We start from the raw sequence: 115,343 nt of genomic DNA on the forward strand, positions 1-115,343 counted from the left end.
TGGATCACAACTGGGAAGTATTAGCCGAACCGATCCAGACCGTCATGCGCCGCTATGGTATTGAAAAACCATATGAAAAACTGAAAGAGTTGACCCGTGGCAAGCGTGTCGATGCCGAAGGAATGAAACAGTTTATTGATAGTCTGGCCCTGCCGGAAGCAGAAAAAACGCGCCTTAAAGCCATGACGCCGGCAAATTATATCGGTCGCGCTGTGACTCTGGTCGACGAACTTAAATAATGCCTGCCTCACCCTCTTTTCTTCAGAAAGAGGGTGACTATTTGTCTGGTTTATTAACTGTTTATCCCCAAAGCACCATAATCAACGCTAGACTGTTCTTATTGTTAACACAAGGGAGAAGAGATGATGCGCGTACTGGTTGTAGAGGATAATGCATTATTACGCCACCACCTGAAGGTTCAGCTCCAGGATTCAGGTCACCAGGTCGATGCCGCAGAAGATGCCAGGGAAGCTGATTACTACCTTAATGAACACCTTCCGGATATCGCTATTGTCGATTTAGGTCTGCCGGATGAAGACGGCCTTTCCTTAATACGCCGCTGGCGCAGCAGTGATGTTTCACTGCCGGTTCTGGTGTTAACCGCGCGCGAAGGCTGGCAGGATAAAGTCGAGGTTCTCAGCTCCGGGGCCGATGACTACGTGACGAAGCCATTCCACATCGAAGAGGTAATGGCGCGTATGCAGGCGTTAATGCGCCGTAATAGCGGTCTGGCCTCCCAGGTGATCAACATCCCGCCTTTCCAGGTGGATCTCTCACGCCGGGAATTATCCGTCAATGAAGAGGTCATCAAACTCACGGCGTTTGAATACACCATTATGGAAACGCTTATCCGTAACAACGGTAAAGTGGTCAGCAAGGATTCGCTGATGCTTCAGCTGTATCCGGATGCGGAACTGCGGGAAAGTCATACCATTGATGTTCTCATGGGGCGTCTGCGGAAAAAAATACAGGCCCAGTATCCGCACGATGTCATTACCACCGTACGCGGACAAGGATATCTTTTTGAATTGCGCTAATGAATAAATTTGCTCGCCATTTTCTGCCGCTGTCGCTGCGGGTTCGTTTTTTGCTGGCGACAGCCGGCGTCGTGCTGGTGCTTTCTCTGGCATATGGCATAGTGGCGCTGGTCGGCTATAGCGTAAGTTTTGATAAAACCACCTTTCGTCTGCTGCGCGGCGAAAGCAACCTGTTTTATACCCTCGCCAAATGGGAAAATAATAAAATCAGCGTTGAGCTGCCTGAAAATCTGGACATGCAAAGTCCGACCATGACCCTTATTTACGATGAAACGGGCAAATTATTATGGACGCAGCGCAACATCCCCTGGTTGATTAAAAGCATTCAACCGGAATGGTTAAAAACGAACGGCTTCCATGAAATTGAAACCAACGTAGACGCCACCAGCACGCTGTTGAGCGAAGACCATTCCGCGCAGGAAAAACTCAAAGAAGTACGTGAAGATGACGATGATGCGGAGATGACCCACTCGGTAGCGGTAAATATTTATCCTGCCACGGCGCGGATGCCGCAGTTAACCATCGTGGTGGTCGATACCATTCCGATAGAGCTAAAACGCTCCTATATGGTGTGGAGCTGGTTCGTATACGTGCTGGCTGCCAATTTACTGTTAGTCATTCCTTTACTGTGGATCGCCGCCTGGTGGAGCTTACGCCCTATCGAGGCGCTGGCACGGGAAGTCCGCGAGCTTGAAGATCATCACCGCGAAATGCTCAATCCGGAGACGACGCGTGAGCTGACCAGCCTTGTGCGCAACCTTAATCAACTGCTCAAAAGCGAGCGTGAACGTTATAACAAATATCGCACGACCCTGACCGACCTGACGCACAGTTTAAAAACGCCGCTCGCGGTTTTGCAGAGTACGTTACGCTCTTTACGCAACGAAAAGATGAGCGTCAGCAAAGCTGAACCGGTGATGCTGGAACAGATCAGCCGGATTTCCCAGCAGATTGGCTATTATCTACATCGCGCCAGTATGCGCGGTAGCGGCGTGTTGTTAAGCCGCGAACTGCATCCCGTCGCGCCGTTGTTAGATAACCTGATTTCTGCGCTAAATAAAGTTTATCAGCGTAAAGGGGTGAATATCAGTATGGATATTTCACCAGAGATCAGTTTTGTCGGCGAGCAAAACGACTTTGTCGAAGTAATGGGCAACGTACTGGACAACGCTTGTAAATATTGCCTGGAGTTTGTCGAGATTTCGGCTCGCCAGACCGACGATCATTTGCATATTTTCGTCGAAGATGACGGCCCAGGCATACCCCACAGCAAACGTTCCCTGGTGTTTGATCGCGGTCAGCGCGCCGATACCCTGCGACCAGGACAAGGCGTGGGGCTGGCTGTCGCGCGCGAGATTACGGAACAATACGCCGGGCAAATCATTGCCAGCGACAGTCTGCTCGGCGGTGCCCGTATGGAGGTCGTTTTTGGCCGACAGCATCCCACACAGAAAGAGGAATAAACATTTCTGTGCGTTCTTCCACGCATCTCGTTAAGCATCCGTTATAATCGGTGTCAGATACCAGCCTGCGGATACTTAACATGGAATACCAATTAACTCTTAACTGGCCCGACTTTCTTGAACGCCACTGGCAAAAACGCCCGGTGGTCTTAAAACGTGGGTTTAGCAACTTTATCGATCCGCTCTCGCCGGATGAGCTGGCGGGGCTGGCGATGGAAAGCGAAATCGACAGTCGTCTCGTTAGCCATCAGGATGGCAAATGGCAGGTCAGCCATGGCCCTTTCGAAAGCTACGATCATCTGGGTGAGAGCAACTGGTCGCTGCTGGTACAGGCGGTAAACCACTGGCATGAACCAACCGCCGCCTTGATGCGCCCGTTCCGCGCTCTGCCGGACTGGCGTATCGACGATTTGATGATCTCCTTTTCCGTTCCCGGCGGCGGCGTTGGCCCGCATCTGGATCAGTATGATGTGTTTATTATCCAGGGAACTGGTCGCCGTCGCTGGCGCGTGGGCGAAAAGCTGCAAATGCGTCAGCACTGCCCGCATCCCGACCTGTTACAAGTCGATCCGTTCGAGGCCATTATTGATGAAGAGCTGGAGCCGGGCGACATTCTGTATATTCCGCCAGGATTCCCGCATGAAGGCTATGCGCTGGAAAACGCCATGAACTATTCGGTCGGTTTTCGCGCGCCCAATAGCCGTGAGCTGATCAGCGGTTTTGCCGATTACGTCCTGCAACGGGAGTTGGGCAATACATACTACAGCGATCCGGATATGCCGTCCCGCAAGCATCCGGCGGATATCCTGCCGCAGGAGATGGATAAACTGCGTAATATGATGCTCGATTTGATCAATCAACCCGCGCATTTCCAACAGTGGCTTGGCGAGTTTCTCTCTCAGTCACGCCACGAACTGGATATTGCGCCGCCGGAGCCGCCGTATCAGCCTGATGAAATTTACGATGCCTTAAAGCAAGGCGAGGTATTAGTACGTCTCGGCGGGCTTCGCGTATTGCGTATCGGCGATGAGGTCTATGCGAATGGCGAAAAAATAGACTCTCCGCATCGCCCCGCTCTGGAGGCGCTCGCCAGTCATATTGCACTGACCGCTGAAAACTTCGGCGATGCGCTGGAAGACCCGTCCTTCCTCGCGATGCTGGCGGCGCTGGTGAATAGCGGATACTGGTTTTTCGAAGGATAAGAACATCGCAATGCCCGGCGACCGCCGGGCTGACGCAAACTATCCACAACGATCGCCGCCAGGTTTGGCGAAATCGTTATATTGCGGATCGCCCGGATAAATCGAGTGGGCCATTCGATGGCGAAATGACATTTGCCGATAGCGCCGCGCCAGTACGTTATCGCCAAGACCTTCGGCAATATTAGCCAGTTGCTGTAATCGTTCATACTGCATCTTTGCTGGATAAGCTACGGCATCAAGCGTAAAGGCGCGTTCCGCAAAGTCTTTTGCTTGTTCAAGCTGTTGATTATTCTGATAAAGCAGCGAAATACCATACAACACCATGGATACGTCGGACTGCCGACGTTTATATTCTTCCAGCAATGGGAGATAGAGGGAGGTACTGTCCAGGTCGATGTTTTCGGGCAAATAAAAGCGTAATCGTGATATTACCGTCGCCATTGGCGTTAAACGGCTCTGGTAATACGCGATAAGTTTAAGGTAGAGATCTTTCGCTTCCTTATAATGATGGCCCTGTGCATAAAAGCCAGCAAGATTATTGCTGTCAACCGTCATTTCGCCGAATTCGGCGCCATAAAGCGTTTGCTCAATTTTTAGCGCCTGACTTAGCGCATTAATCGCCTCGCTAATATGCCCTGCATTATAAGCAATATCCGCTTTCTGCTGCAAAAAAGAGGCGACGCGCTCACGATTATCCCAGGTTTTATCCCGTAAAATAACGTTCAGCCACTGCCGCTCCGTTGCGTCTATCTTCGCCAAATAATAGGCTTTACGCGCACTATCACATTCGACATCCCGCTCTTCCAGCGCATCAGAATAAGCATCGCGCATCCTGTTTAAGGTATAAACCAATGCTTCCGTCGATGCCTTTTTGTCTTTAAGACGCCACGTTAATGCCTGCTCTTGCCAGGCTATCCGCTGACGGTAATCAACCTTGATCTCGTATCGCCACTGCTCTGTAGGTGAATACTCTATATGGCGATCGTCACCGTAAACATAAAAGGCCGCCAGGTGTTCAAACATATCGGCCCGATCGCCCGGATAAGTGCCCGCCGAAAATGTTTTCATGATTGCCCGCGCTCGCAGCAGCATTTGCGGCGTTAACTCTGGTTTACCCAGCCATTGATAAATATCGCTTTGTAATAGCAGGCTACGAACAAGCTGTATTGAGCGTTTGCCATATTGCCGCGAGGCCAGCCTCACCGCATCATCAATAAACGTCATGCAGGTTTCATCGCCGGTCATAAAACATGCTGCAGATTGTTGCTGGCGCTGGGACCAGGAAGGCGTATATTCGGCGCTCCAGGCAGAAAAATTGATGGCGGAAAATATCCCGCCATAAATAATAAAACGCTTCACCACAATGCGTAACATTCGCTACTGGCCGCGCTTCGCCGTCAGCTCCGCGATACGTACAATCACCTGTACCGCTTTTTCCATCCCCTCCAGCGTCACAAACTCATGTTTACCATGATAGTTATATCCGCCGGTAAAGAGATTAGGACACGGCAAGCCCATAAACGACAGTTGCGCCCCGTCTGTACCGCCGCGAATCGGTTTCATCTCCGGCGTAATATGACAGTCGCGCATGGCCTGCTGGGCGATATCGAGAATATGCGGATGCTCAACCACTTTTTCGCGCATATTGTAATAACTGTCTTCAATCACCAGTTCGATATAGCAGTCCGGATGCAGCCCCTTACCGACTTTTTTGGCAATCTCCATCATTTTGCGTTTACGCGCTTCAAACTGCTTACGGTCGAAATCGCGAATGATGTAGTGCATTTCGGCCCGGTCAACGGTGCCTTTCATGCTGGCCAGATGATAAAACCCTTCGTAACCTTCAGTGGTTTCAGGCGCTTCATCCGCCGGCACTTCCGCGTGAATCCTCGCCGCCAACGACAGCGCATTGACCATCACACCTTTCGCCGTACCGGGATGCACGTTATTGCCGACGATTTTGATATTCACCGAGGCGGCATTGAAGTTTTCAAACTCCAGTTCGCCCACGCCGCCGCCGTCGACCGTATAGGCCCACTGCGCGCCAAACTCCTCAACATCGAAGTGCTTCGCGCCTTTCCCTACCTCTTCGTCAGGCGTAAACGCCACTTTAATGTCGCCGTGGGGAATAGGATTACCTTTCAGCACCGCCAGCGCGGTCATGATCTCCGCAACGCCGGCTTTATCGTCCGCGCCCAGCAATGTCTTACCATCGGTAGTAATCAGCGTCTGTCCCAGTAATTGATGCAGTATCGGGAACATCACGGGTGACAACACCTCATCGCCAATCCCTAATGCTATATCGCCGCCGCGATAATTCTCGACAATCTGCGGGTTAACGTTTTTACCGCTGAAATCCGGAGAGGTATCCACATGGGAGATAAAACCAATGGCGGGAATATCCCCCTCAACATTGGCCGGGAGCGTCGCCATCAACGTCCCTTTTTCACTTAATGTAATGTTAACCAGCCCCATCTCTTCGAGCTGCTGTTTGAGCAAACGTAGTAACTTCCACTGCCCCTCAGTGCTGGGAACCTGCCGAACACCCGACTTTGATTGGGTATCCAGCGATACGTAGTGTAAAAAACGCTCAAGTAGTTTATCCATGCAGTCACCCTCACTTTTCGTGACAACATTATTAATAAGCAAGAAAAGACAAATATTGCGTCAGGTCACTTTTATCCCTGCAAACAAGAATATTTCACTTTGACACGCTTTCTGACTATAAAGCTAAGTCAGTAATTCGCAACAAGGATTGGCGATCACAGTGGTTTGCCGTAGAATGACCGCCCTCATTAAGAGTGATTAAGGTGGTTAACCACAAACCCCGCAGCGGTCAGCCATCCGTTGCGTTTACATGGGACAGAGTAAGAAATTGAATAATCAACCGCGTTCGCTTTCACCGCTGGTGCTTTTGTCTGGAATTAGCAAAAGTTTCGATGGCAAAGAGGTCATTTCGCAACTGGATTTGACCATTAACAATGGCGAATTCCTCACGCTGCTTGGCCCTTCCGGCTGTGGTAAAACAACCGTTCTTCGCCTGATTGCCGGCCTGGAAACCGTTGATGCCGGGCATATCATGTTGGATAACCAGGATATCACCCACGTTCCCGCCGAAAATCGTTATGTGAACACCGTATTTCAAAGCTACGCTTTATTTCCGCATATGACGGTGTTTGAAAATGTCGCGTTTGGCTTACGGATGCAAAAAACGCCAGCCGCCGAGATAGCGCCTCGCGTGACCGATGCGCTGCGTATGGTGCAGCTTGAAGAGTTTGCACAACGTAAACCGCACCAGCTTTCCGGCGGACAGCAGCAGCGTGTGGCTATCGCTCGCGCGGTGGTGAATAAACCTCGCCTGTTATTACTGGATGAATCGCTCTCCGCGCTGGACTATAAATTGCGCAAACAAATGCAGAACGAGCTTAAAGCATTACAGCGTAAACTCGGTATCACGTTTGTTTTTGTCACTCACGATCAGGAAGAAGCGCTCACCATGTCCGATCGTATCGTGGTAATGCGTAATGGCGTGATTGAGCAAGACGGCACGCCGCGTGAAATCTATGAAGAGCCAAAAAACCTGTTTGTCGCCGGTTTTATCGGCGAAATTAACCGCTTTGACGCAACCGTCATTGAACGGCTTGATGAACAGCGCGTCCGCGCCAGCGTAGAAGGTCGGGAGTGCAATATATACGTCAATTTCGCTGTCGAACCGGGCCAAAAACTGAACGTCCTGCTGCGACCGGAAGATCTACGCGTCGAAGAGATCAACGATGATAACCACATCGAAGGGCTTATCGGCTACGTGCGCGAGCGCAATTATAAAGGTATGACGCTGGAGTCGGTGGTTGAACTGGAAAATGGCAAAATGGTGATGGTCAGCGAATTCTTCAACGAAGACGATCCTGACTTCGACCATTCTCTTGACCAAAAAATGGCCATTAGTTGGGTAGAAAGCTGGGAGGTCGTACTGGCTGATGAAGAACACAAGTAAATTCCAGAATGTAGTGATTGTCACTATCGTCGGTTGGCTTGTGTTATTTGTTTTTCTGCCCAACCTGATGATCATTGGCACCAGCTTTCTGACCCGTGACGACGCCAGTTTCGTCAAGATGGTCTTTACGCTGGATAACTACGCACGCCTGCTCGATCCGCTCTATTTTGAAGTGCTCCTGCACTCTCTGAATATGGCGCTGATCGCCACCCTCTCCTGCCTGGTGCTGGGCTATCCTTTTGCCTGGTTCCTGGCGAAGTTACCGGAAAAGATACGTCCGTTATTGCTGTTTTTGCTGATCGTTCCTTTCTGGACCAACTCACTGATCCGCATCTATGGGCTGAAAATATTCCTGAGCACTAAAGGCTATCTCAATGAATTCCTGCTGTGGCTGGGCGTGATTGATACGCCGATTCGCATCATGTTCACCCCGAGCGCCGTTATTATCGGCCTGGTTTACATTTTGCTGCCGTTTATGGTCATGCCGCTCTACTCCAGCATTGAGAAGCTCGACAAACCGCTACTGGAGGCCGCACGCGATCTCGGCGCCAGTAAAATGCAAACGTTCATCCGCATCATTATTCCATTAACCATGCCGGGCATTGTCGCCGGTTGCCTGCTCGTGATGCTACCGGCAATGGGCCTGTTCTACGTCTCCGATTTAATGGGTGGCGCGAAAAACCTGCTGATTGGTAACGTCATTAAGGTACAGTTCCTGAATATTCGCGACTGGCCGTTTGGCGCGGCGACCAGCATTACGCTGACCATTGTGATGGGACTCATGCTGTTGATTTACTGGCGGGCTTCCCGCTTATTGAATAAGAAGGTGAGTGATATAAGCGATTAATTGCGCAACGCTAACAAATCCACACGCATTCAGGCATGAAGTTTATTTAAGGGTAAACTTCATGCCTCCGGCATAAAAAACGCATGAAAGCAGTTGCCGCCAGTATTGCAAATCTACAGCATCATCCGCGCCAGGCCTTCTTTTATTTTTACCTGTAGCGACGCTATCACAGACAGTAATGCGTTTATACGCGAAGCTCTCAGGTTTTATACTGATTGCCAGTCTCTTTTAAAAATTATATTACATCCGATGCGCCCGCAGTGGAGATAGAAAGGGCCGATTTAATCAATTATGTAGTCATTTTTACTCCAGTATAAGTGAGATTAATATGCCGATTACTATAGGGAATGGTTTTTTAAAAAGTGAAATCCTTACCAACTCCCCAAGGAATACGAAAGAAGCATGGTGGAAAGTTTTATGGGAAAAAATTAAAGACTTCTTTTTTTCTACTGGCAAAGCAAAAGCGGACCGTTGTCTACATGAGATGTTGTTTGCCGATCGCACCCCCACACGAGAGCGGCTTACAGAGATTTTTTTTGAGTTAAAAGAGTTAGCCTGCGCATCACAAAGAGATAGATTTCAGGTTTATAATCCTAATGAAAATGATGACACTATTATTCTTCGCATCATGGATCAAAACGAAGAGAACGAATTGTTACGTATCACTCAAAATACCGATGCCTTTACCTGTGAAGTCATGGGGAATGCTTATTTTTTAATAAAAGATCGCCCCGATATTTTAAAACCGCATCCACAAATGACGGCCATGATTAATAGAAGATATAGCGAAATCGTAGATTACCCCCTCCCTTCGACATTATGTCTCAATCCTGCTGGCGCGCCGACATTATCGGTTCCATTAGACAACATAGAGGGGTATTTATATTCTGAATGGAGAAAAGGAAATTTAGATGAGTGGAAAACGCAAGAAAAGGTAACCTACCTGGCAGCGAAAATTCAGTCTGGGATTGAAAAGACAACGCGCATTTTACAGCATGCGAATATATCCGAAAGTACTCAGCAAAACGCATTTTTAGAAACAATGACGATGTGTGGCTTAAAACAGCTTGAAATACCACCACCGCATACCCACATACCTATTGAAAAAATGGTAGAAGAGGTTTTACTGGCGGATAAGACGTTTCAGGCGTTCCTCGTAACGGATCCCAGCGCCAGCCTAAGCATGTTAGCTGAGATAATCGAAGCCATCTCTGATCAGGTTTTTCACGCCATTTTTAGAATAAACCCCCAGGCTATACAAAAAATGGCGGAAGAACAGTTAACCACGCTACACGTTCGCTCAGAACAACAAAGCGGCTGTTTATGTTGTTTTTTATAAAATCAGACGACGCTTTCTCAAACGTCACGTTCAGGGTTTACTCACGTACTCCATGTTTGCCTACAGAGTAACCTCTTGCCTGGTGCAATAATGCCGCATATGACCGGATCGGATGAGAATAGTCATTTAAATGGCCTTTTTTTCCCGCTCGTCTGGCAATTTGTTGTAAAATTCGCGGCTTCAAGCGGCAGCTTGCTTCTTCCTGGCTGCTGATAACCGCGAGACGTTTTGGAGAGATTTTGGAGAAGAGAAAAAATTGATCATTTTCAATACTCTAAAAGCACCCCATCCTCTGAATAAGAAGGTGGAACTTGAATGATCGGTCGGCTGCTCCGTGGCGGTTTCATGACTGCCATCTATGCGTATCTGTATATTCCCATCATTATTCTGATTGTGAACTCCTTCAACAGTTCGCGGTTCGGCATTAACTGGCAGGGCTTTACCACTAAATGGTACGAACTCCTGGTCAATAACGACAGTCTGTTGCAGGCCGCTCAACATTCACTGACGATGGCGATTTTTTCAGCGACCTTCGCCACGTTGATTGGCTCGTTAACCGCGGTGGCGCTTTATCGCTACCGCTTTCGCGGGAAGCCATTCGTCAGCGGGATGCTGTTTGTAGTAATGATGTCGCCGGATATCGTGATGGCGATCTCCCTGCTGGTGCTGTTTATGTTACTCGGCATTCAACTGGGCTTTTGGTCGTTGCTGTTCTCGCACATCACCTTTAGCCTGCCGTTTGTGGTCGTCACGGTCTATTCGCGCCTGAAAGGCTTTGATGTCAGAATGCTGGAAGCCGCAAAAGACCTGGGGGCCAGTGAGGTAACGATTTTACGCAAAATCATTCTGCCGCTGGCGATGCCGGCGGTGGCGGCGGGCTGGTTGCTGAGCTTTACGTTGTCGATGGACGATGTCGTGGTCTCGTCGTTTGTCACCGGGCCGGGCTATGAAATTTTACCCTTAAAGATTTATTCCATGGTAAAAGTCGGCGTTTCACCAGAAGTGAACGCGCTGGCGACCGTTTTATTGGTGCTGTCTCTGGTAATGGTCATTGCCAGCCAGCTTATTGCTCGTGATAAAACCAAGGGCCGATAAGGCCCGTAATTCAGGGGACGTTAAATGAAAAAATGGTCACGCCACCTGCTCGCGGCGGGCGCCCTGGCGCTGGGTATGAGTGCCGCTCATGCCTCCGACAACGACACGCTCTATTTCTATAACTGGACTGAGTATGTACCGCCGGGCCTGCTGGAACAGTTCACTAAAGAGACCGGCATTAAGGTGATTTATTCGACCTACGAGTCGAACGAAACCATGTATGCCAAACTCAAAACCTATAAAGATGGCGCGTATGACCTGGTTGTTCCTTCTACATACTATGTCGACAAAATGCGCAAAGAAGGCATGATCCAGAAGATCGATAAGTCGAAATTAACCAATTTCCACAACCTCGATCCGGAAATGCTCAACAAACCGTTTGACCCCAACAACGATTATTCTGTTCCGTATATCTGGGGCGCAACGGCGATTGGCGTGAACAGCGATGCTATCGATCCAAAAACCATTACCAGCTGGGCTGACTTGTGGAAACCGGAATATAAAAACAGCCTGCTTTTAACCGACGATGCGCGAGAAGTCTTCCAGATGGCGCTGCGCAAGCTAGGTTATTCCGGTAACACTACCGATCCGAAAGAGATCGAAGCGGCATATGAAGAGTTGAAAAAACTGATGCCGAACGTAGCGGCCTTCAACTCCGATAATCCGGCGAATCCGTATATGGAAGGGGAAGTCAACCTGGGGATGGTGTGGAACGGTTCAGCCTTCGTTGCTCGTCAGGCTGGCACGCCGCTGGAGGTCGTCTGGCCGAAGGAAGGCGGTATTTTCTGGATGGATAGCCTGGCTATTCCGGCGAACGCGAAAAATAAAGAGGGCGCGCTGAAGCTAATCAACTTCCTGCTGCGTCCTGACGTCGCGAAAGAGGTGGCAGAAACCATCGGCTACCCTACCCCCAACCTGGCGGCGCGTAAGCTGTTAAGCCCGGAGGTCGCCAATGATAAGTCGCTCTATCCGGATGCGCAAACCATCAGCAAAGGCGAGTGGCAAAACGATGTCGGCGACGCCAGCGCCATTTATGAAGAGTATTATCAGAAGCTAAAAGCAGGACGCTAATTCAGCCAAAGCGCCTGTCGGGCCTACAGATGAACGTAACGTGAAATGTAGGCCGGATAAGGCGTTACCGGGCAAACAGCACTACAGCCCTTTCAGGAATTTATCAACAAATTCCGGCACAACCTGGCTTGCCGGGCCGTAGTGCTTCTCTTCAAACTCGCTGCCGACCTGGCTTGGCTCAAGATTCAGTTCCACCGTATGTGCGCCGTGCAGTTTTGCTTCATGCACAAAACCCGCAGCCGGATAGACATGACCGGATGTGCCAATGGCGATAAAAATATCCGCCATCGACAGCGCCATATAAATTTCATCCATGCCAAGCGGCATCTCGCCAAACCATACTACGTGCGGACGTAGCGGCGCCGGGAACTGGCAGCAGTGACATTTATCTTCCGGCATCACATCGCCGTTCCATTCCAGAATCTGGCCGCTTTGCGAACAGCGCACCTTCAACAGCTCGCCATGCATATGAATGATGTTGCGATTGCCCGCGCGTTCATGCAAATTGTCGATGTTTTGCGTCACCAGCAAAAAGCGATCGCCAAGCGCTTCTTCAAGCTTCGCTAACGCCAGATGCGCCGCATTGGGTTGTATTTCCGGCTGTTGAAGCTGCTGACGGCGGGCATTATAAAATGTCTGCACCAGACCCGGATTACGGGCGAATCCTTCCGGCGTCGCCACATCTTCAACCCGATGCTCTTCCCAAAGGCCATCCGCCGCGCGAAACGTACGAATACCAGACTCTGCAGAAATTCCTGCACCTGTAAGGACTAATACTCTTGGGTTTTCCATCATTTCCGGCACCACTCTGTCTCTGAAAAAGATCCGCTGGCGCAGACGTTCACGCAACAGACGTTTATTTTTACGAAAGCGGCTTAATCGATGAAACCGACGCGACTGCATAACAACCTCTTTTTTTGATTAGTCGGTAAGATGTAAAAAAGCAGCACCGCGCATCCCACCTGCATCCCCATGCCGCGCACGCTCAATGCGCGGCGCGCGGGCAACAGGGAGGAGATGGCGCGGCAGTCTTTCCGCCAGTTGCGTTGTTATTGCAGTAAAGTTCGATAGTCCGCCGCCGATCACCAATAAATCGGGATCGACAATCGTCAGTATATTCCCCAGACAAACCGCCAGTAAATCCAGATAGCGCTCAACATGCGCGTGCGCCTGCTCATCGCCCTGCTCCCACAACGCGATAATCTCCGGCGCCTGCAGCGATTGATCATAATAATGCTGATATAGCCACGCAAACCCGCGCCCGGACAGATAATTCTCAATGCAGCCCATCTGACCGCATCCACAACGGCGGAGAGGAAAATCAAACCCCATCAACGTTAGCGCGTCAACCGGCAAACGCATATGACCAAACTCGCCGGTGATATAGCTCTGACCGGTAATCGGCTTCCCGTTTAGCACCAGGCCGCCGCCGACGCCGGTGCCGAGGATAAGCCCCATAACAAAAGGATATTGCGTGAATTCATCATCCCAGGCTTCGGACAAGGCAAAACAGTTAGCGTCATTGTCCAGACGCACATCGCGATCCAGTCGGGCGCTGAGATCGGCGCGCAACGGCTTACCGCTGGCTGCCGGGACATTCGCGGCGTACAGCGTGCCGTCTTCGGTTTCCGGCATACCGGGTATGCCAATCCCTACCGACCCTTTTACGCCAAATCGCTGGTCGGCTTCCGCGACCAGTTCGCACACGGCGCCTAAAAAGGCGCTATAGCTGGTATGGGGCGTGGGAACCCGTTTTTCCCACTGTAGCCGCCGCGTTGAGTCAAATACGCCTAACGCAATCTTTGTTCCGCCAATGTCAAACCCGTAATACATCACCGCTCCTTGTTTTTATATTCCGCGATTACTGGCCGCTCAATACTCGCGCAGGGTCAATGTTGCTCGCCCGCCGCGCCGGATACCAGCTCGCCAGTAAGCTTAACAACAACGCCGTGACCAGTACGTAAACAACGTCCAGCCAATGTAATTCGGATGGCAGGAAGTCGATAAAATAGATATCGCCGGACAAAAACTGATGCCCGATCGCCTTTTCAATCCCATTAATAATGGCGGTAAGCTGAAGCGAAACGACAACGCCGATCGCCACGCCAATCAAGCTGCCCAGCAAGCCCGCCAGTAGTCCGTACCAGACGAAAATGGCACGAATCAAACCATCTTTCGCCCCCAGCGTTCTTAATACCGCAATGTCGCCGCTTTTGTCTTTTACCGCCATCACTAAGGTGGAAACGATATTAAAACAGGCCACGCCGATCACCAGAATCATCGCCAGATACATAATGGCTCGAATCATCTGGATATCGCGATACATATAGCCGTAGGTGCCGATCCAGCTCTTAATGTAGACATAGCTGTTAGTCACCTCACCCGCGTCACGCACCAGTTTGTTCGCATTAAACACGTCATGGACTTTAAGCGCGATACCGGAAACGCTGGACCCCATATCCAGATACTGCTGCGCATCCTCAAGCGGGATCATGGCGAAGCTGTGATCGAGCTGGCCGCTCAGTTGCAGAATCCCGATGACATGCAAACGCACGCGTTTGGGCTGGAGCAGCTTATGGTCGGCATTCGCATTGGGGATCATGATGGACACCCAGTCGCCCTGTTTCACGTTCAGCGCATCGGCGACACCTTTGCCGATAATGATCTGCTGTTCGCCCGCTTTGAAATGATCCCAGGCGTGATTTTGCACAAATGACGGTAACGCGCTAAGCTGCTGCTCTTGCTTAGGGTCGACGCCTTTAACCTGAATGGCGCGCAAATTCGCCCCGCTCTCTACCAGGCCGGTAAAATTGATATACGGCGCGGCGGCGGCAATGCCCGGCACCTTCTGCACTTTTGCCAGCGCTTCACGCCAGTTAGTCCACGGCTGATTGACCGCTTCAATCTCCCCGTGTGGAACCACCGCCAGAATACGGTTGTTCAACTCGCGTTCGAAACCGTTCATCGCGCTTAAACCGACAATCAATACCGCCACGCCCAGCGCGATACCGATGGTAGAAATGACGGAAATGAGCGAAACCATACCGCCGCGCCGCCGCCCACGGCTGAAGCGCAACCCAATTAATAATGATAAAGGCGACGCCATTACTCAGCCCCCATCAGGCTCAGTTCCGCCGTCAGGCGACCATCGCGCATCTCAAGCTGGCGGCTCATACGTTTCGCCAGTTGCAAATCGTGAGTCACCACCAGAAACGCGGTTCCCTGCAGACGATTTAACTCGCCCAGAAGCTCAAAAATACTGTCGGCATTACGCGCATCCAGATTACCGGTCGGCTCATCCGCCAGTACCAGACGCGGGTTATTCACCAACGCGCGCGCTATCGCGACACGCTGGCGCTCACCGCCGGAAAGTTCCGAAGGTCGATGGGTTGCGCGATGCTCCAGCCCTACGGCGTGCAGCATTTCTCGCGCCCGAGCGTCAATCTCCGCCGGTTTCTTTTTGCCAATTAATAATGGCATCGCCACGTTTTCCAGCGCCGTAAAATCCGGCAGGAGATGATGAAACTGATAGATAAACCCCAGTTTCTGGTTACGTAATTCCGCTTTTGCCGCAGAAGAGAGTTTGCTCATCGGCTGGCCGCTAAAAATCACATCGCCAGAGGTAGGCGTATCCAGCCCGCCTAACAGATGCAGCAACGTACTTTTACCCGAACCGGAACTGCCGACGATCGCCATCATTTCGCCTTCGCCGATACTGAAGCTGACATCGTGCAACACGTCGGTTTGTACGGTGCCTTCCTGATAGCGTTTGCACAGGTTGTCGCATTGCAACAGGATCTTATTCATAACGTAAAGCCTCAGCGGGTTGAGTGGCGGCAGCGCGCCAGGAAGGACAAAGCGTAGAAAGCAGCGCGATGGCCATTGCCACCAGCGCGATAACGATCACCTGTAATGGCTCTATCGCCACGGGCAACGCAGCGCCATCCAGAAACGCGCCGATGATCGGCATCAGGTTATTTAGTTGGCTGGCAAGCAATGCGCCCAGCGCGGCGCCCAACAGCGCGCCGATAATCCCGGCGCTGGCGCCCTGCACCATAAAGACCATCATAATTTGTCGCGGCGTCAGCCCTTGAGTTTGTAAAATCGCCACTTCGCCCTGCTTCTCCATGACCATCAGGCCCAACGAAGTAATAATGTTAAAAGCCGCGACCGCCACGATGAGACTCAGCAACAATCCCATCATGTTCTTTTCCATGCGCACAGCCTGGAACAACTCGCCTTTGCGTTCGCGCCAGTCCTGCCACTTCGTGCCTTGCGGCAGCGTCTGTTGGCTGAGGGTATCGACTTGCAGCGGTTCATCCAGCCACAGACGCCAGCCGGTAATATTGCCTGCCGGATAGCGCATTAAACGCGACGCGTCCTGAATATTGACCAGCATTTCATAGCCATCGACCTCGCTATTGGCGGCAAATGTGCCAATCACCGTAAACAGACGCTGGCTGGGCAGGCGTCCCATTGGCGTAAACTGGCTGGCAGATGGCACCATTAGCCGAATCTGATCGCCACGGTTGACCCCTAACTGTCCGGCGAGCTGCTCGCCGAGGATGACATTATACTTACCCGGCTGTAATTCGCTTTGCTTCACATTGACCAGATACGGCGTTAACGGATCTTTTTGCGCCGGATCGATACCCAACATCACGCCAACCGCAACGCTACGCGCGCTTTGCAGTACGACATCGCCCGTCGTCAGCGGCGCAATACGGTTAACGCCTTGCAGATTCACCGCTTTTTCCGGCATCTGACTCGGGTTAAGAGAACCATGTTCAGCAGAGAGGATGGCCTGAGGCATCAAACCAAGAATGTTATTTTGCAGTTCGCGCTCAAAACCGTTCATCACCGACAATACCGTGACCAGCGCCATCACCCCCAGGGTAATGCCGATAGTGGAAAGCCAGGAAACGAAGCGACCGAAGCGATCTGCTGCACGCCCGCGCATGTAACGCAGGCCGATGAATAGAGCGACAGGTTGATACATGTAATCCGTCTGGTTGCTGTTAGCAAAGTCCCGAGTATATAAGCGAAAGCGGAATGCGTAAATGTCTGAACCGTAAGAGTTCGTCAGCGTTATTCTGAAAAAGGCCGACAAATCAAGTCACTTACATGTTCATACTTTACCTGTTCGGCGCGTTATCCGGCGGATTCAATTTGCTAATAAACAACGATCGCGGATAATAAAGAACATTGCTTATCAGTCATATGCCCCTGAATACCTGAGTCCTTCATGCTGTCCCGGCGCGCAGCCAACCATGAAGCAGCCTGAAGGGTGACGCGTAGAGTGCGGCGTAAAACAAAAAGAGATACTGACAACCGTTATGCCTGAAAAACAACGTTACACGCTGCCGACAAAAGCGGACGATCAGCGCCAGTTGGGCGAACTTACCGGCGCCGCCTGCGCTACGCTGGTGGCGGAGATAGCCGAACGCCATGCCGGTCCGGTGGTACTCATAGCGCCTGACATGCAAAATGCTCTGCGATTGCATGATGAAATCCGCCAGTTTACCGATCAGATGGTCATGAACCTGGCGGACTGGGAAACGCTACCGTATGACAGCTTCTCCCCACATCAGGAAATTATCTCTTCGCGCCTGTCCACGCTCTACCAGTTGCCGTCGATGCAGCGCGGCGTCTTGATTGTACCGGTAAACACCCTGATGCAGCGCGTTTGTCCGCATAGCTATCTGCATGGTCATGCACTGGTGATGAAAAAAGGCCAGCGGCTGTCCCGCGACGCTCTGCGCGCGCAGCTTGACAGCGCCGGTTATCGGCATGTCGATCAGGTGATGGAGCATGGCGAATACGCGACGCGCGGCGCGCTGTTGGATCTCTTTCCGATGGGCAGCGAACAGCCTTATCGCCTCGACTTTTTTGATGATGAAATCGACAGCCTGCGTCTGTTTGACGCGGATACCCAGCGTACGCTGGAGGAGGTCGAGGCCATCAATTTGTTGCCCGCGCACGAATTTCCTACCGACAAAGCCGCTATTGAGCTTTTCCGTAGCCAGTGGCGCGATACCTTTGAGGTAAAACGCGACGCCGAGCACATCTATCAGCAGGTCAGCAAAGGCACCCTGCCCGCCGGGATCGAATACTGGCAGCCGCTCTTTTTCAGCGAACCGTTACCGCCATTATTTAGCTACTTCCCCGCCAATACTCTGGTGGTGAATACCGGCTCGCTGGAAACCAGCGCCGAACGCTTTCAGGCCGATACGCTGGCGCGTTTTGAAAATCGCGGCGTCGATCCTATGCGCCCGCTTTTGCCGCCGGAAGCCCTCTGGCTACGGGTAGATGAGCTCTTTTCCGAGCTTAAACGCTGGCCTCGCCTCCAGCTTAAAACCGACCATCTGCCGGAAAAAGCCGCCAATACCAATCTCGGTTTCCAGAAATTACCGGATTTGGCTATCCAGGCGCAGCAGAAAGCGCCGCTGGACGCGCTGCGTAAGTTCCTCGAATCTTTCAGCGGCCCGGTGATTTTTTCGGTGGAAAGCGAAGGACGCCGCGAAGCGCTGGGAGAGCTCCTGGCTCGCATAAAAATCGCGCCGAAGCGGATATTACGCCTGGACGAGGCGCAGGATGCGGGACGCTATCTGATGATTGGCGCCGCAGAACATGGTTTTATCGACACCCAACGCAATCTGGCTCTGATTTGTGAAAGCGATCTCCTGGGTGAGCGGGTTGCACGTCGCCGCCTGGATTCCCGTCGCACGATCAACCCGGATACGTTGATTCGTAACCTGGCGGAGCTCCACGTCGGTCAACCGGTAGTGCATCTGGAGCACGGCGTCGGGCGTTATGCCGGCATGACCACGCTGGAGGCTGGCAGCATCAAGGGTGAGTATCTGATGCTCACTTACGCCAATGACGCCAAACTGTATGTGCCGGTCTCCTCATTGCATCTGATTAGCCGCTATGCTGGCGGCGCGGAAGAAAGTGCGCCGCTGCATAAACTGGGCGGCGACGCCTGGTCGCGCGCCCGGCAGAAAGCGGCGGAAAAAGTGCGCGATGTCGCAGCGGAACTGTTGGATATTTATGCGCAACGGGCGGCAAAAGAGGGTTTTGCCTTTAAGCATGATCGTGAGCAATATCAGTTATTCTGCGACAGCTTCCCGTTTGAAACGACGCCCGATCAAGCACAGGCGATTAACGCCGTATTGAGCGATATGTGCCAACCGCTGGCGATGGACAGGCTGGTGTGCGGCGACGTCGGCTTCGGCAAAACCGAAGTGGCGATGCGCGCCGCGTTCCTGGCGGTGGAAAACCATAAACAGGTGGCGGTACTGGTGCCGACTACGCTGCTGGCGCAGCAACACTATGACAACTTCCGCGACCGTTTCGCCAACTGGCCGGTACGCATTGAGATGCTGTCCCGCTTTCGCAGCGCCAAAGAGCAGACGCAAATCCTGGCGGAAGCCGCCGAGGGTAAGATCGATATTCTGATCGGTACGCATAAACTGCTACAAAGCGATGTGAAGCTGCGCGACCTCGGCCTGCTGATTGTCGATGAAGAGCACCGTTTCGGCGTGCGCCACAAAGAGCGAATTAAGGCGATGCGCGCCGATGTCGATATTCTGACGCTCACGGCGACGCCGATCCCGCGGACGCTGAATATGGCGATGAGCGGTATGCGCGATCTCTCCATTATCGCCACCCCCCCTGCCCGTCGTCTGGCGGTAAAAACCTTTGTCCGCGAGTATGATAGCCTGGTAGTAAGGGAAGCGATTCTGCGTGAAATCCTGCGCGGCGGTCAGGTTTACTATTTGTACAATGACGTCGAAAATATTCAGAAAGCCGCAGAGCGGCTGGCGGAACTGGTGCCGGAAGCGCGAATCGCTATAGGCCACGGGCAGATGCGCGAACGTGAGCTGGAACGGGTCATGAACGATTTCCACCATCAACGTTTTAACGTGCTGGTGTGTACTACCATTATCGAAACGGGGATCGACATCCCCACCGCTAACACGATCATCATTGAACGCGCGGATCATTTCGGCCTCGCGCAGTTGCACCAGTTGCGTGGCCGCGTAGGGCGCTCGCACCACCAGGCCTACGCCTGGCTGTTGACGCCACATCCTAAGGCCATGACCACCGATGCGCAAAAACGGCTGGAGGCGATTGCGTCGCTGGAGGATTTAGGCGCCGGGTTTGCGCTGGCGACCCACGATCTGGAGATCCGCGGCGCAGGCGAACTGCTTGGCGAAGAGCAAAGCGGCTCAATGGAAACCATCGGCTTCTCACTCTACATGGAACTGCTGGAAAACGCCGTCGATGCGCTGAAAGCAGGCCGCGAACCCTCGCTGGAAGATCTCACCAGTCAGCAAACGGAAGTCGAGCTGCGAATGCCGTCGTTACTGCCGGATGATTTTATTCCGGATGTTAATACCCGACTGTCATTCTATAAACGCATTGCCAGCGCGAAGAACGAAAACGAGCTGGAAGAGATCAAAGTGGAATTGATCGATCGCTTCGGCCTGCTGCCCGATCCAGCGCGTAATCTGCTGGATATCGCCCGCCTGCGCCAACAGGCGCAAAAGCTCGGCATCCGAAAACTGGAGGGTAACGAGAAAGGCGGAACGATTGAGTTCGCCGAGAAAAACCACGTTGACCCTGCCTGGCTTATCGGGTTGCTGCAAAAACAACCGCAGCATTTCCGTCTGGATGGCCCGACGCGCCTCAAGTTTATTCAGGATTTAAGCGAACGTAAAACGCGTATAGACTGGGTACGCCAGTTCATGCAGCAACTGGAAGAAAACGCTATTGCATAAGCGTCAGGCCGGGCGTCATTACCCTGCGTCCGGCCTAATCTTTACAAATTCTTTGCACTTCCCTGCAGTTCCAGACACAGCCAGCCGCCATAATTCTTATTTCCTCTTTTATAAAAATAACCACATAATAATCATGGGTTTATTATAATGTTCAACAATACGCGACTCTCTCGCTGGTGGGCGTTGTTTGCGCTTACCGCGACCATCATGCTTGCCCTTCCCGCGCAGGCAAATACGTGGCCTCTTCCGCCCCCCGGCAGTCGACTGGTGGGAGAAAATAAATTCCATGTCGTTGAAGACGACGGCGGCTCGCTGGAGGCGATCGCCAAAAAATATAACGTGGGCTTTTTAGCCCTGTTACAGGCCAACCCCGGCATTGATCCTTACGTGCCACGCGCAGGCAGCGTGCTGACGATTCCGCTGCAAACGCTGCTACCGGACGCGCCACGTGAAGGTATCGTCATTAACCTCGCGGAATTACGGCTTTACTATTATCAACCGGGGAAAAATACGGTCACGGTCTACCCTATCGGGATTGGCCAACTGGGCGGCGATACCCTGACGCCAACGATGGTGACGACCATTTCGGATAAACGCGCCAATCCAACCTGGACGCCGACCGCCAATATTCGCGCCCGTTATAAAGCGCAAGGCATCGATCTCCCCGCCGTGGTGCCTGCCGGTCCCGATAACCCAATGGGGCATCACGCGATTCGTTTAGCGGCCTACGGCGGCGTCTATCTGTTACATGGCACGAATGCCGATTTTGGCATTGGTATGCGCGTCAGCTCCGGCTGTATCCGTCTGCGCGACGGTGATATAGAGACATTGTTCCGTCAGGTCACGCCGGGAACCAAAGTGAATATTATCAATACGCCGATTAAAGCCTCGGTGGAGCCAGGCGGCGTGCGACTGGTGGAAGTTCATCAGCCGCTGTCTAAAAATATAGGCGACGATCCGCAGGTGCTGCCGATTGTGCTGAATGGCCCGATGCAGACCTTTAAGGACGCGCCGCAGACCGACGCCGCGGTGATGGAACATGTTATGGAAGTGCGCTCCGGAATGCCGGTGGATGTAACCCGTCAATCAGAGGCGAAACCGCAGTCGCTGTAAGCGTGAATAGCTGACCGACAAAAAAGCCTCGCGATGCATCGCGAGGCTTTCTCTTTTTATTGTGGCAATCGCAGCGGCATTAATGAGGGTTAATGCTTACTTATAGATTACCGCCGTACCGTGAAGGGTATTCGGGCCGGTAACAGAGGTAATACGGAAAGACTTCGCCCCCATCTCCTGCGCTTTTTGCGCCAGCTGATCTTCCAGCGAGCCCAGATTCGTGCCGCCATTCGCGGAAATGGTGCCAAACTTCTGTTGACCTTCTGGCGTTGCCTGAACTTCAACGGCGGCGAAGCTGGCGAATGAGAGCGAACTCAGTACCACAGCAGCGATGAGGGTTTTTACGTTTTTCATAGTGATGACCTTTAGCAGATGAATGGGTGTCGTAAGCATTAACTTAACGATCGATAAGTTAATCATAGATGTGATCTACATCACACGTCAACTTCTTTTTATAATGATCGTTATATAATTTATAAAGATGTTATTTTTCATGTGAATAGAATTGATTTATTTTTCTAATGAATACTCTGGAGCCAGAAGTGGTTTGTTTTTATAATAGAGAGACCGCTCTTTAAACAGGTACAACGGCATCATGACAACGGATACCACGAGTTGCGCGAAGAAAAGCCGTGGCCGACCAAAAGTGTTCGACAGGGAAGCTGCGCTTGATAAGGCCATGACTCTCTTCTGGCAGCACGGCTATGAAGCAACTTCGCTTGCCGATCTCGTAGAGGCTACCGGGGCGAAAGCGCCTACTCTCTATGCGGAATTCACTAACAAAGAAGGATTATTTCGCGCTGTCCTGGATCGCTATATCACTCGCTTTGCCTCAAAGCACGAAGCCCAGCTCTTTTGTGAAGAGAAAAGCGTGGAATCGGCGCTGGAAGATTACTTCACAGAAATTGCCGCCTGCTTTACCAGTACGGACACGCCGGCTGGCTGCTTTATGATTAATACGTCCGCCACCCTGGCCGCCTCCTCGCGCGATATCGCTCGCACGGTAAAATCACGCCACGCCATGCAGGAACAGACGCTCATCCAGTTTTTGCGCCAACGTCAGGAGCGCGGTGAAATTCCGGCGCACTGTAACCCGCAGGCGCTCGCGGAATATATAAACTGTATTTTACAGGGAATGTCGATCAGCGCCCGCGAGGGAGCCACCTTCGAACAACTGATGCAAATTACGCGTACGACCCTGCGCATCTGGCCTGAACTGCTCAAGTCCTGAACGACGCGGCTTCGGATAAAAAAAGCCCCTCAGCCTGAGCGAATGAGGGGCTAACTTGCAGAGTACAGCTTTTTTATGCTTTGTTATCCAGAACCAGTTGACCATTGCCGTCGAGGGGAATTTGCGTTCCGGGGTCTTTATCCATGCGGATTTTGCCCTGCTGATCGCCAATTTTGTAGGTCACGTCGTAGCCAAGCATCTTTTCAGATTTGTCATACACCGTCTTACAGCGTTGCTGCGTGGTAGTATAAGTATCACTTTCCTGCATTGATCCCTGGATTTGATTGCCAGCATAACCGCCGCCCAGCGCCCCGACGACCGTCGCCACATCTTTACCACGACCGCCGCCAAATTGATGTCCAATCACGCCGCCTGCTACTGCGCCAAGCACCGAGCCGGCAATACGGTTTTCGTCCTGAACCGGTCTGCGATGCGTGACCGTGACATTACGGCACTCCTGACGCGGCGTTTTTACCGTCTCTTTAATCGGTTTAGCCGATATCACCTGCGCATATTGCGGACCACGATCAAATACGTTGAGACTGGCCACTGCCGCCACACCCAGCGCAGCCGCTACGCCAATCCCTATACCCGCCAACATTGATTTATTCACGGGAGTTCCTCCTTCGTTGCTATTGGTAACAATTTTGCAACCAGTATGCGAACAAAGCCAATCGGAATGAGGATGAAAAATGCGGGATGAGGCGGTAAAGCTGAAGGATTCGGACAACTCCGAAGCGAGTGATGGAGAAGCGCTCACCGGCGCGAGCAGCCGGTGAGGCGCAGAGAAATTAATGCAGTTTCAGGCGCGGACGAATGACGCGGTTGATACTGCCCACCAGCATCATCAGGCCAGTTTTAAAGTATCCATGCAGCGCTATCTGGTGCATACGGTATAGTGAGATATACACGAAGCGGGCGATACGTCCTTCAATCATCATTGAACCGCGTGTCAGGTTCCCCATCAGACTACCCACGGTAGAGAAGTTGGACAGAGAGACCAGCGAACCATGATCTTTATACTGGTAAGCTTTCAGCGGTTTGCCATTCATCTGCGCCAGAATGTTATTCATCGCGCAGGTAGCCATCTGATGCGCCGCCTGAGCGCGAGGCGGCACAAAACCTCCCTCCGGACGTGCGCAGGAAGCGCAGTCGCCAATCGCATAAATATCAGGATCGCGCGTGGTTTGCAGCGTCGGTTCCACCACCAGTTGGTTAATGCGGTTCGTTTCCAGACCCCCAATCTCTTTCATAAAATCTGGCGCTTTGATACCCGCCGCCCACACCATCAGATCGGCCTGAATATATTCACCTTCTTTCGTATGCAGACCGCCTTCGTCGGCGCTGGTGACCATAGTTTGCGTCAGCACGCGAACGCCCAGTTTGGTCAGTTCATTATGCGCGGCGCTGGAGATACGCGGCGGCAACGCAGGCAGAATACGCTCGCCAGCCTCAACCAATGTCACGTTCAGCGCGTCGTTGGTCAGCCCCTTATAACCATAGCTATGCAGCTGTTTTACCGCATTATGCAGTTCAGCCGACAGCTCAACCCCCGTCGCACCGCCGCCAACGATGGCGATATTGACCTTACCGTTCGCGCCCAGATTAGCCGAATACTTGAGGAACAGGTTCAGCATCTCCTGGTGAAAACGGCGCGCCTGATGCGGGTTATCGAGGAAGATACAGTGCTCTTTCACGCCCGGCGTGTTGAAATCATTAGAGGTGCTGCCCAGCGCCATCACCAGCGTGTCATACGCGATTTTGCGCTCCGGCACCAGCAGTTCGCCCTTTTCATCACGCAACTCGGCAATGGTGATGGTTTTCGCTTCGCGATCGATATCCATCACCGACCCCAGTTGGAACTGGAAACCATGATTACGCGCATGAGCCAGATAGCTCAGCGCATCCACGCCTTCGTCCAGAGAGCCAGTCGCCACTTCGTGCAGCAATGGTTTCCACAGATGGCTGTGATTTCTGTCTACCAGCGTGATTTTCGCTTTTTTCTTGCGCCCCAGTTTATGGCCTAACTGCGTCGCCATTTCCAGCCCGCCAGCGCCGCCGCCGACAATCACGATCTTTTTTAATGGTGTAGTCAACGTGACCCCCTTAAATTTATTAACCAATTGTTAATTAAACGTTATTAGTATAGCCTTTAATTAACAACAAGTTACGTTAATGAGAATAAGCTTCTGATATGAGAATAGCATGAACGGTGCATTGGTCATACCAAAATTGATGTGCATCAAGTTTTCATGCTGAAAAGATAGACAGCTTGCGAGAATTGAGCATAAAAAAACCAGCCGCAAGGCTGGTTATCCGGTCACTGATAACGCCATATTGCCGGGGGCGTTACCCCAGCGTTTTAAACGCTTTGATACGTTGCAAATGCGGCGAAATATTTTTGAATTTGTGAGTCTGTTCCTCATCCCACACAATTTCATAATACGGGTGAAGCGCTTGCGCTGAGCGTTGGCTGTCCAGCGCTTCGTCATGACGCGAGAGGATCACCAGACAACGATCGCGATTTTTTTCGCGAAAGTTGGTCACGCACTTTGTGGCGATGTCCGCATATTCTTCCGGGCGATCGATTTTCCCCTCCATGTTTTCATAGGGGAACAGGTTCGGGTTAAAAACCACCTGACGGATATCGCACAAAAAGCCAATCCGCTCCGCCCAGTAACCGCCCAGCCCCACGCCACAGATTAAAGGGCGCTCGTCCACATTCAACTGCAACATTTTGTCCACTTCTTTCAGCAGATGCTGCATATCGTGCTTAGGATGCCGCGTACTGTAGCTTACCAGCCGAACATCCGGGTCGATAAACTGTAATTGCAACACTTTTTCATGGTTGCCCGGACTATTTGAATCAAAACCGTGTAAATAAATAATCATCTGGCACCCTCACGAAAACTCGAGTTAATGACCTGCTTTTTCTTCCTGCCAGCGTTCATGTAACTGGTTGAGCTGGGCGCTGGCTGTTTTCCAGCGTGCTGAGTCCATGAGCTCCCGGCGTGAAAATGAACCTTTATGATACAAACGTGTAACACGTTCTGCTTTGATCGGCGACAGATTATCCAACACGCTGACTGCGCCTTTACGATTATTGCAGACCAGAATCATATCGCAACCCGCATCCAGCGACGCCTGAGCGCGCTCAGCATAGCTGCCCATAATCGCCGCGCCCTCCATCGACAGATCGTCGGAGAAAATGACGCCGTCAAAGCCTAACTCCTGACGCAGCACCGTTTTCAGCCAGTACGGCGAACCGCTTGCCGGGCGTGGATCGATAGCGCGGTAGATCACGTGGGCAGGCATAATCGCATCCAGTTTATTCTCGCTAATCAGCGTGCGGAACACCGACATATCTTTGCCACGGATATCCGTTTCAGGACGTGGATCGCACGGCGTCTCTTTGTGGGAGTCCGCCGTGACCGCGCCGTGACCGGGGAAATGCTTACCGGTCGTTTTCATCCCGGCGTCATGCATGCCGTCAATAAAGCGCGTTGCCATTGCCAACGCTTTTGCGGGATCGGCATGATAAGAACGCTCGCCAATTGCCGCGCTGATATGCCCGACGTCCAGCACTGGCGCAAAACTGATATCAATATCCATCGCGATCATTTCGCTGGCCATCAGCCACCCTGCCTCCTGCGCCAGTCGCCCCCCCTCTTCCAGCCCATGCAGCGCAAAAAAAGATTGCGCCGCGGGCAGGCGGGTAAACCCGTCACGGAAACGCTGTACGCGCCCGCCTTCCTGATCGACGGCCACCACCAGATGGTTACGCGATGCCGCCCGAATCTGGCGCACTAATTCGCGCAGCTGTTCCGGGTCATGGTAATTACGCGTGAACAGAATAAGCCCGCCAACCAGCGGATGCGCCAGTATCTCGCGCTCCTCCGCATCCAGCTCACATCCTTCGACATTCAACATTACTGGGCCCACACTGCTCTCCTTATCCTTTCATACGTAGCTGGCGCCAGGTTTCATCGGCCAGCCTGATAAATTGTTGCTCGCCGGTTTGTCGCCAGCGGTATTCGAACCACCCTGCTTTTAGCATAATGACCCACGGGTGCCATAATCGTATCTGTCGCCATAGCTGCCGGGCGTCGATTCGCGCGCGCGCGGCATAAGCGTCTGCCAGTTGCCGGTGCTGGCGTTCATCCTCAACCCATACTGCCGCCAGCTCCAACGCAATATCGCCGTCTCCGGCATACTCCCAGTCAATCAGTCTCAACCCGGCGGGCGTTAATACTATATTGTCGCCATGGACATCCATATGCAAAGGCGCGAGCCGCAGCGGGCGAGGTTCTCCGTTTTTTTGCAACTGTTTGAGCCGCCGCAACCAAAACGGCGTACGCCTTGCCGGATCGCAACACGACCAGTACTGCGCCAATAGTGGCGATAGCGCGATACGCCAGCCAAAACGCGGCTGTTGATGCAAATGATACAGTAAGGCCGCCAGTTCGTCGGCATCTGGCAGAGCGGAATTTACCACACCATGCAGATATTCTACCGCCATCCAGCCTGGCGTATAAAAAAGCGCTCGCGGCGCAAGACTGGCCGGCAATTGGGATAAGGCGCGGTAATGACGTAAAAAATGGGCTGGTGGAGCGTCGGGGTCGTGATGACGACGCAGCACGACACGGTGAGTATCGTGGTCAATAATACAGCTCCCGCCGCTTAGCCCCTGCGATGCGGCGACGGCGGGACGATACTGGGGAAAATAGCGCGACAGGATCTCGTCGCGCGTTAAGGGATTATTGTTGTTGGACCGCACCTTTACCTGACCAGATTATCTCGCCCGTTTGCACCAGCATTAACTGCATCTGTAATGCAGGCGCGTTAACGTTACCGGATGCGCTGGAGTAAAGTACATATTGCGCCCCGACATTGCGCGCAATGCCAATAGCTTTACTGCGCGTTCCCAGACTATCCTGCGGAGACAACCCTAACTGTTGTTTTGCCATCGAGAGTTGCTGTACGGAGACCAGCGTAAATTTACCGTTGTTCGCCAGCGCATTACGTAACGTTTCCGTTGCCTCGTTCGCATTTAACGACCCATTTGTCCGGTTATTCACGCTGTCGACAAGCAATACGCTTCCGGCCGTCACGCCATCAGCCTGCAACATTTTGCTGACCAGCGGTTGCATCGCGCCGTTCCAGTCATAGTGGCGCACCTTAGGCGCTGGCTGGCCCGTTTGATCTTCATGTTCGATCGGCCCCGGTTGCTGTGGAATGGTTGGCACAGACGGCACAACAGGAGGCTGTGGTGGCTGCGCGGGTTGTTCTGGCGCTGGTTTTACCTCTTCAACTGGCGCAGGTTGACGTTGCGCCATACACCCGGAGAGAAATATCGCCAGCGCAGCAATGGCAGCGTAGCGATGCATTTTTGTCATCAAAATTCACTCCTCACAAATAAAGATAAAGCCTGACCTTATGCGCCCCCAGATAATTGGCGCTGCCAAATAGCGTTACCGACGAACGCGCGGGTATGGTTACGCTACGCGGCGCCTCCAGCGGATGCATCTCCAGCCCCCGCGCGTCATACCAGTAAAACCGATAATGAACGGTTATGGGCTCTTGCCTTTCGTTATAGACGCGGGAAGAAGCTGATGGCTGGATATCAGACGCCGTCAGTTCAGGCGGCTCTGCGGTGACCCCCGCCGCCAGAACCGTGGACTCCATCACCAGCGACTGCGCGTCGCTTACCGGAATTTCAGGGTGTGACCGGCAGCCGGTAAGCAGCAGCAAGCCCAGAGAAACCGCGATGCATCCTTTGATCATATTTACAAGCCTTTATGCGCCAGCATCGGGCCTAGCGGGCGGCCGCCCAGTAGGTGCATATGGATATGATAAACCTCCTGGCCCCCATGACGGTTGGTATTCATGATTAAACGATACCCATCTTCGGCAATGCCTTCCTGTTCGGCGATTTTCGCCGCCACGGTGATCATCCGACCTAACGCCTGTTCATGTTCCGCCGTCACGTCATTGACGGTTGGGATCAGGATATTGGGAATAATCAAGATATGCGTCGGCGCCTGCGGTGAAATATCACGAAAGGCGGTGACCAGCTCATCCTGATAAACGATATCCGAAGGGATTTCACGACGAATAATTTTGCTGAATATAGTTTCTTCTGCCACGACGTTTTCCTTTTTCATAATAGCCCTTGCAGCGCACATGCTACGCCGAGCCATACTGCGAGTATAGAGTATGAGCGAGTTACCGACGCTCTTTCAACTTTAACCCACGATTTATTAAGCGAAAAATGACTACATGCTGGACTTACCGCCATATCCCCCTGCCATGACGCCTTTGTACGCTTAAAAAATATTTTTAGTTTGCCTGTTTATACCGTTTTACACATTTAATACAAATGCGTATATTTCTCATTTGCATTTTTATGCGCATTAACTAGCAAAGAATGAAAAGGTTCAACGTCATACGTCCTGAACTTACCCCAATAACAAGCAAGGATTTTCAGATGTCTTTCATTCAATACCGCCGGGACAAACACCTTCAGTCCACCGCCGCACCGTCGCTGTTAGCTATGGGTATGGCGATGGCATTTATGCCTGCCGCCTTCGCGGCTGAGGATACCGTTATTGTCGAGGGCGCGACGACCGCTGACGCCGTAAACCGCGAAGAACAGGATTACAGCGTGAAAACGACCGCAGCGGGCACCAAAATGACGATGACTCAGCGCGATATCCCGCAGTCGGTCAGTATTGTCAGCCAACAGCGTATGGAAGACCAGCAGTTGCAAACCTTGGGCGAGGTGATGACCAATACGCTGGGGATCAGCGGAAGCCAGGCTGACTCCGATCGCATCAGCTATTACTCGCGCGGGTTTGAAATTGACAACTATATGGTTGACGGTATTCCAACGTATTTTGAGTCCCGCTGGAATCTGGGCGATGCGCTAACGGATACCGCGCTGTATGAGCGCGTGGAGGTGGTTCGCGGCGCGAATGGGCTGATGACCGGAACCGGTAATCCTTCTGCCTCAATAAATATGATTCGTAAACACGCCACCAGTCGGGAGTTCAAAGGTAACGTCTCCACAGAATACGGTAGCTGGAATAAGCAGCGTTACGTCATGGATCTGCAAAGTCCGCTCACCGCAGACGGCAATGTCCGTGGGCGCATCGTGGCGGGTTATCAGAATAATGATTCCTGGCTGGACCGCTATAACAGTGAGAAAGCGTTCTTTTCCGGAATTGTCGATGCCGATCTGGGTGCAACCACTGGCCTTTCAGCCGGTTATGAATATCAAAAAATTGATGTCAATAGCCCGACCTGGGGCGGTCTGCCGCGCTGGAACACCGATGGCAGCAAAAATAGCTATGACCGCGCGCGTAGTACCGCCCCGGACTGGGCTTATAACAACAAAGAGATAAATAAATTCTTCGTCACGCTTAAGCAGCGTTTTGCCGAAAGCTGGCAGGCGACCCTGAATGCGACCCATACTGAGGTCAAATTCGACAGTAAAATGATGTATATCGATGCGTTAGTCGATAAAGAGACAGGTACGCTAGTGAGTCCTTATGGCGCAAGCTACCCCGTGGTCGGCGGTACGGGCTGGAACAGCGGCAAGCGCAAAGTAGATGCCATAGATCTCTTTGCCGATGGCGCTTATGAGCTGTTTGGCCGTCAGCACAATATGATGTTTGGCGGCAGTTATAGTAAGCAGAATAACCGCTATTTTAGCGCCTGGGCGAACGTCTTTCCGGACGACATTGGCAACTTCAGCGCCTTTAACGGTAATTTCCCCCAAACCCACTGGGCGCCACAAAATCTGGCGCAGGACGATACCACGCATATGAAATCGCTGTATGCCGCTACGCGCATTTCGCTGGCCGACCCGCTGCATCTGATTCTTGGCGCTCGTTATACCAACTGGCGTGTTGATACACTGACCTACAGCATGGAGAAAAACCATACCACGCCGTATGCCGGGCTGATTTATGATATCAACGACAACTGGTCCGCTTATGCCAGTTATACCTCTATCTTTCAGCCGCAGAATAAACGCGACAAAGCGGGTCAATATCTGGCTCCGATTACCGGTAATAACTATGAAGCGGGCCTGAAGTCCGACTGGATGAACAGCCGCCTCACCACCACGTTGTCCGTGTTCCGCATTGAGCAGGATAACGTCGCTCAGGCAACCACTATTCCCATCCCTGGCAATAATGGGGAGTTTGCCTGGAAGTCTACTGACGGAACGGTGAGCAAAGGCGTCGAATTCGAAGTGAACGGCGCAATTACCGATAACTGGCAGATGACTTTCGGGGCTACCCGATATGTTGCCGAGGACAATGAAGGTAACGCCGTGAACCCTAATCTCCCGCGCACCAGCGTGAAGTTATTCACCCGCTATCGTCTGCCGGCGATACCGGAGCTGACGGTCGGCGGCGGTGTGAACTGGCAGAATCGGGTTTACAAAGATACCACGACGCCGTACGGCACTTTTCGCGCCGAACAGGGCAGCTATGCGCTGGTCGATCTGTTTACCCGCTATCAGGTGACGAAAAATTTCTCCGTACAGGGAAACATCAACAACCTGTTCGATAAAACCTACGACACCAATATTGATGGTTCCATTGTTTACGGCGCGCCGCGTAACGTCAGCCTCACCGCCAATTATCAGTTCTGACAGACTGTCGGAGAGCGGCATATAAAGCGCCATTAAAAAAGGCAGCCGAATGGCTGCCTTAATTCTCCCCAACATCATTACTGCTTAGCTGTTACGGATGTACTCATCCATTTCCGTTTTCAGGTTATCGGATTTCGTACCGAAAATAGCCTGAACGCCGGAACCCGCGACGACAACGCCTGCCGCGCCCAGTTTCTTCAGGCCAGCCTGATCCACTTTCGCTACATCGGCTACGCTCACGCGCAGACGCGTGATACAGGCATCCAGGTTAGTGATGTTCTCTTTACCGCCAAACGCCGCAACCAAAGCCGGCGCCATTTCGCTGGTCGCGCCCGCTTTTGCGTCATCAGTAGTGTCTTCACGACCCGGCGTTTTCAGATCCAGCGCTTTGATCAGCACGCGGAACACGGTGTAGTACACAATCGCATAACCGGCGCCAACAATCGGGAACAGCCACAATTTGCTGCTGTTACCGGACAGCACGATAAAGTCGATCAGACCGTGGGAGAATGACGTACCGTCACGCATCCCCAGCAGGATACAGATCGGGAATGCCAGACCAGCCAGAATCGCGTGAATAATGTACAGAATCGGCGCCACGAACATGAAGGAGAACTCGATAGGCTCGGTAATACCCGTCAAAAACGAGGTCAGCGCGGCGGAAATCATGATACCGCCCACTTTTGCGCGGTTTTCCGGTTTAGCAGAGTGCCAGATAGCAATGGCCGCAGCCGGCAGACCGTACATTTTGAACAGGAAGCCGCCAGACAACATACCCGCCGTCGGGTCGCCCGCCATATAACGCGGAATGTCGCCGTGGAATACCTGACCCGCTGCGTTGGTGTATTCGCCGATCTGCATCTGGAAAGGAACGTTCCAGATATGATGCAGACCAAACGGCACCAGGCAACGCTCGATAAAACCGTAAATACCAAACGCGACAACCGGGTTCTGATAAGCCGCCCACTGCGAGAACGCCTGGATAGCCGTACCGATTGGCGGCCATACGAAAGACAGCACCACACCGGTAAAAATAGCGGCCAGACCCGAAATGATCGGCACGAAGCGTTTGCCCGCAAAGAAGCCCAGATACTCAGGCAGTTTGATACGGTAGAAGCGGTTAAACATATACGCTGCGATCGCACCGGAGATAATCCCCCCGAGAACACCCGTATCAGCAAGGTGTTTAGCGGCGATCTCTTCAGCAGGTAAATGCAGAACCAGCGGCGCAACCACAGCCATGGTTTTCACCATGATGCCATACGCTACTACCGCCGCCAGAGCCGAAACGCCGTCGTTGTTGGTAAAGCCCAACGCCACGCCGATAGCGAAAATCAGCGGCATATTGGCAAAAACAGATCCGCCCGCTTCTGCCATAACGTGCGATACAACGGCTGGCAGCCAGCTGAAGTTAGCGGAACCGACACCCAGCAGGATACCTGCGATAGGGAGTACGGATACCGGCAGCATCAGCGATTTACCGACCTTTTGCAGGTTAGCAAATGCATTCTTAAACATAATTGAGAGTGCTCCTGAGTATTTGTGCTTTTCTACGTTCTCACGCATTGGCGAGGGGGGAGAACCCCGCCGTGGACAGGACATCTAAGTGCCCTTTTATTTATTACACAGAGTAAAATAAATACGTCTGATTTTGTTTGACGGCTATCACGTTTCAGCGCCAGATAGCCTAAAAAGTATCACATTCTACCAAAATGAGTTTCCGAATGTTTCTATAAGCTCGCTCACCGCCCCTTTTGTGGCGGTGAACTTTACGCGTTTTGCTTATTAATTACGAGCTTTAAAAAAACTCGTTTAACGGATTGATGACAGGCGAGACGCGTCAATATGGAACAGGCGAGCAAAGTTATCGGTGGTGATCTGCGCCAGTTCTTCAACGGCAACCCCTTTCAATACCGCCATATATTCTGCGACGTCGCGTACCATCGCAGGCTGGTTCTCTTTACCGCGATGCGGCACCGGCGCCAGATAAGGAGAATCGGTCTCGACTAATAACCGATCCAGCGGCACATAGCGCGCCGCATCACGCAACTGTTCAGCGTTACGGAACGTTACGATGCCGGAAAAAGAGATATAAAACCCCAGATCCAACAATTTGCCGGCCGTTTCTCTGTCTTCTGTAAAACAGTGTAGTACGCCGCCGCAATCCGTCACTTTTTCTTCGCGCAGGATAGCCAGCGTATCGGCACGCGCGTCGCGAGTATGGACAATCACCGGTTTATGCAAGTCGCGGCCAATCTGGATATGATGAATAAAAGACGCCTGCTGGCGGATTTTGGTCTCAGGCGTGTAAAAATAATCAAGCCCGGTCTCGCCCATCGCCACCACATCGTCTTCTGCAGCAAGGAGGCGCAGTTCTTCTACGTCATACGCTTCATCCTGATTTAACGGATGCACGCCGCAGGAAAAGACCACATTATCGCGCTTGCCCACCAGCTCGCGCATATGGCGATACCCCGGCAGCGTCGTCGCCACCGCTAAACAGAACTTCACATCGCGCGCGGCGGCTTTCGCCAGCACATCGTCCACGTCCTTATGCAAAGATTGATAATCCAGACCATCAAGATGGCAGTGTGAGTCGACTAAAAACATAATGTCTCTCTCAAAGATGAGGAACAGGCAACAAGGTGCCTGGTTGCAGGTAATGCTCGATGCGGAGAATGAGATCGGTTAATACCAGTTCGCGGTTTAATCCGGTCACATGAAGTAATTGATCACGACAATGGCAAACATCGTTCAGGATTGCCTGAATACGCGCCGGGGATAGCGGCCCCGCCAGCGCGGCAACAACCGCGTCCGCATCAACGTTTGTCAGGTACGACGCGCCGTGCTGACGTTTAAGAGCATCAACCAGCAGCGTCGCCAGCCAGTGCAGGCGCGCCGGGGCTTGCTCATGATTGAGCGCCGTTAATAACGCATACCAGTCGCCCGTATGTAAACTGTCCATTAACGCCTGACACAGCGCCTCACGCAGCGCCCAGCGTTCAGACTGCAACAGCGCCAGCGCTGCGCCGGGCGACCCCGCATTCAGGCGTAGCGCCGTGAGCAATGCCTCTTGTGACGCCGTCACTTCTCGCGACAGCCATGACATCGCATACGATTCGGACGGCGGCGCCAGATGATGCAGCCGGCAGCGGCTGCGTAATGTCGCCAACAGACGAGCAGGCTCCGGGCTGGCAAGGAAAAACCAGGTTTGCTCCGGCGGCTCTTCCAGCGTTTTGAGCAACGCATTGGCAGCGGCGTCGGTTAATAGCGCCGCATCCGCAATCCACACCACCTTCGCGCCGCCCAGACGGGAGTGCTCGTACAATTTCTCGCTGACCTCGCGTACCGCATCTACGCCGAGGCTGCTTTTGCCTTTATCCGGCGTCAGCGTGTAATAGTCCGGATGCGTGCCAGCCTGCATAAGCTGACAGCCTCGGCAATGCCCACAGCTTTTGTGGCCCTCAGGCTGCTGGCATAACAGATAACGGCTCAGCGCATAGCACAGCGCCTCGTCGCCCATGCCAGGTAAGGCCTGAATCAGTAGCGCATGGTGCCCACGTCCCGCCTGGTAACTTTCTACCAGTTTTTCATAGGCGGGCCGTAACCATGGATACCATTTCATGCCGCTTGCTCCTGCACCCACTTCGTCACCGTGGCGCGAATGTCGCGCATGACGGCATCCAGCGGCTGGGTCGCGTCAATGGTGCGGATACGCGAGTCTTGCGCCGCCAGTTCCAGATAGCGCGCGCGAGTCCGGTTAAAGAAATCAAAAGATTCCTGCTCAATGCGATCCAAATCGCCGCGCGCTCTGGCGCGTTTTAGCCCGACTTCCGGCGTGACATCCAGATACAGCGTCAGGTCAGGGCGAAAATCGCCCAGCACGGCATCGCGTAGTGTCGCCAGCATGGTTTGATCAATGCCGCGCCCTCCCCCCTGATACGCCTGGGTCGAGAGATCATGTCGATCGCCGATCACCCATATGCCTTGCGCCAGCGCGGGTTTGATTACCGTTTCGACGAGCTGTACGCGAGCGGCATAAAACATCAGTACTTCCGCTTTATCGGTAATCACTTCGTCGCCTACCGCTCGAATATCCAGCACCAGACTTCTTAGTTTTTCGGCAAGCTGCGTACCGCCCGGCTCACGGGTAAAAATCATGTTACGAATACCCAGTTGCTCAAGGGTCTCCACCACCACGTCGCGCGCAGTGGTTTTTCCGGCGCCTTCCAGGCCCTCGATGACGATATAATTACTGCCCATTTTTTTCCTTAAGCACTTTCAGGTACTCCTGCACTGACCGATTATGGCTGGCAAGATTGGTGTTAAACGTGTGACCGCCTTTGCCGTCGGCCACAAAATAGAGATACGGCGTTTTCGCCGGATGCGCCGCCGCCTGCAATGACGCTTCGCTGGGCGATGCAATCGGTCCTGGCGGCAGCCCGGTTATGGTATACGTGTTATAAGCCGTCGGCTTTTCCAGATCCGCACGCGACAAGTTACCATTATAACTCGTCCCCATCCCGTAAATCACGGTGGGATCGGTCTGAAGGCGCATACCGATTCTCAGGCGATTAATAAAGACTGAGGCCACCTGATCGCGTTCGCTGGCGACAGCCGTCTCTTTTTCAATAATCGAGGCCATTGTCACCAGTTGGTTCTGATCTTTATAAGGCAGCCCCTCGGCCCGGCCTTTCCAGACAGTATCGACAGCTTTCACCATCTTTTGGTGCGCTCGCTTGAGAATAGCGACATCGCTGGTGTTGGCGGTATACATCCAGGTATCGGGCCAGAACCACCCTTCTACCCATTCCGGGTGCGCAAGCTTTAATGCCTGAGCGACAGTGGCGTAGTCATCATCCGGCAATGTATGGCGAATATACGGCGCCTCTCGTAGCTGTTTCAGGTAATCGCTAAGGCGCATCCCTTCCACAAACCGCAACGGGAATTGCGCTTCTTTGCCGCTCTCCAGCAACTCAAGCATCTCCCGTACGGTCATCCCCGGCGTAAAACGGTAAGTTCCCGCTTTAAAGTGCGATAACTCAGGCTCCACGCGCAGCAGCCACTGAAATACCCGGGGGCGATTAATGATTTTTTCATCATAAAGCTGGTCGCCAAGCGCCAGCCGCCCCGTTCCCGCCTTGAGCGTAAAGATAGTCTCGTCTTTAATAAGTAACGTGCTGTTCGCCAGATGGCGAACTTTCCACATCCCCACGCTCGCGGCAATACCCAGCACAACCAACAGCAGAAGGAAAACGCCTGACAATTTTTTCATAACTAATTCGGATGCTCACAAAATGGGGCTAAAAATTGAAACAGTGTTCGCGAAGAATACGACGTCCCGTGATAGGCGCGTATGGGAATAATCGGCATTAGCGCGTTGCAGATGATAACCTCATCCGCCTGCCTGACCGCCTCCTCTCTCGCCTGAACTTCAAGGACCTGGAAAGGAGATTGCGCCAGTTGGCGTAAACAAAATTGTCGCATAATGCCGTTCACCCCGGCCTGATCCAGACGCGGCGTAAAAACAATGTCGCCTGTACGCCAGAACAAATTAGCCGCACAGCATTCCGTAACCCATCCCTCGCTGTCAAGAACCAGCGCCTCATCGGCGTTCGTCTGCTCAAGATGAGAGCGAATCAACACCTGTTCGAGGCGGTTCAGATGTTTTAATCCGGCAAGATAAGGATTGCGCCCAAGCGGTATGGGACTAAGGGTAAGAGTGATGCCCTCGTCTTTCCAGCGGGCGTAGTGGGCAGGGTAAGGCGACACGCTAAGAATCCGTGTGGGTAATTGACAACTGGCGGCGCTGTAACCGCGTCCGCCTGCGCCGCGGGTAATCATCACTTTCAGCACGCCTTCCCGATGCGGTTGTGCCAGGCAGCGCATCTCTTTTACTAATACATCCCAATCGTTAAAGGGGATCGCCAAACGAGAGCACGTTTCTTCCAGGCGAGCCAGATGACGGGAAAACAAGGCAATCTCCCCCGCCGCGATCCGCGCAGTGGTAAAGCAACCGTCTCCGAACTGCACCCCCCGGTCATTCACCGCGAGTCGTTCAGTGGATTGGCCGTTAATCAGATACATTCATCCTCCAGATAACCGCCCATCAGAGTGTCAGGGGAATGGCCTGCGCGCAAGGACTTTGCCAGCAAGATAACACGTTATTTATCAGGTTTTCCTTATTTTAATAAGAAAAGGCATATTTATGTCAACCATAACAAATAAATTATAGCAATAATATTAATCACAGCACCTTAAATGACGAAATTGATTTATTGGACGAATGTATTTAGTAAAACAAAAAACATTAATTAGATATTATTTATAGTCATAACTTTCACATATGGTCAAAATGTAATTGGGTATCGTCTGACGTTACCCTATCATATTTAATACTGCAATTAGAAAGTCATAATTAATATATTTATTACTCAAAGCCTATTTATCGTGCGCTGAGTAATATCTACGTATCGAGTCGACCATGAAAGGACATTTTTAATGAAAGGAAAATTTGCCGCTGCCGTATTATTCACCGCAATGGGGCTTGCTTCGACTGCAATGGCTCAGGATGGCCAGGTTAATTTTACCGGCAAAATCATCGAAGCAGGTTGCAAAATTAACGGCAGTGTCACCAGTTCTCAGGATGTCAAGCTGGGCGAGGTCTCTAAAACAGCGTTTACCGCCGCTGGCTCAACGGCAGCAACCACCAAGTTTTCATTGGTATTAACCGCCTGCCCTGCAGAGCTGCTGGGAAAACCGGTTTCCGTAAAATATGACGGTATGCCGGACACCCTGAATAACGACTATCTGCAAATTACCGGTTACGGTACTACCGGCGTCGCTAAAGGTGTCGCTATCCAGTTGTTGAATAGCGATACCAGCGAACTGCCGCTGGGTACTGAGTCTAAATCCGTTACCATTGCCTCCGATGCGGCAGAAGAAACGAACCTCGACTTTTTCGCCCGTTATATCGCGACAGAAGATAGCGTATCAGGCGGCGATGCCAACGGCGTCGTTAACTTTACCCTGACCTACAACTAATCGCGCGGAATTTATTCTCTCGTTTCAGTAAACCAATAAAGCCGGATGGACCCGGCTTTGCTTTGGAGATACTCCATGAATAAATATAGTTTACTCACTGCCGCCACGCTTATATTCACTACGGCAACCGTACAGGCTGGTGTTATTATCGGTGGAACCCGTATTATTTATAACGGCGATAAAAAAGAAACGTCGATTAGCGTTAAAAATCCGGACAAATCGTCTTATCTCATTCAGTCATGGAGTGACGCCGGGGAAAAAAGCAGCGATAAATCGCCGTTTATGGTCACGCCGCCGCTCTTTCGTTTAGGCGCAGGGCAGGAAAATAATCTGCGAATTCTCCGTACTGGCGGCAATTTGCCGGAAGATCGTGAGTCCCTCTACTGGATGAATATTAAGTCGATCCCATCGACGACAGAAAAGCAGGATAACGTTAACACTCTGCAAATTGCGGTGAAAACCCGCATTAAATTAATTTACCGTCCGCAGGCGTTGACGGAGCAACCGGAAAACGTCACCGCGAAGCTGACCTGGCAGCACAGCGGTAACCGTCTTACCGTGACCAATCCCACAGCCTACTACATGAACTTCAGCACGGTGAAGATAGGAACCAGCACCGTGAAAGACGCTACCTATGTCGCGCCGATGAGTTCCGCCAGCTTTACCGCGCCCGCCGAAGCCAGCGGCGACGTAACCTGGACACTTATTAACGATTTCGGCTCTATCGGGTCTGAACACCACACACGCCTGTAAGACCACACCGAAAGGATATCGGGATGAATGCAGACGCATACAAAAAAATAATGAAGCTCAGTCGAATCGCCTGCTTTATCGCCCTGCAGTGCGCACTGCCAGCCGGTAACACTGCGTTTGCCCGCGAATATTTTAACCCAGCGCTGCTGGGGATCGACGGGCCGGGAAAAGAGCTTACCGATCTTTCCGCTTTTGAAGAAGGCATCGGCCAAATGCCTGGCACCTATCGCGTTGACGTCATTGTGAATAAATCGTCCGCTGGCGTGCATGACGTTAATTTTGTTATGCAAAAAGATACGGCAGGCAACACCACTCTGCAGCCCTGCTTCAGCGTTGACTCGCTGCGCGAGTTCGGTATTCGTACCGACGCGTTTCCAAATCTTGCTGGTCACGGCGACTGCGCTAACCTGGCGGCGATCCCGCAGGCCAGCGCCGAGTTCGCCTTTGAACGCCAGCAGCTACGGCTGTCTATTCCGCAGGCCGCCGTAGACAGCCATGCCCGCGGCTACGTCGCCCCGGAACGGCTCGATGAGGGCATTAACGCCCTGCTGCTCAACTATAGCTTTTCCGGCGCCAACACCGAAGCGCGCCGCGGCGATATGACCGACTCCGACAGCTATTATCTGAGCCTGCGTCCGGGCCTGAATATTGGCCCCTGGCGCATTCGCAACTACAGCACCTGGAATCGCAACGTCAACGGCGATAGCGCCGATGAAAGCTGGGATTCGCTCTACACCTACGCCCAACGCAATATTATCGCGCTGAAAAGTCAGCTAACATTCGGCGACAGCACCGCGCCCTCCGAGCTGTTTGATAGTGTGCCGTTCCGCGGCGCACAGCTGGCCTCCGACGATGATATGTTGCCCGATAGCCTGCGTGGCTACGCGCCGGTGGTGCGCGGCATCGCCCGTACTAACGCGCAGGTAATTATCAAACAGAATGGTTACACCATTTATCAAAGCTATGTTTCGCCGGGCGCATTTGAGATTACCGATATGTACCCAACCGGCAGCAGCGGCGATCTTGACGTCACAATTAAAGAGGCCGACGGTAGCGAACAGCATCAGACGGTGGCCTTCGCCTCTCTGCCTATTCTGCAGCGCGAAGGGCGGCTGAAGTACAGTGTAACCAGCGGCCAGTATCGCCCCTATGAGAGCGATATTGACAAAAAAATGTTTACCCAGGCCACCTTGATTTATGGCCTGCCAGCCGGGTTTACGGTATATGGCGGGGGCCAGTTCTCACAGCACTACAAGTCCCTGCTCACCGGGCTTGGAAAAAACCTCGGCGAGTTGGGCGCCGTCTCGGTGGATGGCACTCAGGCATGGTCAACGCAAAAAGATCAGGATAAAGAGAGCGGCCAGTCCTGGCGCATCCGTTACAGTAAAAATATTCTCGAAACCGGCACCAATATATCCATTTCCGGTTATAGGTATTCAACGTCAGGTTATTACACTCTCCCGGAAGTACTGGATACCTGGCGTGACGACGAGTCGCAAAATAATAACGACCGCCGCCGCAACCGTGCTGAACTTCAGCTTAACCAGAGTATCGGTGCGAGTCTGGGGTCACTGTCGCTCAATGCTATTAGCGAAGATTACTGGAACAGTGACCGGAAGATGCGCTCTCTCGGTGTGGGTTACAGTAATAGCTGGGGCGGCGTGACGTACAACATCAATTACAGCTATAACCGCAATACCACCGACAGTGACGATAGCGACAAAATCTACGATGAAGATCAGGTCTTCTCACTGAGCATAAACATCCCGCTCGACCGCTGGTTAAGTCACAGTTACGCCACCTACAACCTGAATACCAGCAAACGGGGCAATACCAACCATACCGTCGGGCTAAACGGGTCAGCATTAGAAGACAATAACCTGAACTGGAGTCTCCAGCAGAGCGAAACGAATCACGGCGAAGGGAATGGCGGTTACGCCAGCCTCGATTATCAGGGGACCTACGCACGAATGAATGGTGCCTACAGCTATGACAACGACCAGAAACGCGTTAACTACGGCATGGAAGGCGGCATTGTCGCGCACGCGCATGGTGTCACGCTCAGCCAGTCGTTGGGCGAAACCTCAGCACTGGTAGAAGCCCCCGGGGCGAATGGTGTTACGATAAGCAACCAGACGGGTGTAAAAACCGACTTCCGCGGTTACACCGTGGTGCCTTACGTGACGCCGTACCGTGAAACCGCCGTCTCACTGGATACCGAAACGCTGCCTGATGGTGCTGACGTCGACCTGACCAGCCAGATGATTACTCCCACGCGCGGCGCAATTGTACGCGCACATTTTGATACCCATATCGGTAAAAGGGTACTCATGAATTTGTCACGTCCCCCTACGGAGATAGTGCCATTTGGAGCGCTGGCAACGATAGAGGGTCAACCTGCGGATAAGAGCTTCATCGTGGGTGACCACGGGCAAGTCTATCTTACCGGTGCGCCCGAACGCGGAACCTTAAAGGTAACGTGGGGCCGTACGGCGAATGACACCTGTCACGTAACATTCAATTTAACAGAATTGAATGCGACTGATGGTGTGATGGAAACGCAAGAATCTTGTCGTTAATAACGATGACAATAATCGTCATAAGGAAAACGTATTCGTGAAAAAAACAGTCGGCCTTGCGTTGTTAATATCTGTGTGCCCGTTGATAACGTCCGTTGATGCTCTTGCAGGTATCATAAATACAAGCAGTGCGAATACATCAACTTTACCTTATAAATTCAGCTCCTTTACTATGCCGAGTTCGGCCGGAGGGACAACCTGGTTTGACGACTGGGGGGAACACTGGAAATTGCCAATAATAGCTAGCAGCCAAAAAGGTTATATTGATTTTACTGTGAATGGCGAACCGACAGGGGGAACGACTACTAATGACGCAACGGTGTATAAAACCAATAACCCGGGTGTAGGCATTGCCTATCAAATGACTTACACCCCAGCGGGCGTAGTAACCCCGGATAAAGATTATACGGCTCCATTTCGTTTAGACGTCGATAGTAATGTCAACGCATCCGGCGACCTGATTATTCGCTACATGCTGGTGCGTTTAACGGATGAACTACCGGCGGGCCCCATTACTGAGGTGCCAAGCGTTACTGTTTCTTATCATAACCCAGCGGATAGCGGGTATGGAGATGTGACTTTCGTGGCCCGTTCTGGTGTGGCTAGTCAGCCAAAGTATACGGCTTGTGGAATTAACGCACCAACAGAAATTAAACTCAACCCACTTTATGGGAATAGCCTAAAAACGGGCGCACAAAATAGTATTCAGGCGCCGACGATAACGCTCACAAACTGCCCGGGGGCCATCAATGGTATCTCTTATAATTTTTCCGCAGTCTATGGAGCCCACGACGAGGCCAATGGGGTTCTTAATACTGTGACGGGTGATACCTACGCGAAAAATGTTTATGTGCAGATACAGAATACCGATGGTACGCCTCATACAATTAATTCAGCGATCGCGCTCCAGAATTATAACGGCTCCGGGGATTATGTGTTGCCTGACTTTAAAGTGTCTTATTTTATAGATGATGCTGAAAGCGTAACTGCGGGTAATGTCAAAACAGCCATTGAGCTTAAAGTTACTTACAACTAATAGGAATTATATATGATTGTTACAAACAGGAAAAAGACAGTGGCATTCATCATTGCGCTTGGTTGGTTATTTTCCTCATCCAGTCAGGCTGTCAATATTGATATCAGCGGTACCGTTATCGCCTCACCTTGTGTGGTTAACGGCGGCGATGAGTCTCTCGCTATTAATCTGGGGACCGGGATTCAGGCCAATACTCTGGAAACAAGTGGCAGCACTACCCCATGGGTTGAAAAGACATTGACGCTCACCGATTGCCCAGCCTCCACCACCTCATTTAGCGTAGCCTTTGCTGGCACCGCCGACACGGATACAGACTTCTACAAAAATACCGGCACTGCCACCAACCTGAAGCTTGAGTTAACGGATGACAAAAGCGAGCACGCCTATAAAAATGGCGCTGCTCTGAAGGACATCGCAATCCCATCCGACACGCATGCCTATGACCTGAAACTGCGCTCCCGTGCAGTGGCAACAGGCCTCGTGATGCCAGGCACCATCGAGGGCCAAGTACAGGCAACCTTCACCTACCAGTAATCCAGGACGGGACAATGGCGCAACAGATAAATAAACTGCTCCCCGCGTTGGCCTGTCTATGGGCGGTAAGCAGTATTTATTCCGTGCAGGCAACCGATATTAACCTGAGCGGTATAGTAATTGCTTCTGCCTGCATCGTGGATACGGGCACAAAGGAACAGACGGTCACGTTCCAGCAGGCACGCGCCGTTGATTACCTTAAGGTGGGCGATACCAGTGAGTGGCAGGATTTTGAACTGACCCTCTCCTCCTGCCCGCCATCAACTACTCAGGTGACTGCCCTGTTCAGCGGTGATGCCGACACTGACGATGCCACCAAATTCGCTAACAGCCAGGGCAGCGCTACCGGTATGGCACTGGAAATTATGACCCGCGATCATCAGACGGAAATCTCACCGGCGGATACGCTGGCCGTGAAAGTGAACGGCAATGACCACCGGGCCGTTTTCCCGCTCTCTGCGCGCATGTACACACCGACGGGTCGCGTAACGTCAGGGGAATTCAAGACTGTCGTTCAACTGAACTTTACGTACCAGTAGCCTTCAGATCAAGAATACATAAAAAAGCGGAGCGCCTGGCGCTCCGCTTTTTTATTCATAACAGTACTGACTAGATACGTTTGAAAATCAACGAACCGTTAGTACCGCCAAAGCCAAAGGAGTTACACAGAGCGTACTCCAGATCGCTGACCTGGCGCGCTTCATGCGGCACGAAGTCCAGATCGCAACCTTCATCCGGGTTATCCAGATTAATGGTTGGCGGAATGGCCTGATCGCGCAGCGCCAGAATAGAGAAAATAGACTCTACTGCGCCTGCGGCGCCCAACAGATGGCCGGTCATCGATTTGGTCGAGCTCACCATCACTCGGCTTGCGGCATCGCCAAAGACTGACTTAACCGCCTGCGTCTCAGCTTTGTCGCCGGCAGGCGTCGACGTGCCGTGTGCGTTGACGTAGCCAATCTGAGCAGGCTCAATCGCGGCATCACGCAACGCGTTAACCATCGCCAGCGCAGCGCCTGCGCCATTTTCCGGCGGCGACGTCATATGGTAAGCATCGCTGCTCATACCAAAGCCGACGATTTCAGCATAGATTTTCGCACCACGCGCTTTTGCATGTTCGTACTCTTCAAGCACCAACATACCGGCACCGTCGCCCAGTACAAAACCATCGCGTTCTTTATCCCACGGACGGCTCGCCGCCTGTGGGTTATCGTTGCGGGTCGACAGCGCGCGCGCTGCGCCAAAACCACCTACGCCCAGCGGCGTACTGGCTTTTTCTGCGCCACCTGCCACCATCGCGTCCGCATCGCCATAGGCGATGATACGCGCGGCATGGCCGATGTTATGCACGCCTGAAGTACAGGCAGTCGCAATAGAGATGCTTGGCCCACGCAGGCCATACATGATAGTCAGATGGCCTGCTACCATGTTAACAATCGTCGACGGGACAAAGAACGGGCTAATCTTACGCGGTCCGCCTTTTACCAGCGAACTGTGGTTTTCTTCGATCAGACCGAGACCACCGATACCGGAGCCGATAGCGGCGCCAATACGGCTTGCGTTCTCTTCCGTCACTTCAAGGCCAGAATCCTGCATGGCCTGTACGCCAGCGACAATTCCATATTGAATGAAGGCATCCATCTTGCGCTGTTCTTTGCGCGAGATAATGTCATCACAGTTAAAATCCTTTACTAAGCCAGCAAATTTCGTTGCATAGGCGCTAGTATCGAAATGGTCGATCAGGCTGATGCCACTCTGACCGGCAAGGAGAGCTTTCCAGGTAGACTCTACGGTATTGCCGACAGGAGACAACATGCCCAGTCCGGTCACAACTACACGACGCTTAGACACGGTTGTCCTCCAGGGAGGGAAAATGATTCTAGTGGGACAAAAAGATAAAACTCAGGCGGTCGAATGACCGCCTGGAGATGTTCACTTACGCCTGGTGGCCGTTGATGTAATCAATGGCAGCCTGAACGGTGGTGATTTTCTCAGCTTCTTCGTCCGGAATCTCAGTATCAAACTCTTCTTCCAGAGCCATTACCAGCTCAACGGTGTCAAGAGAATCTGCGCCCAGGTCTTCAACGAAAGAAGCATTGTTGGTTACTTCTTCCTGCTTAACGCCCAGCTGTTCGCCGATAATTTTCTTAACGCGTTCTTCGATAGTGCTCATACTCTTAAATTTCCTATCAAAACTCGCTTTCGCGATGGTTTTCGTAGTGTATAAAATGTTGAAAAATTTGCAACTAAATCCCGGCAGGTCTTACCACGATTTTACGTTATTTTGCGGCCTTTCGCCCTAATAACGCAAATATTTTTCAATCGTGATTAAACCATGTACATTCCGCCGTTGACGTGCAGAGTCTCACCAGTGATGTAACTCGCTTCGTCAGAGGCTAAAAATGCAACCGCACTAGCGATTTCCTGAGCGCCGCCGAGGCGACCCGCAGGCACCTGCGCCAGGATACCCGCACGCTGATCGTCAGACAGCGCACGCGTCATGTCCGTTTCAATAAAACCCGGAGCCACAACATTGACAGTAATACCACGGGACGCAACTTCACGCGCCAGTGATTTACTGAAACCGATCAGACCCGCTTTCGCCGCAGCGTAGTTTGCCTGACCTGCATTTCCCATGGTACCAACCACAGAACCAATAGTGATAATGCGACCACAACGCTTTTTCATCATAGCGCGCATTACCGCTTTTGACAGGCGGAAAACGGATGATAAATTGGTTTCGATAATATCGTTCCACTCATCATCTTTCATTCGCATCAACAGATTATCACGAGTGATACCGGCATTATTAACCAGGATATCCACTTCACCAAATTCTGCGCGAATATTTTCCAGAACAGATTCAATAGATGCAGGATCGGTCACATTCAACATCAAACCTTTCCCGTTAGCACCTAAATAGTCGCTAATGTTCTTCGCACCATTTTCACTGGTCGCAGTCCCGATAACTTTCGCGCCGCGGGCAACGAGAGTCTCTGCAATTGCGCGGCCTATGCCACGGCTTGCACCAGTCACCAGCGCAATCTTTCCTTCAAAGCTCATGGTTTTCCTCTTTTATTGCGTAAGTGCCGCAGACAGCGCCGCCGGCTCGTTCAGCGCCGACGCTGTCAGGGTGTCGACAATACGTTTCGTCAGACCAGTGAGGACTTTACCTGGACCCACTTCATAAAGATGTTCAACGCCCTGCGCCGCGATAAATTCCACGCTCTTCGTCCACTGTACCGGATTGTACAACTGGCGAACCAGCGCATCGCGGATAGCGGCGGCATCGGTTTCACATTTCACGTCAACGTTGTTTACTACCGGCACCGTTGGCGCGCTAAAGGTAATTTTGGCTAATTCAACCGCCAGCTTATCTGCCGCTGGTTTCATCAGCGCGCAGTGCGACGGTACGCTCACCGGCAGCGGCAGCGCGCGTTTCGCGCCAGCGGCTTTACAGGCTGCGCCCGCGCGTTCTACTGCCTCTTTATGCCCGGCGATAACCACCTGTCCCGGCGAGTTAAAGTTAACCGGCGAAACAACCTGCCCTTCGGCAGATTCTTCACAGGCTTTAGCAATAGAGGCATCATCCAGACCGATGATCGCAGACATGCCGCCAGTACCTTCCGGAACCGCTTCCTGCATGAATTTACCGCGCATTTCCACCAGACGAACGGCATCAGCAAAGTTGATGACGCCAGCGCAAACCAGCGCGGAATATTCGCCCAGGCTGTGACCTGCCATTAACGCAGGCATTTTACCGCCCTGCTGCTGCCAAACGCGCCAAAGCGCGACGGAAGCGGTTAATAACGCCGGCTGCGTCTGCCAGGTTTTATTCAGTTCTTCCGCTGGACCTTGCTGGGTGAGCGCCCACAGATCATATCCCAGAGCCGAAGAAGCTTCAGCAAACGTTTCTTCTACGATAGGGTAATTTGCCGCCATCTCGGCCAACATCCCAACGCTCTGAGAACCCTGACCGGGGAACACAAATGCAAATTGCGTCATGTTTAAATCCTTATACTAGAAACGAATCAGCGCGGAGCCCCAGGTGAATCCACCCCCGAAGGCTTCAAGCAATACCAGCTGACCGGCTTTAATTCGCCCGTCACGCACGGCTTCATCCAGCGCGCACGGCACAGAAGCCGCGGAGGTATTGCCGTGCCTGTCCAGCGTGACGACGACATTGTCCATCGACATGCCGAGTTTTTTCGCTGTCGCGCTAATGATACGCAGGTTAGCCTGATGCGGCACCAGCCAATCGAGTTCGGAGCGATCCAGGTTATTAGCCGCCAGCGTCTCATCGACAATATGCGCCAGTTCAGTGACCGCCACTTTAAAGACTTCATTGCCCGCCATCGTCAGGTAAATCGGGTTATCCGGATTTACGCGATCGGCATTCGGCAGGGTCAGTAATTCACCGTAACGGCCATCGGCATGAAGATGAGTGGAGATAATACCCGGTTCTTCAGAAGCGCTCAGTACGGCCGCGCCTGCGCCATCGCCGAAAATAATGATCGTACCGCGATCGCCAGGATCGCAAGTGCGGGCTAATACATCGGAACCGACCACCAGCGCGTGTTTAACCGCGCCGGATTTAACGTACTGGTCGGCGATGCTTAACGCGTAGGTGAAACCTGCGCACGCTGCCGCGACATCAAACGCCGGGCAACCTTTAATACCGAGCATACTTTGAATCTGACATGCCGCGCTTGGAAATGCATGCGTTGCTGATGTGGTAGCCACCACAATCAAGCCAATTTGGTCTTTATCGATCCCCGCCATCTCAATCGCGCGATTCGCAGCGGTAAAGCCCATCGTCGCGACAGTTTCATTCGGCGCGGCGATATGGCGTTCACGAATACCTGTACGAGTGACAATCCACTCGTCAGAGGTCTCCACCATTTTTTCCAGATCGGCGTTAGTCCGCACTTGTTCGGGCAGATAGCTGCCAGTACCAATAATCTTCGTATACATGTACGCTCAGTCACTTTTCGGTTATATACCGTTACCTGTAAACGTCTGGCACGCTGGCGGCGCCGGGGAGACAGCGATATTATCTGTGCGCCCGCAGGTTTACGCCTTTGCCATCGTCCAGCGGTTCAAATCCGGCTGGGTATACAGATTCCAGGCGAGCGGCAATTCGCTGAGGAACTTGTCGCTGCACCGCCTGCACTGCCTGTTCAATCGCGACTGCAAATGCTCGCTGATTGGCCGCACCATGACTTTTTATCACCGTGCCGCGCAATCCTAACAGACAGGCGCCATTATACTGGTCGGGGTTGAGGTGACTGAATCGCCTCGTCAGGCTTTTTTGTAACCAACGTTTTAATAACAGCAGCCACCACGACCGTTTTTTCCCTTCGCCCTGTGATTTCAGCAGTGAAAGGAACATTCTGACAACCCCCTCCATCGTTTTAAGTGTGACATTGCCTGTAAAGCCGTCACACACCAGTACATCAGTTTTTCCCGTCAGTAACTCATTCGCCTCAAGGTAGCCGATGTAATTGATGGTTGGAACTGTTTTTAACATTAAAGAGGCTTCGCGAATACTGTCGAGGCCTTTGGTTTCTTCTTCCCCGATATTGAGTAGCGCCACGCGGGGATTTTTGATCCCGACGACCTCTTCCGCCAAAACGGCGCCCATCACGGCAAACTGCACCAGCATGGTACTGTCGCAGTCGACGTTGGCACCCAAATCAAGCACTACCGTTTTGCCCTTTTGCTGGTGCGGTAATACCGTCACCAACGCCGGACGCTCAATCCCCTCAAGAGGCTTGAGCAATAATTTCGCCAGCCCCATCAGCGCCCCGGTATTACCGGCGCTAACGCAAGCTTCGGCTCGGCCTTCTTTCACAAGCTCCAGGGCCACACGCATGGATGTCCCGCGACTGGCGCGGATCGCCTGCGAAGGCCGGGCATCACTGGCAATAACTGACTGTGCAGGGATAATCTGCAGACGCGAACGTTGTTCAAAGTCAGCTTTGGCAAGTAATGGCGTGATAATATCGGGATTCCCGACTAAAAGAAGAGTGAGCTGCGAATTAGCGTTCAGTGCCTGCAATGCTGCAGGCACCGTCACGGAAGGACCAAAATCGCCCCCCATGACATCTAACGCCAGGGTTAGACGTGTCAAGGTATCGTCGCTGCCTGGTTCGGTGTTCTCCGCTTACGCGGAGAAATCCTCACTAAGCTTTATCACGCTTGTACTCTTCGGCTTTTACACCACAGGCACGCCTGTGATGCAAAAGGCATCGAGTATCGCGCGATTACTTAGCGATGACCTTACGGCCGCGGTAGTAACCGTCGGCAGTGATGTGGTGACGCAGGTGTTTTTCACCAGAAGTTTTGTCTACAGACAGGCTGGTGACTGCGGTCAGAGCGTCATGGGAACGACGCATGCCACGTTTGGAACGGGTTGGTTTATTCTGTTGTACGGCCATGGACCTTACTCCTCAATTACGGTTTATCCCTGCGTCCGCGGGGAAGACCTATTACTTACGCTTTAAGCTGGCTAATACGGCAAATGGGTTTGGCTTTTGCGCTTCATCAGGCAGTTCGCCAAAGACCATGTCCGCCTCGGACACTTCACAGTGTTCAGAATCATGCACCGGAACTACCGGCAAGGCGAGGATGATTTCATCTTCAACCGTCGCCAGCAGATCGATTTCGCCGAATTCGTTTACCTCAATCGGCTCATACGCTTCCGGCAGTGCTTCAGCCTGCTCGTCGGAACGGACAGGGCTAAAACAATACGTTGTGTGAACCTGATGGGTAAACGGTTTCCCGCAACGCTGGCATTCGAGCGACACCGTAACGACCGCATCGCCGGTTAAAACGGCGAGACGCTGGTTATCGATAGCGAACGACATGGAGCATTCCACATCACTGTCCACACTGACTACAGACTCGGCAACGCGCTCAACCTGATCGGGGGTATAGATACCCTGGTAATCAAGGCGTTTTTGAGCGGTACGAACCGGATCAAGAGTCAGGGGTAATTTTACCTTTTGCATAGGGCGCGCATATTAACTTCGTAACGTCATATAGTCAAAGAAAAAGGCAGCCTGCGGTTGCCTTTTGCCAATAATTCGCACACATTGCGGGTTACAGACTTATTTTCGCTCAAGACGAGTCAGTATGACAGGCTTGAAGACCGAAGAGCATAGTTTAAGATGGCTCTCATCATTACGCTATATCTGAGGGAAAAAATATGCCCCGTCTCATCCTTGCGTCTACCTCTCCCTGGCGTCGCGCGCTGCTGGAAAAGCTGACGATTCCTTTCGAATGCGCCGCGCCGGATGTTGATGAAACCCCCATGCCGGGCGAAGCGCCGCGTCAGTTGGTGCTGCGGCTGGCGCAGGCGAAGGCGCAATCGCTCGCCGCGCGTTTCCCGAATCATTTGATTATTGGCTCCGACCAAATTTGTGTTCTGGACGGCGAAATCACCGGCAAACCGCTGACGGAAGAAAAAGCGCGTCAGCAATTAGCCAAAGCCAGCGGAAATATTGTGACGTTTTATACCGGACTGGCGCTGTATAACTCCGCCTCCGGGCACTTACAAACCGAAGTGGAGCCTTTTGACGTTCATTTTCGCCATTTAAGCGAAGCGGAAATAGACGACTATGTCCGTAAAGAGCATCCGCTGCACTGCGCGGGAAGTTTTAAAAGCGAAGGTTTAGGCATTGCATTATTTGAACGCCTGGAGGGTCGCGATCCGAACACGCTGATCGGCTTGCCGCTTATTGCCCTGTGCCAGATGCTGCGACGGGAGGGCTTTAACCCGCTACAGCAGTAAACGGCCTACTCTGTAGGCTTTTCAAATACCGCTAAAAGCCGTTTCTGCACGTGTTGGTAGCTATCTCCCGTTTATAGGGGAGCAGTTTCGACCGCTTCCAGTTCTAACCAACTGGAAAGCGCTTGTTGTGAACAATTTAGCGCCTGCCGATCTTCACTCTCTTCGTGCGGGCCCGTTTCCTGGTCAATCCATTCACCGACCAGAAAAAAAGCATTGGCATTACGAACTGATGTACGGTGCGTTTTATCCCATAGGGTATCAACAGCGGTATACGTGCGCGTTAATGAATTCCCCATCTCAGTTCAGTTTTGTAAAAACACGTGTTCTCAATACTCGCCTGACGCGCTCTACGGCGTCAAAAGCGGCTTACGAACTTATTCTCGCGAGCAACTCTCAGAACGTTTACTGTCCTGAAACCTTCCCCTTGCGACTCGTTAAATTCCATCTCGCGATGAGTTTACGCCCCCCTAACATTGCTTCACCTCACGACACATTCCTTTAATTAACGCCGCCAGCATCAGCCGCATCTTGTTGACTATTTATAAATTCAACCATCTGCTGAGTAAGATGGTTTATATCATTCTGCGTAATGAAAAAATTAAATTGTTGATCCTGAAAGTGTTCTTTTGCTGCCAGGTCGGCAAAAACCGCTTTTCCATTCGTTTCAAAGCGGACTTTATTTCCCTGTTTTTGCAGAAACTCGCCCATTGCGACCAGTTGGTCGAGCCGCTTTCCGCGCAGAAAATAATAGCGAGTCATCGTCTCATCCAGCGGTGTTACGGTTTTATTCCACGCAGCGTCAAAGACAAGCTTCACATCAGAGGGGAACTTTAAAGCAGAATGTTTTTTTCTGTTTTCACTACTCACATTTTTCAACCGAAGGATAAATCGATTGTTTACGTCGCGAGCCACACGTAGCTCGTTCAGGAAAACCAGATTATCACGCTCAGACTGAATAACACCGGTGATCTTATCCTCCTGGCCGGTCTCATACACCACAGCAAAGATTTGCCCGTAGGCAGCTAATAGTACATCGTAGTCATCGGCGTAATGACCAAAAGCCTGACGTTGGGCTGGCGTCAACTCACAGACGCCCACCACGGGAGACGTAATGATTTGCGTATTCAAATACTCAACGAAAGCCCGTCGTGAACTATCGCCCTTTCCTTCGCAACCGGTCAGCATCGCGATCACGAGCGGCACGATAACGTATTTTCCCCAACGCTGAGTAAATGAGCGCATCCAGCTAGTATTGGCCATCTGTTCGTCCTTAAACACGCCGAAATCCGGATCGCAAGAATAAACAGTGCACAACGGTAAAAATGCGTCGGATACAGCAAAACAAAAATATTATGAGAAAAGTGAGATTCGGGCAGATAACCTGCCCGAAAGAGGAACTATTTTGCGTTACGCAGCACCTGCAGACAGCGCTTCAGGGCGTTATCCATTGGCGCTTCAATGCGCATGACTTCGCCCGTTCCCGGATGCGTGAACTTCAACGCCGCGGCGTGCAGAAAGAGACGTTTAAGTCCGGTTCCCGCTTCGGTAAGCTGTTGATCAAACTCACGGTCGCCGTAGCGATCGTCGAACGCAATAGGGTGACCGGCATATTGGGTATGTACGCGAATCTGATGCGTACGGCCCGTGACCGGGCTACAGCGCACCAGCGTGGCGAAGGCATAGCGCTCTTCCACCTTGAAGCGCGTTTCTGACGGTTTGCCTTCCTGGCTCACGCGAACAATGCGTTCGCCGCTTTGCAGAATGTTCTTTAATAATGGCGCCTGTACGGTTTTAACGTGCGATTGCCACTGGCCGCGCACCAGCGCCAGATAATCTTTCTGCATTCCCTTTTCGCGCAGTTGCTCATGCAGCGAACGCAGCGCGGAACGTTTTTTTGCCACCAACAGCACGCCGGAAGTATCGCGGTCAAGACGATGCACCAGTTCCAGGAATCGCGCTTCCGGACGCAACGCCCGCAGCCCTTCGATGACGCCAAAACTTAACCCACTCCCGCCGTGTACGGCGGTGCCGGAAGGCTTATTCAGCACCAGAATATGGTCGTCTTCATACAAAATGACGTCCGCCAAGGCCGCCACTTTTTGCAAATGCGGCGACACGGCCTCTTCTTCGCGTTCAGCAACGCGAACCGGCGGAATGCGGACTTCATCGCCCGCTTCCAGTTTGTATTCCGGTTTAATGCGTTTTTTGTTCACCCGCACCTCGCCTTTACGCAAGATGCGATAAATCATACTTTTTGGTACCCCTTTCAGTTGGGTGCGCAAAAAGTTATCAATGCGTTGCCCCGCTTCGTCAGCGGCGATGGCAACAATTTTTACGGATGGCGTTTCTGTTTTCATGGGGGGCGATTCTAAATAGCCTGTGAGATTCGCGCCACACATTTTTCTATGCTTATAGAGACGTCTACGCCAGTGGATGAACATTTTTCACTGCGGTTTTGCTGGTTATTAAAGCGATTGGCTCGCGCTGGTGAAAAAACTGTGAGTAAGCGGGTGATAAATGGTAAAAGTCATCTTGCTATAACAAGGTTAGCAGTGGAATAATGATGCGGTTTCCGCACCGAAACTTGTTAAAACAAAAAGTTTAGCGGAATAACCCATTTTGTCTGACCGATCATCAACGCAGCAATGGCGTAAGACGTATTGATTTTTCAGACAGTTAGCGGGCTGCGGGTTGCAGTCCTTACCGGTAGATAGGATCTTCTCTGGAGAGTAATGCCCAGGCTGCTTCCCTGATAATTGCGCTGTGTTTCCGTATGAAATACAGGCAACCGACACTCTGCGCCTCTTTGAGCTGACGATAACCGTGAGGTTGGCGACGCGAAATAGTCACGAGGCCATCGGTTCATGCCCGGTAAGGCGTCACCATGCCCGCAGCTTAGTCGTCAACGTAAGAATAATGAGTAAGTTACGATGAAAAGAATGTTAATCAACGCGACTCAGCAGGAAGAGTTGCGCGTCGCCCTTGTAGATGGGCAGCGTCTGTACGATCTGGATATAGAAAGCCCCGGACACGAGCAGAAAAAAGCGAACATCTACAAAGGCAAAATTACCCGTATTGAACCGAGCCTGGAAGCGGCTTTTGTTGATTACGGCGCAGAACGCCACGGTTTCCTCCCGTTAAAAGAAATTGCCCGCGAATATTTCCCCGCTAACTACAGCGCTCATGGTCGCCCGAACATTAAAGACGTGTTACGCGAAGGCCAGGAAGTCATTGTTCAAATCGATAAAGAAGAGCGCGGCAACAAAGGCGCGGCGTTAACCACCTTTATCAGTCTGGCGGGCAGCTACCTGGTGCTGATGCCGAATAACCCGCGCGCGGGTGGTATTTCCCGTCGCATTGAAGGCGACGATCGTACCGAGTTAAAAGAAGCGCTGGCCAGCCTGGAACTTCCTGAAGGAATGGGGCTTATCGTGCGTACCGCAGGCGTGGGTAAATCCGCCGAAGCGTTGCAGTGGGATTTAAGCTTCCGCCTGAAACACTGGGAAGCCATTCAGAAAGCCGCTGAAAGCCGTCCCGCGCCGTTCCTGATCCATCAGGAAAGCAACGTCATCGTACGCGCGTTTCGCGACTATTTGCGTCAGGATATCGGTGAAATCCTGATCGACAATCCCAAAGTGATGGAAATGGCGCGTCAGCATATCGCCGCGTTGGGCCGCCCGGATTTTAGCAGCAAAATTAAGCTGTACACCGGTGAAATCCCGTTGTTCAGCCATTACCAGATCGAATCGCAGATCGAGTCAGCGTTCCAGCGTGAAGTGCGCCTGCCCTCCGGCGGCTCCATCGTCATTGACAGTACCGAAGCGTTAACCGCCATCGATATCAACTCCGCCCGCGCGACTCGCGGCGGCGATATCGAAGAAACGGCGTTTAATACCAACCTGGAAGCGGCCGATGAGATTGCCCGCCAGTTGCGTCTGCGCGACCTGGGCGGCCTGATCGTTATCGACTTTATCGATATGACGCCGGTACGTCACCAGCGCGCGGTAGAAAACCGTCTGCGTGAAGCGGTGCGTCAGGACCGGGCGCGTATTCAGATTAGCCATATTTCCCGCTTCGGCCTGCTCGAAATGTCGCGTCAGCGCCTGAGCCCGTCGCTGGGCGAATCCAGTCATCACGTGTGTCCGCGCTGTAGCGGTACCGGCACCGTGCGCGATAACGAATCTCTGTCGCTGTCCATTCTGCGCCTGATTGAAGAAGAAGCGCTGAAAGAGAATACGCAGGAAGTCCATGCCATTGTTCCGGTGCCGATCGCCTCTTATCTGCTTAACGAAAAACGGACGGCAGTTAACGCTATTGAGACGCGTCAGGATGGCGTCCGCTGTGTCATCGTCCCGAACGATCAGATGGAAACGCCGCACTATTCCGTGCTGCGCGTACGCAAAGGGGAAGAAACGCCGACCCTGAGCTACATGCTGCCGAAGCTGCACGAAGAAGCGATGGCGCTGCCTTCTGAAGAAGAGTACGCCGAGCGTAAACGCCCGGAACAGCCTGCGCTGGCGACATTCGCTATGCCAGATGTGCCTCCGGCGCCGACGCCTGTCGAACCGGCGGTTAGCGTCGCCACGGCGAAAAAGGATAATGTTGCCGCCGCGCAGCCTGCCCAGCCGGGTCTGTTTAGCCGCTTCCTAAACGCGCTGAAACAACTGTTCAGCGGTGAAGAAACGAAAGCCGTCGAAACAGCCGCGCCGAAAGCGGAAGAAAAAGCGGAGCGTCAGCAGGATCGTCGCAAGCCACGGCAGAACAACCGTCGCGATCGTAACGAACGCCGCGACACCCGTGATAACCGTGCCGGACGTGACGGCGGCGAGAGCCGCGACGATAATCGTCGTAACCGTCGCCAGGCGCAGCAGCAAAATGCGGAAGCGCGCGATACCCGCCAGCAGGAAACGGCGGAAAAAGTGAAAACCGGCGATGAGCAGCAACAGACGCCGCGTCGCGAACGCAGCCGCCGCCGCAATGATGACAAACGCCAGGCGCAGCAGGAAGTAAAAGCGCTTAACCGCGAAGAACTGCCTGTCCAGGAGACCGAGCAGGAAGAACGCGTTCAGCAGGTTCAGCCGCGCCGCAAGCAGCGTCAGCTTAATCAGAAAGTCCGCTTTACCAACAGCGCAGTGGTTGAAACGGTTGATACGCCAGTCGTCGTCGACGAACCACGCCCGGTTGAAAACGTTGAACAGCCCGTTCCAGCGCCGCGTACCGAATTGGCGAAAGTTGATTTACCTGTCATTGCCGATATCGCGCCGGAGCAGGATGATAGCGTAGAACCTCGCGATAATACTGGTATGCCGCGTCGCTCCCGCCGTTCTCCGCGCCACCTGCGCGTTAGCGGTCAGCGTCGTCGTCGCTATCGTGACGAGCGCTACCCGACACAATCGCCGATGCCGTTAACCGTCGCCTGCGCGTCGCCGGAAATGGCGTCCGGTAAAGTCTGGATCCGCTACCCGATTGTCCGTCCTCAGGAAACGCAGGTTGTTGAAGAGCAGCGTGAAGCAGATCTGGCGCTGCCACAACCGGTTGTCGCTGAACCGCAGGTTATCGCTGCGACCGTAGCGTTAGAACCACAAGCGTCGGTACAGGCGGTAGAAAACGTTGCCGTTGAGCCGCAGACTGTCGCCGAACCACAGGTGCCGGAAGTCGTCGAGGTCGAGACAACGCATCCGGAAGTGATTGCCGCGCCGGTTGATGAACAGCCGCAACTGATTGCCGAAAGCGATACGCCGGTGGCGCAAGAGGTTATTGCTGACGCCGAACCGGTAGCAGAAACCGCCGACGCGTCCATTACGGTGGCTGAAAACGTAGCTGATGTTGTCGTTGTCGAGCCAGAAGAAGAGACAAAAGCGGAAGCGGCTGTTGTGGAGCACACGGCAGAAGAAACCGTTATCGCACCGGCCCAGGTGGTGGAAAAGCCGCAGGACGTTGTCTGTGTTGACGATCACAACCACGCCAGCGCGCCGATGACGCGTGCGCCAGCGCCGGAATATGTGCCGGAAACCCCGCACCATAGCGACTGGCAGCGTCCTTCCTTCCACTTTGAAGGTAAAGGCGCAGCAGGCGGACACAGCGCCACACGTGTCGCCAGCGCCCCGGCGACACGCCCACAGCCGGTAGAATGATGTAAATGCTGATACAAAGCCGACCGCCAGGTCGGCTTTTTTATGCCCCTTACAGGGCGATGCTTCACCCCATGGCGTCTTTTAGTCACTCCAGGCGTTTATGAGATTGGGCGGGATAATACGTACGGATGGCGTCGCTACGGGCGCGACAATATGACCACTAACTCAATGACGACTAAAAAAAATGCCCGCGCCGGGGTGGATGGCGCGGGCAGACAAAACATATCCAGTTTCGTGATATGTTTCAAAAAGAGGCGTTACCGGTTCAACTGGAAAAGCGACATTCCCTGCATGTCGGTAAACGTTTTATAGGACGCCTGTAATGCCGCCTGTTGCATGACGTAGGAGGAGATGACCGAGTTCCAGTCCACATCTACCAGGTTGCTCATCTGCAGCTTCTGTCCCAGCGCACGGTCGCTTCCCAGTGAATCCAGCGTACTGAGTTCGCTCAGTTGCGTTCCCAGTTCCGCACGAACGGTCAGGACGTTATTAAGCGAATTTTTTAAGCCGCGATTGGTTTTATCAATGGCGGCAGCGGCCTTTTCTTTTTCCACGTCATTGCCTTCCACCGGGGTCTTAAGTGCGGCAATTGCCGTATCGAGCATGACAAACAGATTCTTTTCGGAGTCCGAGCCATCCGGTTCCGGCACCGCATTGCTGGTGATGCTATTAAAAATTTGCGCTCCCGTATGGCCAATTACCATCGTGCGTGCGGAATCCACCTGCTGGGTAACACTTTTCTCGCCGCCATGATAACCACCTGTCGCCTGGTCGAATGGCGCTGCTTCCGTTTTATACCCGGCAAAGATATAGCGACCATTGCCGTCAGTGCTGTTTGCCAGGTTCATCAGCTGATCGCGGATGCCCTGTAAATCCGTCGCCAGCGACGCGCGGTCATCGTCGCTTAACGTGCCGTTTCCGGCATAGACGATTTTTTCCTGCGCGGTTTGAATCGCCGTCGTCACCTGACTGAGTACGCTTTCTTCCAGCGACACTTTTTGGGTGGCAAACGTACGCGCCAGGGCGTACTGGCTATTCTGCGCCTGCGCCTGAGAGAGTACTACCGCCTGCGACGCGGCGATCGGATCGTCAGATGGGTTGGTAACGCGCTTACCGGTAGACATCTGCTCGCCCAGCTTCATCCATTCGGCCTGAGAATTAGTGATGCCGCTCATATTTTGTTCGTACATCATCTGGGTACTGATACGCATGTCATCCTTCTCCTTTAGCGAATATTCAGTAACGCATCAAACAGCGCATTCGCGGTCTGCAATACTTGCGCATTCGCCAGATAATACTGCTGATAACGCTGCAAATTGCCGTACTCTTCGTCGAGGTTAACGCCGGAAACCGACTGTTGCTGTTTATAAAGCTGTTTAACCACATTCGCCTGCGTGGTGCTGCTGGTTTTCAGCGTTGACGTTTTGTTACCCACATCGCTGACCAACGTGGCATAAGCATCGTTAAAGGTTTTGTTGCCGCCCACTACATTGCTGTTTTGTAAGTCCAGCAATGCCTGACCATTGCGGTTATCGCTGTCGCCGGTATCCACATCAGGATCGAGTTTTGACTCAGAAGCCATCGCAATCTCGGCTTCATTTGTCACTTTAACGTTCATGTCGACGATAGCATTGCTGACCGGCTTGAGAAGAAAACTGTCGTTTTTCTGTGCGCCGGTCCCTACCGTCACTTTCAGACCGTCAATCTCCAGTTTTCCGTCAGCATCTTTTGTCGCCGTGAAGGTGGTGTTATCCGCAGTGCGAGTAACCTGCCAGTCTGTACCGTCAAAAACAATCTTATAATCCGTCGCCTGAACCTTCGTGCTGTCGACCACCTTAGCGGTTAGCGATACCGTTTTATCGGCATTATTACTGTTGCTATATACCACCGGCGAGCCAATGCTAAAGAAGTCTTTTCCTTTATTGCCGTCGGCGTCATAACCTTTGGTATGCTGCGCGTTAAACGCATCGGCAAACGCCAACGCCAACTGGCCCAGCGTATTACGAGTCTGATCCAGATCCTGAGAACGGAACGTCAGTAGCCCGCCGAGCGAACCGGTGTTCAGCAACTTTTCCGGAATTTCGATGTTACCGGCAGCCTCATCGACATAAGCGACAGTCGTTCGCGTCGGGTCGGCGCTGGAGGGAACCGCCGCCAACTGACGCGCCGTCGACCCCTGCACCAGCGTATAGCCATTGGCCATCGTCAGGTTATAGGTGCCGCCGTCCTGTACGCTCACCTCGACGCCAACGATCTTGTTAAGCTCGCTGACCAACTGATCACGCTGATCGAGCAGGTCGTTCGGCGATGCGCCCGCGCCTACGCCCGTCATACGGGAGATTTGATCGTTCAGGTTAGCTATCTGCTTCGCGTAATTGTTGATTTGCGCCACGCTGGAGCCAATCGCGATATTGACCTGTTTATCCTGATCGCGCAGATACTGATCGGTGGTTTTGAACTGGTTTACCAGCCCTTCCGCTTTACCAATCAGCGCCTGACGCGCCGCAGGATCTTCCGCATTACTGACTAACGTTTGCAGGCTGGTAAAAAAACTCTGCAACGAACCAGACAGTGAGCTGGATTTATCGGCCAGCAGGTTGTCGATTTTCGACATTTGTTCATAGCGCGTGGTTAAGCCGCTGCTCTGATTTTGCGCGCCGCGTAGCTGATTAGTGATAAACGCATCATATTCGCGCTGTACGCCTGAAACGTAAACGCCATTACCTATCCAGCCGCCAGCCCCTAACGTACTGTTTGCCTGCGCCAGAATAGTTGTCTGCCGGGTATAACCCGCAACGTTATAATTGTTGATGTTATTACTGACCGTATTTAACGCGGCCTGCGCGGCGTTAAGTCCGCTCATGGCGTGATTAATCAAGCTGGACATGATGGTTCCTTTTAATCCTTCAATACTCGTTGTTATCGGCAGCGACTACGTGGACTTGAGCAATTTAAAAGAGATTGTCGAGATTCGCGCTGTAGGTTTTGCTGACCTTTTCACTCATCGCTTTCAACTGCTGAATCATGCTGGTCAATTTACGCGCGTAATTCGGGTCAGTGGCGTATCCGGCGTTTTGCAGGGCCACTGCGCCCTGCTCTGCCGTGGCGGCAGTGGTCACGGCAGCGTAGCGTGGGTTACGCGTTAACAGCGCGACATAATCCGATAACGCCTCCAGATACGAGCTATAGACGCGGAATTTCGCTTTCACTTTTTTCGCTTCGCCATTTTCGTATTCAGTGGTGGTGATTTCCGTCACCGGCCCTTTCCAACTGGCGGTCGCTTTCACGCCAAATACGTTATAGCTGGGTTCGCCATTCTCCCGCAGGATTTGCCGTTGCCCCCAGCCCGACTCCAGCGCCGCCTGCGCCAGAATCAGATGATGCGGCACCCCGCTTTGTTCGCTGGCCAGCCTCGCCGGGAGCGAAAGCTGGGCCAGAAAGTCTTTACTGTCGCCGGAGAGTGGCGCATCGCTGCTCTCCGGCGTTTTCGGGATGGCTTTGCGCACCAGTTGGGTCAGCGCCTGATTTTGATAGCTGTTTACCGTCTCCAGGGAGAATTTAAGCGGTACTTGCGGCGCGTCATCCGCAGGCATCGTCTGCCCGCTGGTCATCTGTTTAACCATCATATCCGCCAGCCCCAGTCCCTTGCCGGCGGTCATCTGCTGGGCGATCTGCTGGTCATACATGCTGGTATACAGACGCGTCTGATCGCTGCTGAATAAACCATCTTTGGGTAAAGCCTCGCGCATACTTTTCAGCATCATCTGAACAAACATCCCTTCCACCTGACGGGCCACAGGACGGATATTCGCCGCCGGGTCCTGGCCCGCTTTCGCTTTCAGTTCGTTCAGAGATTGCGCATCCCAGGCCGCGCTGGCCAGCAATTTACCGTCTCCGATCATCAGATGATTTCCAGTTTGGCGCGTAGACAGCCCGCGCTCTGCATGGACTGCAAAATCGACATCAGGTCCATCGGCGTCGCGCCAAGCGCATTCAGCGCGCGCACTACGCTGTTCAGATTGGCGCTGGAACGCACGCTCTGTAGCGATCCGCCGCTCTGACGCAAATCTATCTGAGTCTGTGGCGTCACTACGGTCTGCCCGCCGCCAAATGGCGTATTCGGCTGGTTGACGTTGAGCTGGCGATTGACTGTCACTGACAAATTGCCCTGCGCCACAGCGCAGCTATCCAGCGTGACTTCCCGATTCATGACCACCGAACCGGTACGCGAGTTGATCACGACTTTTGCATCCTGCGGCGTCACGTTGACTTCCATATTTTGAATGTCCGCCAGAAAACGCACCTGCGAGCTGTTGCCGCTGGGCACGCGTACCTGTACCGTTCGCGCATCAAGCGCAGTGGCGCTGCCGTAACCGCGGGCGCGGTTGATGGCATCGGTAATTTGCTGCGCCATCGTAAAATCTTCGTCGTTCAATTGCAGATTAATGGTGTTGCCAGCGCCGAACTGAGTCGGCAACTCGCGTTCGATAATCGCGCCATTAGTGATGCGCCCGCCATTAAGCTGGTTAACCTGCACGCTACTGCCGCCTGCGGAAGCGCCTGCGCCGCCGACCAGAATATTGCCCTGCGCCAGAGCATACACCTGGCTGTCCACCCCTTTTAACGGCGTCATTAATAACGTCCCGCCACGCAGACTTTTAGCGTTCCCCATTGAGGAAACGACGACATCGATCGTTTGTCCCTGTCGCGCAAAAGGCGGATACGACGCCGTCACCATCACCGCCGCCACGTTTTTCAACTGCATGTTGGTGCCAGTGGGGACCGTAATCCCCAGTTGTGACAGCATGTTATTCAGCGTCTGGGTGGTAAATGGCGTCTGGGTCGTCTGGTCGCCCGTACCGTCCAGCCCGACCACCAGCCCGTAGCCGATCAGCGAGTTTTCCCGTACCCCCTGGACACTGGTCAGATCCCGGATACGCTCGGCGTGCGCCAGAGTGGCAACCAGTGCCAGAACGATTCCTGCAAGAGCTTTAAACACATACACCTCGCTTACATCGGCGACAAATTAAGGAAGAAACGTTGCAGCCAGCCCATATTTTGCGCTTCGTTAATATAGCCGTTCCCGACATATTCAATCCGCGCATCCGCCACTTGTGTCGAGGGAACGGAGTTGCTGCCGCTGATGGTGCGTGGATTTACCACGCCGGAGAAGCGGATGAATTCCGTTCCCTGATTAATCGCGATCTGTTTTTCCCCCACGACGTGTAAATTGCCATTGGCCAGAACCTGATCGACGGTCACGGTCAGCGTGCCGCTAAAGGTATTGCTGGCATTCGCGCCGCCTTTACCATTAAAAGAGTTGCCGCCGGAGGCCTCCATATCCGCGCGGGAATTACCGAATAATCCCTGCAGATAACGCGGTACCGTATCAAAACCAAAGCTGGTTTTGCCGTCGCGACTGGCATTTGCCGACGAGCTTTTACTGGCGCTGACGTTTTCCTGTAACACAATCGTGAGCGTATCGCCGATATTACGCGGTCGACGATCTTCAAAAAGCGGCTGATAGCCATAATTAATCGGCTGCGCAGACTGAAATATGGAGCCATTCGCCACCGGTACCGGGCCAGGTATCGGCTGCGCCGTGGTCGCCCCCTGCACGAGCGGTTTAGCGGGTATCCAGGCGCATCCTGTCAGCGTCGCGACCATCAGGGCCATAACTGGGTAAGCGTGAAGCGCGTATTTTTGCATTACCTTCATCTTCAAAATCAGGGAGCCGGTGGCGTATCCCCACCGGCGGCCCCTTAGAGTTGCGTCAGTTTCTGCAGCATCTGATCGGTCGTCGATACTGCTTTACTGTTAATTTCATAGGCGCGTTGAACCTGAATCATGTTCACCAGCTCTTCCGCCACGTTAACGTTCGACGTTTCGACATACCCTTGATACAACAACCCCGCGCCGTTGAGCCCCGGCGTGCTTTCGTTCGGCGCGCCGGACGATTGCGTTTCGATATAGAGGTTCTCGCCGATGCTTTCCAGCCCGGTGTCGTTCATAAAGGTGGTCAGGTTAAGCTGCCCGACCTGAACCGGCGCGGCCTGCCCCTGCTGGGTAACGCTGACCACGCCGTCGCGGCCAATCGTGATGCTTAACGCGTTGGCCGGAATGGTGATTGCCGGCTGCACCTGAAAACCGCCCGCCGTCACCAGTTGACCATTCTGATCCACCTGGAAAGAGCCGTCGCGGGTATAGGCAGACGTACCGTCCGGCAGCATGACCTGGAAAAAGCCCTGCCCTTTAATCGCCACATCTTTACTGTTGTTGGTCTGCGACAGGTTCCCCTGACTGTGCAGACGCTCCGTGGCGACCGGACGCACGCCGGTACCGATTTGCAGCCCGGAAGGCAGCGTCGTCTGCTCGGACGACTGCGCGCCCGGCTGGCGGATGGTCTGATACAACAGATCTTCAAATACCGCGCGCTGACGCTTAAAACCATTGGTGCTGACGTTTGCCAGGTTATTGGCAATCACATCCATATTGGTTTGCTGCGCGTCCAGACCGGTTTTGGCGATCCATAATGAACTGATCATAAAATGTCCTGTATTAACTCATCGACAGCAGTTGGTTAGCTCGCCCTTCGTTCTCATCTACGCTGGTGATAACCTTCATCTGCATTTCAAAACGACGTGCGTTGGCGATCATGTCGGTCATGGCTTCAACCGGCTTGACGTTACTGCCCTCCAGCACGCCCGACATAATGCGAATTGACGGGTCGGCGGCCAGTACCGCCCCGCGTTCAGCCTGTGCCTCGGCGGTAAGGCGGAATAAACCGTCATCGCTCCGCTGCACCTCATTGCCTTCCGCTTTGACCAGCTTCAGTCGCCCAACGGGCGCCACCGTGTTTGGCGGGTCGCCGGGATTGAGCGCGGAGATCGTGCCGTCTGCCGCAATGGTGATTTCCGCCCCTTCAGGAACGGTGATCGGGCCGCCTTCGCCGATAACCGGATGTCCCTGAATGGTTAACTGCCCGGTCGGGCCCACCTGGATATTCCCGTTACGGGTATATCCTTCAGCGCCATCCGCCGCTTGCACCACCAGCCAGCCGTCCTGCTGTAACGCGACATCCAGTGGGCGGGAGGTGTAGTCCAACTGACCCGGGGTCATATCCGCCCCCGGCGTCGACGCCGTAACCAGCGTGCGCGTCGCTAAAGAGAGGCCATCAACGGGCACCGCGCGTAGCACGTTAAGCTGCGCGCGAAAGCCCGGCGTTGAGGCATTAGCCAGGTTGCTGGCCGTTACCGCCTGCTGGTTAAGCGTCTGGCTGGCAGCCCCCATGGCGGTATAAATTGCGTGATCCATTAAGCTATCCCGTCAGGCGCTTAGCGCAGGTTAACCAGCGTATTGAGGATCTGGTCCTGGGTTTTGATGGTCTGCGCATTCGACTGGTAGTTACGCTGCGCGACAATCATATTCACCAGCTCTTTACTCAAATCCACGTTAGAGGCTTCCAGCGCGCCGTTCGTCAGCTTACCGAAGTTGCCGGAACCGGCAGTCCCCAGCAGCGCTACCCCGGAGGCCTGCGTCGCCGCCCAGACGTTATCGCCCTGGGATGCCAGACCTTCGTTGTTGGCGAAGTTAGCCAGCACTATCTGCCCCAGCACCTGCTCCTGCTCGTTGGAATAGTTGCCAACTACGGTGCCGTCGTTGTTAATCTGGTAGCTCACCAGGTCGCCCGGCTTATAGCCGTTCTGATTGGTGGCGACGATGTTGTTAGCCCCGGTGTTCTGCTGCATGGAGTTAAGGAAGCTGAGGGAGAAGGTGGCCGCTGTCGCGCCATTAATCGTACCGGTGGTGATGTTCACCGTACCGCCAGACTCCAGAATCCCGTTTTCATTGAATTTCAGCGTAGTGGACGCCGTTGTTGGCGCTGTGGCTGCAGGATCGCTGCTGTCATGGGTGTACACGGCCCATTCATTATCTTTGGTTTTCACAAAATAGACGTTCATGTCATGGGCATTACCCTGACTGTCATAAACGGTGACGGTGCCTTTTTTGTTATACGAATCCGCATCACTCACGCTAAAGGGCGTTTTAGACGGTACAGGGTCCGTTGAGTTCAGGTTGATCTGCATTGACGCGGTGGTGGTCGATTTCGCCGCCATCAGCGTGTTCGGAATGGTGATCGGCGCAGGATTCGCCCCCTGCTGAATGGTCGGCGGCGTACCGGTGGCCGGATAGCCGGTCAACTGCATCCCCTGCATATTGACCAGGTTACGGTTCTCGTCCAGTTTGAACTGGCCGTTGCGGCTATAGAACACGGAACCGTTGCTGTCTACCAGGCGGAAAAAACCGTTCTGGCTAATCGCGACATCCAGCCCGCGCCCGGTGTTCGTTGTCGTACCGTCGGTAAAATCCTGGGTAATCCCCGCCACTTTTACGCCCAACCCCACTTTGGAACCGGCGAACATATCGGCAAATGATGCCGTACCGGACTTAAAGCCATAGGTGGCGGAGTTGGCGATGTTATTACCGATAACATCAAGGTTGGTGGCCGCAGCGTTCAGGCCGCTAACCGCTTGAGAAAAAGACATGACTGACTCCTGATAAGTGTAAGGGCTTAGATTATTTGCCGAACTTCGTCGAGTGTGGTGGTGCCGTAGGTACCCAGATCCAACAGGTTGCCGTTACTGCCCTTCGTCACGCCCTGTACCAGAGCGAATTGCAGCGGCTGCGCCACCAGTTGCGTCCCGCCATTGCTGGCGGTAATCGCAATGTTGTAAGAACCATTCGGTACCGTTGTTCCGTCCGTTTGCTTACCATCCCAGGTAAAGGTGTGTACCCCGGCTCGCAGCTCACCGATCTCCAGCGTCCGTACCACCCGGCCATCTTTATCGGTAATGGTTGCCGTCACTTTGTCCGCAGGCTGTTGCAATTCCACGCCAAACGGCGTCGTGGACGTCACGGCCCCTTCTTCCGCGCCTTTACCCGCCAGAATTGTGGTGCCAGGCACCATAACGCCATGCCCAATCAGCGTGGTCGCCTGTAGGGACTGACTATTATCGATTTGCCCGGAAATAGCCCCCAGCGTCGTATTCAGTTTTTCAATGCCGCTCACGGTACTGATTTGCGCCAACTGTGTCGTTAACTCATTATTTTGTAATGGGTTAGTCGGGTCCTGGTTCTTCAATTGCGCGACCAGTAAGGTCAGGAAACTGCTTTGCAGATCGGCAGCGTTGCTTCCGGTCATCGACCCGCTGCCGGTCGTCGTTTTGACGCCCGTGTTGGTCGGGTCATTCATATTTACGGCAATAGACATACGCGCCTCCTTTACTGGCCTAATGTCAGCGTTTTAAGCATCATGCTTTTTACGGTATTCAGGACTTCGATATTTGCCTGATAGCTGCGCGAGGCTGACATCGTGTTAACCATTTCGCCGACCACATCGACGTTGGGCATTTTGACGTAACCATTAGCGTCCGCCAGCGGATTGCCTGGCTCATAAACCAGCTTTTCCGGTGCCTGACTTTCAATCACGCTGGCGACCTTTACCCCGCCAGTGGCTTGACCCGGCGCGGCGTCCACCTGAAAAACCACCTGTTTGGCGCGATAAGGCTGTCCGTCCGGGCCGGTGACGCTATCCGCATTCGCCAAGTTACTGGCCGCAACGTTCAACCGCTTGGACTGCGCGGCAAGCGCCGATCCGGCAATATCAAAAATGTTTAACAGCGCCACGAATTAGTTTCCTCCCTGTAGCACATTCATCATGCCTTTGAGTTGGCTACCCAGAACGGTAAGCCCCATCTGATATTTGAGACTGTTATCCGCAAACTGCGTACGTTCCCTGTCCATATCTACGGTGTTACCATCCAAAGAAGGCTGATCGGGTACGCGGTAAAGCAGATCCACTGCGGGAGAAGAGACCGCCTGGGCGGGAATGTGGTGAGAGGAAGTCAACGTTAACGCGACGCCGCCGGTTTCTTCCCGTCCACGCACCATCACCTTTTTTAACTCACTGGCAAAATCAATATCGCGCGCCTGATACCCCGGCGTATCGGCATTGGCGATATTCGCCGCTAATATTTCCTGACGTTGCGCGCGCAGATTTAGCGCTTCCTGCTGAAATCGTAAGGCGGCATCGAGCCTGTCGAGCATATCTCCTCCGCAAATGGCAAAATTCAGCCGACAGCTTAAATGCCTTCACGCGCGCGTTATCGCCGGAATAAACGCAAAATGCGTCGCTATTTATTGCGTTGATGCTTGCTTCACACGGGTAGAATCCTGTCATGACATCAACCAGGGGGAAGTACCATGCAAACGTTAAAACGAGGATTCGCCGTGGCGGCTTTGCTGTTCAGCCCCCTGACAATGGCGCAGGACATCAACGCCCAATTGACCACGTGGTTTTCCCAGCGTCTGGCTGGCTTCAGCGATGAGGTGGTTGTCACGCTCCGTTCATCGCCTAATCTGCTGCCGAGCTGCGAGCAGCCAGCCTTCAGCATGACGGGCAGCGCGAAGCTGTGGGGCAACGTCAATGTGGTGGCGCGCTGCGCCAATGAAAAACGTTATTTGCAGGTGAATGTGCAAGCGACCGGCAATTATGTCGCCGTTGCCGCGCCCGTCGCGCGCGGCGGAAAATTGACGCCGGCCAACGTCACGCTAAAACGTGGCAGGCTGGATCAGTTACCGCCGCGGACGGTACTGGATATCCGTCAGATTCAGGATGCCGTCAGTTTGCGCGATCTCGCTCCTGGGCAGCCGGTACAGCTTACGATGATACGTCAGGCCTGGCGCGTCAAAGCGGGGCAACGAGTACAGGTCATCGCCAATGGCGAGGGGTTTAGCGTCAATGCGGAAGGTCAGGCGATGAATAATGCCGCCGTCGCGCAAAATGCGCGCGTGCGCATGACATCGGGTCAAATCGTGAGTGGAACCGTCGATTCTGATGGGAATATTCTTATTAACCTATAATTGTGTAAAGATTTTGTCGCGGCTGCCGATGAGATATTCAACCATGATGGTAGCTGGCCGCTACAACGTAACCCTCGATGAGGATAAATAAATGAGCATTGACCGTACCTCACCTTTGAAACCCGTTAGCACTGTCCAGACGCGCGAAACCAGCGATACGCCGGTACAAAAAACGCGTCAGGAAAAAACGTCCGCCGCGACGAGCGCCAGCGTAACGTTAAGCGACGCGCAAGCGAAGCTCATGCAGCCAGGCGTCAGCGACATTAATATGGAACGCGTCGAAGCATTAAAAACAGCTATCCGTAACGGTGAGTTAAAAATGGATACGGGAAAAATAGCAGACTCGCTCATTCGCGAGGCGCAGAGCTACTTACAGAGTAAATAAGCGTATGACTCGTTTGTCAGAAATACTTGACCAGATGACCACCGTCCTGAATGACCTGAAGACGGTGATGGACGCCGAGCAACAACAGCTTTCCGTAGGCCAGATTAACGGCAGCCAGCTACAGCGTATTACAGAAGAAAAAAGCTCGTTGCTGGCGACGCTGGATTATCTGGAACAACAGCGCCGTCTGGAGCAGAACGCGCAGCGTAGCGCAAACGATGACATTGCAGAGCGCTGGCAGGCGATTACCGAAAAAACGCAGCATCTTCGCGACCTCAACCAGCACAACGGCTGGCTGCTGGAAGGGCAAATTGAGCGTAATCAACAGGCGCTGGAGGTGCTGAAACCTCACCAGGAGCCGACCTTGTACGGGGCTGACGGTCAGACTTCCGTCTCTCACCGCGGCGGTAAAAAAATTTCTATCTAATCAGTGCCGGATGGCGACGTTGCGCCTTTCCGGCCTGAATGCCTTGTAGGCCTGATAGCACAGCGCTATCAGGCACTGAATTTACGCCGTCCGGCGAACAAACTCTTTCACTTTAAAGCCCAGCACGGCAAGCGCGGCGAAATAGGCCGCGATACCCGCGATCACTACCGCCATCAAACGTAGCAAACGCCATAACATCGACCCTTGCGACCACTCCGGCATAATATGCAACACGCCGAACAATACGGCGGCCATCACCAGTACGGAAATGATCAGACGCATCAGGAACCACATCCAACCCGGTTGTGGCGTAAAGATATTCTGTTTGCGCAGTTGCCAGTACAGCAGCGACGCATTGAGACATGCCGCCAGACCAATAGAGAGCGACAGTCCGGCGTGTTTCAGCGGTCCAATAAACGCCAGGTTCATTAACTGAGTCATGATTAACGTCACGATGGCGATTTTCACCGGCGTTTTAATATCCTGGCGAGAATAGAAGCCCGGGGCCAGCACTTTTACGACGATCAAGCCAATCAGCCCCACCGAATAGGCGATTAACGCCCGCTGCGTCATTGCCGCATCAAAGGCGGTGAATTTACCGTACTGAAACAGCGAGACCGTCAGCGGCTTCGCCAGAATGCCTAACGCTACCGCGCTCGGCAACGCCAGTAAAAAGCACAAACGCAGCCCCCAGTCCATCAGGCGGCAGTACTCATCATGATTGCCGCTGGCAAAGCTTTTCGACAATGACGGCAACAGGATGGTCCCCAATGCCACGCCCAGCACGCCGGACGGGAACTCCATCAACCGATCGGCATAGTACATCCATGAGACCGAGCCGGAGGCCAGAAACGAGGCAAAAATGGTATTGATGATAAGGGAGATCTGACTGACGGATACGCCCAAAATCGCCGGCCCCATCTGTTTGACCACCCGCATCGCCCCGGTGTCGCGAAAGTTAATGCGCGGCAGCACCAACATACCGATCTTTTTCAAATACGGAAGTTGATACACCAGTTGCAGCACGCCGCCGACGGTGACTGCCCAGGCTAACGCCAGCACCGGCGGATTAAAGTATGGCGCGGCGAATAATGCAAAACCGATCATGCTGATATTAAGAAATGTCGGCGCAAAAGCGGGAATAGAGAAGCGATTCCAGGTGTTGAGAATGGCGCCAACCAGTGAAGCCAGCGAGATCAGCAGAATATAGGGAAACGTAATCCGCAGCAGTTGCGTCGTCAGCGCGAATTTATCCGCAGTATCGGCAAAACCCGGCGCGGTTACCATAATCACCCACGGGGCGGCCAGCATACCGGCTACCGTCACGACGGCCAATGCCAGCGTCAACAGGCCGGAAACGTAAGCGACAAAGATCCGCGTCGCTTCTTCACCCTGCTTGCTCTTATATTCCGCCAGGATAGGCACAAAGGCCTGAGAAAAAGCGCCTTCGGCAAAGATCCGGCGTAGTAGATTGGGGAGTTTAAACGCCACAAAAAAGGCGTCGGTCGCCATCCCTGCGCCAAAAATTCTGGCGACAATCGCATCACGGGCAAAACCCAACACGCGTGAAAACATAGTCATCGAGCTGACGGCAGCCAGCGATTTCAATAAATTCATTTCTTTTGTATTCCAGACCCTGGCGTAAAACTCCTGCATGGCTGATCCATCGACCGGATAACGCATTCTGCCGTATCCGGCTGTATCACCGCGCCTGACGGCGACGTCAAAACGTCTTATCAGGCCTTACAGACTCCCCACGGTTTGCCATTATTCACTGTGAAAAGAGGTATTATGTAGAGTGGGCATATATACCCGCCATACTTCGAGCTGCATGTGCGTTAGCTTTTCTGCAACTCGAATTATTGAGGGTATAGTACCTGGATTACGATGAATTACTACCGCCAGATGTTACAGAGGGTTATTCGCTGATGGCGTCCCGCCACAGCGCCTCCACGACGCGCTGGGCCAAAATCGCCTGCTCCCCCGCCGTTTCCGGAACCGTCTGATTTTGTACGCAGTCAATGAAATGCCGCGCGCATCCGACAAAACCACGCTGTTCAAGCGTCGTTTGCCAACCCGGAATGGGTTTGATGAGAATACCCTGCCCGCGCTCTTCGCGCCATTCACGCATATCCGTCACGTCATACAGCCCGCCGTCGGTGACGGCCTGGACCGATTCACGCTGACTTCCGGCGCGCCGGTGCATACTGGTGGTAATTTGTAGTTTGTCGGCGGAAAAATGATGTTCCGCATAGCACATTTCGCCGGACTCGCTGGTGAGCAACGTGCCGCTGGCAAGGCGCGCCTCGCCGCCCGCCAGCCACAGAGCGGTATCCACGACATGCAGATAGTCATCGAGCAAAGTAAAACGTAAGTCGTGCGGCCCGATGCTATCGGTACGATGTTTATCCATACGCAGTGACGCCGCAGTGCCGAGGCGCGTCTTCAGTTCGCGGTACAGCGGCGCGAAACGGCGATTAAAGCCAACCATCAGCGTCAATTTTTTTTGCGCCGCCAGCGCCACCAGCCGTTCGGCATCACGTAGATTTTCTGCCAGCGGTTTATCCACGCAAACATGCACGCCGGCATTGAGAAGTTCGCTGACCACGGCATAATGGCTTGCGGTACTGGAGTGGACGAAGACCGCATCGCAGCCGGACGCTAAATTCGCCAGCGAATCCACATACGGTATGCGCCAGCTTTCGCAGATACGTAAGGCTTTATCCCGCGAAGGAGACCAGGCGCCCTGTAATGTCCATCCGGCGGTGTTGGTTAATACCGGCAGCCAGGCCTTCTGCGCAATACCGCCTAATCCGACAATGCCAATCCGTAATGTTCTCACATTACCCCCCCAGGTGAGCTAACAAAGAATCCAGCCGCTGCTTTAACTCCGCCACTTCGCTTTCCAGCGCTTCGACGCGCGACTGAAGATCGCCCGACGCACTTTCCGGCGCAGACGTCTGGAGAGACAGTTCATCGACGTCGCCGCAAAAAAGGTGCATATAACGGCTTTCGCGCTTACCCGGTTCACGCGCCAGACGGACGACATACGGGCCGTCCTCACGACTGGCAAGCCGTTCCAGCGTGGATTCAACTTCCGCCATATCGCTGAATTCATGCATCCGCGACGCCCGGCTACGCAACTCGCCGGGCGTTTGCGCGCCGCGCAGCAGCAGCGTAGTGACGAGCGCCACTTCCGCCGCGCTAAGTTTCAGATCGCCAAATTCGGAATTACAGAAACGCTGTTCATATTTGGTGACGCGATTGCCAAACCCACTGACCGTACGCAAAAAGTGGCGTTTCACCAGGTTATCGAGTTGTTCTTGTACCTCTTGTTCCGTCAGGTTCATCACCGGTTCACGGTTGGTTTTCTGATTACAGGCTGTCACCACCCCGTTGACGGAAAGCGGATACTGTTCCGGCGTTGTCACCTGCTTTTCCAGCAGACAGCCAATCACTCGCGCTTCAGTGGCGGTTAATTCATATTTCATCGTTTTCTCCCTTTGCCTCTCATTCCGTAAGCCGCTCAACGCCCCGGCGTCCATAACGGCGTGGTTAACGCCGTCAGGACATGGTCGCGCCATTGTCCATCAATCAACAGGTAATCTTTCGCATAGCCTTCTTTTTCAAAGCCAAGCCGCGCCAGCAACGCGCCGCTACGTTTGTTGTGCGGCATATAGTTCGCCATGATACGGTGGATATGCTGAGTGCGCTGCATATAGCGAATCGCAGCGGTTAAGGCTTCAAACATCAGCCCCTGCCCCTGCCACTTTTGCGCAATGGAATAGCCCAGATAACAGGCATGAAAAGAACCGCGCACCACATTGGAAAAATTCGCCACGCCGATAATTTCTTTTTCTTCCGGATCAAGTAGCGCGAAATAGAAGGCGGAGCCCTGTTTGTGAAATTCACCGATCATTCCCAGACGCGCCTGCCATCCTGAAGGATAACAATGACTTTCATCACGGACCGGTTCCCAGGGTTTTAAAAAATGACGATTTTCCGCGTAATAATCGGCCAGACGCCAGGCATCACGCTCATGCACTAAACGTACCACCAGACGATCGGTGGTTAAGCGCACTTTTGGCACGTTACTACGATAGCCAAACATTCTATACCTACTCCTTCCTGTAACGTCTTCAGCACGCCAGTAACATTACTATACCTGCGCAACCAGGCTCTGTGAAAAGCGCAAATCGTCATTTTTTGAATTGCTGCCACATTTTGATGAAAACTCTCGATTAAAAAGGACTTTTGATAAAAAAATATTGTCCCGCTAACGGTAGGAAAAAACGAAACGCCGCCGCAGAATAGAAGACGCTCATCTTTTATTTCCCGGGAGGGGAAATGTCGCGCGTCTCGCAGGCGAGGAACCTGGGTAAATATTTTCTTCTCATCGATAACATGTTGGTGGTGCTGGGTTTTTTCGTCGTATTCCCGCTCATCTCTATTCGCTTTGTCGATCAAATGGGGTGGGCTGCCGTAATGGTAGGGATCGCACTCGGCCTGCGCCAGTTTATTCAACAAGGTCTGGGCATTTTTGGCGGCGCCATCGCCGATCGCTTTGGCGCGAAACCGATGATTGTCACCGGTATGCTGATGCGCGCCGCCGGCTTTGCCACCATGGGTATCGCGCATGAGCCCTGGCTCTTGTGGTTTTCCTGCTTTCTTTCCGGTCTCGGCGGTACGCTTTTCGACCCGCCGCGCTCAGCGCTGGTGGTCAAATTAATTCGTCCGGAGCAACGGGGCCGCTTCTTTTCTCTGTTGATGATGCAGGACAGCGCGGGTGCGGTGATTGGCGCGCTACTGGGAAGCTGGTTGCTACAATACGATTTTCGCCTGGTCTGCGCGACGGGCGCTATTTTGTTCATATTATGCGCCCTTTTCAACGCATGGCTGCTTCCGGCCTGGAAGCTATCAACGGTCAGAACGCCGGTGCGTGAAGGAATGCGCCGCGTCATGAGCGATAAAAGGTTTGTCACCTACGTGCTGACGCTGGCGGGCTACTATATGCTGGCGGTACAGGTCATGTTAATGCTTCCGATTATGGTAAACGATATCGCCGGCTCGCCTGCTGCCGTGAAATGGATGTACGCTATAGAGGCGTGTCTCTCGCTGACGTTGCTCTACCCGATTGCCCGCTGGAGCGAAAAGCGTTTTCGGCTGGAGCATCGGCTGATGGCCGGTTTGCTCGTCATGTCGCTGAGCATGCTCCCCATCGGGATGGTGGGCAATTTACAGCAGCTTTTTACGCTTATTTGCGCTTTCTACATCGGCTCGGTTATCGCCGAACCGGCGCGCGAAACGCTCAGCGCGTCGCTCGCGGACGCGAGGGCGCGGGGAAGCTATATGGGCTTTAGCCGTCTGGGATTAGCCATTGGCGGCGCGATTGGTTATATCGGCGGCGGCTGGTTGTTTGATATGGGTAAAGCGCTTGCGCAGCCTGAACTACCGTGGATGATGCTCGGTATTATCGGCTTCATTACCTTTTTGGCTTTAGGCTGGCAATTTAGTCATAAACGCACGCCGCGCCGGATGCTGGAACCCGGCGCCTGATTTGATACCTGTCGCTATCTCCTCCATACTGGTCAGATACCGACAGTCAAATGGAGGAGAAACGTGAAGCTTTATATTTACGATCATTGCCCTTTCTGCGTTAAAGCCCGCATGATTTTCGGCCTGAAGAACATCCCCGTTGAACTTAACGTGTTACAAAATGACGACGAGGCGACGCCCACCCGGATGATTGGTCAAAAGATGGTGCCCATCCTGCAAAAAGATGATAGTCGCTACCTTCCTGAAAGTATGGATATTGTACATTATGTCGACAACCTCGACGGCAAACCGCTGTTAACCGGGAAACGCAATCCAGCCATTGAAGAGTGGTTGCGCAAAGTTAACGGTTACGTTAATCAGCTACTGCTGCCGCGATTTGCAAAATCCGCTTTCGATGAATTTTCTACCCCTGCGGCGCGCCAGTATTTTATCCGCAAAAAAGAAGCCTCATCTGGCAGTTTTGACAACCATCTTGCGCACTCTGCCGGACTGATTAAAAAGATCGGCGATGATTTACGTTTGCTGGATAAACTCATCGTACAGCCTAACGCCGTTAACGGCGAATTATCGGAAGATGATATTCATCTGTTTCCGCTTCTGCGTAATCTGACGCTGGTCGCCGGTATTCACTGGCCGACAAAAGTCGCGGACTATCGCGATAATATGGCAAAGCAGACGCAAATTAATTTACTCTCCTCAATGGCTATCTAACGCCCGCCAGGCGGCAACCCTTTCTTGCCGCCTTTTTCAGCTTTTTCTCGTGGCGCCATGTCCGCTGGCGCGACATGCTGCTTTGTGTCAAGATTAGGGCACAGGCAACATGCTAAGGAACGCCATGAAAAAGTTTTTTTTTGCCGCTGCGCTGGTAGTTAGCGGCCTGTTAGTGGGCTGTAATCAACTTACGCAATACACCATTAGCGAACAAGAAATCAATCAAGCGCTTGAAAAACGGAATAATTTCTCAAAAGATATTGGTCTGCCCGGCATTGCCGACGCGCATATCGTATTGACTAACCTTGTCAGCCAGATTGGTCGGGAAGAGCCTAATAAAGTCACCCTTACTGGCGATGCCAGGCTGGATATGAATTCCCTGTTTGGCAGTCAAAAAGCGACGATGAAACTCAAGCTAAAAGCCCTGCCAGTCTTTGATAAAGAAAAAGGCGCCATCTATCTTCAGGAGATGGAAGTAGTAGACGCCACCGTGACGCCGGAAAAAATGCAAGCAGTGCTACAAACGCTCCTGCCCTATTTAAATCAGTCTTTACGTAGCTACTTTAACCAGCGGCCCGCTTACGTGTTGCGTGAGGACAGCAGTAAAGGCGAAGCGTTAGCGAAGAAACTCGCGAAAGGCATTGAAGTTAAACCTGGTGAAATCGTTATTCCTTTCACCAATTGATTTCGGAGGGCGCGCTCGCGCCCTTTTTTTACGTGCAAACGAAAACGTTTCCGCTTATCCTTTGTTTCCGGCAAAAAGACTATTCCTCAGCCGGAGCTTATTAATGACTGCACCATCCCAGGTTTTAAAGATCCGCCGCCCGGACGACTGGCACGTTCACCTTCGCGATGGCGACATGTTAAAAACGGTCGTACCCTATACCAGCGAAATTTATGGTCGCGCTATCGTGATGCCGAACCTGGCGTCCCCCATCACGACCGTTGATGCAGCGATCGCCTACCGTCAGCGTATTCTCGATGCGGTGCCCGCCGGGCATGATTTCACGCCGTTAATGACCTGCTATTTAACGGATTCGCTCGATGCCGATGAACTGGAGCGTGGTTTCCATGAAGGCGTGTTTACTGCGGCTAAGCTTTACCCGGCCAATGCCACCACTAACTCCAGTCATGGCGTAACGTCAGTCGACGCTATCATGCCGGTACTGGAGCGGATGGAAAAACTCGGAATGCCATTACTGGTCCACGGTGAGGTGACCCATGCGGATGTTGATATCTTCGATCGCGAAGCGCGTTTTATCGACACCGTAATGGAACCGCTACGCCAGCGTCTGACCGCGCTTAAAGTGGTCTTTGAACACATCACGACCAAAGATGCCGCGCAGTATGTCCGTGACGGCAACGACTACCTGGCGGCTACCATTACGCCTCAACATTTAATGTTTAACCGTAATGATATGCTGGTTGGCGGCATTCGTCCTCACCTGTACTGTCTGCCGATTCTGAAACGCAATATTCACCAGCAGGCGTTACGCGAACTGGTTGCCAGTGGTTTTACGCGCGCCTTCCTGGGGACGGATTCAGCGCCGCATTCACGTCATCGTAAAGAGACCAGTTGCGGCTGCGCTGGTTGTTTCAACGCCCCCTCCGCCCTTGGCAGTTATGCCGCCGTGTTTGAGGAAATGAACGCGCTGGCGCACTTTGAAGCGTTCTGTTCACTCAATGGCCCGCAATTCTATGGCCTGCCGGTGAATGCGGGGTGGGTGGAACTGGTTCGCGATGAACAACAGATACCGGGAAATATCGCGCTGGCTGATGATTCGCTGGTGCCTTTTTTAGCGGGTGAAACAGTACGCTGGTCAGTAAAAAAATAAAAAATGCGCTTACTTGTTGCTATATATTGGATTTAACTGTATATATATCCAGTATATTCAACAGGGGGCCATTATGCGTATTGAAGTCACTATAGCCAAAACGTCACCTCTGCCTGCCGGTGCGATTGATGCGCTGGCGGGCGAACTCTCCCGTCGTATTAGCCATCATTTTCCTGAGAACTTGGGTAACGTCACCGTACGTTACGCTACCGCCAACAACTTGTCCGTCATTGGCGCATCAAAAGAGGACAAAGAACGCATTAGCGAGATTCTCCAGGAGACCTGGGAGAGCGCTGATGACTGGTTCATCAATGAATAAAAAATGATATGCAGTGATGTATGTTTGCCGGGTCGCCCCGGCTTTTTTATTTGCGCAACTGATGAATATTTCGCCTGACCCTCAAAATAATTGCACAACATCCTAAAAAAATATGAATGAACTGCCGCTTTATTGTTCATATAATTCTTAAAAAGAGAAATTTATCCTCCGGTCTCTTTAAAAACGCAGTGAATAGCCTTATTAATTGGTATACTGAAGTTGCTTCAGAAGAAAAACACGCATTGAACCTCGAGAACCGTTGTCTTATAACACGTACCAGGGGGGCATGATGGAAAAGAATAATGAAGTCATTCAGACCCATCCGCTTGTAGGATGGGACATCAGCACCGTCGATAGCTATGATGCGCTGATGCTGCGTTTACACTACCAGACCCCAAATCGTCCGGAACCGGAAGGGACTGAAGTTGGTCAAACGCTCTGGTTAACGACAGATGTAGCCAGGCAATTTATTTCAATATTAGAAGCCGGCATCGCCAAAATAGAATCAGGTGATTACCAGGAAAACGAGTATCGTCGCCATTAGCGTGACGCGCTCCCCCTCTCTCAGGCACCGTAAGGTGCCTCACTTATTTCTGGCTTGTATATCTCAGCGCAGTTATTTACCCTGAAATCATCGCGATAGCAGAGAGAAGCTGATGAAATACGACCTTATTATTATCGGCAGCGGTTCGGTTGGCGCCGCCGCTGGTTATTACGCCACCCGCGCCGGGCTAAAGGTCCTGATGACCGATGCGCATATGCCGCCTCATCAACAGGGCAGCCATCACGGCGATACCCGTCTTATCCGCCATGCTTATGGTGAAGGCGAAAAATATGTCCCACTGGTGCTTCGCGCCCAGGCGCTTTGGGATGAACTCTCCACACACAATGAAGAGCCTATTTTTGTCCGCTCCGGCGTCGTTAACCTCGGCCCGGCCGATTCCGCTTTCTTAGCCAACGTCGCACGAAGCGCGCAACAGTGGCAATTGAACGTCGAGCGCCTGGACGCGACGGCCCTCATGACGCGCTGGCCGGAAATTCGCGTGCCCGATAATTATATCGGGCTGTTTGAAGCTGACTCCGGTTTCCTGCGCAGCGAATTAGCCATTACCACATGGCTTCGTCTGGCCCGAGAAGCAGGCTGCGCACAGCTATTCAACAGCCCGGTAAGCCATATTCACCATGATGATAACGGTGTGACGATAGAGACGAGTGAAGGCTGCTACCACGCCAGCAAAGCGCTGATTAGCGCGGGCACCTGGGTCAAAGCGCTGGTACCGGAGCTGCCCGTTCAGCCCGTACGTAAAGTTTTTGCCTGGTTTAAGGCGGATGGACGTTACAGCACTAAAAACCGCTTTCCGGCTTTTACCGGCGAAATGCCCAACGGCGATCACTATTACGGCTTCCCGGCGGAGAACGACGAGTTAAAAATCGGCAAACACAATGGCGGGCAGCGAATACAGGCTCCGGAAGAGCGCAAGCCCTTTGCCGCCGTTGCCAGCGATGGCGCGGAAGCATTTCCTTTCTTGCGTAATGTACTGCCGGGTATCGGCGGTTGTTTACATGGGGCGGCATGTACCTATGATAATTCGCCGGACGAGGATTTTATTATCGATACGCTGCCTGGCCATGAGAATACGTTTGTCATCACTGGACTCAGCGGACATGGTTTTAAATTCGCCCCGGTGTTAGGAGAAATCGCTGCGGATTTTGCGTTGGGAAAAACGCCCTCCTTTGATCTGACGCCGTTCCGGCTTTCCCGTTTTAGCCAATAATTTGTCGGCCCCGTAAAGGGGCTGTTTATTAAGGTAAGCTATGCGTCGTCTCTTTCATTTTCTGATGAATAATATTCGCGAACATTTCATGCTTTACGTTATTCTTTGGTCGCTGCTGGCGGTGATGGATATTGTTTATCTCCTTTTCTTTTGATTGCTTTTCATTGACGTTAACTGACACTTCCTGAAAGTTCCTCGCTTTTTATTTCATAACGTTAAGCACGGCAATAATGCCAGTTCCTGCCATTGCGCGGTTATCAGGGGGAAATATCTCGAAACTTCTGAAGCTGAACCGCAAACAACATCAAAATTATTGAAATAAAAATAAATATCATTCAAATTCTTATTTATAAGTTGCATTCGGCGCTTTTCCACGCCATTTTCATTCTCTCGTGAAATATTCATTGGTGTGTTTATGCAATTTAAAAATACTCCACAGCGTTATGGCGTGGTTTCCGCCGCGCTCCACTGGCTGACCGCCCTGGTGGTCTATGGCATGTTTGCGTTGGGTTTATGGATGGTCACGCTCAGTTATTACGACGGCTGGTATCACCAGGCACCGGAAATACATAAAAGTATTGGCATATTACTGATGATGGCGCTGATCGTGCGTATTATCTGGCGGCTTTATTCTCCACCACCCGTTGCGTTGACCAGCTATTCCCGTTTAACGCGCGCTGGCGCCGCCGCGGGTCATCTCCTCCTGTATCTCCTGCTCTTTGCGATAATCATTAGCGGCTACCTGATTTCCACCGCCGACGGTAAACCGATTAGCGTCTTTGGCTGGTTTGAGATTCCGGCCACGCTTACGGACGCGGGCGCGCAGGCTGACATCGCCGGAACGCTGCATCTGTGGTTTGCCTGGTCGCTGGTCATTATCTCGCTCTCGCATGGGGTTATGGCGCTAAAACACCATTTCATCGATAAAGACGACACACTGAAACGTATGACAGGAATGTCGTCATCTGACTATGGAGCTCAAAAATGAAAAAAAACCTGCTGGGATTCACCCTCGCATCCTTGTTATTCACGACCGGTTCCGCCGTGGCGGCGGAGTATAAAATTGATAAAGAAGGCCAACATGCGTTCGTCAATTTCCGCATTCAGCATCTGGGCTACAGCTGGCTGTACGGCACCTTTAAAGATTTCGACGGCACGTTTACTTTTGACGAAAAAAATCCGTCGGCAGACAAAGTGAACGTGACCATTAACACCAATAGCGTCGACACTAACCATGCCGAACGTGACAAACACCTGCGTAGCGCGGAATTTCTTAATGTTGCGAAATTCCCGCAGGCAACCTTCACCTCTACCAGCGTGAAAAAAGAGGGCGATGAACTGGATATTACCGGCAATCTGACACTCAATGGCGTGACTAAACCGGTGACGCTGGAAGCGAAGCTGATGGGCCAGGGCGACGATCCGTGGGGCGGTAAGCGCGCGGGCTTTGAGGCCGAAGGAAAAATTAAGCTGAAGGATTTCAATATAACTACCGATCTCGGCCCGGCCTCACAAGAGGTTGAGCTTATCATCTCAGTAGAAGGCGTTCAGCAGAAGTAACGCCTGGCGAAATGCCGGATAGCGGCCTTTACGCGGCTATCCGGCAAAATATTACTCAGCCGGATCGGGAATGCTCAGTTTGCTATTAAGCCGACCACGCGATTTATTAAAAATTTTGTTGCCGTTCTCGCGACCCGCACGACGTCGGCGCTGTTCTTCCTCCGGCAAGGCCAACTCTTCACAGCATTGTTCACTACAGCAGCCGTTAAATTTACTGGCGCACTGCGGACACTGGATAAACAGCAGATGGCAACCGTCATTTTTGCAGTTGGTATGGCTATCGCAGGGCGCGCCGCACTGATGGCAATGCGCGATAACCTCATCCGAGATTCGTTCGCCCATTCGCTCATCAAATACAAAATTTTTGCCGATAAAGCGAACGGGAAGCCCCTGCTCGCGCGCGCGACGGGCGTATTCAATGATGCCACCCTCAATATGCCAGACTTTATTGAAACCGTTGTGTTTCATCCAGGCGCTGGCTTTCTCACAACGAATACCGCCGGTACAGTACATCACTATCTTTTTATCTGCATGTTCCCGCAGCATTTCAACCGCTTTTGGCAACTGTTCACGAAACGTATCCGCCGGGATTTCCAGAGCATTTTCGAAATGGCCGACTTCATACTCATAGTGGTTGCGCATATCAATAAAGACCGCGTCAGGATCGTCCAGCATCGCATTCACATCTGCCGCCTTCAGATAATCGCCGACATTACTGGCGTCAAAAGTCGGATCGTCAATACCGTCAGCAACGATACGGTCGCGAACTTTCATACGCAGCACCCAAAATGACTTTCCGTCATCCTCCAGCGCGATATTTAAACGCAGCCCGTCCAGCGCGGGGTCGAACGTATAAAGCTGTTGACGAAAGGTCTCGAGCTTGCTTTGCGGCACGCTGATTTGCGCATTGATGCCTTCATGCGCCAGGTAAACGCGACCAAAAACGTCCAACGCCGTAAACACCTGATACAACGCGTCCCGCGTCTGTTGCGGCGAGGCGATAGTGAAATATTTATAAAAAGAAATTGTCGTACGCGGCTCGCTTTCCGCCAGCATTTTGGCTTTCAGCTCGTCATTAGAGATGCGGTTGTGTAACACTGGCATGGTGTACGTATCCTGCAATCAGCAAAAAATAAAGTGGGCAGGCATGATAAGGCAAGTCTCGCCAATTTACATCCACACATTTTGCGCTACATTTCCTGCTTTACACTAAATAATTAACAACAATTGTCGATTTAATCGCCACTCTCCTGCTACATATTTTTGCTCAACGCAAAAAGATGCGAGAATACGGGGAATTGTTCGTTGAAAAACAGGATAGAAATGACGAAGTTGCCTAAGTTCTCCGTGGCCTTACTGCACCCGCGCTATTGGTTAACCTGGTTGGGTATAGGCGCGCTTTGGTTGGTCGTGCAACTCCCCTACCCGGTCATCTATAAATTGGGTTGCGCATTGGGCCACCTGGCGCGACGCGTAATGAAACGCCGCGCGAAAATCGCCTATCGCAACCTTGAATTATGCTTTCCGGAAATGAGCGCGCAGGAACGCCACACCATGGTGGTCAAAAACTTTGAATCCGTCGGTATGGGCGTGATGGAAACCGGCATGGCCTGGTTCTGGCCCGATCGGCGAGTGAACCGCTGGATGGAAGCGAGCGGTCTGGAGCATATCCGTGAAGTTAAGGCGCAGGGACTGGGGTTCATTCTGGTAGGAATACATTTCCTTACCCTTGAGTTTGGTGCCCGCATGTTTGGTATGCATAACCCGGGTATTGGAGTTTATCGCCCGAATGATAATCCGTTGCTCGACTGGTTACAGACCTGGGGACGCTTACGCTCCAATAAATCGATGTTGGATCGCAAAGATCTGAAAGGCATGGTTAAGGCATTGAAAAGCGGCGAATTGATCTGGTATGCGCCGGATCACGATTATGGCCCGCGCGCCAGCGTTTTTGTACCATTATTCGCTGTCGACCAGGCTGCCACGACCTCCGGTACCTGGATGCTCGCGCGCATGTCTAAAGCCTGTATTATCCCCTTCGTGCCTCGCCGTAAACCCGATGGGAAAGGCTACGAACTGATCATTCTTCCTGCGGAATATTCGCCTCCGCTGGAGAGCGCAGAAGCGACTGCCGCATGGATGAATAAGATTGTTGAGCAGTGCATTATGATGGCGCCAGAGCAGTATATGTGGCTGCATCGCCGCTTTAAAACTCGCCCTGAAGGCGTACCGTCGCGCTATTGACAGGATTGCAGCCGTCAGGCTGCAATTTTTCCCCTCTTTTAGCTTTAAAAGCTCCCCACATTGCGAGGCTGGTAAGGTCGGCGCATAATTATAATTAGTACGCTCATAATTAAATTGATGATAGCGCAAACCGCGCATCATACTGTGGAACGCTATGTCACCCTCTGATGTCCCCATAAACTGGAAACGCAATCTAACCGTTACCTGGCTGGGCTGTTTTTTAACCGGCGCGGCATTCAGTCTGGTCATGCCTTTTCTCCCTCTCTACGTTGAGCAACTCGGCGTAACAGGCCATAGCGCGCTCAACATGTGGTCCGGGCTGGTCTTTAGTATTACGTTCCTCTTTTCAGCTATCGCTTCCCCTTTTTGGGGCGGTCTGGCGGATCGTAAAGGGCGTAAGATCATGCTGTTGCGTTCTGCTCTCGGCATGGCCATTGTCATGCTGTTAATGGGCATGGCGCAAAATATCTGGCAATTTCTGATCCTCCGCGCGTTATTAGGCCTGTTGGGCGGATTTATTCCCAACGCCAATGCGCTCATCGCCACTCAGGTGCCGCGCCACAAAAGCGGCTGGGCGCTAGGGACGCTCTCTACTGGCGGCGTCAGCGGCGCTCTGCTTGGCCCACTTGCGGGTGGTCTGCTCGCCGACCATTACGGTCTTCGCCCGGTCTTTTTTATTACCGCCAGCGTTTTGTTTATCTGTTTTCTGCTCACCTTCTTTTTTATTCGCGAGAATTTCCTGCCGGTGAGCAAAAAAGAGATGCTTCACGTTCGGGAAGTGGTCGCCTCGTTAAAAAATCCCCGCCTGGTGTTAAGCCTGTTTGTCACCACGCTGATTATTCAGGTGGCGACGGGGTCTATTGCGCCCATCCTGACGCTCTATGTGCGCGAACTCGCGGGAAATGTCAGTAATATTGCGTTCATTAGCGGGATGATAGCGTCCGTGCCCGGCGTGGCGGCATTACTTAGCGCCCCCCGGCTCGGCAAGCTCGGCGACAGAATTGGCCCGGAAAAGATCCTTATCGTCGCGCTGATTATTTCCGTACTGCTGCTGATTCCAATGTCTTTTGTGCAAACGCCGTGGCAGCTCGCGCTATTGCGGTTTCTGCTTGGCGCGGCGGATGGCGCGCTGCTGCCAGCCGTTCAAACTCTGCTGGTTTACAACTCTACCAACCAGATAGCCGGGCGCATATTCAGTTACAACCAATCTTTCCGCGATATCGGCAACGTCACCGGCCCTCTCATGGGCGCCGCAATTTCCGCGAGCTATGGCTTCCGCGCCGTATTCTGCGTCACGGCAGGCGTGGTGTTGTTCAATGCTATCTATTCATGGAACAGCTTACGACGGCGCAGACTGGCAATAGAATGATTTTTGCGCTTTCATACTTGCAATATCACAGAATCAGCTATTCTTTCCCTAAATACCTCGTCAAGTCAAAGGGAGACACTGATGACCATGTATGCCACGCTGGAAGAAGCTATCGATGCAGCCCGGGAAGAATTTCTGGCTGACCATCCAGGCCTCGAACAAGATGAAGCGAATGTGCAGCAGTTCAACGTTCAGAAATATGTACTGCAGGATGGGGACATCATGTGGCAGGTCGAATTTTTCGCCGATGAAGGTGAAGATGGCGAATGTCTGCCAATGCTGAGTGGTGAAGCCGCGCAGAGCGTGTTTGACGGCGATTATGATGAGATAGAGATCCGCCAGGAGTGGCAGGAAGAGAATACCTTGCATGAATGGGATGAAGGGGAATTCCAGCTTGAACCCCCGCTTGATACCGAGGAAGGCCGTACTGCGGCAGACGAATGGGATGAGCGTTAATTACTCATAAGGCCCGTGGTGAATATCGAGCGGCAGCAGCAGTGTATCGAAGATCAGTGAGAAGGGCAGATCGAGGATAGTGATATAGCGCCATGCGGAATCACGCATATCCCACTGCACGCCAGGGTAATACTGGTTGCCGTGTCCTTGTCCGGGGATCGTTCTGCTGATAATACTGCCGCAGCCGCTCAGGGTAATTACCATTATGCTCACCGCGAATATACGCACCTGATACCTCATTTCACTATAAAAATACCGGCATCACGCCGGTATTTTTCACCTCACTCCAGACCTCAAGACCTTATCCCACTGACGATGCTCGTCCCTGCAACGCCTGCGGATTCAGGACGAGAGACTGATAATGGTTTACCCAGGAAGAGTATCTCTCTGGCGCATTCCAGACCCGATAGTGTAAACGCGCCATCGTCACCGGATCGCTGAGCAAAACCAGACGCCGATCGCGGTTCAGTTTCTCCGGCGTTTCGTTTAGCGCCTGCTCCACATGACGATCGCGGGCTATTTCCAGCACCTTACTGGCGCGGTGACGCGCGGTGGCCATCGCGGTCGCCAGCGCATTAAGCGACGGGTTAAATACCGCATGCATAAAGCCATCGTCCAGAATACGGCGGCGATTCATCTCCAGATATTTATCGGTATCGACCAACACCTGAGGCGGCGAATACTCTTCCGGGATCAGGAACAGCTTCCAGCGTTTGGTGCGTAATCCTACCGTTGAACGACTGGAGATCACCGAAACAAATGGCGACAGAATCAGCGAAAAGACAATCGGCGCCAGCCAGAACAGAAAGCGTAAATCCAGCCACGCCATACCCACCGCCCAGACCAGCCCCAGCAGCAGTTGAGAGCCGTGACGCATAAAGGCTTCTCCCCACGGCGTAGAATCATCGTCGCGTTGCGGTGAGTTCCAGACCACTTCCCAGCCGAGGAACGCGCTGACCACAAACACGGTATGAAACAGCATACGCACCGGCGCCAGCAACACGGAGAACAGCACTTCCAGCAACAGCGACAGCGTAACGCGCCAGAAACCGCCATACTCTTTGGTGCCTTTACACCAGATCAGCATAATACTGAGCAGCTTCGGCAGGAACAGCAGCACCATCGTTGACGCAAACAGCGCGATTGCCAGTTCCGGACGCCACTGCGGCCAGACCGGAAAAAGCTGGCGCGGCTGAAGGAAATATTGCGGCTCCGTTAACGCATGAACGACCTGCAGCGCGGTAGAAAGCGCGAGGAACATAAACCATAACGGCGCGGACAGATATGACATTACCCCCGTCAGGAACACGGCGCGATGCACCGGGTGCATTCCTTTCACCAGGAACAGACGAAAGTTCATCAGGTTGCCGTGACACCAGCGGCGGTCGCGTTTAAGCTCATCCAGCAGGTTTGGCGGCAGCTCTTCATAGGAGCCGGGGAGATCGTAGGCAATCCAGACGCCCCACCCTGCCCGACGCATTAGCGCCGCCTCCACAAAGTCGTGGGAAAGAATCGATCCGGCGAACGAACCTTCTCCCGGCAGCGGCGCCAGCGCGCAGTGCTCGATAAACGGTTTCACGCGGATAATGGCATTGTGCCCCCAGTAGTGCGACTCTCCCAACTGCCAGAAGTGCAGCCCGGCGGTAAACAGCGGCCCATAAACACGGGTCGCGAACTGTTGGCAGCGGGCATACAGAGTATCCATCCCCGACGCTTTCGGCGAAGACTGGATAATCCCGGCGTTAGGGTTCGCTTCCATCAGGCGCACCAGACCGCTCAGACACTCGCCGCTCATCACTGAGTCCGCGTCCAGCACCACCATATAGCTGTACTGATTGCCCCAGCGGCGGCAAAAATCGTCAATATTGCCGCTTTTGCGTTTCATACGGCGGCGGCGGCGGCGGTAAAAAATTTGGCCTTCGCCCTGCACTTCCGCAATAAGCTCCATCCACGCCTTTTGCTCCGCCACGCAGATATCCGGGTTATAACTGTCGCTAAGGATATAGACGTCGAAATGCGCGGCGTTGCCTGTGGCTTTAACGGACTCCCAGGTCGCGCGCAGACCGGCGAAAACGCGGCTAACGTCTTCATTACAGATAGGCATGATCAGCGCCGTCCGGTGTTCCGGATTGAGGGGCTCATCGCCAACCGTAGACGCGGAGATGCTGTACTTATCGCGCCCGATAAGCAGTTGCAGGAAGCCCATCAGCGCCGTCCAGAATCCGGCTGACACCCAGCAGAACAGCACGGCAAACAAAATCAGGATACCGGTTTGCAGCATGTAGGGCAGGAGCTGCATAAAAGAGACCCAAATATCCTGCCCCACCATATCCATAGGATTGATGAGCGCCCATCCCTGATAAGGCAGAATGGTCTTCATATACCAGGTCGCGACGACGGTTTGCGCCAGAGTCAAAATTAACAAAATATAGCGGCGTATAGTGCCGACGGTACGCCATTTTTGCTCGCTCGCCTGCTCTTCTTTTGTCAGACGAGAAACATAGCGCGGCGTTACATCCCGCCCACGCAGACGATCCCAGAAACGGCCAACCGGGTTGGTTCGCCAGGGATCGGGAAACATCGAAGAGCGCGTCGCTTTTGGCATAGCCTGCAACTGATCGCGCCCTTCATCATCTTTAATTAACTGCCCCTTCGCCAATGAATCCGGCCAGGCGTGTTCAAGGCGGGCCTTTACGGAACCCTGCGGTGAATCGTCTTCTCGCGAGTAAGTCCGATGCTCGGCATCCAGCGCCTGATGCACGGCGCGGATGTTAGTTTTCGGCAATGCCGCTTTCTCACGTTCAGAAAGCAGCAGTGCGTCAATATACTCAGTTGTTTTATTCATTGGCAGGTAACTGGTAGCTCCAGGTTTCACTTAGCGTCTGATCGGCATTCACCAATGCGGCACGCATTTCCGTGGTTTTCTTCGCGTCTTTGACTTTCACGCGCAGCATTAAACGCCAGCCTTTAGTGACTGGGTTATAGCGTACATTACTGTCAACGATTTCACCGTTATCGCCAATGCTAGTTTGCGCAGCGACGGGCGTATCCGGCGGCAGTTTTTTCATGTCGGCACCAACGAAATCCACCACAAAGGCAATAGTGCCGTCGGGCTGGCGAATCAGATTCGACTGTTTAACGTCGCCCGTTGAGCGGCGTGTTTGCAGCACCCAGGCATTATCCGGCGCATGAAGTTTATCTTCATCGCGGCTGAAGGTCAGAGTGTACTTGAAGTTCATCTCTTTACCCGGTTCCGGCAATTGATCCGGAGTCCAGTAAGCGACGATGTTATCGTTGGTTTCATCATTGGTCGGAATTTCAACCAGTTCAACCTTACCTTTGCCCCAGTCGCCTTTCGGGGTAATCCAGGCGCTTGGACGCAGGTCGTAGCGATCGTCTAAATCTTCAAAGCGCGAGAACTCGCGGCCGCGCTGCAACAGGCCGAATCCCTGAGGGTTTTCCATCGCATAGCTGCTCACCGCGAGGTGTTTTGGATTGTTCAGCGGACGCCAAATCCACTCGCCATTACCCGCATGAATGGATAAGCCGTTCGAGTCATGCAGTTCCGGACGATAGTTGGTCGTCGGCGACGGCTGGTTTGGCCCAAACAGGAACATACTGGTTAATGGCGCAACGCCCAGCTTGCCTACTTTATCGCGCAGATAGACTTTTGACTGCACGTCCACCACGGTATCGCGGCCAGGAATGATCACAAAACGGTAAGCGCCGGTCGCGCGCGGAGAATCGAGTAATGCATAGACGGTCAAACGCTTATCGGTGGGTTTTGGACGCTCAATCCAGAACTCGCGAAAGCGGGGAAACTCTTCACCAGATGGTAAGGCGGTATCAATCGCCAGGCCGCGCGCAGATAAGCCATATACCTGGCCTGCGCCGATCACGCGGAAATAGCTGGCGCCAAGCATACTGACGATTTCGTCGTTCTTATCTTTACTGTTGATGGGGTACAGGACTTTGAACCCGGCGAAGCCTAAATCTTTTACCGTGTCTTTATCATGCTGAACATTGCCAAAATTGAAGTAATCCGGGCTGTATTTGATTCTTTTGACCGTCGTCGCCGTCACTTCGTTAATCTTGACCGGCGTATCGAAGTACATCCCCTGATGGTAAAATTCGAGCTTAAAAGGGGTCTTTAAGTTGTTCCAGTAGGCTTTATCGCTGTTAAACTGGATCTGCTGATAATCCGCATATTTCATGTCGCGGAAAACGGAGGGCAAGTTGCTTTTAGGCGCCTCATAGCCTTTCCCGGCTAAAGATTGAGCTTGTTTTGCCACGTCATCAATACTGAACGCCCAGCTCGATGATGCGTAGAGCGTTAACATAATAGCTGCGCCCAACCAACGCATTTTCATCATTTGTCGTTTATGTTTCATAATAAGTAAGCACTTCCCCCTTTGTGTGCTTATATCGATCCGATCCATTTTAATGGATAATCAGGCATTACGACAACTGAATCCAGGCTTTGTTCAGCGCGCTGGCTCATGGATTAAGCACCTCCCGCGCCTGTTTTCACTTTGCGTGCTTATCCTGGAGACAGGTTGTCGGAGTTGGTGTAGGGTTGCTACCGAATGTAACTATAATTCGCCTTATGGATAAGGTGAAAAATCTGAGAATACGTGACCTTATATGAGCTCTGTACCCGCGCCGCGCGAATATTTTCTTGACTCTATCCGCGCATGGCTGATGTTGTTAGGGATTCCCTTTCATATCTCGTTGATCTATTCCACTCACAGTTGGCATGTCAATAGCGCCGCGCCATCGTGGTGGCTAACCCTGTTTAACGATTTTATCCACGCTTTTCGTATGCAGGTGTTTTTTGTTATTTCTGGTTATTTTTCGTACATGTTGTTTTTACGTTATCCGTTAAAACGCTGGTGGAAAGTACGGGTAGAACGTGTGGGTATTCCCATGCTTACCGCAATCCCTTTGCTTACCTTGCCGCAATTTATCCTGTTGCAATATGTCAAAGAGAAAACAGAGAACTGGCCTACACTCTCTGCCTATGAAAAATATAATACGTTAGCGTGGGAACTCATTTCACATCTGTGGTTTTTACTGGTGCTGGTGATATTAACCACAGTCAGCATCGGGATTTTTACCTGGTTCCAAAAAAGGCAGGAAACAAGCAAGCCTCGTCCCGCCGCTATTTCACTGGCCAAACTTTCGCTTATTTTTTTCCTGCTGGGGATCGCTTACGCCGCTATCAGGCGCATTATTTTCATCGTATATCCAGCAATCCTCAGTGACGGCATGTTCAATTTTATTGTGATGCAAACGCTATTTTATGTGCCATTTTTTATTCTCGGCGCGTTGGCCTTCATTCACCCCGATCTGAAAGCGCGCTTCACCACGCCCTCACGCGGATGCACTTTAGGCGCTGCCGTTGCTTTTATCGCGTATCTGCTGAATCAACGTTATGGGAGCGGCGACGCCTGGATGTACGAAACCGAATCCGTGATTACGATGGTCATGGGGCTGTGGATGGTGAACGTGGTATTCTCACTGGGGCATCGCTTGTTAAACTTCCAGTCCGCGCGTGTCACCTATTTCGTGAATGCTTCGCTGTTTATCTATCTGGTGCATCATCCCTTAACGCTTTTCTTTGGCGCGTATATTACACCGCATATCACCTCCAACCTGATCGGGTTCTTGTGCGGGCTGATATTTGTTATGGGTATTGCGTTAATTCTGTATGAAATTCATTTACGCATCCCGCTCCTGAAATTTCTCTTTTCAGGTAAACCGCCGGTAAAACAAGAAAGCCGCGCCGCGATCGGGTAGTTTTCCGCGCGCGGGTTCACAGCAACCATTCCACAGGTAAAATTGCCGCCAACCGTACCAGAACTCGCTGCCAGAAACGCGTAGCGGGTTCTTTCTTTAACACCTTTTCCTCTTCTTGCTGACGATCGATCCAGTTAATTCGTCCCCAGCGATCCAGCCGCAGTTGCCAGGCCGCATCGCGTTGGCTCTGCGTAAAACGCTTATGAATAAGCGTCGCCAGCGTTTCACTTTCAATGACAAAGCCCATTTCGGTATTTAAAAGCGTTGAACGGGGATCAAAATTAAGCGACCCGATAAACACCTTACTACCATCAATACTGAACGTTTTAGCATGTAAGCTGGAACCTGAGTTCCCGGTGAGTCCGCGATCATGTACGGCGGTTTCATGTTCGCGGGTCGGTTTCAGTTCGTAGAGCTCCACGCCATAGCGCAGTAATTTCTTTCGCCAGCGCGCGTACCCTGCGTGAACGACCGCCACATCGTTGGCCGCCAGAGAGTTAGTTAAGATGGCGATCTTCACGCCCTTCCTGACCAGATTAAGCAACTGCGCCACGCCTGCGCGCGTAGGGACAAAGTAAGCGGAAATAATGTCGATACGCTCAGTCGGCGAGCCCATCACGTCAAATAATCGCTGCGGAAGAAGCGAATGGCGCTGCGCCTTCCCCTCGCCTTTAGAAGGGTCATCGCTAAGTAAGCGTGTTTTTGCCCAAATCAGCGGCAATGTTCCGCGATCGAGATCCGCCATAAACTGACTGGTTTCCAGCTTATGCAGATAGCGGCGGGTGATCTCATCGTTATACCAGGATTCGGGAAGTTCGATACGCTGCGTCAGTTCCTGCTCAGAAAGGGATAATACTTGCTGCAATGTCGACACTGAACTACAGCGCCAGTAACGTTCAAAATCATTGGCGACATCATTGACCACCGGGCCAATGGCCATCACGTCCAGATCGGAAAATAGCGGCTCCTCGCCAGCGCCGAAATAGGCATCGCCGATGTTGCGCCCACCGACCAGCGTCACTACGCCGTCGGCAGTGTAACTTTTATTGTGCATCCGCCGATTCAGCCGCGCAAAATCCGTCAAATATCCCAGCGCGCGTAGCGTACGAAAAGAGAAAGGGTTAAACAGACGAACTTCGATATTAGGATGGCTATCCAGCAAGCGCAACGTATCATCCAGACCAGGCGTATTGTTATCATCCAGCAGCAGACGAACATGAACGCCACGCTTCGCCGCCGACAGCAGTACCGAAAAGAGCAGCCGCCCGGACATATCGTCTTCCCAAATATAATACTGCACATCCAGCGTCCGCGCCGCCATTTCGGTCAGGCGGTAGCGGGCGGCAAAAGCGTCCAGACTGTTATCCAGCGCCAGAATGCCGCACTCTCCGGGATGGCGCGCGCATAGCGGTTCAACGGCACGCTCCAGGCGTGTTTTATCAGGCAGGGTCGTCGCCTTGCTGAGTAAGTAATCTTGCGTAAAGCCGGGCAGTTTCTTCATCATAACAGACAAAGTATACCTGTTCAGGCAGAGCGTAACGGGTAATAAAATCTGAAACCGTCCTGACGGCGACTTCAGCGGCCTGGGCGCGTGGATAGCCATAAACGCCGGTACTGATTGCCGGAAAAGCGATGGAACGAAAGTGATTCGCCTCGGCAAGCAGTAAACAATTCCGGTATGCCGCTTCGAGTAGCTCAGCTTCCTGGTGTTCGCCGCCTCGCCAGACGGGCCCCACTGTGTGAATAACCGCCTTTGCCGAAAGCTTGCCAGCAGGCGTGATAACCGCATGTCCCGTCTGACATTCGCCCTGTTGCTGGCGGATGAGTTTACAGGCGTCCAGCAATGCCGGCCCCGCCGCGCGATGAATCGCGCCGTCTACGCCGCCGCCGCCCATTAATGATGCGTTAGCGGCATTCACAATCGCATCGACGCTAAGTTGAGTGATATCACCCTGTATGACCTGAAGACGTGATGTCATAACCCCCCCCCTTTGTCTCACCTTATCTGCAAAGTGTACAGCAGGGCTTTCAACAGAGTCGCTCTTTTTATATCTATGACACCGCCGTTAACGGTACTCAATATTCATCACCGCCAGGCTTTTTTGCGCATCGAGATAATGCAGCCGCACCGTCGCAATGGACTGAATATCCTGCGGTAATCCAGATGCCTGCCGAAGGTCAATCCGGTGCATTTGCTTTTTACCTTCACGTAGGCAGGTTAAATCAATATTTTCGGCGTGAGTAGAAATATCGCACAGTGGCTCAACAATCGCGCCGCGAAAATGGATAACGCCGCCCTGTACCGTTTGTTGCCCTACCGCAGAATGGATAAAAAAAGCGCAGATACACAGACCTATGGCAGGGATATTTTTCTTGATTACGGACATGTTAACTCCTCAATGATTAGTCATCCTCGAGGGTTCGGCGTTACCTTTTAGCGACATGCCGAGACGATGAGACGCTTTTATCGCCTCTTTATACCCAGGTCAGCCAATCCATTTCCGCCACCATCAAAAACTACTGTGCAGAAGGCGGCCATTGTTGTGATAAATGCAGTGATTGTCCGTCCGAAACAGTAACAATAATTTTAACCGAGTCCTCTGAAGATATATTTACACTAAGACGAGACAACTCAATCGGTTGATTAGCAGGTAAAGATAGCGTTTGTTTTTGCTGTGTATGGCTTTGTCCCCCGACGCCGTCGCGCACAGAGAGAATTTGCACCTGACAGACGCAGGGTTCGTTTAATGTGACCTGAGGGATCACCGTGTAAATATCGCCTTGCTGAGTTGTGGTAAACGTAATCTGATTTGAAAGTGCGGCAAGGAGCAATAAAGTATGCATAATTTCCTCCCGAAAAAAAACAGGGCTTACGCCCTGTTTTTTTATTAGCGCAGACGCTAAATTAATACTGGTTAGCCGTGGCGTTGTTGCCAAAACCAACCTGACGCACCATTACGCTGGAATCAGATGCGGTCTGATTAACCAGCGCGGCGTTATTACCGCCGTATTGGCCGACAGTAATATCGGAGTTTTTAGCGTTCCACTGGTCGATGGTGGCATTGTTTCTGAAACCATTCTGAGTCAGTTCAATAGTACTATTATCCGCACCCTGGCCTACATCGGCGCCGTTACCATAACCGCTCTGGGTAATGGTCGTTTCAGATTTACGGGCATCGCTTTGCAGAGCAAGCGCAGCGTTAGCGGAACCGTACTGATAAATGCTCAACGTTGAGTCCGGGCCGGAACTATTGCCGCCGCCGTTATGATTACCGCCGCCGCCCCATTGTGGAACGACGCCTGCCAGAGCACTGCCAGAAACTACGATTGCTGCGAATGCTGCCACTTTTAAAAGTTTCATGGTAAAACCCCCATCGGATTGATTTAAAAGTCGTAACGGTATTAGCGTTGGGTGACGCGAATAGCCATCTGCGACTGTTTCTGCACTACAACTGCTGTTTTCTGCGTACCGTACTGGGTAATATTGGCCTTATTTCCAGAGCCTTTCTGGATAATAGCCGCACTATTACCGTAAGCGCTTTGCGATATACTGGCATCGTTGGCATTGCCCGTTTGCTCAATATACGCAAAGTTATAATTCCCTGCCTGGTCGACTTTCGCCCGATTATTTCCTCCTTCTTGTGAAATAACGGACAATAGTTTTGATCCTTCCTGGCGTACTCTGGCACTATTATCCGTGCCGACTTGACCAATAATGGCCGCCTGATTAAATGAAGACTTGCTTAATTCATTTACCGCAAAATTATATTCTGAACGAGCCAGATCATAATTTGTCGCGGTTGCAATCCCAGGCGCACCCAGTATTGTCAACATCATAAATAACAATTTGTTTTTCATGCTGTCACCCTGGACCTGGTCGTACATAGCGAAAACTATCTATTGTTTTGTTAGCGACATGCGTTTTTTGTTAACGCGTCGTTACGATGAAGAGTATGTCCGTGGAAACATTTTTAATAACTCACCCACGCGTGGTATTTTGTTATTTAAGCTCATACCAAAGTGCTAATAAAACGATAGCCATGTGATTTTTTATAATTGATTTTTGGCCACAGAAGAGAGTGTATCGCGCACCCAAAAAATGAAGTGTTGGTGTGTGTTATGCCACCATGGGGATGTTCTTATGCTTCCCATGGGGGGCAATACGCACAAGACGTGACACACTTCGTTTTTTTTGTCTTTGTGCTGTCCAGGTTAATGCCACGTCTCAAATTTTAAGAAAAAATAAAATCAAAACATGACTTACAATAATTAAAATGATTAAAAATCAATGAATTATTATAATTTGTATGATTTTTTAAATCTATGCAATAACAGCTAAATGTACAACTTTACTATCAAATCTAAACTTCAAAAAAACCCAAAAACAACATTTTAATATATATTTTTACATCTTGTTACAAGTTTAACACTTGCTTTAAGATTTGTAATGGCTAGATTGAAAACAGTTAAAAGTATTTTCGTAAATATTTTTCTCTTTCTGGATAATGGGCTATTTCAACCCACAGCAGTGCAACATCTGTCAGTACTTCTGGTGCCTTTATTTTATGGGGGCAGCTGTCAGATGTGCGATTAAAAAAAGTGGAGTTTCATCATGTTTAATGAAGTCCATAGTAGTCATGGTCACACACTATTGTTGATCACAAAGCCATCTCTGCAAGCTACGGCATTATTGCAACATTTAAAGCAATCGCTGGCCATAACCGGAAAACTGCATAATATTCAACGTTCTCTGGAAGATATCTCAGCCGGTTGCATTGTTTTAATGGATATGATGGAAGCGGATAAGAAGCTTATCCACTATTGGCAGGATAATTTAAGCCGCAAAAACAATAATATAAAAACATTATTGTTAAATACCCCTGACGATTATCCCTACCGTGAAATTGAAAACTGGCCTCATATTAACGGCGTGTTTTACGCCACTGAAGACCAGGAACACGTGGTCAGCGGATTACAGGGTATTCTGCGCGGCGAATGCTATTTTTCACAAAAATTAGCCAGTTACCTGATTACACACTCAGGAAATTACCGCTACAACAGCACCGAGTCCGCATTACTCACTCATCGCGAAAAAGAGATCCTCAATAAGTTACGTATTGGTGCCTCTAATAATGAAATCGCCAGGTCGCTATTTATCAGCGAGAATACGGTTAAGACACATCTTTATAATCTTTTCAAAAAGATAGCTGTCAAAAATCGCACCCAGGCAGTTTCATGGGCAAACGATAATCTCAGGCGGTAAGGCCATGAAACGCTATCTGACCTGGATTGTAGCAGCAGAGTTACTGTTCGCTACCGGAAACCTGCATGCCAATGAAGTTGAAGTCGAGGTTCCCGGATTGTTAACCGACCATACCGTCTCTTCGATAGGACATGAATTCTATCGTGCATTCAGCGACAAATGGGAAAGCGACTACACCGGCAATCTGACCATTAATGAAAGACCCAGTGCGCGTTGGGGAAGCTGGATCACCATAACGGTAAATCAGGACGTTATTTTCCAGACTTTTTTATTTCCAATGAAAAGAGACTTCGAGAAAACCGTCGTCTTCGCATTAGCGCAAACAGAGGAAGCATTAAATCGCCGACAAATAGATCAAACGCTATTAAGTACGAGTGATTTAGCGCGTGATGAATTCTAAAACATGATTTTTATCCGGAGGCTGTCATGCGTGTTAAACATGCAGTAGTGCTGCTCATGCTTTTTTCGCCATTAACCTGGGCTGGAAATATGACGTTCCAGTTCCGTAATCCTAACTTTGGTGGAAACCCCAATAACGGTTCCTTTTTATTGAATAGCGCCCAGGCGCAAAATTCATATAAAGACCCCGCTTATGATAACGATTTTGGTATCGAACCCCCCTCAGCGTTGGATAACTTTACGCAGGCTATTCAATCGCAAATTCTGGGCGGCTTGTTGACCAATATTAATACCGGGAAACCAGGACGTATGGTGACCAACGATTTTATTATCGATATCGCTAATCGCGACGGACAGCTCCAGCTCAACGTCACGGACAGAAAAACGGGAAGAACCTCGACCATCGAAGTGTCAGGTTTACAAACTCAGTCAACCGATTTTTAAGCTACAGTCACTAAAGGATATAAATCATGCCGCGCTTACTTATTTTGGTTGCCGTTTTATTGTTGAGCGGATGCTTAACTGCCCCGCCGAAACAAGCTGCGAAACCGACATTAATGCCCCGCGCACAAAGTTACAAAGATTTGACGCACTTACCTGCTCCCACCGGTAAGATCTTTGTTTCGGTATATAACATTCAGGATGAAACGGGCCAATTTAAACCTTACCCGGCAAGTAACTTTTCCACGGCTGTGCCGCAGAGCGCCACCGCTATGTTGGTCACTGCGCTGAAAGATTCGCGCTGGTTTATCCCGCTGGAACGACAAGGCTTACAGAATCTTTTGAATGAACGGAAAATTATTCGCGCAGCCCAGGAAAACGGCACCGTGGCGATGAATAACCGTATCCCGCTTCAGTCGCTGACGGCGGCAAATATTATGGTGGAAGGTTCTATTATTGGTTATGAAAGTAATGTCAAATCCGGCGGGGTCGGCGCAAGATATTTCGGTATTGGCGCCGATACTCAGTATCAGCTGGATCAGATTGCTGTCAACCTGCGCGTGGTTAACGTCAGTACGGGCGAGATCCTTTCTTCGGTGAACACCAGTAAAACGATCCTTTCCTATGAAGTACAGGCAGGCGTGTTCCGTTTTATTGATTACCAGCGCTTACTGGAAGGCGAAATCGGCTATACCTCGAACGAACCGGTGATGCTGTGTCTGATGTCAGCCATTGAAACCGGCGTTATCTTCCTTATTAATGATGGTATCGATCGTGGACTGTGGGATTTGCAGAATAAAGCGGACAGGCAAAATGATATTCTGGTGAAATACCGTGAGCTGTCAGTACCGCCAGAATCCTGATGAATACGACAAAGCGTGGGGAAGACCCCACGCTTTTTTTATTTTGTGACCGCCGTATTCGCTGAATGTTGCTCGCGGCGTGATGCCAGCCATAGACCACTATTTTTCATGGCATAGCCAAAAATTAGCCCCAGCGCCAGCGACGGTAATACCAACCGCCAGTCACCCTGCCCTGCAAATGTCGCGCAGGCACCGATAAATGTTCCCGGAACAAAAGAAAGCAATAGCTGCTTTGCCTGGATACACATCAGGAATGCCACGATCCCCGTCAACACGTAACTGACAATTTCCAGATGCGGCGCCAGCGCGCTACCGTGAATAATGACCAGCGCCCACACCATACCGCTTAACAGCGTACAGGCGGAAATCAACAATCCCTTAAAGCCTCCCTGCGGACAGGCGAAATAAGCCGTACAGCCTAAAAAACCGGCCCAGCTTAGTAACCCCAGGGAGACGGCCACCCATCCCCATATTCCAGAAAGGATGCCCGTCGTGATAGCAATAGAAAGAAGTATGTTCATGGCGCGCATCATAGCAGAAAAGCGGCACATTAATGAGATCACGCACACATTTTATGCAATGAAGTAAAACCCGTTGCAGTTAAGGGTGATTTACATCACATTATTCTTCATCTTCTTCCTGAAGTTCATCCCACATGGCCCCTATCGCATCACGCGTTAGCGGCGCCAAAGTGCGCCAGAATGGCGTAACGGCATGGGCTTCAACTTTACCGAGGAAGGTATTGCACCAGGGAAGCAGATAATCGGCAAATAAGGTTTCCAGCGCTTCACTTTCATCTTCGGCAGACTGATCTTCCAGCCAGGAGGCCGCGAGCAATAAAGTACCAATGTGATCGGCAGGCGTATCGGCCAGCGGCATCCCTCGCGACGTTAAAAAAGCGCGCACCTCAGACTCTTCCGCGCCTTCGACCCACGCACTGCGGTATGGCGCTACCGCGCACTCTTCCCCAACAAATAACGCATTGTAATCAGTGGAAATCTGCGTGATATCGCAGCTTTTCTGTAAACGCGCCAGCATATCATCCTGCTCCAGCGGCCAGTTTGCCGCCAGTTTACCTTCACGGATTAACGTAAACAGCGGAACCAGTAAAGGATCTTGCGGTTGGCGGTAATACAACGATCCCAGCACACGGCACAGGATTGAAAACTCATTCATTGATATCTTCCCGTAAATAACGATTAAAGTTCGGCAAATTCCGGTACAGGCGCCATACCGCGTGATTCGAGAAAGGCCAGTAAGCGCTGCGGCGAGACGTTCAGGATTCGATCTTCCGGAAAATTCACCGCATCCAGAATTTTCCGGCATTCGGTGAAATCGCCAAGCGTAAAGGCCGTATGGGAATCAGAGCCTAACGCTACCCAGCCTCCCGCATCGCGTACGGCGGCAGCGACCGCGCGGCAATTATCTTCGCTTCCTTTACGCGAATGCAGAAAAGAAGAGTTGTTGATTTCCAGCGCTACATGGTGTTTCGCCGCCGCCTGCGCGATGGCGTTAACCTCCACTGGATACTTTGGATTTCCGGGGTGACTAATTATATGCACCTTGCCGCTGGCGATGGTCGCGATCATCGCCTGAGTATTGGTTTCTTTATCATGCGGCGCAAAAACGGGCTCATGAAAGCCTGCGATAATCAGATCCAGCGAGTCGAACATCTTTCCGGAGCAATCAATTTCACCGTTAATGTTCTTGATATTCGCCTCAATGCCACGCAGTATCCCCACGCCGTCAACCAGACGCGGCCAGATGCGCATGTTAATAAAATGCCAGTGATGCGGCGCATCTTCCATGTCCGGACCATGGTCGGTAATCGCAAAAAGTTTAATGCCTTTGCGTTTGGCTTCCGCGATATAATCGCTCAAAGTACTGTAGGCATGAGTGCTGGCGACGGTATGCATATGCAGGTCAACGGGATACATTGCTCTCTCCTGTAGTCATTTCCGACAAGGATAGCAGGTATCGCCAGCGTTTTTTAGCGAAACCCGGCCCGCGCCGGGTTGATGTCAATATCCTCTCGCCCGATCCACCTGCCCCGTCACCGGCTCTCCCTTCTCCAGCTGGGTAATTGTGCGGCTAATATAATCGATGGCTTCCGCCGGACGGGTGACTGCCGCAATGTGCGGCGTCATGGCGACTCGCGGATGGCGCCATAATGGACTTTCCTGCGGTAACGGTTCCTGGCTAAAGACATCCAACATCGCGCCTTTTAGCTTACAGCTATCAAGCGCAGCCAGCAGATCAGCCTCCTGAACATGAACGCCGCGCGCGAGATTCAGCACGTAGGCGCCATCCGGCAATTGATCCAACAATTCGCTATTAATAATTCCTACCGTTTGGGCCGTATTCGGCAGCAGATTAATCAGCACCCGCGTCTGGCTCAGGAAAGCGCGCAGCTCTTCACGCCCCACATAACTTTCCACGCCAGGCCAGGATTTGCGGCTACGACTCCAGCAACGTAACGGGAACCCCCACGCCTGTAGACTTTCTGCCACTTTTGCGCCCAGCACCCCTGCGCCCATGATACCGACGCTAAATTCTTCGCGGGTATATTCCGGCAACGGTTTCCATAGCGCCTGATTCTTCAGCGCCTGATAATCATCGAAACGACGGAACCAGTGTAATACCTGGCTGACGGCATACTCCTGCATTTGCAGGCCCATTCCGGTATCTTCCAGACGGAATAGAGGAATGGAGGCGTCCAGCATTTCCGGATGCGCATTTAATTTACTCAGAATTGCATCCACCCCCGCGCCCAGCGCAAAGACGGCTTTTAAGCGTCTTCCGGCCAGCATTTCAACCGGGGGCTGCCATACAAGCGCATAGTCTGCGGGGTTGTTATCACCGACCTTCCATTCACGAACGCGCGCATGTGGGAGAGCCTTCTCCAGCGCATTTACCCACCAGGCGGCGTTAAATGTCGGGTGATAAAAAATTATCTCCATGTTATCTCCTGAGCAGTATGGTGCGGAATGTGATTGCGCCTGTTATCAGCGTTTTCAACGGGATGTGCAGCATAGCAAATTTCCCGGCGCGGGCAAAAAAAGCAGTTTTCGCTTATTAAAGCCACAGATTGGTGGAAGTTTGTATAAACGCGCTTTTTTTTGAAAAAGTTGATTGACGTAGAAAGGATATTTCCCTACATTAGCGCCCGTTCCAGTAATGCTGGAGCGACAATTTGGTGAGGTGTCCGAGTGGCTGAAGGAGCACGCCTGGAAAGTGTGTATACGGCAACGTATCGGGGGTTCGAATCCCCCCCTCACCGCCATATTTAAGTTGAGAGCCTGTACAGAAGTACGGGCTTTTTGCTTATATGTATCCCCCAAACCAAGGGGGGATGAGAACCACCGACCGGGGTTCGACACAAAAACGCCGGGAGCGTTTTTGAACAGAGCTTGCTCTGGCCCCGAAGGGGCGAGGCCCAGGGATGGACTGAGTAGCGGCGCAGCCAGTTGGACAGACGACGAGCCTGCGAGGAGACTGCCCGAAGGGCGAGCGCAGCGAGTCAATCCCCCCCTCACCGCCATATTCAAGAAAGAGCTCGTACGAAAGTACGGGCTTTTTTCGCATTAAGCCCCCGTCCATTGCCGGATGGCGCATAGTTCACAGGTGCCTTATCCGGTCTACATAAGCGCAGCGCCACCGGGTAATAACACCACCATCCGGCTTTCAATTTTAGCCAAGAATTTCAGTGAGTTTTACTTTGCGCCCCTCGTTTGAGGAAAGCGTCGCAGCATCAGCGGTAGCAATGGCATTTGTCGCCGCTTCTCCTGTTAGCAATTTAGCAAACTCCTCGCCTGGCTCCAGACCGTTTATCACATCATGCAAGTACTGCATCTCCAGTTTCATAATTGATGAGAGCCACATCGGCGTACGTTTACCGGGTTTACCATAAGCGATTGCGCCATCCATCTCGCTGGATATGTTACCGTTGCGACGATCGTCATCCTCCGCCTGGCTTTCATGCACAAGAAAGTGTGTTTTTTTGCCCGCTTTTATTAGATAACCAGCCGTATTTTGCATATCAATGAGAATTGCACCTGTCGTGCCCTCAATTAATACATAGTGCTCAGGGTAGTGGAACGATGATCCCCACTGAAGTGTCGCGAAACGACCGCTTTCGAACTCAAGAGTGATTAGGACAACATCATCTTCATCACCAAATTTTTCACCTTTGTGCGCAACATTCCCCGCCGCCATTGAAACCAGGGATGGGGTTTCATCCATGATGAACAGTGTACAATCTAGCTCGTGAATGTGATGGTACAGATGCCCGCCTGACTTTGCGCGAATCTTCTTCCATGAGATCTCATCCTGCACGTCTTCAAAACCATTACGTTTAGTGTGAACTTGTGTAACTTCACCGATTTCACCGGCTTTGATGAGCGCTTTAGCGTGGCGAACCCCGTGAAAAAAGTTCATAACGTGACCCGCCATAAAGGTAACACCAGCTTCTTTGCAGGCATCAACCATATCCTTACAATCCTGGTAATTTAAGGCGATAGGTTTTTCACAAAACACGTGTTTACCCGCTTTAGCCGCCGCAATGACCGGCGCTTTATGTAAGTAATTTGGTGAAGCAATAATTACGCAATCCACATCAGGATGGGTACAAAGCGCCTCCATCGTTGCAGTGGCGACACAGTTCAGCTCTTTCGCTATCGGATCCGCATTTACCGGATCGTAAATCGCAGTGATTTTCGCTCCTTCAACCTTAGACATAAATCGCGCCAGTTCAGCGCCAAAATAACCCGTACCTACAACACCGTATTTCGTCATCATTTATCCTCTATTAAAATTCTTTTGTTGACTGAAAACTTTCACGACGTGCTTTTAGTCTATCCGGTATGGATAAACCAATAATGAGTAGAATTGTTGCGGTCCAGAAAGCAACAATGAACGTTAGCGCAGCGCCTAGCCCCATTGTTATTCCAAGCCAGGTCGCCGCCATTGAATTGAATGTGCCTGATGTCGCAGCAAGATTATAAATCAGTCCGGTACCCAAACCACGAACCTCAAGAGGAAAGTAGTCGTAGAGGAATTTGGGAACCAGCCCGCCAACACCTACGTTAGTCGCCATTAAACCGAATAAACATGCGCCCAGCAGTAAATAATTATCTTGCGGAATTCTGAATAACGGGAAAATGAATAAAAAGGACATGAGAAGACCAATGCTGAACGTTTTCTTCAAACCAATTCTATCTGCGCACAGACCCCAAACGATATTTCCCAATACAGTGCCGAATGCTGCCGCCGTCATTAAATTAGAGACCACGCCCGTATCAAAGCCCTCGCCCGCTAAATATGTAGGCAGTAGACCAAAGATTGGCCAGTTTGCGCCGAAAATAGAGAACAGAACAATAAATACACATAATGTCAGTGGAAATTGAGCTCGATTAAATAGCCCTTTCATTGACAAAGAGAAAACTGACCAGGCACTTTGTGAGAGCTTTCCGAGACCACTGAGTTTGGCTTCTTCCCACTCTTTAGATTCAGGAGCCCTGGCCCGGATGTAGATTACTAAAAGAACGGGTAGCAAACCGACAAAAAAAGCAGCACGCCAACCATACGCTTCGGCAAATGAAGGCATAAAGTAGGCTGCTATGATGTTACCAATACCGAAACCTGAAACCAGAAATGCGCTCGCTTTAGATTTTAAATGCTTTGGCCAACTTTCCACGGCATAAGTAGAAGCGCAAGCATACTCCCCCGCCATCCCCATACCGACAATGAAACGACTAAGCGTCAGCATAATTACACCGGAAGCCAGGCCACTTAACCCTGTACCTACAGAATAGGCAACTATCGACCACATCATTAACGGCTTACGGCCAAATTTATCTGCCAGCAGACCAAATAGCGCCCCGCCAAATGGTCGCCCAATAAAGGCCGCTGTGGCAAGGAATGCGCCCTCCATATCTGTCAATCCTAAGTCAGCCTTGATCAGATACATAATGTAGAAAATCAGCATAAAGTCGAAGCCATCAAAAACGTAACCCAGCCATGCTGAAAATAAAGCATTTTTTTGTGGACGAGTTATCTCGCTATACCACGGGAAGAATTTTGCTATCACAATAAAACCCTTATTTGCTGTTACCGTCTGAAATGCTTACGGAATTAATTTTTAAGTCATATCAATTGCCGAATAAGACACTATCAACCGGCACTTTCCGACAACCGCCTGAGATCGTAGCTATGTAAAGCGTATATTCATTGTTTATCATCCTTATTCGTAGCTACGTTAAGGACGTGAATACTCAAGACAAAGTCTAACGTTCTGTAACGTAGCCACGGGCTATAAGATTATCGATATGAATACTAAGCAAAGATTAGTACAGTAACTCTTTAACCTTTCTCAAAAGTGGTATTGTAATCCAACGCGATAACGGGTCTGTCTCTCATCGGTATTATTTCTCACCGCTACATTTCCGACCTCAACGTATGGTGTAAATGACTTATTCAGTTTCCAGGCTAAAGCCACATTATGCTCATAGTTTGTTTTTTTGTTATCAAATTTAATTTGATCGCTATCCATCCAGGTAAAGTTATATTCTAATTTCAACTCATCAAAAACATAACCTATATAAGTATCAAATCTATTCGTTTTCTCATCATCATTGTAGTTAGCTGTCTTTCTTGCATAGTCATAGCGGTAACGACCAGCCATATAAATACCAGAATCAAAATTATATTGCACCCTTAAATAAGGCTTATAAATTGAAGTGTCTGGACCGCTTTCAAATATAAATCCAGGCTGCAAAACAAAATGGTCCGTAACTTTATAATTATAACTTACGCCCAGTTCTATAGCGTTTGCGACGAGATCGCTTAAATGCTTATCCTGCTCACCATCTACTCCTCCCGATTTAACGCTGGCATCGACATAAAAACCAATGCCGTTAGGAAGTTTTTCAATTATAGCAATACGGTCTTTATTAATTCTGGTTCTATCAGCATATTCATGCCGATAATCAAGGGTTGCCGCTTGTAGATATGATGAAAATGCTATAAACGAAACCATACCCAGAAGATATCTGTTGATTTTCATAAAATACTCCGCTTATCAATTAACTTTATTTTTGTATTTAAAAATTATTTTATTAATAAATTACCATCACGCATGGTAAAGGAGGTTACAGACGAAACAGGTTTCCCTTTAGCATTTTCACCACCGATAAGGAAAACTTCATCACCATAACTTACTGATACACCATAGCCGAGAGGTTGTTTCATTTTACCCATATATTGCCAATGGCCATTAACCAAACCATAGACTTCATCTCGCCATTTTTTATTTATTCCTTCGTGGGAATAAAACTTTCCATTGGTATAATTTTGTTTTGCTCCCGGAAAATTCGCGCCACCACCGACAAGCAGGACACCGTGACTATAGCCCGAAAATGCTCCGGCCAACCCTTCCTGCTGTTGTTCTCCAGGCGATGGCGGTAACTGGCTGTTCTTCAACCATGTTAGCTTATCGTTATCCCACATGGCGCGGTAAATCACATCGGTACGTAAACCCGGTTTGAGCTCACCATTAATCAGCATCAGGAAATTATTTTCCATTACCGATGACGATCCTGCCGTCCCCGCGCCTGGCAGCTCACCGGCATTCTTCCATGTGTTCTCTTTAGCATTGTAGATAAATACGATTTTATTAAAAAAATAATCTTTGGCAGGTTTATTAAAATAATTATAGATGACTTTATTTTTTTCACTTTCATCCGCAGCCGCTATATCAATAAAATACTTATCAAAGATATGCTCATTAACCCCTCCGGTAATAAGTACCATCGTTTCGTTTAATTTTACTCCCGTATGCCCTGTTAATCCAACTGGAGATATAGTGTCAACTTTTTGCCATGTATTTTTCACCGGTGAGTATTTGTACACATCGCTATAAACCTGCAACGGTGATTCACTGTTTTTTTTCCCTACGCCACCAAAAACATAAAGCTCATCATTTAAAAATACCGACACGGATTGCTCACGAGCTCCACCAGGAAACGACTTTATACGCTCCCAGTCTTTATGTTGCTTTTTAAGATCAATTTTATACCAGGATGTCCCTGCGGTACCTAAGCCGACATAAATCACGCCATTATTATCAATAGCGCCAGTACCATTTTTCAGTGGTTCTGGTATATCAGGAAGCGTCGTTGCATATCCTGATGTGGTGATAGCAACTGAGAAACATAGCGCCATTAGCGTCATCATTTTCTTAAAATTTTTCATCTGCATCCCCATGCGAAGAAATACAATTGGAGTAAAGCTTCATCATTAGTGATCTTATGGTGCACAATTTCAACAATGACAATGACAAAATGTGACCAAGCGCTAAAAATAATTACATGGAGTTATCATGTGCGAGGTAAAAGCACCCCATGGTGATGTTAGAAGTGATTATGGGTGATCTGTTATGGCCAAACTCATTAGTGATAGCATTCTGAATAAATACAACAAGAATTATGTGATGCATTTCATACTGGCTATCCCGTGGCGTATAAGCTCCTTCTGAGCATTTTATCTTTATGCCGGAAGCAGTTAATAAAATACAGCATGCTGCCGTCAGAATGAATTGTATTTGTCTTGTAGCTTCAGGTTATAGCCTCAAATCCGCTGGCGCAGTAATTGAATAACAAACATACCTTATGACTGTGTTCACATTTTTCTATCTTTTTGCTTGATGTAGCAACACTCCAAGACATAACATAAAACGGAGCAAAACTTCAAATATATAAGGCGGAACTGGATGTCACTATTAGCCAGGCTGGAACAAAGTGTACACGAAAACGGTGGGCTGATTGTCTCATGCCAACCGGTACCAGGCAGCCCTATGGATAAACCTGAAATTGTGGCTGCAATGGCACAGGCAGCGGCTTCGGCGGGTGCGGTCGCTGTGCGCATTGAAGGCATTGAGAATCTGCGGACTGTTCGTCCCCATCTTTCTGTTCCAATTATTGGGATAATTAAACGTGACCTTACAGGGTCGCCAGTCCGTATCACTCCCTATTTACAGGATGTTGACGCCCTGGCGCAGGCAGGTGCCGATATTATCGCTTTTGATGCCTCATTCCGCTCTCGCCCGGTTGATATTGATAATTTACTGACACGTATTCGCCTGCATGGATTACTGGCGATGGCAGACTGTTCAACCGTGAATGAAGGCATAAGTTGCCATCAGAAAGGAATCGAATTCATTGGTACAACATTGTCTGGCTATACCGGCCCCATCACGCCGGTTGAGCCAGATTTGGCAATGGTGACGCAACTGAGCCATGCAGGTTGTCGTGTTATTGCCGAGGGGCGCTATAACACGCCTGCACTGGCGGCCAATGCTATTGAGCATGGTGCCTGGGCAGTTACCGTTGGTTCCGCTATCACCCGTATCGAGCATATCTGTCAGTGGTTCAGTCACGCAGTAAAACGCTGAACAGGAAAAGAAAATGAACACGCTTACTATTGATATTTATGTCTCAGAGAATAATCCGACGTTAATAATGCTATCGGCAAATACGATACCCAGGCCTGAAGCCTGTTTGAACGCAATATCGGATATCTGCTATTTCAGGTATCCGGCAGGACATACGTCTGGGCATCACCATTGGTGGAGCATAAATGTTCTGCCTTTTACATCTCATGATTACCGTCATTGAGATTAACAAAAACTATTACTTGATCTGAATATCGTATCGTCTGAATGATGGGAAGATAAAAATACACAGACGATGACCGCAACTCTACTCAAAACCATAAGCAGGAAAGAACTATGATTACACATTCTTTCGGCATCGTTAATTATCTTGTATTATTTGGCTACCTCCTGGCCATGATGTTAGTCGGTGTCTATTTTTCCAGACGGCAAAAAACAGCAGACGATTATTTTCGCGGTGGTGGCCGGGTTCCTGGTTGGGCGGCTGGGGTCAGTGTATTTGCTACTACGTTAAGCTCAATTACATTTATGTCAATTCCTGCCAAAGCGTTTACTTCCGACTGGACGTTTATCATTGGTCAGTATCTGGCTATCGCAATTTTACCGCTGGTTTTTTATTTCTATATTCCGTTTTTTCGGAAATTGAAAGTCACATCAGCCTATGAATATCTCGAAGCACGGTTCGATGTGCGCTGCCGTCTATTCGCCAGCATGTCATTTATGTTGTTTCATATCGGACGTATCGCCATTATCACTTTCCTCACCGTGCTGGCCTTGCGCCCCTTCATCGCTATAGACCCGGTGATTTTGGTACTGTTGATTAGCGTGATGTGTATCATTTATACCTGGATGGGTGGAATTGAAGGAGTAATATGGACTGATGTTATTCAAGGCCTCTTACTTTCTGGCAGCGCGATACTGATTTTTATAGTGATATGTCTCAAAGTCCAGGGCGGCATTGGTGAAATTTTTACGGTGACGCAGCAGGCGGATAAATTCTTTCCGGCTACGCAGTTCCACTGGAGCTGGACGGAAAGCACAGTACCTGTATTGATGATTGGTTTTCTGTTTGCCAATATTCAGCAATTTACTGCCAGTCAGGATGTGGTCCAACGCTATATCGTGACTGACTCCATAGAGGAAACGAAGAAAACATTACTTACAAATGCCAAACTGGTTGCTGTGATCCCTGTTTTCTTTTTTGCTATCGGCTCGGCATTGTTTGTCTACTATCAGCAACATCCACAATTATTACCGGCGGGATTCAACACTGGCGGCATTTTACCCTTATTCGTGGTCACCGAAATGCCAGTCGGCATTGCAGGGTTGATAATCGCCGCTATTTTCGCTGCCGCGCAGTCCAGCATCTCCAGCAGCTTAAACAGCATTTCCAGTTGTTTTAATTCCGATATCTATCAGCGTTTGAGTCATAAAAAAAGAACGCCAGAAAACCGTATGAAAATAGCTAAGTTAGTTATTCTGGTCGCGGGCCTGATAAGTAGCGCGGCCTCGGTATGGCTGGTCATGGCCGATGAATCAGAAATCTGGGATGCATTTAATAGTCTGATAGGTCTGATGGGAGGGCCAATGACCGGTCTGTTCATGCTGGGCATTTTCTTTAAACGAGCAAATGCCGGGAGTGCGGTTTTAGGAATTATTATCAGCGTCATTACCGTGCTGGGCGCACGCTATGCCACTGACCTTAACTTCTTCTTTTATGGGGTCATTGGCTCGCTAAGCGTGGTGATCAGCGGCGTTATTTTCGCCCCGTTATTTGCCCCGGCACCGCCATTGACGCTGGATGAAAAACCTGAACCAAAGGTGACATTATGATTTCATGATACCACGCTATACCGACACAGCACACGGTGACGCCAACGCCCGGGGCGACAATACCGGGCCAGGTATAAACCATCCGTCAAATGGCGCGCTATAAACACCGTAAGAGCAAACAGATTACTCTCCAGTGATGTTCTGTCATAAGTTGGCAACGCGATGTAAATATTCCCCCTCCTTTACTTACATCGCGCTTTTTTTCATGCCGCAGACTTGATAGGCTCTGCTCTGTTCGATATTGCAGGCTTTGTGCCGCAATCAGCCCTCAAGAGCAGGAACTATATGGAGCCTCAACCCCCACGTCTTAAACCCGGAAAAATCCTTGACACTCTGGGTGCTATGCAAAAAAGCCTGACACGTGCCTCCCAGCGTATTGCGCAATATATTTTAGCCTTCCCCAGACAGGTGACACAGTCATCTATTGCCGATTTGTCACGCGAAACACAGGCCGGAGAAGCCACGGTTATTCGCTTTTGTCGCACCCTGGGCTATAAAGGTTTTCAGGATTTTAAAATGGACCTGGCCATTGAACTTGCCACTACCGAGTCTGATGACAGTAGTCCTCTACTGGATGCCGAAGTTAGCGAATCCGACGATGCCCACGCCATTGGTTTAAAATTGCAGAACACCATTAGTAATGTATTATCTGAAACGCTAAATCTGCTTGATATGCAACAGGTTCTCGGTGTCGTGGACGCCCTACGTCACTGTCACTCAGTTTATATCTTTGGTGTGGGCTCATCGGGGATCACGGCGCTGGATATGAAACACAAGCTAATGCGTATTGGTTTACGGGGCGATGCGGTAAGCAATAACCATTTTATGTACATGCAGGCTACGCTATTAAAAGCAGGCGATGTCGCGATGGGTGTCAGTCACTCGGGCACATCGCCAGAAACAGTGCATTCACTCCGATTGGCCCGACAGGCTGGCGCCACCACAGTCGCCATTACCCATAATCTGGGTTCTCCATTATGTGAAGAGGCCGATTTTTGCCTGATCAATGGTAATCGGCAAGGAATGTTGCAGGGTGACTCGATCGGTACGAAAGCCGCGCAGCTTTTCGTCTTTGACCTGCTCTATACCCTTCTTGTACAGTCCTCGCCGGAACAGGCCCGAGAAAGCAAATTACGGACAATGAATGCCCTGGACATGACAAAATAATTCCCTTCACGTACAGGCGTCATTTTCCTTTTTTGTCCATGAGTCTGCTGGACGCTTTATAGACAACAAAGCCCGGTCTCCCGGGCTCTGAAAGTCAATGCTATATTAGCTGTATGCGTGGAGCGTTCGCTGACAAAGCGCCGAGCGCACGCAGTCGTCTTTGTTGAAATGCACAATCCCTACCATTTCATCTTCTTCAAAGCGTTCCAACGCATCGCTCAATCCGGAACGCACGCCGCGCGGCAGGTCGCATTGCGTAATATCGCCATTGACAATGACCGTGACATTTTCGCCTAATCGCGTCAAAAACATTTTCATTTGCGCCGCAGTCACATTTTGCGCCTCATCGAGGATCACGACCGCATTTTCAAAAGTACGCCCACGCATATAGGCGAACGGGGCAATTTCTACCTTACCGATTTCCGGGCGCAAGCAATATTGCATAAAGGACGCGCCTAACCGTTTAAGCAGGACATCGTAGACGGGCCGAAAATAAGGCGCGAATTTTTCAGCGATATCACCGGGCAAAAAACCAAGATCTTCATCAGCTTGCAATACCGGACGCGTCACAATGATCCTCTCGACGTCCTTATGAATCAATGCTTCTGCCGCCTTTGCCGCACTGATCCATGTTTTCCCGCAGCCGGCTTCGCCGGTCGCAAAAATAAGCTGTTTACTGTCGATAGCGTTCAGATAATGCGCCTGTGCTTCATTTCGTGCCTTAACAGGCGAGGTATCGCGACTATCGCGCGCCATGCCAATGGCTTCTACTCCGCCCATCTGTACCAGTGACGTGACCGATTCTTCTTCACGTTGCTTATGACTACGCGAATCTCGTCTCAACACACGCTTTGCTTCACGACGAGCTTTGATCACTGCTTTTTGTCTTCCCATGGATAGCACCTTGAGTTGTAGGTATACATCACCCGCGTTCTCTTAAACGCGATTATGCGCACACACATCTGAGGGTTGGCTTCCTTGTAAGCCTTAGCTTGCTTTTTGAAACGACGCCACACACGGCTACGCGCACCACATATGACGTCATGGGTATGGACAGTAAGGGAAATGATGAGAGCTTTTAAGATGACAAGACCACCACCGGAGAGAGAATGTCCGTACAGGGTGTTGTAACTACTGTAAACAATGTGTCCTGGTACGGACATTACCATTCGCGATCTCCATAGTGAGTGGCCATCACTGCCGGGGAACTACCGCTATTACTACTAAGTACAACACAAAACATCAATAATGCAACAATATATTCACCAAACATTAACTAAACATTATTGCGTCATTGTCAGTCTCTTACAGAAAGATTACACGATTATTTCATCGGCAGGAGACTAAAAAAGATAATCATTAGCTACTGCGGGTATTAATGCTGAAAACATCCATAACCCATTGAATATCCAATATATAAAAGGTTAAAACGGAGTAATTAACGTGTCCTCTCTCCCATCGCTAAAACGGCATTATTTATGCAAAATTTTGTACGGCATACTTACGCCAGTAACGCTGACTCGTTTTAATTTTTGTCATTACTCTATTGCGTCAAGGCTATTGGTACCATTAACAGGCGATTTCATATATGGCCAGTTAGTGATTACTCGAGACGTATTACGCCCGCGTTAACGGCGCTCAAGGGCTAAAAATAGTTTGAGAGAGCGTCCTCATTTACCTGAACATCTTCAGTCAATCGGTCCGGGACTTATCAGAGGACCAGGCGGGCGTATAACGCCGCCTGGTAAAATATGTCCGATGGCAATAATGCTATCGGACATGTCGGTTATTCCGCCTGTAGCTTCGACGGCGGCGCGGAATGATAATGCGCGTCCGCTTTTGCAAAGCGTTCCTGCATCGCTGCTGTCGGCGCTTTGCCAAGCAGGCTAAAGATTACGATCCCCAGGCTGCCGAAAATGAAGCCAGGGATGATCTCATACAGATCCAGCCAGCCATATTGTTTCCAGACGATAACCGTCACCGCGCCAATAATCATTCCCGCCAGCGCGCCGTTACGTGTCATACGCGACCACATCACAGAAAACAGGACAACAGGTCCAAATGCCGCGCCGAATCCAGCCCAGGCGTAGCTCACCAGCCCCAGCACACGGTTATCGGGATTCGCCGCCAGCGCAATGGCGATCAGCGCTACCACCAGCACCATCACTCGCCCTACCCATACCAGCTCTTGCTGGCTGGCGCTTTTACGCAGAAAAGCCTTATATAAATCTTCCGTAATCGCGCTGGAGCATACCAGCAACTGACAGCTCAACGTCGACATCACCGCCGCCAGGATAGCAGACAGCAGAACACCGGCAATCCACGGGTTAAACAGGATCTGCGCCAGTTCAATAAATACGCGCTCTGAGTTTTGGTTCACCGCCCCGGCCAGCGCGGGGTTATTGTTAAAGTACGCAATGCCAAAGAAGCCCACCGCCACCGCGCCCGCCAGACACAGAATCATCCAGGTCATACTGATACGACGCGCATGAACAATGCTGTGATGGGAGTCCGCCGCCATAAAGCGCGCCAGGATATGCGGCTGACCGAAGTAACCCAGTCCCCAGCCCATCAGGGAAATAATGGCGACAAAATTCAGCCCCTTGAGCATGTCGACATTCTCGATGCTCTTTTGCTTGATCACCTCCAGCGACTCGCTAAAACCGCCTACGCCGACAATAACCATCACCGGCGTCAGGATTAACGCAAAAATCATCAGGCTGGCCTGAACGGTATCCGTCCAGCTAACGGCAAGAAACCCGCCGATAAAGGTATAAATAATGGTTGCCGCGGCCCCCGCCCACAGTGCGGTTTCATAGCTCATACCGAAGGTGCTTTCGAACAGTCGTGCTCCAGCGACAATACCTGACGCGCAATAGATAGTGAAAAACAGCAGAATGACCAGCGCGGAAATAATACGCAGGACTCGGCTCTTATCCTCAAACCGACCGGTAAAATAGTCCGGCAACGTGAGCGCGTTATTGTTAAATTCGGTATGCACGCGCAGGCGCCCGGCCACCAGCTTCCAGTTAATCCATGCGCCTAACGTCAGGCCAATGGCGATCCAGCTTTCAGAGATCCCCGACAGAAAGATAGCGCCAGGCAGCCCCATTAACAGCCAGCCGCTCATATCCGACGCGCCGGCTGATAAAGCCGTAACAAACGGCCCCAGGCTGCGACCGCCAAGAATATAGTCATCAAAGTTTTTGGTTGAGCGCCAGGCGATAAACCCAATCAATATCATGCCAAAAATATAGACACAGAATGTCACCAACATCGGTGTGCTAATAGCCATCAAGGTTCTCCAAATTTATTTATTGGCACTACCGTAGCGTGCCGTTTTGTACCCTGCCGGAACGTGGCAAGGGTGTTATGTTTACCAGGGCGACCGTATCCTGCCGGAAGCGGTGGTTATTCACAATCGATTTAACACACCATTTACATCAAATTTGATTGCAGAGGGATACTATTTTTCTCCAGGTTGCACTCTCTCACATTTTTTGCGGTTGCACCTTTTAAAAGTGTTAACTACCGCAGAGAAAATAAATCCAGATGGTTTGCCCCGTCAGACTCCCACTTTCTTTTTTTAACAATTTATTCATTTTTAAGCTTGCAACGCAGGTCACATTTAACGCGGTTGCACAAAGTTGCAACATAGTGGATATTTTCCGCTAACTATTGGTTAGCAGATAGAGCGAATAACAGGAGTAGAGGGTATGGGAACCACCACGATGGGGGTTAAGCTGGACGACGCCACGCGCGAACGGATCAAAATGGCCGCCTCGCGTATCGATCGCACGCCGCACTGGTTAATAAAACAGGCAATCTTTAGCTATCTGGACAAGCTGGAAAATAGCGATACGCTACCGGAGCTACCTGCGCTGTTTGCCGGCGCGGCAAATGAAAGCGAGGAGCCGGTCGCGCCGCAGGATGAGCCGCATCAGCCCTTTCTGGAGTTTGCCGAACAGATTCTTCCCCAATCCGTCTCTCGCGCCGCCATCACTGCCGCCTGGCGCCGCCCGGAAACCGATGCGGTGTCAATGCTAGTGGAACAGGCGCGCCTGTCGCCGCCTGTCGCTGAGCAGGCGCATAAACTGGCGTATCAACTGGCGGAGAAATTGCGCAATCAAAAATCCGCCAGCGGTCGCGCGGGTATGGTACAAGGCCTGTTGCAGGAGTTTTCCCTCTCTTCGCAAGAAGGTGTTGCGCTGATGTGTCTGGCGGAAGCGCTGCTGCGTATTCCCGACAAAGCTACGCGCGATGCGTTAATTCGCGACAAAATCAGTAATGGCAACTGGCAGTCGCATATTGGCCGTAGCCCGTCGCTGTTTGTAAACGCCGCCACCTGGGGGCTGCTCTTTACCGGCCGACTGGTCTCAACGCATAACGAAGCTAATCTTTCACGCTCGCTGAACCGCATTATCGGCAAGAGCGGCGAACCGTTAATCCGCAAAGGCGTCGACATGGCGATGCGTTTAATGGGCGAGCAGTTCGTGACTGGCGAAACCATTGCTCAGGCGCTGGCGAATGCCCGAAAACTGGAAGAGAAAGGGTTCCGCTATTCTTACGATATGCTGGGCGAAGCCGCGTTAACCGCCGCCGATGCGCAGGCGTATATGGTTTCTTACCAGCAAGCGATTCATGCCATCGGCAAAGCGTCTAACGGTCGCGGTATTTACGAAGGGCCAGGCATCTCGATTAAGCTGTCCGCCCTGCATCCACGCTATAGTCGCGCGCAATACGATCGGGTAATGGAGGAGCTTTATCCGCGCCTGAAATCCCTGACGCTGCTGGCGCGCCAGTATGATATCGGTCTCAATATCGACGCCGAAGAGGCGGATCGTCTGGAGATCTCGCT

114 protein-coding genes and 1 tRNA gene (2 of these 115 cut by a window edge) are annotated in these 115,343 nt (G+C 51.7%); 47 read left to right on the forward strand and 68 right to left on the reverse strand.

The genetic code is table 11. The annotated features are described in order from the left end of the window. From purB to roxA, 4 genes are all read left to right on the forward strand, one after another. A protein-coding gene (gene purB, locus OLG56_RS12935) for an adenylosuccinate lyase (protein WP_000423763.1) crosses the window boundary here: on the forward strand, nt 1-239 show its final stretch. Its footprint begins 1,132 nt before the window's first position; only the last 239 of its 1,371 coding nucleotides appear in the window; its start codon lies beyond the left edge, outside the window; its stop codon occupies nt 237-239. Between the two features lie 126 nt (nt 240-365). Further along, complete coding sequence (gene phoP, locus OLG56_RS12940) at nt 366-1,037, forward strand: two-component system response regulator PhoP (protein WP_001537766.1); 672 nt, start codon at nt 366-368, stop codon at nt 1,035-1,037. Next, nucleotides 1,037-2,500, forward strand: a complete 1,464-nt coding sequence (gene phoQ / locus OLG56_RS12945) for a two-component system sensor histidine kinase PhoQ (protein WP_001031687.1) — start codon at nt 1,037-1,039, stop codon at nt 2,498-2,500. The genes phoP and phoQ overlap by 1 nt, the downstream gene beginning before the upstream one ends. Before the next feature lie 80 nt (nt 2,501-2,580). Further along, nucleotides 2,581-3,702 (forward strand): [50S ribosomal protein L16]-arginine 3-hydroxylase, encoded by a 1,122-nt coding sequence (gene roxA, locus OLG56_RS12950; protein WP_000456514.1) that lies wholly within the window; start codon nt 2,581-2,583, stop codon nt 3,700-3,702. Nucleotides 3,703-3,741: 39 nt separating this feature from the next. On the opposite strand, the gene OLG56_RS12955 is transcribed toward roxA, so the two are convergent. Next, nucleotides 3,742-5,076, reverse strand: coding sequence for a tetratricopeptide repeat protein (locus OLG56_RS12955; RefSeq protein ID WP_079900473.1), 1,335 nt, complete (start codon nt 5,074-5,076; stop codon nt 3,742-3,744). Between the two features lie 3 nt (nt 5,077-5,079). Continuing rightward, on the reverse strand, nt 5,080-6,309 hold the full coding sequence (gene pepT / locus OLG56_RS12960) for a peptidase T (RefSeq protein ID WP_079900474.1): 1,230 nt from the start codon (nt 6,307-6,309) through the stop codon (nt 5,080-5,082). Nucleotides 6,310-6,559: 250 nt separating this feature from the next. Here pepT and potA point away from each other — a divergent pair, with 250 nt between their 5' ends. From potA to potD, 5 genes are all read left to right on the forward strand, one after another. Then, complete coding sequence (gene potA / locus OLG56_RS12965) at nt 6,560-7,696, forward strand: spermidine/putrescine ABC transporter ATP-binding protein PotA (RefSeq protein WP_000531607.1); 1,137 nt, start codon at nt 6,560-6,562, stop codon at nt 7,694-7,696. Beyond that, complete coding sequence (gene potB / locus OLG56_RS12970) at nt 7,680-8,543, forward strand: spermidine/putrescine ABC transporter permease PotB (RefSeq protein ID WP_000799391.1); 864 nt, start codon at nt 7,680-7,682, stop codon at nt 8,541-8,543. Before potA ends, potB begins: the two co-directional genes overlap by 17 nt. Nucleotides 8,544-8,871: 328 nt before the next feature. Then, nucleotides 8,872-9,882, forward strand: a complete 1,011-nt coding sequence (gene sifA, locus OLG56_RS12975; protein ID WP_079900475.1) for an SPI-2 type III secretion system effector SifA — start codon at nt 8,872-8,874, stop codon at nt 9,880-9,882. A 315-nt stretch (nt 9,883-10,197) separates the two neighbouring features. Beyond that, on the forward strand, nt 10,198-10,977 hold the full coding sequence (gene potC, locus OLG56_RS12980; protein WP_000580299.1) for a spermidine/putrescine ABC transporter permease PotC: 780 nt from the start codon (nt 10,198-10,200) through the stop codon (nt 10,975-10,977). Nucleotides 10,978-11,001: 24 nt separating this feature from the next. Further along, nucleotides 11,002-12,048 carry a spermidine/putrescine ABC transporter substrate-binding protein PotD gene (gene potD / locus OLG56_RS12985; protein ID WP_000759329.1) on the forward strand — a complete coding sequence of 349 codons (1,047 nt, stop codon included), beginning with the start codon at nt 11,002-11,004 and terminating at the stop codon, nt 12,046-12,048. 81 nt (nt 12,049-12,129) lie between these two features. Here the strand turns inward: potD and cobB are convergent, their stop codons facing one another. Genes cobB through lolC form a run of 5 tightly spaced genes read right to left on the reverse strand, consistent with a single transcriptional unit; the run spans nt 12,130 to nt 17,047 of the window. Further along, entirely contained in the window at nt 12,130-12,951 is an 822-nt protein-coding gene (cobB, locus tag OLG56_RS12990; RefSeq protein ID WP_001191856.1) for a Sir2 family NAD+-dependent deacetylase, read from the reverse strand. An 18-nt stretch (nt 12,952-12,969) separates the two neighbouring features. Continuing rightward, the gene (gene nagK, locus OLG56_RS12995) at nt 12,970-13,881 is read right to left on the reverse strand and encodes an N-acetylglucosamine kinase (protein WP_023229318.1); all 912 of its coding nucleotides are present in this window, start codon (nt 13,879-13,881) and stop codon (nt 12,970-12,972) included. A gap of 28 nt (nt 13,882-13,909) precedes the next feature. Further along, a complete protein-coding gene (gene lolE, locus OLG56_RS13000; RefSeq protein ID WP_000168091.1) occupies nt 13,910-15,154 on the reverse strand; it encodes a lipoprotein-releasing ABC transporter permease subunit LolE in 1,245 nt (414 codons plus the stop codon). Further along, the gene (lolD, locus tag OLG56_RS13005; RefSeq protein ID WP_001033714.1) at nt 15,154-15,855 is read right to left on the reverse strand and encodes a lipoprotein-releasing ABC transporter ATP-binding protein LolD; all 702 of its coding nucleotides are present in this window, start codon (nt 15,853-15,855) and stop codon (nt 15,154-15,156) included. The genes lolE and lolD overlap by 1 nt, the downstream gene beginning before the upstream one ends. Then, nucleotides 15,848-17,047: a lipoprotein-releasing ABC transporter permease subunit LolC gene (gene lolC, locus OLG56_RS13010; RefSeq protein WP_176202686.1), complete on the reverse strand. Its 1,200-nt coding sequence runs from the start codon at nt 17,045-17,047 to the stop codon at nt 15,848-15,850. Before lolC ends, lolD begins: the two co-directional genes overlap by 8 nt. Nucleotides 17,048-17,384: 337 nt before the next feature. Between lolC and mfd the strand changes: the two genes are divergently transcribed. Beyond that, entirely contained in the window at nt 17,385-20,831 is a 3,447-nt protein-coding gene (gene mfd / locus OLG56_RS13015; RefSeq protein WP_079980958.1) for a transcription-repair coupling factor, read from the forward strand. Between the two features lie 147 nt (nt 20,832-20,978). Further along, the gene (gene ldtC, locus OLG56_RS13020; RefSeq protein ID WP_000482962.1) at nt 20,979-21,944 is read left to right on the forward strand and encodes a L,D-transpeptidase LdtC; all 966 of its coding nucleotides are present in this window, start codon (nt 20,979-20,981) and stop codon (nt 21,942-21,944) included. Between the two features lie 96 nt (nt 21,945-22,040). Here ldtC and bhsA read toward each other — a convergent pair whose 3' ends face one another. Next, on the reverse strand, nt 22,041-22,298 hold the full coding sequence (bhsA, locus tag OLG56_RS13025; RefSeq protein WP_000800161.1) for a multiple stress resistance protein BhsA: 258 nt from the start codon (nt 22,296-22,298) through the stop codon (nt 22,041-22,043). Between the two features lie 241 nt (nt 22,299-22,539). Here bhsA and comR point away from each other — a divergent pair, with 241 nt between their 5' ends. Then, nucleotides 22,540-23,175, forward strand: coding sequence for a TetR family copper-responsive transcriptional repressor ComR (gene comR / locus OLG56_RS13030; RefSeq protein ID WP_000205986.1), 636 nt, complete (start codon nt 22,540-22,542; stop codon nt 23,173-23,175). 73 nt (nt 23,176-23,248) lie between these two features. Here the strand turns inward: comR and OLG56_RS13035 are convergent, their stop codons facing one another. From OLG56_RS13035 to hinT, 8 genes are all read right to left on the reverse strand, one after another. Then, nucleotides 23,249-23,788, reverse strand: coding sequence for a glycine zipper 2TM domain-containing protein (locus OLG56_RS13035; RefSeq protein ID WP_001043448.1), 540 nt, complete (start codon nt 23,786-23,788; stop codon nt 23,249-23,251). A 178-nt stretch (nt 23,789-23,966) separates the two neighbouring features. Next, nucleotides 23,967-25,271, reverse strand: coding sequence for an NADH-quinone dehydrogenase (ndh, locus tag OLG56_RS13040; RefSeq protein WP_000211053.1), 1,305 nt, complete (start codon nt 25,269-25,271; stop codon nt 23,967-23,969). Between the two features lie 253 nt (nt 25,272-25,524). Further along, complete coding sequence (gene ycfP / locus OLG56_RS13045; protein ID WP_000587945.1) at nt 25,525-26,067, reverse strand: alpha/beta hydrolase YcfP; 543 nt, start codon at nt 26,065-26,067, stop codon at nt 25,525-25,527. A gap of 24 nt (nt 26,068-26,091) precedes the next feature. Then, complete coding sequence (gene nagZ, locus OLG56_RS13050; protein ID WP_079900476.1) at nt 26,092-27,117, reverse strand: beta-N-acetylhexosaminidase; 1,026 nt, start codon at nt 27,115-27,117, stop codon at nt 26,092-26,094. 10 nt (nt 27,118-27,127) lie between these two features. Continuing rightward, the gene (thiK, locus tag OLG56_RS13055; RefSeq protein WP_001257338.1) at nt 27,128-27,952 is read right to left on the reverse strand and encodes a thiamine kinase; all 825 of its coding nucleotides are present in this window, start codon (nt 27,950-27,952) and stop codon (nt 27,128-27,130) included. Further along, a complete protein-coding gene (gene lpoB / locus OLG56_RS13060; protein WP_000164359.1) occupies nt 27,933-28,571 on the reverse strand; it encodes a penicillin-binding protein activator LpoB in 639 nt (212 codons plus the stop codon). The genes thiK and lpoB overlap by 20 nt, the downstream gene beginning before the upstream one ends. 13 nt (nt 28,572-28,584) lie before the next feature. Continuing rightward, nucleotides 28,585-28,959, reverse strand: coding sequence for a YcfL family putative periplasmic lipoprotein (locus OLG56_RS13065; protein WP_000589563.1), 375 nt, complete (start codon nt 28,957-28,959; stop codon nt 28,585-28,587). Between the two features lie 2 nt (nt 28,960-28,961). Next, a complete protein-coding gene (hinT, locus tag OLG56_RS13070; RefSeq protein ID WP_001532068.1) occupies nt 28,962-29,321 on the reverse strand; it encodes a purine nucleoside phosphoramidase in 360 nt (119 codons plus the stop codon). Between the two features lie 341 nt (nt 29,322-29,662). On the opposite strand from hinT, the gene fhuE reads away from it, so the two are divergent. Then, complete coding sequence (fhuE, locus tag OLG56_RS13075) at nt 29,663-31,837, forward strand: ferric-rhodotorulic acid/ferric-coprogen receptor FhuE (protein ID WP_079980957.1); 2,175 nt, start codon at nt 29,663-29,665, stop codon at nt 31,835-31,837. 84 nt (nt 31,838-31,921) lie between these two features. Here the strand turns inward: fhuE and ptsG are convergent, their stop codons facing one another. The 6 genes from ptsG to pabC form a co-directional block, all read right to left on the reverse strand. After that, a complete protein-coding gene (gene ptsG, locus OLG56_RS13080; protein WP_000475705.1) occupies nt 31,922-33,355 on the reverse strand; it encodes a PTS glucose transporter subunit IIBC in 1,434 nt (477 codons plus the stop codon). A 294-nt stretch (nt 33,356-33,649) separates the two neighbouring features. Continuing rightward, nucleotides 33,650-34,447, reverse strand: coding sequence for a metal-dependent hydrolase (locus tag OLG56_RS13085; protein ID WP_023136612.1), 798 nt, complete (start codon nt 34,445-34,447; stop codon nt 33,650-33,652). A 10-nt stretch (nt 34,448-34,457) separates the two neighbouring features. Beyond that, the gene (holB, locus tag OLG56_RS13090; protein WP_079962996.1) at nt 34,458-35,462 is read right to left on the reverse strand and encodes a DNA polymerase III subunit delta'; all 1,005 of its coding nucleotides are present in this window, start codon (nt 35,460-35,462) and stop codon (nt 34,458-34,460) included. Beyond that, nucleotides 35,459-36,100 carry a dTMP kinase gene (gene tmk / locus OLG56_RS13095; RefSeq protein ID WP_023220296.1) on the reverse strand — a complete coding sequence of 214 codons (642 nt, stop codon included), beginning with the start codon at nt 36,098-36,100 and terminating at the stop codon, nt 35,459-35,461. Before tmk ends, holB begins: the two co-directional genes overlap by 4 nt. Further along, complete coding sequence (gene yceG / locus OLG56_RS13100; RefSeq protein ID WP_000736469.1) at nt 36,090-37,112, reverse strand: cell division protein YceG; 1,023 nt, start codon at nt 37,110-37,112, stop codon at nt 36,090-36,092. The genes tmk and yceG overlap by 11 nt, the downstream gene beginning before the upstream one ends. A gap of 2 nt (nt 37,113-37,114) precedes the next feature. After that, the gene (pabC, locus tag OLG56_RS13105; RefSeq protein ID WP_023226011.1) at nt 37,115-37,924 is read right to left on the reverse strand and encodes an aminodeoxychorismate lyase; all 810 of its coding nucleotides are present in this window, start codon (nt 37,922-37,924) and stop codon (nt 37,115-37,117) included. Between the two features lie 414 nt (nt 37,925-38,338). Here pabC and OLG56_RS13110 point away from each other — a divergent pair, with 414 nt between their 5' ends. From OLG56_RS13110 to OLG56_RS13135, 6 genes are all read left to right on the forward strand, one after another. Further along, entirely contained in the window at nt 38,339-38,881 is a 543-nt protein-coding gene (locus OLG56_RS13110) for a fimbrial protein (protein WP_000676518.1), read from the forward strand. Nucleotides 38,882-38,956: 75 nt separating this feature from the next. Further along, entirely contained in the window at nt 38,957-39,634 is a 678-nt protein-coding gene (locus OLG56_RS13115; RefSeq protein ID WP_023213205.1) for a fimbrial biogenesis chaperone, read from the forward strand. Between the two features lie 23 nt (nt 39,635-39,657). Further along, nucleotides 39,658-42,213: a fimbria/pilus outer membrane usher protein gene (locus tag OLG56_RS13120; protein ID WP_079980956.1), complete on the forward strand. Its 2,556-nt coding sequence runs from the start codon at nt 39,658-39,660 to the stop codon at nt 42,211-42,213. A gap of 37 nt (nt 42,214-42,250) precedes the next feature. Continuing rightward, complete coding sequence (locus OLG56_RS13125; protein ID WP_000754357.1) at nt 42,251-43,249, forward strand: fimbrial protein; 999 nt, start codon at nt 42,251-42,253, stop codon at nt 43,247-43,249. Between the two features lie 12 nt (nt 43,250-43,261). Next, on the forward strand, nt 43,262-43,783 hold the full coding sequence (locus OLG56_RS13130) for a fimbrial protein (RefSeq protein ID WP_012513009.1): 522 nt from the start codon (nt 43,262-43,264) through the stop codon (nt 43,781-43,783). A gap of 14 nt (nt 43,784-43,797) precedes the next feature. Then, a complete protein-coding gene (locus OLG56_RS13135; protein ID WP_023226015.1) occupies nt 43,798-44,322 on the forward strand; it encodes a fimbrial protein in 525 nt (174 codons plus the stop codon). 70 nt (nt 44,323-44,392) lie between these two features. On the opposite strand, the gene fabF is transcribed toward OLG56_RS13135, so the two are convergent. The 8 genes from fabF to yceD form a co-directional block, all read right to left on the reverse strand. Next, nucleotides 44,393-45,634 carry a beta-ketoacyl-ACP synthase II gene (gene fabF, locus OLG56_RS13140; protein ID WP_000044666.1) on the reverse strand — a complete coding sequence of 414 codons (1,242 nt, stop codon included), beginning with the start codon at nt 45,632-45,634 and terminating at the stop codon, nt 44,393-44,395. Between the two features lie 85 nt (nt 45,635-45,719). Then, a complete protein-coding gene (gene acpP, locus OLG56_RS13145) occupies nt 45,720-45,956 on the reverse strand; it encodes an acyl carrier protein (RefSeq protein WP_000103754.1) in 237 nt (78 codons plus the stop codon). 155 nt (nt 45,957-46,111) lie between these two features. Further along, nucleotides 46,112-46,846 (reverse strand): 3-oxoacyl-ACP reductase FabG, encoded by a 735-nt coding sequence (fabG, locus tag OLG56_RS13150; protein ID WP_000007236.1) that lies wholly within the window; start codon nt 46,844-46,846, stop codon nt 46,112-46,114. A 12-nt stretch (nt 46,847-46,858) separates the two neighbouring features. Continuing rightward, nucleotides 46,859-47,788: an ACP S-malonyltransferase gene (gene fabD / locus OLG56_RS13155; RefSeq protein ID WP_079900482.1), complete on the reverse strand. Its 930-nt coding sequence runs from the start codon at nt 47,786-47,788 to the stop codon at nt 46,859-46,861. 15 nt (nt 47,789-47,803) lie between these two features. After that, nucleotides 47,804-48,757: a beta-ketoacyl-ACP synthase III gene (gene fabH / locus OLG56_RS13160; RefSeq protein WP_000288148.1), complete on the reverse strand. Its 954-nt coding sequence runs from the start codon at nt 48,755-48,757 to the stop codon at nt 47,804-47,806. Nucleotides 48,758-48,836: 79 nt separating this feature from the next. Next, nucleotides 48,837-49,916 carry a phosphate acyltransferase PlsX gene (plsX, locus tag OLG56_RS13165; protein ID WP_001518286.1) on the reverse strand — a complete coding sequence of 360 codons (1,080 nt, stop codon included), beginning with the start codon at nt 49,914-49,916 and terminating at the stop codon, nt 48,837-48,839. A 133-nt stretch (nt 49,917-50,049) separates the two neighbouring features. Continuing rightward, nucleotides 50,050-50,223 (reverse strand): 50S ribosomal protein L32, encoded by a 174-nt coding sequence (gene rpmF / locus OLG56_RS13170; protein WP_000290727.1) that lies wholly within the window; start codon nt 50,221-50,223, stop codon nt 50,050-50,052. A 51-nt stretch (nt 50,224-50,274) separates the two neighbouring features. Then, entirely contained in the window at nt 50,275-50,796 is a 522-nt protein-coding gene (yceD, locus tag OLG56_RS13175) for a 23S rRNA accumulation protein YceD (protein WP_001174492.1), read from the reverse strand. A gap of 197 nt (nt 50,797-50,993) precedes the next feature. Between yceD and OLG56_RS13180 the strand changes: the two genes are divergently transcribed. Continuing rightward, nucleotides 50,994-51,578 carry a Maf family protein gene (locus OLG56_RS13180; protein ID WP_001137605.1) on the forward strand — a complete coding sequence of 195 codons (585 nt, stop codon included), beginning with the start codon at nt 50,994-50,996 and terminating at the stop codon, nt 51,576-51,578. Nucleotides 51,579-51,649: 71 nt separating this feature from the next. Here the strand turns inward: OLG56_RS13180 and OLG56_RS13185 are convergent, their stop codons facing one another. The 3 genes from OLG56_RS13185 to rluC all read right to left on the reverse strand — a co-directional run bounded on the left by OLG56_RS13185 (nt 51,650) and on the right by rluC (nt 53,935). Continuing rightward, nucleotides 51,650-51,874 carry a hypothetical protein gene (locus tag OLG56_RS13185; protein ID WP_000528427.1) on the reverse strand — a complete coding sequence of 75 codons (225 nt, stop codon included), beginning with the start codon at nt 51,872-51,874 and terminating at the stop codon, nt 51,650-51,652. Nucleotides 51,875-52,076: 202 nt separating this feature from the next. Further along, the gene (locus OLG56_RS13190; protein ID WP_077906407.1) at nt 52,077-52,820 is read right to left on the reverse strand and encodes a DUF3053 domain-containing protein; all 744 of its coding nucleotides are present in this window, start codon (nt 52,818-52,820) and stop codon (nt 52,077-52,079) included. Between the two features lie 155 nt (nt 52,821-52,975). Beyond that, nucleotides 52,976-53,935, reverse strand: coding sequence for a 23S rRNA pseudouridine(955/2504/2580) synthase RluC (gene rluC, locus OLG56_RS13195; RefSeq protein WP_000846319.1), 960 nt, complete (start codon nt 53,933-53,935; stop codon nt 52,976-52,978). A gap of 573 nt (nt 53,936-54,508) precedes the next feature. On the opposite strand from rluC, the gene rne reads away from it, so the two are divergent. Continuing rightward, nucleotides 54,509-57,712, forward strand: a complete 3,204-nt coding sequence (gene rne, locus OLG56_RS13200) for a ribonuclease E (RefSeq protein WP_000827447.1) — start codon at nt 54,509-54,511, stop codon at nt 57,710-57,712. Between the two features lie 257 nt (nt 57,713-57,969). On the opposite strand, the gene flgL is transcribed toward rne, so the two are convergent. The 11 genes from flgL to flgB all read right to left on the reverse strand — a co-directional run bounded on the left by flgL (nt 57,970) and on the right by flgB (nt 67,819). Further along, a complete protein-coding gene (gene flgL / locus OLG56_RS13205; RefSeq protein ID WP_001223032.1) occupies nt 57,970-58,923 on the reverse strand; it encodes a flagellar hook-associated protein FlgL in 954 nt (317 codons plus the stop codon). A gap of 14 nt (nt 58,924-58,937) precedes the next feature. Beyond that, on the reverse strand, nt 58,938-60,599 hold the full coding sequence (flgK, locus tag OLG56_RS13210; RefSeq protein ID WP_000096425.1) for a flagellar hook-associated protein FlgK: 1,662 nt from the start codon (nt 60,597-60,599) through the stop codon (nt 58,938-58,940). Nucleotides 60,600-60,663: 64 nt separating this feature from the next. Next, entirely contained in the window at nt 60,664-61,614 is a 951-nt protein-coding gene (gene flgJ, locus OLG56_RS13215; RefSeq protein WP_000578693.1) for a flagellar assembly peptidoglycan hydrolase FlgJ, read from the reverse strand. Next, nucleotides 61,614-62,711 carry a flagellar basal body P-ring protein FlgI gene (locus OLG56_RS13220; RefSeq protein WP_001518955.1) on the reverse strand — a complete coding sequence of 366 codons (1,098 nt, stop codon included), beginning with the start codon at nt 62,709-62,711 and terminating at the stop codon, nt 61,614-61,616. Before OLG56_RS13220 ends, flgJ begins: the two co-directional genes overlap by 1 nt. Before the next feature lie 11 nt (nt 62,712-62,722). Continuing rightward, entirely contained in the window at nt 62,723-63,421 is a 699-nt protein-coding gene (gene flgH / locus OLG56_RS13225) for a flagellar basal body L-ring protein FlgH (RefSeq protein WP_001174897.1), read from the reverse strand. A gap of 53 nt (nt 63,422-63,474) precedes the next feature. Beyond that, complete coding sequence (flgG, locus tag OLG56_RS13230) at nt 63,475-64,257, reverse strand: flagellar basal-body rod protein FlgG (protein ID WP_000625851.1); 783 nt, start codon at nt 64,255-64,257, stop codon at nt 63,475-63,477. 13 nt (nt 64,258-64,270) lie between these two features. After that, nucleotides 64,271-65,026 carry a flagellar basal body rod protein FlgF gene (locus tag OLG56_RS13235; RefSeq protein ID WP_207011590.1) on the reverse strand — a complete coding sequence of 252 codons (756 nt, stop codon included), beginning with the start codon at nt 65,024-65,026 and terminating at the stop codon, nt 64,271-64,273. Between the two features lie 20 nt (nt 65,027-65,046). Next, nucleotides 65,047-66,258, reverse strand: coding sequence for a flagellar hook protein FlgE (flgE, locus tag OLG56_RS13240; protein ID WP_000010567.1), 1,212 nt, complete (start codon nt 66,256-66,258; stop codon nt 65,047-65,049). Nucleotides 66,259-66,284: 26 nt separating this feature from the next. Further along, nucleotides 66,285-66,983: a flagellar hook assembly protein FlgD gene (gene flgD / locus OLG56_RS13245; protein WP_000020450.1), complete on the reverse strand. Its 699-nt coding sequence runs from the start codon at nt 66,981-66,983 to the stop codon at nt 66,285-66,287. Nucleotides 66,984-66,994: 11 nt separating this feature from the next. After that, nucleotides 66,995-67,399, reverse strand: a complete 405-nt coding sequence (gene flgC, locus OLG56_RS13250; protein ID WP_001196448.1) for a flagellar basal body rod protein FlgC — start codon at nt 67,397-67,399, stop codon at nt 66,995-66,997. A 3-nt stretch (nt 67,400-67,402) separates the two neighbouring features. After that, the gene (gene flgB, locus OLG56_RS13255; RefSeq protein WP_000887043.1) at nt 67,403-67,819 is read right to left on the reverse strand and encodes a flagellar basal body rod protein FlgB; all 417 of its coding nucleotides are present in this window, start codon (nt 67,817-67,819) and stop codon (nt 67,403-67,405) included. Between the two features lie 156 nt (nt 67,820-67,975). On the opposite strand from flgB, the gene flgA reads away from it, so the two are divergent. From flgA to flgN, 3 genes are all read left to right on the forward strand, one after another. Further along, complete coding sequence (gene flgA / locus OLG56_RS13260) at nt 67,976-68,635, forward strand: flagellar basal body P-ring formation chaperone FlgA (RefSeq protein WP_001194086.1); 660 nt, start codon at nt 67,976-67,978, stop codon at nt 68,633-68,635. A gap of 91 nt (nt 68,636-68,726) precedes the next feature. Next, the gene (flgM, locus tag OLG56_RS13265; protein WP_000020893.1) at nt 68,727-69,020 is read left to right on the forward strand and encodes a flagellar biosynthesis anti-sigma factor FlgM; all 294 of its coding nucleotides are present in this window, start codon (nt 68,727-68,729) and stop codon (nt 69,018-69,020) included. 4 nt (nt 69,021-69,024) lie between these two features. Then, the gene (gene flgN / locus OLG56_RS13270; RefSeq protein WP_000197547.1) at nt 69,025-69,447 is read left to right on the forward strand and encodes a flagella biosynthesis chaperone FlgN; all 423 of its coding nucleotides are present in this window, start codon (nt 69,025-69,027) and stop codon (nt 69,445-69,447) included. Between the two features lie 81 nt (nt 69,448-69,528). On the opposite strand, the gene murJ is transcribed toward flgN, so the two are convergent. The 4 genes from murJ to rimJ form a co-directional block, all read right to left on the reverse strand. Continuing rightward, complete coding sequence (gene murJ, locus OLG56_RS13275) at nt 69,529-71,064, reverse strand: murein biosynthesis integral membrane protein MurJ (protein ID WP_001537775.1); 1,536 nt, start codon at nt 71,062-71,064, stop codon at nt 69,529-69,531. A gap of 301 nt (nt 71,065-71,365) precedes the next feature. Further along, nucleotides 71,366-72,289: a Gfo/Idh/MocA family protein gene (locus tag OLG56_RS13280; protein ID WP_001259725.1), complete on the reverse strand. Its 924-nt coding sequence runs from the start codon at nt 72,287-72,289 to the stop codon at nt 71,366-71,368. Between the two features lies 1 nt (nt 72,290). After that, complete coding sequence (locus tag OLG56_RS13285) at nt 72,291-72,938, reverse strand: YceH family protein (protein WP_061377416.1); 648 nt, start codon at nt 72,936-72,938, stop codon at nt 72,291-72,293. A gap of 35 nt (nt 72,939-72,973) precedes the next feature. Further along, nucleotides 72,974-73,558, reverse strand: coding sequence for a ribosomal protein S5-alanine N-acetyltransferase (gene rimJ, locus OLG56_RS13290; RefSeq protein WP_000468204.1), 585 nt, complete (start codon nt 73,556-73,558; stop codon nt 72,974-72,976). Between the two features lie 236 nt (nt 73,559-73,794). Between rimJ and mdtH the strand changes: the two genes are divergently transcribed. The 10 genes from mdtH (at nt 73,795) to OLG56_RS13340 (ending at nt 81,203) form a co-directional block, all read left to right on the forward strand. Continuing rightward, complete coding sequence (mdtH, locus tag OLG56_RS13295) at nt 73,795-75,003, forward strand: multidrug efflux MFS transporter MdtH (protein ID WP_000092178.1); 1,209 nt, start codon at nt 73,795-73,797, stop codon at nt 75,001-75,003. Between the two features lie 63 nt (nt 75,004-75,066). After that, complete coding sequence (grxB, locus tag OLG56_RS13300) at nt 75,067-75,714, forward strand: glutaredoxin 2 (RefSeq protein WP_000780893.1); 648 nt, start codon at nt 75,067-75,069, stop codon at nt 75,712-75,714. A gap of 124 nt (nt 75,715-75,838) precedes the next feature. After that, on the forward strand, nt 75,839-76,399 hold the full coding sequence (locus OLG56_RS13305) for a lipoprotein (RefSeq protein WP_031565313.1): 561 nt from the start codon (nt 75,839-75,841) through the stop codon (nt 76,397-76,399). 103 nt (nt 76,400-76,502) lie between these two features. Next, nucleotides 76,503-77,549: a dihydroorotase gene (gene pyrC, locus OLG56_RS13310; protein WP_061377415.1), complete on the forward strand. Its 1,047-nt coding sequence runs from the start codon at nt 76,503-76,505 to the stop codon at nt 77,547-77,549. A gap of 73 nt (nt 77,550-77,622) precedes the next feature. Then, complete coding sequence (gene dinI, locus OLG56_RS13315) at nt 77,623-77,868, forward strand: DNA damage-inducible protein I (protein WP_001217763.1); 246 nt, start codon at nt 77,623-77,625, stop codon at nt 77,866-77,868. Between the two features lie 289 nt (nt 77,869-78,157). Next, complete coding sequence (gene bssS / locus OLG56_RS13320) at nt 78,158-78,412, forward strand: biofilm formation regulator BssS (protein WP_000414441.1); 255 nt, start codon at nt 78,158-78,160, stop codon at nt 78,410-78,412. 112 nt (nt 78,413-78,524) lie between these two features. Then, nucleotides 78,525-79,643 (forward strand): N-methyl-L-tryptophan oxidase, encoded by a 1,119-nt coding sequence (gene solA, locus OLG56_RS13325; protein WP_061377414.1) that lies wholly within the window; start codon nt 78,525-78,527, stop codon nt 79,641-79,643. Nucleotides 79,644-79,683: 40 nt separating this feature from the next. After that, entirely contained in the window at nt 79,684-79,797 is a 114-nt protein-coding gene (locus OLG56_RS13330; protein ID WP_001253282.1) for a YceO family protein, read from the forward strand. A 261-nt stretch (nt 79,798-80,058) separates the two neighbouring features. Next, complete coding sequence (locus OLG56_RS13335; protein ID WP_001159784.1) at nt 80,059-80,631, forward strand: cytochrome b; 573 nt, start codon at nt 80,059-80,061, stop codon at nt 80,629-80,631. Then, the gene (locus OLG56_RS13340; RefSeq protein ID WP_000739886.1) at nt 80,628-81,203 is read left to right on the forward strand and encodes a YceI family protein; all 576 of its coding nucleotides are present in this window, start codon (nt 80,628-80,630) and stop codon (nt 81,201-81,203) included. Before OLG56_RS13335 ends, OLG56_RS13340 begins: the two co-directional genes overlap by 4 nt. A gap of 51 nt (nt 81,204-81,254) precedes the next feature. On the opposite strand, the gene trhO is transcribed toward OLG56_RS13340, so the two are convergent. Continuing rightward, the gene (gene trhO / locus OLG56_RS13345; RefSeq protein ID WP_001144629.1) at nt 81,255-82,307 is read right to left on the reverse strand and encodes an oxygen-dependent tRNA uridine(34) hydroxylase TrhO; all 1,053 of its coding nucleotides are present in this window, start codon (nt 82,305-82,307) and stop codon (nt 81,255-81,257) included. Nucleotides 82,308-82,526: 219 nt separating this feature from the next. On the opposite strand from trhO, the gene OLG56_RS13350 reads away from it, so the two are divergent. From OLG56_RS13350 to OLG56_RS13360, 3 genes are all read left to right on the forward strand, one after another. After that, the gene (locus OLG56_RS13350) at nt 82,527-83,447 is read left to right on the forward strand and encodes a Kdo(2)-lipid IV(A) acyltransferase (RefSeq protein WP_000163973.1); all 921 of its coding nucleotides are present in this window, start codon (nt 82,527-82,529) and stop codon (nt 83,445-83,447) included. A 154-nt stretch (nt 83,448-83,601) separates the two neighbouring features. Further along, the gene (gene mdtG, locus OLG56_RS13355; RefSeq protein WP_000075053.1) at nt 83,602-84,816 is read left to right on the forward strand and encodes a multidrug efflux MFS transporter MdtG; all 1,215 of its coding nucleotides are present in this window, start codon (nt 83,602-83,604) and stop codon (nt 84,814-84,816) included. 81 nt (nt 84,817-84,897) lie between these two features. Further along, a complete protein-coding gene (locus OLG56_RS13360; RefSeq protein ID WP_000180050.1) occupies nt 84,898-85,272 on the forward strand; it encodes a MysB family protein in 375 nt (124 codons plus the stop codon). Here OLG56_RS13360 and OLG56_RS13365 read toward each other — a convergent pair whose 3' ends face one another. From OLG56_RS13365 to mdoG, 3 genes are all read right to left on the reverse strand, one after another. After that, nucleotides 85,273-85,500 carry a YceK/YidQ family lipoprotein gene (locus OLG56_RS13365; protein ID WP_001217832.1) on the reverse strand — a complete coding sequence of 76 codons (228 nt, stop codon included), beginning with the start codon at nt 85,498-85,500 and terminating at the stop codon, nt 85,273-85,275. Nucleotides 85,501-85,573: 73 nt separating this feature from the next. After that, on the reverse strand, nt 85,574-88,117 hold the full coding sequence (gene mdoH / locus OLG56_RS13370; protein WP_061377413.1) for a glucans biosynthesis glucosyltransferase MdoH: 2,544 nt from the start codon (nt 88,115-88,117) through the stop codon (nt 85,574-85,576). Beyond that, a complete protein-coding gene (mdoG, locus tag OLG56_RS13375; protein WP_001562609.1) occupies nt 88,110-89,645 on the reverse strand; it encodes a glucans biosynthesis protein MdoG in 1,536 nt (511 codons plus the stop codon). Before mdoG ends, mdoH begins: the two co-directional genes overlap by 8 nt. A 271-nt stretch (nt 89,646-89,916) precedes the next feature. Between mdoG and mdoC the strand changes: the two genes are divergently transcribed. Then, complete coding sequence (mdoC, locus tag OLG56_RS13380) at nt 89,917-91,071, forward strand: glucans biosynthesis protein MdoC (RefSeq protein ID WP_000100058.1); 1,155 nt, start codon at nt 89,917-89,919, stop codon at nt 91,069-91,071. Between the two features lie 16 nt (nt 91,072-91,087). Here mdoC and OLG56_RS13385 read toward each other — a convergent pair whose 3' ends face one another. The 6 genes from OLG56_RS13385 to csgB form a co-directional block, all read right to left on the reverse strand. Further along, the gene (locus tag OLG56_RS13385) at nt 91,088-92,575 is read right to left on the reverse strand and encodes a phospholipase D family protein (RefSeq protein ID WP_000976323.1); all 1,488 of its coding nucleotides are present in this window, start codon (nt 92,573-92,575) and stop codon (nt 91,088-91,090) included. Then, complete coding sequence (gene ymdB / locus OLG56_RS13390) at nt 92,511-93,050, reverse strand: O-acetyl-ADP-ribose deacetylase (protein ID WP_000203939.1); 540 nt, start codon at nt 93,048-93,050, stop codon at nt 92,511-92,513. Before ymdB ends, OLG56_RS13385 begins: the two co-directional genes overlap by 65 nt. Before the next feature lie 87 nt (nt 93,051-93,137). After that, complete coding sequence (locus OLG56_RS13395; protein ID WP_000111254.1) at nt 93,138-93,458, reverse strand: YmdA family protein; 321 nt, start codon at nt 93,456-93,458, stop codon at nt 93,138-93,140. Between the two features lie 130 nt (nt 93,459-93,588). After that, nucleotides 93,589-93,915, reverse strand: coding sequence for a curli assembly chaperone CsgC (gene csgC, locus OLG56_RS13400; protein WP_000557256.1), 327 nt, complete (start codon nt 93,913-93,915; stop codon nt 93,589-93,591). Nucleotides 93,916-93,976: 61 nt separating this feature from the next. Beyond that, on the reverse strand, nt 93,977-94,432 hold the full coding sequence (gene csgA, locus OLG56_RS13405; protein WP_000771416.1) for a curli major subunit CsgA: 456 nt from the start codon (nt 94,430-94,432) through the stop codon (nt 93,977-93,979). Nucleotides 94,433-94,473: 41 nt separating this feature from the next. Continuing rightward, nucleotides 94,474-94,929 carry a curli minor subunit CsgB gene (gene csgB, locus OLG56_RS13410; protein ID WP_000791656.1) on the reverse strand — a complete coding sequence of 152 codons (456 nt, stop codon included), beginning with the start codon at nt 94,927-94,929 and terminating at the stop codon, nt 94,474-94,476. 754 nt (nt 94,930-95,683) lie between these two features. Between csgB and csgD the strand changes: the two genes are divergently transcribed. From csgD to csgG, 4 genes are read left to right on the forward strand one after another with little or no spacing between them, the layout of a single operon-like run. After that, nucleotides 95,684-96,334, forward strand: a complete 651-nt coding sequence (gene csgD, locus OLG56_RS13415; protein ID WP_000481517.1) for a biofilm master transcriptional regulator CsgD — start codon at nt 95,684-95,686, stop codon at nt 96,332-96,334. A 4-nt stretch (nt 96,335-96,338) separates the two neighbouring features. Continuing rightward, entirely contained in the window at nt 96,339-96,734 is a 396-nt protein-coding gene (csgE, locus tag OLG56_RS13420; protein ID WP_000833305.1) for a curli production assembly/transport protein CsgE, read from the forward strand. 26 nt (nt 96,735-96,760) lie between these two features. Then, on the forward strand, nt 96,761-97,177 hold the full coding sequence (gene csgF / locus OLG56_RS13425) for a curli production assembly/transport protein CsgF (protein ID WP_001264072.1): 417 nt from the start codon (nt 96,761-96,763) through the stop codon (nt 97,175-97,177). 26 nt (nt 97,178-97,203) lie between these two features. Continuing rightward, entirely contained in the window at nt 97,204-98,037 is an 834-nt protein-coding gene (gene csgG, locus OLG56_RS13430) for a curli production assembly/transport protein CsgG (protein WP_001137620.1), read from the forward strand. Nucleotides 98,038-98,075: 38 nt separating this feature from the next. Here csgG and OLG56_RS13435 read toward each other — a convergent pair whose 3' ends face one another. From OLG56_RS13435 to ghrA, 4 genes are all read right to left on the reverse strand, one after another. Further along, nucleotides 98,076-98,558: a DUF1097 domain-containing protein gene (locus OLG56_RS13435; RefSeq protein WP_001546652.1), complete on the reverse strand. Its 483-nt coding sequence runs from the start codon at nt 98,556-98,558 to the stop codon at nt 98,076-98,078. Between the two features lie 100 nt (nt 98,559-98,658). Continuing rightward, on the reverse strand, nt 98,659-99,213 hold the full coding sequence (locus OLG56_RS13440; protein ID WP_001001890.1) for a TorD/DmsD family molecular chaperone: 555 nt from the start codon (nt 99,211-99,213) through the stop codon (nt 98,659-98,661). 23 nt (nt 99,214-99,236) lie between these two features. Further along, nucleotides 99,237-99,974 (reverse strand): phosphatase, encoded by a 738-nt coding sequence (locus tag OLG56_RS13445; protein WP_000283646.1) that lies wholly within the window; start codon nt 99,972-99,974, stop codon nt 99,237-99,239. An 84-nt stretch (nt 99,975-100,058) separates the two neighbouring features. After that, nucleotides 100,059-100,997: a glyoxylate/hydroxypyruvate reductase GhrA gene (ghrA, locus tag OLG56_RS13450; RefSeq protein ID WP_000402553.1), complete on the reverse strand. Its 939-nt coding sequence runs from the start codon at nt 100,995-100,997 to the stop codon at nt 100,059-100,061. Nucleotides 100,998-101,232: 235 nt separating this feature from the next. Here ghrA and OLG56_RS13455 point away from each other — a divergent pair. After that, nucleotides 101,233-101,320 (forward strand) — tRNA-Ser (locus OLG56_RS13455). Nucleotides 101,321-101,727: 407 nt separating this feature from the next. Here the strand turns inward: OLG56_RS13455 and OLG56_RS13460 are convergent. The 4 genes from OLG56_RS13460 to OLG56_RS13475 form a co-directional block, all read right to left on the reverse strand. Further along, on the reverse strand, nt 101,728-102,834 hold the full coding sequence (locus tag OLG56_RS13460; protein ID WP_000988594.1) for a Gfo/Idh/MocA family protein: 1,107 nt from the start codon (nt 102,832-102,834) through the stop codon (nt 101,728-101,730). Nucleotides 102,835-102,844: 10 nt separating this feature from the next. Further along, on the reverse strand, nt 102,845-104,125 hold the full coding sequence (locus tag OLG56_RS13465; RefSeq protein ID WP_000560755.1) for an MFS transporter: 1,281 nt from the start codon (nt 104,123-104,125) through the stop codon (nt 102,845-102,847). Nucleotides 104,126-104,407: 282 nt separating this feature from the next. Further along, nucleotides 104,408-105,100 (reverse strand): oligogalacturonate-specific porin KdgM family protein, encoded by a 693-nt coding sequence (locus OLG56_RS13470; RefSeq protein ID WP_000700859.1) that lies wholly within the window; start codon nt 105,098-105,100, stop codon nt 104,408-104,410. Nucleotides 105,101-105,144: 44 nt separating this feature from the next. After that, a complete protein-coding gene (locus OLG56_RS13475; RefSeq protein WP_001643958.1) occupies nt 105,145-106,299 on the reverse strand; it encodes an N-acetylneuraminate epimerase in 1,155 nt (384 codons plus the stop codon). A 505-nt stretch (nt 106,300-106,804) separates the two neighbouring features. Between OLG56_RS13475 and OLG56_RS13480 the strand changes: the two genes are divergently transcribed. The 3 genes from OLG56_RS13480 (at nt 106,805) to OLG56_RS13490 (ending at nt 110,485) form a co-directional block, all read left to right on the forward strand. After that, the gene (locus tag OLG56_RS13480) at nt 106,805-107,485 is read left to right on the forward strand and encodes an N-acetylmannosamine-6-phosphate 2-epimerase (protein WP_000054242.1); all 681 of its coding nucleotides are present in this window, start codon (nt 106,805-106,807) and stop codon (nt 107,483-107,485) included. A gap of 336 nt (nt 107,486-107,821) precedes the next feature. Further along, a complete protein-coding gene (locus tag OLG56_RS13485; RefSeq protein ID WP_000628085.1) occupies nt 107,822-109,318 on the forward strand; it encodes a sodium:solute symporter family protein in 1,497 nt (498 codons plus the stop codon). Between the two features lie 285 nt (nt 109,319-109,603). After that, nucleotides 109,604-110,485: a MurR/RpiR family transcriptional regulator gene (locus OLG56_RS13490; protein WP_000433674.1), complete on the forward strand. Its 882-nt coding sequence runs from the start codon at nt 109,604-109,606 to the stop codon at nt 110,483-110,485. Between the two features lie 105 nt (nt 110,486-110,590). Here the strand turns inward: OLG56_RS13490 and phoH are convergent, their stop codons facing one another. Both phoH and putP read right to left on the reverse strand, forming a co-directional pair. Next, nucleotides 110,591-111,379 (reverse strand): phosphate starvation-inducible protein PhoH, encoded by a 789-nt coding sequence (gene phoH, locus OLG56_RS13495; protein ID WP_000533527.1) that lies wholly within the window; start codon nt 111,377-111,379, stop codon nt 110,591-110,593. An 892-nt stretch (nt 111,380-112,271) separates the two neighbouring features. Continuing rightward, a complete protein-coding gene (putP, locus tag OLG56_RS13500) occupies nt 112,272-113,780 on the reverse strand; it encodes a sodium/proline symporter PutP (RefSeq protein ID WP_001018467.1) in 1,509 nt (502 codons plus the stop codon). Between the two features lie 421 nt (nt 113,781-114,201). On the opposite strand from putP, the gene putA reads away from it, so the two are divergent. After that, nucleotides 114,202-115,343, forward strand: the start of a protein-coding gene (gene putA, locus OLG56_RS13505) for a trifunctional transcriptional regulator/proline dehydrogenase/L-glutamate gamma-semialdehyde dehydrogenase (RefSeq protein ID WP_000537519.1). It continues 2,821 nt past the right edge of the window; 1,142 of the gene's 3,963 nt are visible here — the first part of the coding sequence; its start codon is at nt 114,202-114,204; its stop codon lies off the right edge, out of view.

This window comes from Salmonella sp. 2018103 (genome assembly GCF_026247685.1).
Classification (GTDB): Bacteria; Pseudomonadota; Gammaproteobacteria; order Enterobacterales; family Enterobacteriaceae; genus Salmonella; species Salmonella enterica.

Bases quoted from the DNA above. Each gene is read 5' to 3' on its own strand.
- phoP (WP_001537766.1), top strand. From the start codon at position 366: ATGCGCGTACTGGTTGTAGAGGATAATGCATTATTACGCCACCACCTG.
- phoQ (WP_001031687.1), top strand. From the start codon at position 1,037: ATGAATAAATTTGCTCGCCATTTTCTGCCGCTGTCGCTGCGGGTTCGT.
- roxA (WP_000456514.1), top strand. From the start codon at position 2,581: ATGGAATACCAATTAACTCTTAACTGGCCCGACTTTCTTGAACGCCAC.
- OLG56_RS12955 (WP_079900473.1), bottom strand. From the start codon at position 5,076: ATGTTACGCATTGTGGTGAAGCGTTTTATTATTTATGGCGGGATATTT.
- pepT (WP_079900474.1), bottom strand. From the start codon at position 6,309: ATGGATAAACTACTTGAGCGTTTTTTACACTACGTATCGCTGGATACC.
- potA (WP_000531607.1), top strand. From the start codon at position 6,560: ATGGGACAGAGTAAGAAATTGAATAATCAACCGCGTTCGCTTTCACCG.
- potB (WP_000799391.1), top strand. From the start codon at position 7,680: ATGAAGAACACAAGTAAATTCCAGAATGTAGTGATTGTCACTATCGTC.
- sifA (WP_079900475.1), top strand. From the start codon at position 8,872: ATGCCGATTACTATAGGGAATGGTTTTTTAAAAAGTGAAATCCTTACC.
- potC (WP_000580299.1), top strand. From the start codon at position 10,198: ATGATCGGTCGGCTGCTCCGTGGCGGTTTCATGACTGCCATCTATGCG.
- potD (WP_000759329.1), top strand. From the start codon at position 11,002: ATGAAAAAATGGTCACGCCACCTGCTCGCGGCGGGCGCCCTGGCGCTG.
- cobB (WP_001191856.1), bottom strand. From the start codon at position 12,951: ATGCAGTCGCGTCGGTTTCATCGATTAAGCCGCTTTCGTAAAAATAAA.
- nagK (WP_023229318.1), bottom strand. From the start codon at position 13,881: ATGTATTACGGGTTTGACATTGGCGGAACAAAGATTGCGTTAGGCGTA.
- lolE (WP_000168091.1), bottom strand. From the start codon at position 15,154: ATGGCGTCGCCTTTATCATTATTAATTGGGTTGCGCTTCAGCCGTGGG.
- lolD (WP_001033714.1), bottom strand. From the start codon at position 15,855: ATGAATAAGATCCTGTTGCAATGCGACAACCTGTGCAAACGCTATCAG.
- lolC (WP_176202686.1), bottom strand. From the start codon at position 17,047: ATGTATCAACCTGTCGCTCTATTCATCGGCCTGCGTTACATGCGCGGG.
- mfd (WP_079980958.1), top strand. From the start codon at position 17,385: ATGCCTGAAAAACAACGTTACACGCTGCCGACAAAAGCGGACGATCAG.
- ldtC (WP_000482962.1), top strand. From the start codon at position 20,979: ATGTTCAACAATACGCGACTCTCTCGCTGGTGGGCGTTGTTTGCGCTT.
- bhsA (WP_000800161.1), bottom strand. From the start codon at position 22,298: ATGAAAAACGTAAAAACCCTCATCGCTGCTGTGGTACTGAGTTCGCTC.
- comR (WP_000205986.1), top strand. From the start codon at position 22,540: ATGACAACGGATACCACGAGTTGCGCGAAGAAAAGCCGTGGCCGACCA.
- ycfP (WP_000587945.1), bottom strand. From the start codon at position 26,067: ATGATTATTTATTTACACGGTTTTGATTCAAATAGTCCGGGCAACCAT.
- lpoB (WP_000164359.1), bottom strand. From the start codon at position 28,571: ATGACAAAAATGCATCGCTACGCTGCCATTGCTGCGCTGGCGATATTT.
- OLG56_RS13065 (WP_000589563.1), bottom strand. From the start codon at position 28,959: ATGATCAAAGGATGCATCGCGGTTTCTCTGGGCTTGCTGCTGCTTACC.
- fhuE (WP_079980957.1), top strand. From the start codon at position 29,663: ATGTCTTTCATTCAATACCGCCGGGACAAACACCTTCAGTCCACCGCC.
- ptsG (WP_000475705.1), bottom strand. From the start codon at position 33,355: ATGTTTAAGAATGCATTTGCTAACCTGCAAAAGGTCGGTAAATCGCTG.
- OLG56_RS13085 (WP_023136612.1), bottom strand. From the start codon at position 34,447: ATGTTTTTAGTCGACTCACACTGCCATCTTGATGGTCTGGATTATCAA.
- holB (WP_079962996.1), bottom strand. From the start codon at position 35,462: ATGAAATGGTATCCATGGTTACGGCCCGCCTATGAAAAACTGGTAGAA.
- tmk (WP_023220296.1), bottom strand. From the start codon at position 36,100: ATGGGCAGTAATTATATCGTCATCGAGGGCCTGGAAGGCGCCGGAAAA.
- yceG (WP_000736469.1), bottom strand. From the start codon at position 37,112: ATGAAAAAATTGTCAGGCGTTTTCCTTCTGCTGTTGGTTGTGCTGGGT.
- pabC (WP_023226011.1), bottom strand. From the start codon at position 37,924: ATGTATCTGATTAACGGCCAATCCACTGAACGACTCGCGGTGAATGAC.
- OLG56_RS13110 (WP_000676518.1), top strand. From the start codon at position 38,339: ATGAAAGGAAAATTTGCCGCTGCCGTATTATTCACCGCAATGGGGCTT.
- OLG56_RS13115 (WP_023213205.1), top strand. From the start codon at position 38,957: ATGAATAAATATAGTTTACTCACTGCCGCCACGCTTATATTCACTACG.
- OLG56_RS13120 (WP_079980956.1), top strand. From the start codon at position 39,658: ATGAATGCAGACGCATACAAAAAAATAATGAAGCTCAGTCGAATCGCC.
- OLG56_RS13130 (WP_012513009.1), top strand. From the start codon at position 43,262: ATGATTGTTACAAACAGGAAAAAGACAGTGGCATTCATCATTGCGCTT.
- OLG56_RS13135 (WP_023226015.1), top strand. From the start codon at position 43,798: ATGGCGCAACAGATAAATAAACTGCTCCCCGCGTTGGCCTGTCTATGG.
- acpP (WP_000103754.1), bottom strand. From the start codon at position 45,956: ATGAGCACTATCGAAGAACGCGTTAAGAAAATTATCGGCGAACAGCTG.
- fabG (WP_000007236.1), bottom strand. From the start codon at position 46,846: ATGAGCTTTGAAGGAAAGATTGCGCTGGTGACTGGTGCAAGCCGTGGC.
- fabD (WP_079900482.1), bottom strand. From the start codon at position 47,788: ATGACGCAATTTGCATTTGTGTTCCCCGGTCAGGGTTCTCAGAGCGTT.
- fabH (WP_000288148.1), bottom strand. From the start codon at position 48,757: ATGTATACGAAGATTATTGGTACTGGCAGCTATCTGCCCGAACAAGTG.
- rpmF (WP_000290727.1), bottom strand. From the start codon at position 50,223: ATGGCCGTACAACAGAATAAACCAACCCGTTCCAAACGTGGCATGCGT.
- yceD (WP_001174492.1), bottom strand. From the start codon at position 50,796: ATGCAAAAGGTAAAATTACCCCTGACTCTTGATCCGGTTCGTACCGCT.
- OLG56_RS13180 (WP_001137605.1), top strand. From the start codon at position 50,994: ATGCCCCGTCTCATCCTTGCGTCTACCTCTCCCTGGCGTCGCGCGCTG.
- OLG56_RS13185 (WP_000528427.1), bottom strand. From the start codon at position 51,874: ATGGGGAATTCATTAACGCGCACGTATACCGCTGTTGATACCCTATGG.
- OLG56_RS13190 (WP_077906407.1), bottom strand. From the start codon at position 52,820: ATGCGCTCATTTACTCAGCGTTGGGGAAAATACGTTATCGTGCCGCTC.
- rluC (WP_000846319.1), bottom strand. From the start codon at position 53,935: ATGAAAACAGAAACGCCATCCGTAAAAATTGTTGCCATCGCCGCTGAC.
- rne (WP_000827447.1), top strand. From the start codon at position 54,509: ATGAAAAGAATGTTAATCAACGCGACTCAGCAGGAAGAGTTGCGCGTC.
- flgL (WP_001223032.1), bottom strand. From the start codon at position 58,923: ATGCGTATCAGTACCCAGATGATGTACGAACAAAATATGAGCGGCATC.
- flgK (WP_000096425.1), bottom strand. From the start codon at position 60,599: ATGTCCAGCTTGATTAATCACGCCATGAGCGGACTTAACGCCGCGCAG.
- flgJ (WP_000578693.1), bottom strand. From the start codon at position 61,614: ATGATCGGAGACGGTAAATTGCTGGCCAGCGCGGCCTGGGATGCGCAA.
- flgH (WP_001174897.1), bottom strand. From the start codon at position 63,421: ATGCAAAAATACGCGCTTCACGCTTACCCAGTTATGGCCCTGATGGTC.
- flgG (WP_000625851.1), bottom strand. From the start codon at position 64,257: ATGATCAGTTCATTATGGATCGCCAAAACCGGTCTGGACGCGCAGCAA.
- OLG56_RS13235 (WP_207011590.1), bottom strand. From the start codon at position 65,026: ATGGATCACGCAATTTATACCGCCATGGGGGCTGCCAGCCAGACGCTT.
- flgE (WP_000010567.1), bottom strand. From the start codon at position 66,258: ATGTCTTTTTCTCAAGCGGTTAGCGGCCTGAACGCTGCGGCCACCAAC.
- flgD (WP_000020450.1), bottom strand. From the start codon at position 66,983: ATGTCTATTGCCGTAAATATGAATGACCCGACCAACACGGGCGTCAAA.
- flgB (WP_000887043.1), bottom strand. From the start codon at position 67,819: ATGCTCGACAGGCTCGATGCCGCCTTACGATTTCAGCAGGAAGCGCTA.
- flgA (WP_001194086.1), top strand. From the start codon at position 67,976: ATGCAAACGTTAAAACGAGGATTCGCCGTGGCGGCTTTGCTGTTCAGC.
- flgM (WP_000020893.1), top strand. From the start codon at position 68,727: ATGAGCATTGACCGTACCTCACCTTTGAAACCCGTTAGCACTGTCCAG.
- flgN (WP_000197547.1), top strand. From the start codon at position 69,025: ATGACTCGTTTGTCAGAAATACTTGACCAGATGACCACCGTCCTGAAT.
- murJ (WP_001537775.1), bottom strand. From the start codon at position 71,064: ATGAATTTATTGAAATCGCTGGCTGCCGTCAGCTCGATGACTATGTTT.
- OLG56_RS13285 (WP_061377416.1), bottom strand. From the start codon at position 72,938: ATGAAATATGAATTAACCGCCACTGAAGCGCGAGTGATTGGCTGTCTG.
- rimJ (WP_000468204.1), bottom strand. From the start codon at position 73,558: ATGTTTGGCTATCGTAGTAACGTGCCAAAAGTGCGCTTAACCACCGAT.
- mdtH (WP_000092178.1), top strand. From the start codon at position 73,795: ATGTCGCGCGTCTCGCAGGCGAGGAACCTGGGTAAATATTTTCTTCTC.
- OLG56_RS13305 (WP_031565313.1), top strand. From the start codon at position 75,839: ATGAAAAAGTTTTTTTTTGCCGCTGCGCTGGTAGTTAGCGGCCTGTTA.
- pyrC (WP_061377415.1), top strand. From the start codon at position 76,503: ATGACTGCACCATCCCAGGTTTTAAAGATCCGCCGCCCGGACGACTGG.
- dinI (WP_001217763.1), top strand. From the start codon at position 77,623: ATGCGTATTGAAGTCACTATAGCCAAAACGTCACCTCTGCCTGCCGGT.
- bssS (WP_000414441.1), top strand. From the start codon at position 78,158: ATGGAAAAGAATAATGAAGTCATTCAGACCCATCCGCTTGTAGGATGG.
- solA (WP_061377414.1), top strand. From the start codon at position 78,525: ATGAAATACGACCTTATTATTATCGGCAGCGGTTCGGTTGGCGCCGCC.
- OLG56_RS13330 (WP_001253282.1), top strand. From the start codon at position 79,684: ATGCGTCGTCTCTTTCATTTTCTGATGAATAATATTCGCGAACATTTC.
- OLG56_RS13335 (WP_001159784.1), top strand. From the start codon at position 80,059: ATGCAATTTAAAAATACTCCACAGCGTTATGGCGTGGTTTCCGCCGCG.
- OLG56_RS13340 (WP_000739886.1), top strand. From the start codon at position 80,628: ATGAAAAAAAACCTGCTGGGATTCACCCTCGCATCCTTGTTATTCACG.
- trhO (WP_001144629.1), bottom strand. From the start codon at position 82,307: ATGCCAGTGTTACACAACCGCATCTCTAATGACGAGCTGAAAGCCAAA.
- OLG56_RS13350 (WP_000163973.1), top strand. From the start codon at position 82,527: ATGACGAAGTTGCCTAAGTTCTCCGTGGCCTTACTGCACCCGCGCTAT.
- mdtG (WP_000075053.1), top strand. From the start codon at position 83,602: ATGTCACCCTCTGATGTCCCCATAAACTGGAAACGCAATCTAACCGTT.
- OLG56_RS13360 (WP_000180050.1), top strand. From the start codon at position 84,898: ATGACCATGTATGCCACGCTGGAAGAAGCTATCGATGCAGCCCGGGAA.
- mdoH (WP_061377413.1), bottom strand. From the start codon at position 88,117: ATGAATAAAACAACTGAGTATATTGACGCACTGCTGCTTTCTGAACGT.
- mdoG (WP_001562609.1), bottom strand. From the start codon at position 89,645: ATGATGAAAATGCGTTGGTTGGGCGCAGCTATTATGTTAACGCTCTAC.
- mdoC (WP_000100058.1), top strand. From the start codon at position 89,917: ATGAGCTCTGTACCCGCGCCGCGCGAATATTTTCTTGACTCTATCCGC.
- OLG56_RS13385 (WP_000976323.1), bottom strand. From the start codon at position 92,575: ATGATGAAGAAACTGCCCGGCTTTACGCAAGATTACTTACTCAGCAAG.
- ymdB (WP_000203939.1), bottom strand. From the start codon at position 93,050: ATGACATCACGTCTTCAGGTCATACAGGGTGATATCACTCAACTTAGC.
- OLG56_RS13395 (WP_000111254.1), bottom strand. From the start codon at position 93,458: ATGTCCGTAATCAAGAAAAATATCCCTGCCATAGGTCTGTGTATCTGC.
- csgC (WP_000557256.1), bottom strand. From the start codon at position 93,915: ATGCATACTTTATTGCTCCTTGCCGCACTTTCAAATCAGATTACGTTT.
- csgA (WP_000771416.1), bottom strand. From the start codon at position 94,432: ATGAAACTTTTAAAAGTGGCAGCATTCGCAGCAATCGTAGTTTCTGGC.
- csgB (WP_000791656.1), bottom strand. From the start codon at position 94,929: ATGAAAAACAAATTGTTATTTATGATGTTGACAATACTGGGTGCGCCT.
- csgD (WP_000481517.1), top strand. From the start codon at position 95,684: ATGTTTAATGAAGTCCATAGTAGTCATGGTCACACACTATTGTTGATC.
- csgE (WP_000833305.1), top strand. From the start codon at position 96,339: ATGAAACGCTATCTGACCTGGATTGTAGCAGCAGAGTTACTGTTCGCT.
- csgF (WP_001264072.1), top strand. From the start codon at position 96,761: ATGCGTGTTAAACATGCAGTAGTGCTGCTCATGCTTTTTTCGCCATTA.
- csgG (WP_001137620.1), top strand. From the start codon at position 97,204: ATGCCGCGCTTACTTATTTTGGTTGCCGTTTTATTGTTGAGCGGATGC.
- OLG56_RS13435 (WP_001546652.1), bottom strand. From the start codon at position 98,558: ATGAACATACTTCTTTCTATTGCTATCACGACGGGCATCCTTTCTGGA.
- OLG56_RS13440 (WP_001001890.1), bottom strand. From the start codon at position 99,213: ATGAATGAGTTTTCAATCCTGTGCCGTGTGCTGGGATCGTTGTATTAC.
- OLG56_RS13445 (WP_000283646.1), bottom strand. From the start codon at position 99,974: ATGTATCCCGTTGACCTGCATATGCATACCGTCGCCAGCACTCATGCC.
- ghrA (WP_000402553.1), bottom strand. From the start codon at position 100,997: ATGGAGATAATTTTTTATCACCCGACATTTAACGCCGCCTGGTGGGTA.
- OLG56_RS13460 (WP_000988594.1), bottom strand. From the start codon at position 102,834: ATGATGACGAAATACGGTGTTGTAGGTACGGGTTATTTTGGCGCTGAA.
- OLG56_RS13470 (WP_000700859.1), bottom strand. From the start codon at position 105,100: ATGAAAATCAACAGATATCTTCTGGGTATGGTTTCGTTTATAGCATTT.
- OLG56_RS13475 (WP_001643958.1), bottom strand. From the start codon at position 106,299: ATGGGGATGCAGATGAAAAATTTTAAGAAAATGATGACGCTAATGGCG.
- OLG56_RS13480 (WP_000054242.1), top strand. From the start codon at position 106,805: ATGTCACTATTAGCCAGGCTGGAACAAAGTGTACACGAAAACGGTGGG.
- OLG56_RS13485 (WP_000628085.1), top strand. From the start codon at position 107,822: ATGATTACACATTCTTTCGGCATCGTTAATTATCTTGTATTATTTGGC.
- OLG56_RS13490 (WP_000433674.1), top strand. From the start codon at position 109,604: ATGGAGCCTCAACCCCCACGTCTTAAACCCGGAAAAATCCTTGACACT.
- phoH (WP_000533527.1), bottom strand. From the start codon at position 111,379: ATGGGAAGACAAAAAGCAGTGATCAAAGCTCGTCGTGAAGCAAAGCGT.
- putP (WP_001018467.1), bottom strand. From the start codon at position 113,780: ATGGCTATTAGCACACCGATGTTGGTGACATTCTGTGTCTATATTTTT.